Source organism: Flavobacterium odoriferum, assembly GCF_025499515.1.
GTDB lineage: Bacteria > Bacteroidota > Bacteroidia > Flavobacteriales > Flavobacteriaceae > Flavobacterium > Flavobacterium odoriferum.
On record NZ_JAMKFA010000007.1, the window covers coordinates 113,993 to 229,335 of the forward strand.

The 115,343-nt window shown below is 31.6% G+C and carries 126 protein-coding genes, 4 tRNA genes and 1 other RNA gene (2 of these 131 running past the window's edge); 53 read left to right on the forward strand and 78 right to left on the reverse strand.

Going from position 1 to position 115,343, the window contains the following annotated elements; translation table 11 throughout:
* A protein-coding gene (locus M9Q43_RS06465; RefSeq protein ID WP_262318139.1) for a hypothetical protein crosses the window boundary here: on the forward strand, positions 1-76 show its 3' portion. 179 nt of this gene lie to the left of the window's left edge; the window shows 76 of its 255 coding nt (coding positions 180-255); the start codon falls outside the window, past its left edge; it ends in the stop codon at positions 74-76.
* A 38-nt stretch (positions 77-114) separates the two neighbouring features.
* Here M9Q43_RS06465 and M9Q43_RS06470 read toward each other — a convergent pair whose 3' ends face one another.
* The 9 genes from M9Q43_RS06470 to M9Q43_RS06510 form a co-directional block, all read right to left on the reverse strand.
* Positions 115-1,170, reverse strand: a complete 1,056-nt coding sequence (locus tag M9Q43_RS06470; RefSeq protein WP_262318140.1) for an o-succinylbenzoate synthase — start codon at positions 1,168-1,170, stop codon at positions 115-117.
* A 40-nt stretch (positions 1,171-1,210) separates the two neighbouring features.
* Positions 1,211-1,783, reverse strand: a complete 573-nt coding sequence (locus M9Q43_RS06475; RefSeq protein WP_262318141.1) for a TPM domain-containing protein — start codon at positions 1,781-1,783, stop codon at positions 1,211-1,213.
* A gap of 7 nt (positions 1,784-1,790) precedes the next feature.
* Positions 1,791-2,987, reverse strand: coding sequence for a tetratricopeptide repeat protein (locus M9Q43_RS06480; protein WP_262318142.1), 1,197 nt, complete (start codon positions 2,985-2,987; stop codon positions 1,791-1,793).
* 136 nt (positions 2,988-3,123) lie between these two features.
* A complete protein-coding gene (locus M9Q43_RS06485; protein ID WP_262318143.1) occupies positions 3,124-3,801 on the reverse strand; it encodes a metal-dependent hydrolase in 678 nt (225 codons plus the stop codon).
* A 38-nt stretch (positions 3,802-3,839) separates the two neighbouring features.
* Positions 3,840-4,730 (reverse strand): 1,4-dihydroxy-2-naphthoate octaprenyltransferase, encoded by an 891-nt coding sequence (gene menA / locus M9Q43_RS06490; RefSeq protein WP_262318144.1) that lies wholly within the window; start codon positions 4,728-4,730, stop codon positions 3,840-3,842.
* A gap of 132 nt (positions 4,731-4,862) precedes the next feature.
* Complete coding sequence (locus M9Q43_RS06495) at positions 4,863-6,365, reverse strand: PH domain-containing protein (RefSeq protein ID WP_262318145.1); 1,503 nt, start codon at positions 6,363-6,365, stop codon at positions 4,863-4,865.
* A complete protein-coding gene (locus M9Q43_RS06500) occupies positions 6,358-6,936 on the reverse strand; it encodes a PH domain-containing protein (protein ID WP_262318146.1) in 579 nt (192 codons plus the stop codon). The genes M9Q43_RS06495 and M9Q43_RS06500 overlap by 8 nt, the downstream gene beginning before the upstream one ends.
* Before the next feature lie 56 nt (positions 6,937-6,992).
* Positions 6,993-7,832 carry a 1,4-dihydroxy-2-naphthoyl-CoA synthase gene (locus M9Q43_RS06505; protein ID WP_262318147.1) on the reverse strand — a complete coding sequence of 280 codons (840 nt, stop codon included), beginning with the start codon at positions 7,830-7,832 and terminating at the stop codon, positions 6,993-6,995.
* A gap of 75 nt (positions 7,833-7,907) precedes the next feature.
* Positions 7,908-8,276 (reverse strand): four helix bundle protein, encoded by a 369-nt coding sequence (locus M9Q43_RS06510; RefSeq protein ID WP_008257848.1) that lies wholly within the window; start codon positions 8,274-8,276, stop codon positions 7,908-7,910.
* A 118-nt stretch (positions 8,277-8,394) separates the two neighbouring features.
* On the opposite strand from M9Q43_RS06510, the gene M9Q43_RS06515 reads away from it, so the two are divergent.
* The 3 genes from M9Q43_RS06515 to M9Q43_RS06525 are packed head-to-tail and all read left to right on the forward strand — an operon-like array spanning position 8,395 to position 11,132.
* Positions 8,395-9,513, forward strand: a complete 1,119-nt coding sequence (locus tag M9Q43_RS06515) for a C1 family peptidase (protein WP_262318148.1) — start codon at positions 8,395-8,397, stop codon at positions 9,511-9,513.
* A 1-nt stretch (position 9,514) separates the two neighbouring features.
* Entirely contained in the window at positions 9,515-9,961 is a 447-nt protein-coding gene (locus tag M9Q43_RS06520) for a PH domain-containing protein (protein WP_262318149.1), read from the forward strand.
* Positions 9,951-11,132, forward strand: a complete 1,182-nt coding sequence (locus M9Q43_RS06525; protein WP_262318150.1) for a serine hydrolase domain-containing protein — start codon at positions 9,951-9,953, stop codon at positions 11,130-11,132. Before M9Q43_RS06520 ends, M9Q43_RS06525 begins: the two co-directional genes overlap by 11 nt.
* On the opposite strand, the gene ygiD is transcribed toward M9Q43_RS06525, so the two are convergent.
* From ygiD to M9Q43_RS06545, 4 genes are all read right to left on the reverse strand, one after another.
* A complete protein-coding gene (gene ygiD / locus M9Q43_RS06530) occupies positions 11,133-11,966 on the reverse strand; it encodes a 4,5-DOPA-extradiol-dioxygenase (RefSeq protein WP_456298727.1) in 834 nt (277 codons plus the stop codon). It abuts the gene before it with no gap.
* Positions 11,967-12,076: 110 nt separating this feature from the next.
* On the reverse strand, positions 12,077-12,310 hold the full coding sequence (locus M9Q43_RS06535) for a hypothetical protein (protein ID WP_262318152.1): 234 nt from the start codon (positions 12,308-12,310) through the stop codon (positions 12,077-12,079).
* A gap of 52 nt (positions 12,311-12,362) precedes the next feature.
* A complete protein-coding gene (locus M9Q43_RS06540) occupies positions 12,363-13,199 on the reverse strand; it encodes a CvfB family protein (RefSeq protein ID WP_262318153.1) in 837 nt (278 codons plus the stop codon).
* Between the two features lie 125 nt (positions 13,200-13,324).
* Complete coding sequence (locus M9Q43_RS06545; RefSeq protein ID WP_262318154.1) at positions 13,325-14,542, reverse strand: OprO/OprP family phosphate-selective porin; 1,218 nt, start codon at positions 14,540-14,542, stop codon at positions 13,325-13,327.
* Between the two features lie 91 nt (positions 14,543-14,633).
* Here M9Q43_RS06545 and prmA point away from each other — a divergent pair, with 91 nt between their 5' ends.
* Together prmA and M9Q43_RS06555 are read left to right on the forward strand one after the other, a co-directional pair.
* Positions 14,634-15,467, forward strand: a complete 834-nt coding sequence (prmA, locus tag M9Q43_RS06550) for a 50S ribosomal protein L11 methyltransferase (RefSeq protein ID WP_262318155.1) — start codon at positions 14,634-14,636, stop codon at positions 15,465-15,467.
* A gap of 137 nt (positions 15,468-15,604) precedes the next feature.
* On the forward strand, positions 15,605-15,880 hold the full coding sequence (locus M9Q43_RS06555; RefSeq protein ID WP_153201712.1) for an ATP-dependent Clp protease adaptor ClpS: 276 nt from the start codon (positions 15,605-15,607) through the stop codon (positions 15,878-15,880).
* 32 nt (positions 15,881-15,912) lie between these two features.
* Here M9Q43_RS06555 and M9Q43_RS06560 read toward each other — a convergent pair whose 3' ends face one another.
* From M9Q43_RS06560 to M9Q43_RS06575, 4 genes are all read right to left on the reverse strand, one after another.
* Positions 15,913-16,320: a lipocalin-like domain-containing protein gene (locus M9Q43_RS06560; RefSeq protein ID WP_262318156.1), complete on the reverse strand. Its 408-nt coding sequence runs from the start codon at positions 16,318-16,320 to the stop codon at positions 15,913-15,915.
* 140 nt (positions 16,321-16,460) lie between these two features.
* On the reverse strand, positions 16,461-16,727 hold the full coding sequence (locus M9Q43_RS06565; RefSeq protein WP_262318157.1) for a heavy-metal-associated domain-containing protein: 267 nt from the start codon (positions 16,725-16,727) through the stop codon (positions 16,461-16,463).
* 82 nt (positions 16,728-16,809) lie between these two features.
* A complete protein-coding gene (locus M9Q43_RS06570) occupies positions 16,810-17,223 on the reverse strand; it encodes a YeeE/YedE family protein (protein ID WP_262318158.1) in 414 nt (137 codons plus the stop codon).
* A gap of 2 nt (positions 17,224-17,225) precedes the next feature.
* The gene (locus M9Q43_RS06575) at positions 17,226-17,792 is read right to left on the reverse strand and encodes a YeeE/YedE family protein (protein ID WP_262318159.1); all 567 of its coding nucleotides are present in this window, start codon (positions 17,790-17,792) and stop codon (positions 17,226-17,228) included.
* A gap of 102 nt (positions 17,793-17,894) precedes the next feature.
* Here M9Q43_RS06575 and M9Q43_RS06580 point away from each other — a divergent pair, with 102 nt between their 5' ends.
* From M9Q43_RS06580 to M9Q43_RS06595, 4 genes are all read left to right on the forward strand, one after another.
* Positions 17,895-18,398 carry a DUF4199 domain-containing protein gene (locus M9Q43_RS06580; RefSeq protein ID WP_262318160.1) on the forward strand — a complete coding sequence of 168 codons (504 nt, stop codon included), beginning with the start codon at positions 17,895-17,897 and terminating at the stop codon, positions 18,396-18,398.
* Between the two features lies 1 nt (position 18,399).
* Entirely contained in the window at positions 18,400-18,861 is a 462-nt protein-coding gene (locus tag M9Q43_RS06585; RefSeq protein WP_262318161.1) for a 2-dehydro-3-deoxyphosphooctonate aldolase, read from the forward strand.
* A 95-nt stretch (positions 18,862-18,956) separates the two neighbouring features.
* Positions 18,957-19,775 (forward strand): 3-deoxy-8-phosphooctulonate synthase, encoded by an 819-nt coding sequence (gene kdsA / locus M9Q43_RS06590; protein ID WP_262318162.1) that lies wholly within the window; start codon positions 18,957-18,959, stop codon positions 19,773-19,775.
* Positions 19,776-19,790: 15 nt separating this feature from the next.
* Positions 19,791-20,642 carry a hypothetical protein gene (locus tag M9Q43_RS06595; protein WP_262318163.1) on the forward strand — a complete coding sequence of 284 codons (852 nt, stop codon included), beginning with the start codon at positions 19,791-19,793 and terminating at the stop codon, positions 20,640-20,642.
* Between the two features lie 50 nt (positions 20,643-20,692).
* Here M9Q43_RS06595 and M9Q43_RS06600 read toward each other — a convergent pair whose 3' ends face one another.
* Positions 20,693-21,043 (reverse strand): DUF1801 domain-containing protein, encoded by a 351-nt coding sequence (locus M9Q43_RS06600; protein WP_262318164.1) that lies wholly within the window; start codon positions 21,041-21,043, stop codon positions 20,693-20,695.
* Positions 21,044-21,129: 86 nt separating this feature from the next.
* On the opposite strand from M9Q43_RS06600, the gene M9Q43_RS06605 reads away from it, so the two are divergent.
* From M9Q43_RS06605 to creD, 5 genes are all read left to right on the forward strand, one after another.
* Positions 21,130-21,753: a hypothetical protein gene (locus M9Q43_RS06605; RefSeq protein ID WP_262318165.1), complete on the forward strand. Its 624-nt coding sequence runs from the start codon at positions 21,130-21,132 to the stop codon at positions 21,751-21,753.
* Positions 21,754-21,877: 124 nt separating this feature from the next.
* Positions 21,878-22,114, forward strand: a complete 237-nt coding sequence (locus M9Q43_RS06610) for a hypothetical protein (protein ID WP_262318166.1) — start codon at positions 21,878-21,880, stop codon at positions 22,112-22,114.
* 14 nt (positions 22,115-22,128) lie between these two features.
* Entirely contained in the window at positions 22,129-22,425 is a 297-nt protein-coding gene (locus tag M9Q43_RS06615; protein WP_262318167.1) for a winged helix-turn-helix domain-containing protein, read from the forward strand.
* Between the two features lie 54 nt (positions 22,426-22,479).
* The gene (locus M9Q43_RS06620; protein WP_262318168.1) at positions 22,480-22,935 is read left to right on the forward strand and encodes a hypothetical protein; all 456 of its coding nucleotides are present in this window, start codon (positions 22,480-22,482) and stop codon (positions 22,933-22,935) included.
* A gap of 19 nt (positions 22,936-22,954) precedes the next feature.
* Positions 22,955-24,250, forward strand: coding sequence for a cell envelope integrity protein CreD (gene creD, locus M9Q43_RS06625; RefSeq protein ID WP_262318169.1), 1,296 nt, complete (start codon positions 22,955-22,957; stop codon positions 24,248-24,250).
* Positions 24,251-24,324: 74 nt separating this feature from the next.
* Here creD and M9Q43_RS06630 read toward each other — a convergent pair whose 3' ends face one another.
* Together M9Q43_RS06630 and M9Q43_RS06635 are read right to left on the reverse strand one after the other, a co-directional pair.
* A complete protein-coding gene (locus M9Q43_RS06630; protein ID WP_262318170.1) occupies positions 24,325-26,103 on the reverse strand; it encodes an MFS transporter in 1,779 nt (592 codons plus the stop codon).
* Positions 26,104-26,199: 96 nt separating this feature from the next.
* Complete coding sequence (locus M9Q43_RS06635; protein ID WP_262318171.1) at positions 26,200-27,402, reverse strand: NAD(P)-dependent oxidoreductase; 1,203 nt, start codon at positions 27,400-27,402, stop codon at positions 26,200-26,202.
* 153 nt (positions 27,403-27,555) lie between these two features.
* Between M9Q43_RS06635 and ssrA the strand changes: the two genes are divergently transcribed.
* The 10 genes from ssrA (at position 27,556) to M9Q43_RS06685 (ending at position 36,474) form a co-directional block, all read left to right on the forward strand.
* Positions 27,556-27,953, forward strand: a transfer-messenger RNA (tmRNA) gene (gene ssrA / locus M9Q43_RS06640).
* A gap of 331 nt (positions 27,954-28,284) precedes the next feature.
* Entirely contained in the window at positions 28,285-30,402 is a 2,118-nt protein-coding gene (locus M9Q43_RS06645) for a ribonucleoside triphosphate reductase (protein WP_262318172.1), read from the forward strand.
* Entirely contained in the window at positions 30,383-30,547 is a 165-nt protein-coding gene (nrdD, locus tag M9Q43_RS14185; RefSeq protein ID WP_316044625.1) for an anaerobic ribonucleoside-triphosphate reductase, read from the forward strand. The genes M9Q43_RS06645 and nrdD overlap by 20 nt, the downstream gene beginning before the upstream one ends.
* Positions 30,504-31,226, forward strand: coding sequence for an anaerobic ribonucleoside-triphosphate reductase activating protein (locus M9Q43_RS06655; protein ID WP_316044626.1), 723 nt, complete (start codon positions 30,504-30,506; stop codon positions 31,224-31,226). The genes nrdD and M9Q43_RS06655 overlap by 44 nt, the downstream gene beginning before the upstream one ends.
* Before the next feature lie 33 nt (positions 31,227-31,259).
* Complete coding sequence (locus M9Q43_RS06660; RefSeq protein WP_111567272.1) at positions 31,260-31,694, forward strand: RrF2 family transcriptional regulator; 435 nt, start codon at positions 31,260-31,262, stop codon at positions 31,692-31,694.
* A gap of 36 nt (positions 31,695-31,730) precedes the next feature.
* Positions 31,731-32,666, forward strand: coding sequence for a quinolinate synthase NadA (gene nadA / locus M9Q43_RS06665; RefSeq protein WP_262318173.1), 936 nt, complete (start codon positions 31,731-31,733; stop codon positions 32,664-32,666).
* A 5-nt stretch (positions 32,667-32,671) separates the two neighbouring features.
* Entirely contained in the window at positions 32,672-34,192 is a 1,521-nt protein-coding gene (gene nadB, locus M9Q43_RS06670) for an L-aspartate oxidase (RefSeq protein WP_262318174.1), read from the forward strand.
* A gap of 2 nt (positions 34,193-34,194) precedes the next feature.
* The gene (locus M9Q43_RS06675; protein ID WP_262318175.1) at positions 34,195-34,626 is read left to right on the forward strand and encodes a c-type cytochrome; all 432 of its coding nucleotides are present in this window, start codon (positions 34,195-34,197) and stop codon (positions 34,624-34,626) included.
* Positions 34,626-35,942: a cbb3-type cytochrome c oxidase subunit I gene (locus M9Q43_RS06680; RefSeq protein ID WP_262318176.1), complete on the forward strand. Its 1,317-nt coding sequence runs from the start codon at positions 34,626-34,628 to the stop codon at positions 35,940-35,942. Before M9Q43_RS06675 ends, M9Q43_RS06680 begins: the two co-directional genes overlap by 1 nt.
* A gap of 97 nt (positions 35,943-36,039) precedes the next feature.
* Positions 36,040-36,474 (forward strand): RrF2 family transcriptional regulator, encoded by a 435-nt coding sequence (locus tag M9Q43_RS06685; protein ID WP_262318281.1) that lies wholly within the window; start codon positions 36,040-36,042, stop codon positions 36,472-36,474.
* A gap of 19 nt (positions 36,475-36,493) precedes the next feature.
* Here M9Q43_RS06685 and M9Q43_RS06690 read toward each other — a convergent pair whose 3' ends face one another.
* The 3 genes from M9Q43_RS06690 to M9Q43_RS06700 form a co-directional block, all read right to left on the reverse strand.
* Positions 36,494-38,479, reverse strand: coding sequence for a TonB-dependent receptor plug domain-containing protein (locus tag M9Q43_RS06690; RefSeq protein WP_262318177.1), 1,986 nt, complete (start codon positions 38,477-38,479; stop codon positions 36,494-36,496).
* 58 nt (positions 38,480-38,537) lie between these two features.
* A complete protein-coding gene (locus tag M9Q43_RS06695) occupies positions 38,538-39,386 on the reverse strand; it encodes a hypothetical protein (protein WP_262318178.1) in 849 nt (282 codons plus the stop codon).
* Between the two features lie 168 nt (positions 39,387-39,554).
* Positions 39,555-39,932, reverse strand: coding sequence for a hypothetical protein (locus M9Q43_RS06700; protein ID WP_262318179.1), 378 nt, complete (start codon positions 39,930-39,932; stop codon positions 39,555-39,557).
* 142 nt (positions 39,933-40,074) lie between these two features.
* Here M9Q43_RS06700 and M9Q43_RS06705 point away from each other — a divergent pair, with 142 nt between their 5' ends.
* The 3 genes from M9Q43_RS06705 to M9Q43_RS06715 all read left to right on the forward strand — a co-directional run bounded on the left by M9Q43_RS06705 (position 40,075) and on the right by M9Q43_RS06715 (position 42,534).
* Positions 40,075-40,662, forward strand: coding sequence for a Crp/Fnr family transcriptional regulator (locus tag M9Q43_RS06705; protein ID WP_262318180.1), 588 nt, complete (start codon positions 40,075-40,077; stop codon positions 40,660-40,662).
* On the forward strand, positions 40,662-41,903 hold the full coding sequence (locus tag M9Q43_RS06710) for a hypothetical protein (RefSeq protein ID WP_262318181.1): 1,242 nt from the start codon (positions 40,662-40,664) through the stop codon (positions 41,901-41,903). The genes M9Q43_RS06705 and M9Q43_RS06710 overlap by 1 nt, the downstream gene beginning before the upstream one ends.
* A 76-nt stretch (positions 41,904-41,979) precedes the next feature.
* Complete coding sequence (locus M9Q43_RS06715) at positions 41,980-42,534, forward strand: fasciclin domain-containing protein (RefSeq protein WP_262318182.1); 555 nt, start codon at positions 41,980-41,982, stop codon at positions 42,532-42,534.
* Positions 42,535-42,632: 98 nt separating this feature from the next.
* Here M9Q43_RS06715 and M9Q43_RS06720 read toward each other — a convergent pair whose 3' ends face one another.
* The 17 genes from M9Q43_RS06720 to M9Q43_RS06800 form a co-directional block, all read right to left on the reverse strand.
* Complete coding sequence (locus M9Q43_RS06720) at positions 42,633-43,076, reverse strand: copper resistance protein CopD (protein ID WP_262318183.1); 444 nt, start codon at positions 43,074-43,076, stop codon at positions 42,633-42,635.
* Positions 43,076-43,447 (reverse strand): group III truncated hemoglobin, encoded by a 372-nt coding sequence (locus M9Q43_RS06725; protein WP_262318184.1) that lies wholly within the window; start codon positions 43,445-43,447, stop codon positions 43,076-43,078. The genes M9Q43_RS06720 and M9Q43_RS06725 overlap by 1 nt, the downstream gene beginning before the upstream one ends.
* Positions 43,448-43,511: 64 nt before the next feature.
* Complete coding sequence (locus M9Q43_RS06730) at positions 43,512-44,279, reverse strand: ABC transporter permease (protein WP_262318185.1); 768 nt, start codon at positions 44,277-44,279, stop codon at positions 43,512-43,514.
* Between the two features lies 1 nt (position 44,280).
* Positions 44,281-44,985 (reverse strand): ABC transporter ATP-binding protein, encoded by a 705-nt coding sequence (locus tag M9Q43_RS06735; RefSeq protein ID WP_262318186.1) that lies wholly within the window; start codon positions 44,983-44,985, stop codon positions 44,281-44,283.
* Complete coding sequence (locus M9Q43_RS06740) at positions 44,982-46,214, reverse strand: nitrous oxide reductase family maturation protein NosD (protein WP_262318187.1); 1,233 nt, start codon at positions 46,212-46,214, stop codon at positions 44,982-44,984. Before M9Q43_RS06740 ends, M9Q43_RS06735 begins: the two co-directional genes overlap by 4 nt.
* A 6-nt stretch (positions 46,215-46,220) precedes the next feature.
* The gene (locus tag M9Q43_RS06745) at positions 46,221-46,640 is read right to left on the reverse strand and encodes a nitrous oxide reductase accessory protein NosL (RefSeq protein WP_262318188.1); all 420 of its coding nucleotides are present in this window, start codon (positions 46,638-46,640) and stop codon (positions 46,221-46,223) included.
* Entirely contained in the window at positions 46,641-47,225 is a 585-nt protein-coding gene (locus tag M9Q43_RS06750; RefSeq protein ID WP_262318189.1) for a hypothetical protein, read from the reverse strand.
* Between the two features lie 163 nt (positions 47,226-47,388).
* The gene (gene nosZ / locus M9Q43_RS06755; protein WP_262318190.1) at positions 47,389-49,374 is read right to left on the reverse strand and encodes a Sec-dependent nitrous-oxide reductase; all 1,986 of its coding nucleotides are present in this window, start codon (positions 49,372-49,374) and stop codon (positions 47,389-47,391) included.
* Positions 49,375-49,437: 63 nt separating this feature from the next.
* A complete protein-coding gene (locus tag M9Q43_RS06760) occupies positions 49,438-49,917 on the reverse strand; it encodes a c-type cytochrome (protein ID WP_262318191.1) in 480 nt (159 codons plus the stop codon).
* Positions 49,918-50,206: 289 nt separating this feature from the next.
* The gene (locus tag M9Q43_RS06765) at positions 50,207-50,446 is read right to left on the reverse strand and encodes a cytochrome C oxidase subunit IV family protein (RefSeq protein ID WP_262318192.1); all 240 of its coding nucleotides are present in this window, start codon (positions 50,444-50,446) and stop codon (positions 50,207-50,209) included.
* 10 nt (positions 50,447-50,456) lie between these two features.
* Positions 50,457-51,026 carry a cytochrome c oxidase subunit 3 gene (locus M9Q43_RS06770; RefSeq protein WP_262318193.1) on the reverse strand — a complete coding sequence of 190 codons (570 nt, stop codon included), beginning with the start codon at positions 51,024-51,026 and terminating at the stop codon, positions 50,457-50,459.
* The gene (locus M9Q43_RS06775) at positions 51,023-51,685 is read right to left on the reverse strand and encodes a carbonic anhydrase (RefSeq protein WP_262318194.1); all 663 of its coding nucleotides are present in this window, start codon (positions 51,683-51,685) and stop codon (positions 51,023-51,025) included. The genes M9Q43_RS06770 and M9Q43_RS06775 overlap by 4 nt, the downstream gene beginning before the upstream one ends.
* 20 nt (positions 51,686-51,705) lie before the next feature.
* Complete coding sequence (locus tag M9Q43_RS06780) at positions 51,706-52,668, reverse strand: DUF438 domain-containing protein (RefSeq protein ID WP_262318195.1); 963 nt, start codon at positions 52,666-52,668, stop codon at positions 51,706-51,708.
* Between the two features lies 1 nt (position 52,669).
* A complete protein-coding gene (locus M9Q43_RS06785) occupies positions 52,670-54,436 on the reverse strand; it encodes a nitric oxide reductase activation protein NorD (protein WP_262318196.1) in 1,767 nt (588 codons plus the stop codon).
* A gap of 13 nt (positions 54,437-54,449) precedes the next feature.
* On the reverse strand, positions 54,450-55,235 hold the full coding sequence (locus M9Q43_RS06790; RefSeq protein WP_262318197.1) for a CbbQ/NirQ/NorQ/GpvN family protein: 786 nt from the start codon (positions 55,233-55,235) through the stop codon (positions 54,450-54,452).
* 107 nt (positions 55,236-55,342) lie between these two features.
* A complete protein-coding gene (locus tag M9Q43_RS06795) occupies positions 55,343-56,680 on the reverse strand; it encodes a cbb3-type cytochrome c oxidase subunit I (RefSeq protein WP_262318198.1) in 1,338 nt (445 codons plus the stop codon).
* A 16-nt stretch (positions 56,681-56,696) separates the two neighbouring features.
* Positions 56,697-57,131 (reverse strand): c-type cytochrome, encoded by a 435-nt coding sequence (locus M9Q43_RS06800; protein WP_262318199.1) that lies wholly within the window; start codon positions 57,129-57,131, stop codon positions 56,697-56,699.
* Positions 57,132-57,284: 153 nt separating this feature from the next.
* On the opposite strand from M9Q43_RS06800, the gene ric reads away from it, so the two are divergent.
* Complete coding sequence (ric, locus tag M9Q43_RS06805) at positions 57,285-58,007, forward strand: iron-sulfur cluster repair di-iron protein (protein WP_262318200.1); 723 nt, start codon at positions 57,285-57,287, stop codon at positions 58,005-58,007.
* Between the two features lie 125 nt (positions 58,008-58,132).
* On the opposite strand, the gene M9Q43_RS06810 is transcribed toward ric, so the two are convergent.
* The 4 genes from M9Q43_RS06810 to nirK are packed head-to-tail and all read right to left on the reverse strand — an operon-like array spanning position 58,133 to position 62,326.
* Entirely contained in the window at positions 58,133-59,410 is a 1,278-nt protein-coding gene (locus tag M9Q43_RS06810) for an alginate export family protein (RefSeq protein ID WP_262318201.1), read from the reverse strand.
* 28 nt (positions 59,411-59,438) lie between these two features.
* Positions 59,439-60,032 carry an SCO family protein gene (locus M9Q43_RS06815; RefSeq protein ID WP_262318202.1) on the reverse strand — a complete coding sequence of 198 codons (594 nt, stop codon included), beginning with the start codon at positions 60,030-60,032 and terminating at the stop codon, positions 59,439-59,441.
* A 23-nt stretch (positions 60,033-60,055) separates the two neighbouring features.
* Positions 60,056-60,841 carry a formylglycine-generating enzyme family protein gene (locus M9Q43_RS06820; protein ID WP_262318203.1) on the reverse strand — a complete coding sequence of 262 codons (786 nt, stop codon included), beginning with the start codon at positions 60,839-60,841 and terminating at the stop codon, positions 60,056-60,058.
* Between the two features lie 15 nt (positions 60,842-60,856).
* Positions 60,857-62,326, reverse strand: coding sequence for a copper-containing nitrite reductase (gene nirK / locus M9Q43_RS06825; protein ID WP_262318204.1), 1,470 nt, complete (start codon positions 62,324-62,326; stop codon positions 60,857-60,859).
* A gap of 197 nt (positions 62,327-62,523) precedes the next feature.
* Here nirK and M9Q43_RS06830 point away from each other — a divergent pair, with 197 nt between their 5' ends.
* The 11 genes from M9Q43_RS06830 (at position 62,524) to M9Q43_RS06880 (ending at position 70,964) form a co-directional block, all read left to right on the forward strand.
* Positions 62,524-63,135: a TetR/AcrR family transcriptional regulator gene (locus M9Q43_RS06830; RefSeq protein WP_231843189.1), complete on the forward strand. Its 612-nt coding sequence runs from the start codon at positions 62,524-62,526 to the stop codon at positions 63,133-63,135.
* A 3-nt stretch (positions 63,136-63,138) separates the two neighbouring features.
* Positions 63,139-64,389 carry a TolC family protein gene (locus tag M9Q43_RS06835; RefSeq protein ID WP_262318205.1) on the forward strand — a complete coding sequence of 417 codons (1,251 nt, stop codon included), beginning with the start codon at positions 63,139-63,141 and terminating at the stop codon, positions 64,387-64,389.
* 25 nt (positions 64,390-64,414) lie between these two features.
* The gene (locus tag M9Q43_RS06840) at positions 64,415-65,293 is read left to right on the forward strand and encodes an HlyD family secretion protein (RefSeq protein ID WP_262318206.1); all 879 of its coding nucleotides are present in this window, start codon (positions 64,415-64,417) and stop codon (positions 65,291-65,293) included.
* Between the two features lie 84 nt (positions 65,294-65,377).
* On the forward strand, positions 65,378-65,854 hold the full coding sequence (locus M9Q43_RS06845; protein ID WP_262318207.1) for a c-type cytochrome: 477 nt from the start codon (positions 65,378-65,380) through the stop codon (positions 65,852-65,854).
* 3 nt (positions 65,855-65,857) lie between these two features.
* Complete coding sequence (locus tag M9Q43_RS06850) at positions 65,858-66,259, forward strand: hypothetical protein (protein WP_187658586.1); 402 nt, start codon at positions 65,858-65,860, stop codon at positions 66,257-66,259.
* A gap of 13 nt (positions 66,260-66,272) precedes the next feature.
* Positions 66,273-66,713: a hypothetical protein gene (locus tag M9Q43_RS06855; RefSeq protein ID WP_262318208.1), complete on the forward strand. Its 441-nt coding sequence runs from the start codon at positions 66,273-66,275 to the stop codon at positions 66,711-66,713.
* Entirely contained in the window at positions 66,710-66,997 is a 288-nt protein-coding gene (locus M9Q43_RS06860) for a cupin domain-containing protein (protein WP_166237501.1), read from the forward strand. The genes M9Q43_RS06855 and M9Q43_RS06860 overlap by 4 nt, the downstream gene beginning before the upstream one ends.
* Complete coding sequence (locus M9Q43_RS06865) at positions 66,997-67,893, forward strand: ABC transporter ATP-binding protein (RefSeq protein WP_262318209.1); 897 nt, start codon at positions 66,997-66,999, stop codon at positions 67,891-67,893. The genes M9Q43_RS06860 and M9Q43_RS06865 overlap by 1 nt, the downstream gene beginning before the upstream one ends.
* 8 nt (positions 67,894-67,901) lie before the next feature.
* Positions 67,902-68,636, forward strand: a complete 735-nt coding sequence (locus M9Q43_RS06870) for an ABC transporter ATP-binding protein (protein WP_262318210.1) — start codon at positions 67,902-67,904, stop codon at positions 68,634-68,636.
* A gap of 45 nt (positions 68,637-68,681) precedes the next feature.
* On the forward strand, positions 68,682-69,788 hold the full coding sequence (locus M9Q43_RS06875; RefSeq protein ID WP_262318211.1) for an ABC transporter permease: 1,107 nt from the start codon (positions 68,682-68,684) through the stop codon (positions 69,786-69,788).
* A 54-nt stretch (positions 69,789-69,842) separates the two neighbouring features.
* The gene (locus M9Q43_RS06880; protein ID WP_262318212.1) at positions 69,843-70,964 is read left to right on the forward strand and encodes an ABC transporter permease; all 1,122 of its coding nucleotides are present in this window, start codon (positions 69,843-69,845) and stop codon (positions 70,962-70,964) included.
* A 152-nt stretch (positions 70,965-71,116) separates the two neighbouring features.
* Here M9Q43_RS06880 and M9Q43_RS06885 read toward each other — a convergent pair whose 3' ends face one another.
* From M9Q43_RS06885 to M9Q43_RS06915, 7 genes are all read right to left on the reverse strand, one after another.
* A complete protein-coding gene (locus M9Q43_RS06885) occupies positions 71,117-72,160 on the reverse strand; it encodes an endonuclease/exonuclease/phosphatase family protein (protein WP_262318213.1) in 1,044 nt (347 codons plus the stop codon).
* Positions 72,161-73,018 (reverse strand): rhomboid family intramembrane serine protease, encoded by an 858-nt coding sequence (locus tag M9Q43_RS06890; RefSeq protein ID WP_262318214.1) that lies wholly within the window; start codon positions 73,016-73,018, stop codon positions 72,161-72,163.
* Between the two features lie 39 nt (positions 73,019-73,057).
* On the reverse strand, positions 73,058-73,801 hold the full coding sequence (locus M9Q43_RS06895) for a rhomboid family intramembrane serine protease (RefSeq protein ID WP_262318282.1): 744 nt from the start codon (positions 73,799-73,801) through the stop codon (positions 73,058-73,060).
* A complete protein-coding gene (gene mutL, locus M9Q43_RS06900) occupies positions 73,801-75,657 on the reverse strand; it encodes a DNA mismatch repair endonuclease MutL (protein ID WP_262318215.1) in 1,857 nt (618 codons plus the stop codon). The genes M9Q43_RS06895 and mutL overlap by 1 nt, the downstream gene beginning before the upstream one ends.
* On the reverse strand, positions 75,657-75,947 hold the full coding sequence (locus M9Q43_RS06905; protein WP_262318216.1) for a hypothetical protein: 291 nt from the start codon (positions 75,945-75,947) through the stop codon (positions 75,657-75,659). Before M9Q43_RS06905 ends, mutL begins: the two co-directional genes overlap by 1 nt.
* Before the next feature lie 118 nt (positions 75,948-76,065).
* Positions 76,066-76,551 carry a 6,7-dimethyl-8-ribityllumazine synthase gene (gene ribH / locus M9Q43_RS06910; protein ID WP_262318217.1) on the reverse strand — a complete coding sequence of 162 codons (486 nt, stop codon included), beginning with the start codon at positions 76,549-76,551 and terminating at the stop codon, positions 76,066-76,068.
* A 2-nt stretch (positions 76,552-76,553) separates the two neighbouring features.
* Positions 76,554-77,333, reverse strand: a complete 780-nt coding sequence (locus M9Q43_RS06915; protein ID WP_262318218.1) for a tetratricopeptide repeat protein — start codon at positions 77,331-77,333, stop codon at positions 76,554-76,556.
* Positions 77,334-77,468: 135 nt separating this feature from the next.
* On the opposite strand from M9Q43_RS06915, the gene recF reads away from it, so the two are divergent.
* The 9 genes from recF to M9Q43_RS06960 all read left to right on the forward strand — a co-directional run bounded on the left by recF (position 77,469) and on the right by M9Q43_RS06960 (position 87,371).
* Positions 77,469-78,548, forward strand: a complete 1,080-nt coding sequence (gene recF, locus M9Q43_RS06920; RefSeq protein ID WP_262318219.1) for a DNA replication/repair protein RecF — start codon at positions 77,469-77,471, stop codon at positions 78,546-78,548.
* A 119-nt stretch (positions 78,549-78,667) separates the two neighbouring features.
* Positions 78,668-79,675 carry a UDP-N-acetylmuramate dehydrogenase gene (murB, locus tag M9Q43_RS06925; RefSeq protein ID WP_262318220.1) on the forward strand — a complete coding sequence of 336 codons (1,008 nt, stop codon included), beginning with the start codon at positions 78,668-78,670 and terminating at the stop codon, positions 79,673-79,675.
* A gap of 313 nt (positions 79,676-79,988) precedes the next feature.
* Positions 79,989-80,192 carry a membrane or secreted protein gene (locus M9Q43_RS06930; protein WP_262318221.1) on the forward strand — a complete coding sequence of 68 codons (204 nt, stop codon included), beginning with the start codon at positions 79,989-79,991 and terminating at the stop codon, positions 80,190-80,192.
* Positions 80,193-80,204: 12 nt separating this feature from the next.
* Positions 80,205-81,314, forward strand: a complete 1,110-nt coding sequence (locus M9Q43_RS06935) for a glycosyltransferase (protein WP_262318222.1) — start codon at positions 80,205-80,207, stop codon at positions 81,312-81,314.
* Entirely contained in the window at positions 81,305-81,868 is a 564-nt protein-coding gene (locus M9Q43_RS06940) for an RNA polymerase sigma factor (RefSeq protein ID WP_133610604.1), read from the forward strand. The genes M9Q43_RS06935 and M9Q43_RS06940 overlap by 10 nt, the downstream gene beginning before the upstream one ends.
* A gap of 98 nt (positions 81,869-81,966) precedes the next feature.
* Positions 81,967-82,830: a hypothetical protein gene (locus M9Q43_RS06945; RefSeq protein ID WP_262318223.1), complete on the forward strand. Its 864-nt coding sequence runs from the start codon at positions 81,967-81,969 to the stop codon at positions 82,828-82,830.
* Positions 82,831-83,130: 300 nt separating this feature from the next.
* Positions 83,131-84,006, forward strand: a complete 876-nt coding sequence (lipA, locus tag M9Q43_RS06950) for a lipoyl synthase (protein ID WP_133610606.1) — start codon at positions 83,131-83,133, stop codon at positions 84,004-84,006.
* Between the two features lie 86 nt (positions 84,007-84,092).
* Complete coding sequence (gene gap, locus M9Q43_RS06955) at positions 84,093-85,103, forward strand: type I glyceraldehyde-3-phosphate dehydrogenase (protein ID WP_262318224.1); 1,011 nt, start codon at positions 84,093-84,095, stop codon at positions 85,101-85,103.
* 60 nt (positions 85,104-85,163) lie between these two features.
* Positions 85,164-87,371, forward strand: a complete 2,208-nt coding sequence (locus tag M9Q43_RS06960; RefSeq protein ID WP_262318225.1) for a tetratricopeptide repeat-containing hybrid sensor histidine kinase/response regulator — start codon at positions 85,164-85,166, stop codon at positions 87,369-87,371.
* On the opposite strand, the gene M9Q43_RS06965 is transcribed toward M9Q43_RS06960, so the two are convergent.
* Together M9Q43_RS06965 and lpxK are read right to left on the reverse strand one after the other, a co-directional pair.
* The gene (locus M9Q43_RS06965; protein WP_262318226.1) at positions 87,346-88,158 is read right to left on the reverse strand and encodes a purine-nucleoside phosphorylase; all 813 of its coding nucleotides are present in this window, start codon (positions 88,156-88,158) and stop codon (positions 87,346-87,348) included. The two genes, M9Q43_RS06960 and M9Q43_RS06965, sit on opposite strands and share 26 nt — an antisense overlap.
* Positions 88,130-89,143, reverse strand: a complete 1,014-nt coding sequence (lpxK, locus tag M9Q43_RS06970; RefSeq protein WP_262318227.1) for a tetraacyldisaccharide 4'-kinase — start codon at positions 89,141-89,143, stop codon at positions 88,130-88,132. Before lpxK ends, M9Q43_RS06965 begins: the two co-directional genes overlap by 29 nt.
* Before the next feature lie 110 nt (positions 89,144-89,253).
* Between lpxK and M9Q43_RS06975 the strand changes: the two genes are divergently transcribed.
* From M9Q43_RS06975 to rluF, 3 genes are all read left to right on the forward strand, one after another.
* Entirely contained in the window at positions 89,254-90,369 is a 1,116-nt protein-coding gene (locus M9Q43_RS06975; protein WP_262318228.1) for a Nif3-like dinuclear metal center hexameric protein, read from the forward strand.
* A 2-nt stretch (positions 90,370-90,371) separates the two neighbouring features.
* Positions 90,372-91,151 (forward strand): zinc ribbon domain-containing protein, encoded by a 780-nt coding sequence (locus M9Q43_RS06980; protein WP_262318229.1) that lies wholly within the window; start codon positions 90,372-90,374, stop codon positions 91,149-91,151.
* A 144-nt stretch (positions 91,152-91,295) separates the two neighbouring features.
* The gene (gene rluF / locus M9Q43_RS06985) at positions 91,296-92,084 is read left to right on the forward strand and encodes a 23S rRNA pseudouridine(2604) synthase RluF (protein ID WP_262318230.1); all 789 of its coding nucleotides are present in this window, start codon (positions 91,296-91,298) and stop codon (positions 92,082-92,084) included.
* Positions 92,085-92,187: 103 nt separating this feature from the next.
* Here rluF and M9Q43_RS06990 read toward each other — a convergent pair whose 3' ends face one another.
* The 25 genes from M9Q43_RS06990 to M9Q43_RS07110 all read right to left on the reverse strand — a co-directional run bounded on the left by M9Q43_RS06990 (position 92,188) and on the right by M9Q43_RS07110 (position 114,675).
* Entirely contained in the window at positions 92,188-93,120 is a 933-nt protein-coding gene (locus M9Q43_RS06990) for an AlbA family DNA-binding domain-containing protein (RefSeq protein ID WP_262318231.1), read from the reverse strand.
* Between the two features lie 119 nt (positions 93,121-93,239).
* A complete protein-coding gene (locus tag M9Q43_RS06995; RefSeq protein ID WP_262318232.1) occupies positions 93,240-93,731 on the reverse strand; it encodes a GNAT family N-acetyltransferase in 492 nt (163 codons plus the stop codon).
* A 45-nt stretch (positions 93,732-93,776) separates the two neighbouring features.
* Positions 93,777-94,085: a DUF3467 domain-containing protein gene (locus M9Q43_RS07000; protein WP_008256595.1), complete on the reverse strand. Its 309-nt coding sequence runs from the start codon at positions 94,083-94,085 to the stop codon at positions 93,777-93,779.
* A gap of 169 nt (positions 94,086-94,254) precedes the next feature.
* The gene (gene rpoC / locus M9Q43_RS07005; RefSeq protein WP_262318233.1) at positions 94,255-98,562 is read right to left on the reverse strand and encodes a DNA-directed RNA polymerase subunit beta'; all 4,308 of its coding nucleotides are present in this window, start codon (positions 98,560-98,562) and stop codon (positions 94,255-94,257) included.
* Between the two features lie 254 nt (positions 98,563-98,816).
* The gene (gene rpoB, locus M9Q43_RS07010) at positions 98,817-102,629 is read right to left on the reverse strand and encodes a DNA-directed RNA polymerase subunit beta (protein ID WP_262318234.1); all 3,813 of its coding nucleotides are present in this window, start codon (positions 102,627-102,629) and stop codon (positions 98,817-98,819) included.
* 241 nt (positions 102,630-102,870) lie between these two features.
* Complete coding sequence (gene rplL / locus M9Q43_RS07015; protein WP_026724869.1) at positions 102,871-103,242, reverse strand: 50S ribosomal protein L7/L12; 372 nt, start codon at positions 103,240-103,242, stop codon at positions 102,871-102,873.
* 55 nt (positions 103,243-103,297) lie between these two features.
* Complete coding sequence (rplJ, locus tag M9Q43_RS07020) at positions 103,298-103,795, reverse strand: 50S ribosomal protein L10 (protein WP_262318235.1); 498 nt, start codon at positions 103,793-103,795, stop codon at positions 103,298-103,300.
* 22 nt (positions 103,796-103,817) lie between these two features.
* The gene (gene rplA, locus M9Q43_RS07025) at positions 103,818-104,507 is read right to left on the reverse strand and encodes a 50S ribosomal protein L1 (RefSeq protein WP_133610633.1); all 690 of its coding nucleotides are present in this window, start codon (positions 104,505-104,507) and stop codon (positions 103,818-103,820) included.
* Between the two features lie 19 nt (positions 104,508-104,526).
* Complete coding sequence (gene rplK, locus M9Q43_RS07030; RefSeq protein ID WP_008256586.1) at positions 104,527-104,964, reverse strand: 50S ribosomal protein L11; 438 nt, start codon at positions 104,962-104,964, stop codon at positions 104,527-104,529.
* Positions 104,965-105,030: 66 nt separating this feature from the next.
* Positions 105,031-105,582 carry a transcription termination/antitermination protein NusG gene (nusG, locus tag M9Q43_RS07035; RefSeq protein WP_262318236.1) on the reverse strand — a complete coding sequence of 184 codons (552 nt, stop codon included), beginning with the start codon at positions 105,580-105,582 and terminating at the stop codon, positions 105,031-105,033.
* Positions 105,583-105,591: 9 nt separating this feature from the next.
* On the reverse strand, positions 105,592-105,786 hold the full coding sequence (gene secE, locus M9Q43_RS07040) for a preprotein translocase subunit SecE (protein ID WP_262318237.1): 195 nt from the start codon (positions 105,784-105,786) through the stop codon (positions 105,592-105,594).
* 15 nt (positions 105,787-105,801) lie between these two features.
* Positions 105,802-105,873 (reverse strand) — tRNA-Trp (locus tag M9Q43_RS07045).
* Positions 105,874-105,925: 52 nt separating this feature from the next.
* Positions 105,926-107,113, reverse strand: coding sequence for an elongation factor Tu (gene tuf, locus M9Q43_RS07050; protein ID WP_262318238.1), 1,188 nt, complete (start codon positions 107,111-107,113; stop codon positions 105,926-105,928).
* 58 nt (positions 107,114-107,171) lie between these two features.
* Positions 107,172-107,243: transfer RNA gene (locus tag M9Q43_RS07055), tRNA-Thr, on the reverse strand.
* 71 nt (positions 107,244-107,314) lie between these two features.
* Positions 107,315-107,396: transfer RNA gene (locus tag M9Q43_RS07060), tRNA-Tyr, on the reverse strand.
* A 32-nt stretch (positions 107,397-107,428) separates the two neighbouring features.
* Positions 107,429-107,502, reverse strand: a tRNA-Thr gene (locus M9Q43_RS07065).
* 95 nt (positions 107,503-107,597) lie between these two features.
* Positions 107,598-107,897, reverse strand: a complete 300-nt coding sequence (gene hpf, locus M9Q43_RS07070) for a ribosome hibernation-promoting factor, HPF/YfiA family (RefSeq protein ID WP_262318239.1) — start codon at positions 107,895-107,897, stop codon at positions 107,598-107,600.
* A 34-nt stretch (positions 107,898-107,931) separates the two neighbouring features.
* Complete coding sequence (locus tag M9Q43_RS07075; protein ID WP_262318240.1) at positions 107,932-108,825, reverse strand: tyrosine-type recombinase/integrase; 894 nt, start codon at positions 108,823-108,825, stop codon at positions 107,932-107,934.
* Positions 108,826-108,893: 68 nt separating this feature from the next.
* Positions 108,894-109,088: a 30S ribosomal protein S21 gene (gene rpsU, locus M9Q43_RS07080; RefSeq protein WP_262318241.1), complete on the reverse strand. Its 195-nt coding sequence runs from the start codon at positions 109,086-109,088 to the stop codon at positions 108,894-108,896.
* Between the two features lie 73 nt (positions 109,089-109,161).
* Positions 109,162-110,331 carry an acyl-CoA dehydrogenase family protein gene (locus M9Q43_RS07085; RefSeq protein ID WP_262318242.1) on the reverse strand — a complete coding sequence of 390 codons (1,170 nt, stop codon included), beginning with the start codon at positions 110,329-110,331 and terminating at the stop codon, positions 109,162-109,164.
* A 34-nt stretch (positions 110,332-110,365) separates the two neighbouring features.
* A complete protein-coding gene (locus M9Q43_RS07090; protein WP_262318243.1) occupies positions 110,366-111,244 on the reverse strand; it encodes a ComEA family DNA-binding protein in 879 nt (292 codons plus the stop codon).
* 11 nt (positions 111,245-111,255) lie between these two features.
* Positions 111,256-111,411 carry a hypothetical protein gene (locus tag M9Q43_RS07095; protein WP_262318244.1) on the reverse strand — a complete coding sequence of 52 codons (156 nt, stop codon included), beginning with the start codon at positions 111,409-111,411 and terminating at the stop codon, positions 111,256-111,258.
* Positions 111,408-113,078, reverse strand: coding sequence for a sodium-dependent transporter (locus M9Q43_RS07100; protein ID WP_262318245.1), 1,671 nt, complete (start codon positions 113,076-113,078; stop codon positions 111,408-111,410). The genes M9Q43_RS07095 and M9Q43_RS07100 overlap by 4 nt, the downstream gene beginning before the upstream one ends.
* 78 nt (positions 113,079-113,156) lie before the next feature.
* Entirely contained in the window at positions 113,157-113,378 is a 222-nt protein-coding gene (locus tag M9Q43_RS07105) for a PspC domain-containing protein (protein WP_262318246.1), read from the reverse strand.
* A 28-nt stretch (positions 113,379-113,406) separates the two neighbouring features.
* Positions 113,407-114,675: a DUF2851 family protein gene (locus tag M9Q43_RS07110; protein ID WP_262318247.1), complete on the reverse strand. Its 1,269-nt coding sequence runs from the start codon at positions 114,673-114,675 to the stop codon at positions 113,407-113,409.
* A gap of 66 nt (positions 114,676-114,741) precedes the next feature.
* Between M9Q43_RS07110 and M9Q43_RS07115 the strand changes: the two genes are divergently transcribed.
* Positions 114,742-115,343 carry the start of a GLPGLI family protein gene (locus M9Q43_RS07115; protein ID WP_262318248.1) on the forward strand. Its footprint extends 1,087 nt past the window's final position, so 602 of the gene's 1,689 nt are visible here — the first part of the coding sequence; its start codon is at positions 114,742-114,744; its stop codon lies beyond the right edge, outside the window.

Sequence of the window (115,343 nt, forward strand, 5' to 3'; positions counted from 1 at the left end):
TGATGGAGTAGAATATTCAGATGGTAAAACCGAGGTTGAAGTTTCTAAAGATGGCGCTGAAGCGAAAAAAAAGTAACTCAATTTTGTCTAAATAGTAGAAAAATATTTTACTATTTAGACATTTTTATTTAAAACTAAATTGGAAATATTCCATACTAAATTTGGATTATAAACAATTCTTCCCTTTTTAATTTCCAACGGACAATCAAAATTATTGGTATACAAACCACCAGTTCCTAAACCTTGTGGCAATGGATTTTGAAGTGTAAATGTAAATTGCGTAATCGCATTTAAACCAATATTACTTTCCAAAGCAGAAGTAATCCACCAACCGATATTTAGACTTTCTGCAATAGCAATCCATTCTAAAGTTCCTTTGAAACCTCCAACTAAACTTGGTTTTAAAATGATGTATTGTGGTTGAATTTCTTCAAGTAGTTTTCGTTTATTTTCTATTCCAAAAACACCAATTAATTCTTCATCTAAAGCGATTGGAAAAGGCGTTTGTTGACATAGTAATTTCATTTCTTGAATTTGATTAGCTTTAATAGGCTGCTCAATACTATGTAATTTAAATTCATTTAATTGATTCAACTTACTTAAAGCTTCATTTGAATTAAAAGCACCGTTAGCATCCACTCGAATTTCAATGGTTTTAGCATCAAAATTTTGTCGAATAAATCGCAATAATCCTAATTCCTTCTCGAAATCAATAGCACCTATTTTTAGTTTAATACACGAAAATCCTTGCGCTAATTTTTCTTCGATTTGACTTTTCATGAATTGCTCCTCGCCCATCCAAACCAAACCGTTAATCAACATATTCTTTTTGCCTTCCGTAAATTCTGAAGGAAATAATTCGAAAAGTGATTTAGATTGCAAGGAAAGAAACGCTATTTCCACTCCAAATTGAATCGAAGGAAATTCTATTAATCCTTCCCAAAGTTGGTCTTTTCCTAAATTAATATTTTGACAAACCCATTGTAATTTTTCCTCATAATCCGGTCGGTCATCAATAGAAAGTGATCGTAAAATACCACACTCACCTATTCCAATTTTTCCGTTTTCTTCCAAGATTAAAAACCAAGTTTCTTTCTCAGTCATTATACCACGAGAAGTGCCACTTGGGCGTTTGAAATTGAGGATATATTTTTTGTAGGTTGCTTTCAATTTTAGTTTAAAAGTTTAGGTGTTTATGAGTTTAGAAGTTTTATTTTAATCGAGTTTTCAATAACTCCATTATTTTCAATAAACCAGCTTGAGTTCCTTCAAAATATTCGTCTTTTTTGAAATAAGGAAAGAATTGATTTTGAAGAATTTCTGCAGTTTCTTCGTCAGATAAAACAAGGGCAATTCCATCACCATTTTGAATTCTTATTTGCTTATGTTCTTTAGAAATTGCGATTAAAATACCATTCGATTTTTCTTTTTTTCCAGCACCCCAAGTTCTGGCAATATGTAGCGTCAAATCCTCAAACTTTTCTTTAGAAACTTTAAAAGTATCTATCGTTACAATCGATATTTCAACTGTAGTTTCTTTTTCAAAATCAGCTATAATTTGATTCAATTTAGTTTCTTCATCGTCAGAAAAAATATTTTCATAATCATTTGTCCAATTGAGCGGTTTTGGTAAATTATCCCAAAATATTTGTCTATAAACTTCAACTGATTTTGCTTTTAAACTATCAACTTTAGTTGTATAAGTAGTGTCTTGAGCTTTCGTTGAAAAAGCTAAAAACAAAATTAAAATCTGAAAAGTTAATTTCACACTTGAATTCGACATTGGCAAATTATTCTAGAATTCGTAATATTTTCTTGAAATCATCAACATTCAAACCTTTTGATTTATAAAAATCAATATCAAATTTAGCCTGTTGAATCCAAGAGGTTTTTACATCAATATTGTTACTCTTGTATTTTTTGTGTATTTCCTTAGCCTCAGAAATATCTTCATTAAACACTAAAGCATTTGCATATTTTAACTGATACCAAAGTTGATTATTATCTAATTGAGTCGCTTTAAAATAGGATTCCTTAGCCTTAACAAATTGTTTCGTTTCTATATAAATATCTCCTAAAGCACTGTAATCTTTAGCTTGTGCCCATTTGTTATCTACAATTTCTTTTATAATATAATCAATCGCTTTCTGATGTTGGTTTTTCTTATAAAAGTCCCAAGCTGTTTTTCTTTTAAATTCTAAAAAATCGTTCATCTGTTTGGTGTTTTGAACTGCTTGAATCGCAAGATTTTGAATACTATTTGCTTTTTCAGATGGCAATAAATCTTTAAATTCCTTGTATTTATATTTTCCAATTATTAAATCTATAAATTCTCCAGAAAAAATTTCTCTTTTAGAAAGCGAACTAACAAAATCTAGTCTTGAAATTTCTGTTTCAAGTTCTTTTTTGTTTTGTTTGGTCCAACCTCTACTTGCTTTATAATCCACCCAAGGCACCACTTCTAAGACAATTTTTTGGTTCATAACCCAATTCTGACTTTCAAATCCGAACCATAAATTAGGCAAATTGGTTAAACATAAAGAGGAAGACGAAATCAACTTGGCGTCTTTGTTTACTTTTTCCTTTTGTTCCCAACAAGCTCTATCCGTTTTTCCTTCTTTCAAAAATAAATTTGCTGCATTTGCTTCTTGAAACAAAGCAAACGTACATTTATCATCGCCAGAAATTGCAGAAGTTAAATGAATAGCTCCAGCTGTTCCTTGACTAATTCCGGTTGGATCTGGAATGGCTTTTAATACCGAAACCAAACTTGAAGTTAGTTTTTGATTTTCATCTAAAACGGTAATTCTGTATACAAATTCGGTGGTTCCAACTGGTAAATCTTCTGTTTTAATTAATGTTCGCTTTCCGGCAGAAAGTGTTATTTCTTTTGTTGTAGCACGTTCTTTATCCCAAAACCCATCTTTTTGAGCAAAAAACGAAGTGGAAAAGAATAAGGCGAATACGAAATATAATAGTTTGTTCATTTTATTTTTTTTAAACACATAGAATCATAGTTCTACTTTGTGTGTGTTTTTTAAGCGTTACACTTTACATAGAAAACATAATTTAAAATACTATTTACCTATTGTGTTTAGTTACCATTCAATTTTTGTACCAAATTTACAATTCAATACTTTGCCCAATTTCTAATAACATCAAATCTTTTCCTTTGTCGAAAAATTTGCGTTTGGCTTCTTCATGATTAATTTCAATATAACCAAACGTATCAAAATGATAACCCAACACTTTATCACATTGTACAAAATCAGAAGCGATAATAGCATCTTCAACATCCATTGTAAAGTTACTTCCAATAGGTAAAATTGCTAAATCCAACTTAGTTCGCATTGGAATTAGCTTCATATCCATTGTTAAAGCGGTGTCACCTGCGATGTAGATATTTTTGCGTTCACCTTCAATAACAAATCCGCCTGGTTGTCCTCCGTAGCTTCCATCAGGAAAAGAAGACGTGTGATGTGCGATTACATATTTAACGGTTCCAAACTCAAAATCCCAACTTCCACCATGATTCATTGGATGGTAATTGAATCCTTTATTTCCGTAATGCGAAGCGATTTCATAATTAGAAACAATTACTGCGTCAGTTCGTTTTGCGATTGCTTCTACGTCCAAAATATGGTCTTGATGAGCGTGCGTGAGCAATATATAATCAGCTTCCAACGTATTGATGTCAATATGAGAAGCTTTTGGGTTACCAGAAATAAATGGATCAACTAAAATGTTCACCTCATTTACTGTAATTCCGATACAAGCGTGTCCGTAGAATGTGATTTTCATAGTATTTATTTTAGTGATTAGTAAAAAGTAATTAGTGATTAGTTAAGAAAGACTAAAGTTAACCAAAATAATATACTTAATGCAAATGTGCTTAATGCTACTTTTTTAAGTTCTGGATCGAAGTCTTTATATTGATTTGCTTTGTAAACAGTTCCAATGTGCTTAATAAAAAATATATTAACTAAAAGAATTGGTAGGTAAGATGTATTTATCAACTTAGTAAATACAAACATTACAATTAAAGGGATTACCAATAATAATGAATGATATTTTTTAGCATTCTCCAATCCCATTTTCACTACCAAGGTATTCTTTCCAGCAATTTTATCATTTTCAATATCGCGCATATTGTTCAAATTTAGAACAGCTACGCTTAATAATCCGATGGCTGATGCAGGCAGAAACAATTTCCAATCGATAAAATGTGTAAACAAAAAATTAGAACCCACAACCGAAACCAATCCAAAGAAAATAAACACAAATAAATCCCCAAAACCGCTGTAGCCATAAGCACTTTTTCCAACAGTATATTTAATAGCAGCACCTATTGAACCAATTCCTAACAAGATAAAAATTAAACTTAGAGCAAAATTTTCTTTTCCAAAAGCGATGTAAATCATTAATAATGCAATTATGAAAGTAAAAATTGCAGTAATAATTACTGCCTTTTTCATTTGCTTAGCGGTGATTATTCCTGCTGCGACTAAACGTTTTTCTCCTATTCTGTTGACATCTGTTCCTTTTACGCCATCACCATAATCGTTGGCATAATTGGACAATACTTGTAATCCTAACGTAGTTAACAGCGCTAAAACCACAATTCTCCAATCGGAAAATCCTTGATAATTGGCATAAGCACTTCCCACAATTATTCCAGAAACGGAAAGTGGTAAGGTTCGTAATCGCGCGGCTTGTATCCAGTTTTTCATTTTTTTATGTATATTGTATTGTTGTATAATGTATGATTGTTATTTTTCGCTTTGCTCAAAGTTAGCCTATTTTATAGGAGATTCCTACTTCGGCGGAATGACAAATCTCCCAACTTCCAGCTCCCAACTCATTTACATCCAATTCTTATCCGAAGTTTCTACTTGATACAACCAATAATTAACTAAATTTTTAATTTCGGTATAATTTCCTGTTGAAAAACTGATGTTTCCGCCAGCTGTTGACAAGGTAACTGAACCTATATTTGTGGTTTTTTGCCAAAAAAATTGTTGGGTTTCGATGGCTTGTATTTTATACGGTTCTATAATTGTGGTATCGATATCCCAAGCACCATTTTGCTTGATGATAAAATCATTGGAAACAAAAAGCATGTAATTTCTATAGGAAAACCATATCAGAACTCCAGAAAAAAGGGTAAAAATTGTACTATAAATAAACCATTCGTTCCAAGTAAAAAAATCGGTATTTAGCTTTACCAATAACGAAATAACAATTGGAAGTAGGAGTAAAAAAAACAAATTCACAGCTAATTTTCTCCAATTTGGCAAGAATAATGCTCCTTTTTGAGGAAGTTTGTCAAACAGTAATTTTAGTATTTCATTACTTTCTAATTGAGTACAACCTGGTACTTCTATTTTATCTTTTTCTTTTACTTTTTCTGCATCACTTGAAGCTTGATGAATACCAATAGTGATGATATCGAGTTTTTTCTGAAAGAAATTTTGAGTAATGGTAACTTTTTGAACTTTGTTCGGATTTAGTAATGTATTTTTTGTAGATAGTAATCCGTAAGATAATACAATCGCTTGCTTGCTTTTTTGAATGGTAAAATCAAAATATTTTAGAATGGTGCGAATTAAGTTTACTATCAAAATAAGCACAATAAAAATCCCTACAACTATCATAAATGAAGTAATATTTGGCAATGCATCTAAATAATTAGTTACTTCATCTTCGTTGATTACATCTGTGTTTAACTGTTGTAAATTTTCAATAATTGTTGTAAAAAAGACAAAAATTAAAGCAAAACTTTTAATATAATTCGATGTAAAACCAATCTTTACCAAACTCAACAAACCAATTTTGATGAAAGAAGTTGGACTTTCTTCAATAGCAACTTTTTCAGAGTCGACAATCGTTTCTTGTTGCGAATGATTGATTAATCGTTCTTTTAAAATAGTGGCTAAATCATGTGAAATAGCACTAATAGAAGCTTCTTTTTTATCGCTTCCGGCAGTATCAATTTCTAATTTATGAACACCTACCAAACGTTGAATTAAACTTTGATTGATGTTAACTTGCTGAATTTTATGCAACTGAATCGTGATTCTGGTTTTATTCAATACTCCTTTTTGAATAACAAACTCACCATTTTCTTCATCGATATGAAAAGTAAAAAATAAGTATTGTAAGTATGAAATAATCCCAATCAAAACTACTACTCCAGCAACACTTCCAAAAAAAACAATTTTATTGAGTGAATCAAACTTTACTAGCCAAATCAACAACATTGGCCACAAAGCACGAACTGTTTTCTGCAAGGAATTGGCAAACATGACCAAAATCCCCGGAAGCGACTGACGTTGTGGTTGCGAAAAATCGACAGATCTATTCATGCTCATCAGTTAATGGAGTTTCTGTTGATGCTATTTCAATTGGCTCATCTTGTTTAGGCGGATTGATTTTTTGGGAAACCAAATTCTTAATAAGCTGCGCATCTGCTAAAAGCAAACCCGGAATTTCTAAATCCGAACTACTACCACCAGCAGTAAATAATTCGATTGAAGCTAATCCTAATTTTCTTGAGATAAAACCTTGATGTAAAGCCACATGTTGTACTCTATTAAAAGGAATAATCGTTGTAGTTTCAGAAATTAATCCCGATTTATAAATAGCATCGTGTTCTCTGAAAGCATATCCTTTTTTCTGAAAACTAAATTTCGTAAACACTACTAATCCTGCTAAAAACAAAACTATTCCTACTACAATTGCCATCCAGATTGTATTTGAAAAAGCTTCCTCCTTGAAATAAAACAAAGTTGAAAATCCTCCAATCACCAAAATTAAAAGCAAGGAAAAATTAAAAAGTAAAACCGTAATATATTTGGGATTCAATCCTTTCAATTGCACTTCTTCAAATTTAGGAAGTTGGTTAATGTCGATAGGATTATTTGTGAATTCATTCATAGAAATAGTTTATTAAAGGCTTGTCTTTCTTCTTTTCTCTTTGTTCTATTTTCTAATTACGGTAAATATTTCTTTTCAAAATTTGGTTTACGTTTTTCTAAGAACGCATCTCTTCCTTCTTTTGCTTCGTCTGTCATATACGCTAAACGAGTGGCTTCACCTGCAAAAACTTGTTGACCTACCATGCCATCATCGGTTAAATTCATAGCAAATTTTAGCATTTTAATTGATGTTGGTGATTTTGCTAGAATTTCTTGCGCCCATTCATAAGCCGTATCTTCTAACTCAGCATGAGGAATTACTGCATTTACCATTCCCATTTCAAAAGCATCTTGAGCTGAGTAATTTCTGCCTAAGAAGAAGATTTCTCTGGCTTTCTTTTGTCCTACCATTTTAGCTAAATAAGCCGAACCATAGCCACCATCAAAACTGGTCACATCTGCATCGGTTTGTTTGAAAATCGCGTGTTCTTTACTTGCTAATGTTAAATCACAAACTACATGAAGCGAGTGTCCGCCACCAACAGCCCAACCCGGAACTACACAAATCACAGCTTTTGGCATAAAACGAATCATACGTTGTACTTCTAAAATATTCAATCTGTGGTAACCATCTTCACCAACATAACCTTGGTGTCCACGCGCTTTTTGGTCGCCACCACTACAAAAACTCCAAATGCCGTCTTTAGAACTTGGTCCTTCCGCAGAAAGCAATACTACTCCAATTGATGTATCTTCTTGTGCATCGTAAAATGCTTCGATTAATTCTTTGGTAGTTTTCGGACGAAAGGCGTTTCTAACATCAGGTCGGTTGAAAGCAATTCGGGCAACGCCATCGCATTTTTTATAGGTTATATCTTCAAATTCTTTTACAGTTTTCCAGTTGATTGTGCTCATAATTTTAAATTTATTTTATTTTCAAGTGCAAGGGCAAATTCAAGTTCAATTTCAAAAGTATTGTGTTTAAAAAAATTATTTCAATTTATTTAACATCATTCTTGATGTAATAGCAATTAATTCTTCTACTTCTGACAAAAGCCAATTTCTTTCATTTTCTTCACCTTCTTTAATGTAATTTAAAACTCGAAGTGAATTTCTTGATTCTTTTAATTCTTTTACAACTAATGATAATTTAAAAACGTAATCTTTATCTGTAATAGTTCCTTGAGATTCACCATAATTTAAAGAAGCACTTCCAGAAGAACGAATTAATTGATTTTTGTAATATTCTAATTCATATGCCTTAGCTAATTTTCTGACAAAGAAAATCGATTCTCCAGCAAATCTAACTAATCTTTCATCTAAATTGAATATTCTTTCTGTTGGTTCGTTTAATTCCATGAATGTCTTGATATTTTCTTTTAAAATTGAATTTGAACTTGCCTTTTATTTTTGTATTTGTTTTGGTAAAAATAATTCATTTTTTGCATTATATTGCAAGTTCAAAACAATAAGTCACATGAAAAAAATATATGTAGGATTCCTACTGAGTACATCCTTTTTTACAGCTACGGCTCAAAACTATGAATTTCAGAAAGTTAATGATGTGGAATGTTTACCTGTCATCTCTCAAGACATAACGGGAACGTGTTGGAGTTTCTCTACTTCTTCGTTTTTAGAATCGGAAATTATTCGCTTAACGGGTAAGAAAATCGACCTTTCTGAAATGTATCAAGCAAGAACTACTTATCCATTAAAAGCTGAAAACTATGTTTTGCGTCAAGGAAAAGCGAATTTTAGTGAAGGTGCTTTGGCTCATGATGTAATTACTAGTGTAACAAAATACGGATTAGTTCCTAATAGCATTTATGATGGATTAAATGATGACGCCAGCAAACATAACCATGCAGAAATGGTTGCAGTTTTAGAAGCGATGTTAAAAACGTATGTATCGAATCCAAGTGGTAAATTATCTAAAAATTGGAAACAAGCGGTTAATGCTGTTTTGGATATTTATCTGGGAAGTATTCCAACAAAATTTGAATACGAAGGCAAAAATTACACTCCGAAATCATTTGCTGAATTTGCTAAAATTAAGCCTGAAAATTATATCACCTTGACTTCGTTTACTCACGAAGCGAATTACAAACCGTTCATTTTGAACATTCCTGATAATTTTTCAAACGGAGGTATGTATAATTTGCCATTAGACGAATTTATTACCAACATTGACAATGCATTAGCAAACGGCTATTCGCTTTCATTAGATTGTGATGTTTCGGAAGCAACATTTTCAGGAAAATATGGAGTGGCTTTTGTTCCAGAAAAAGAAGAAGATACTAAAACTGGTTTAGCCGAAATTATCATTGAAAAAAATATCACACCAGAATATCGCCAACAAGAATTTGAAAATTTATCTACCACTGACGACCATTTAATGCACATTGTTGGAAAAGTAAAAGATCAAAAAGGAAATACGTATTACAAAGTAAAAAATTCTTGGGGAAGCGACGAAAAAAAAGTGGCTAACGGAGGATATGTATACATGAGTGTGCCTTATATGAAATTAAAAGCTATTTCTGTTTTGGTTCATAAAGATGGAATTCAAAAAGAGACTAAGAAGAAATTAGGATTATAATATGATTTTTAAATCGGCGGTAAGTAAATTGAATAAGTATATTTATGTTGGGGTAATATTATTTTTATTACTCTTAACAATTCCTGCTTTTTTTGAGGATTCTTACGAGCCTTTTTTAGTGCTATTTTCGATACATTTCTTAGTGATTTTATTCTTGATTTGGACGTACAAAACTACTTTTTACAAGATTGAAAACACGTATTTACATTGGAAATCGGGTCCTTTTAATGGTAAAATCGATATAACTAAAATCAACAAAATTGAATATCACAAAGGAATTTATGTGCCAACCATTTGGAAACCAGCATTGAGTCATATTGGATTAATTATTACATATAACAAATATGATGACATTTACATTTCACCTGAAAAACAGGAAGAATTTATTGCTACATTGCAACGCCTAAATCAAAATATTACGATCAAGAACAACCCCTATGTTTTATAAATTACTCACCATAAGTTTATTATTATTTATTACAAGTTGCCAAGAAAAACCAGACAAAGCAAAAGAGTCTACGGTTAAAGATATGGATGGAAATGTTTCTGAATTTGCGGTTAACTTTACTCCGCTAACAACCGTTTACAAGAAAAAAACAGCTGATGATTTAGAAGCATTTTATAATGATAAATTTAATTCAAGAGATTTTAGTGGGTCATTTTTAGTAGCAAAAAATGGCGAAATTCTTTATGAAAATTACAGTGGATATGCCTACAAAGAAAAAGGAGATTCTATCAAACAAAATACACCTTTGCACATTGCATCTGTTAGTAAAGTAATAACAGCTGTAACTATTTTAAAATTAGTTGATGCAAAAAAACTAAAGTTAGACGATTTAGTAACTTCTATTTTACCTGAATTTCCACACGAAAAAACAACCGTGAGAATGTTGTTAAATCACAGAAGTGGGTTACGAAATTACGCCTATTTTACCGATGATAAAGGCGTTTGGGATAAAAAGAAAACGCTAACCAATCAAGATGTTTTAACTCTTTTAGCTACTAAAAATATTGGCTTAGAATCAACGCCAGGAACTCGTTTTGGGTATTGTAACACCAATTATGCTTTATTGGCTTTAATCATTGAAAAAGTCGAGAAAAAGACTTATCCACAAGTGCTTCAAGAATTAATTTTTGATCCTTTAGGAATGAAAAACACTTTTGTTTTTGATGATTTAACAAAACAAGGCAGCGTGAGTCAGTCTTATAAAAACAATTATTTACGATTAGCTTTTGAATATTTAGACCAAGTGTATGGCGATAAAAATATCTACTCAACACCTCGAGATTTACTGCAATTTGATTTGGCTTTGTATTCTGATAAATTTTTGAGCGCAGCCATGAAAGCCGAAATGTTCAAAGGGTATAGCTACGAACGTAAAGGAACCAGAAATTATGGTTTAGGAATTCGTATGTTAGAATTTGAAACTGGACAACAGTATTTCTTCCACAATGGTTGGTGGCATGGAAATACTTCATCTTATGTTACATTGGTAAAAGATTCGGTTACGATAATTGCGATTTCTAATAAATTCACAAGAAAACCTTATCAAACAAAGAGATTAGCACCAAAATTTGGCGATTATCCGTTTAAATTTAATGACGAAGAAGGCGAATAGTTAACCTATTTTCACTGAAGTCATCGTTAACGAACCACCAACAGCTTTGTCGTTAAAGAATTCTACTTTATCATTATCGGTTTGTAATGCCAAAATGTAGAGTAATGGATAATAATGATCTGGAGACGGAATGGCTAATGTAGCTGATTTGTTTAGTTTTTCGTATTGAATTAATTCTTTATGAAAACCATTTGAAATTTTATTTTTGAAGATATCATTCATTTCTAAAGCCCAATCAAATCCGTATTCGGATTCGTTTAATTTATCCCAAGCTACCATTCGTAAATTATGCACCATATTACCACTTCCGATAATTAGAACTCCTTTTTTACGAAGTGAAAGTAATTGTTTTGCTAATTCATAATGATAAGCTGCTGGTTTATAATAATCGATACTTAATTGTAAAACTGGAATATCTGCATTTGGATACATATGTTTAACTACCGACCAAGTTCCGTGATCTAATCCCCAGTCGTGGTCTAATTCTACGGCTGGATTCGTAATTAATTTTTGAATTTCTGTCGCTAATTCAGGATTTCCAGGCGCTGGATATTGCACATCAAACAATACTTGCGGGAAACCTCCAAAATCGTGAATTGTTTTTGGATTTGGCATTGCTGTTACCATTGTACCTTTCGTTAACCAATGTGCTGAAACTACTACAACTGCTTTTGGTGTTCGAATTTCTTTTCCCATTTGCTGCCAACGTTTTGAAAACTCATTATCTTCAATGGCATTCATAGGCGAACCATGTCCGATGAATAAAACGGGCATCTTCTCCTCTTCTTCTCCTAATCCTTTTGTCCAATCATAGAACGGTTGTATACTTGCCATAGCGATTCCTCCTGAAAGTAATGTTATGAAATTCTTGCGATTCATAAACTAATATTTGTATATACAAATTTAGTGATAAAAAGAATACGAAATACTTATTTAGGAAAAAATTAGGAAAGCAATTCTATTTTGAAATATCTCAAAATGAAGAAAATAGAAATTAAATTAATTAAAAGAGCTAACCAATAATACTTGCTATAATCATCCGTATTTATAGCAATTTCATATAAATTTAAAAGTGGTAAAATCACAACAGCTATCCAAATAGGAATCCAAATGATTTCGGTTTCAAAACCAATAAAATGAATGGTTTCAAAATTTTGAAAAATACCAACGAATGTCATTAATAGAACGACAATACTAAGTAAAAGATATACCTTATTTTTTGTTGACATCCTAAACCAAATAAATTCCGTCTTCTTTGATTTCGATTAATTGTTGTTTGTATAAATTTCCAACGGCTTTTTTGAAATTCTTCTTACTCATTTTCAACACCGTTTTAATGTCTTCTGGATGCGAATTATCAGTCAATCGCAAGAAACCACGATTGGCTTTTAATTCGTCTAAAATAATTTGAGATGAAGGTTCTATTGCTTCTACTCCAACTTTACGAAGTAAGACATCAATTTTCCCATCAGGACGAATGTTTTTGATGTAACCAATGGTTTTCATTCCAGGTTTTACATCCGTGTATACTTCATTTTTATAAGCTAAACCTTTGTATTTCTGATTGATGATAACATTGATTCCACCATCGGTAATATGAGAAATTAAGATATTTACTTCTTCATTGGGTTCCAAATCAACATTTTCATTCGTCAAATACTTGTTCGTTCTACTTGAAGCTACCAAACGATTCGTTTTTTCGTCCATGTGCATGTAAACCAAATAACGTTTTCCAACTTCCATCGGTCGGGCTTGCTCTTTAAACGGAACAAATAAATCTTTCTCTAAACCCCAATCTAAAAAAGCACCAAACTGATTCATGTAATTTACTTTTAAATGCGCAAATTCATTCAGTTTGATATAGGGTTTAAGCGTAGTTGCCACAGGACGTTCTTCATGGTCAAGATAGATAAATACAGTTAAATCATCTCCAATAGAAAATTCTTTCGGTACATATTTATTCGGCAATAAAACATCATCTTCTTGTGTTTCTTCACTTCCTAAAAACAAACCAACTTTAGTATCTCTTAATATTTTTAACGTATTGAACTCTCCTATATGTAACATAATAAAATAAATAAAGTGCAAAGGTAAGCATTTTAAAAATTAGAATTTAGAAATCGGAAATCCAGAAAATGAAAAAACCACAAATCAATTACTGACTTGTGGTTTTATGTTATATTTTCTAAAACTTAGATTCCGATTTCTAATTGAAAACGAACATACCAATTTTGTTTGTTACTTCCGTCGAAATAATTCAAATCACTTAACGTAACTTCACCTTGTAATTTAAAAGCATGCTCCCATAAATATTTAGTAACACCTAACGAATATTGCTTAGAATCAGGAGTTAATGCTTGAATATCTTCATGCATTTTTTGAGTAGAAAAACGACCAATGATTTCGTAGTTTGTTGGAAAAACATAACTTAATTGATAGTCCATTCCACTTCCTACTGGCACATAATTAAACTCTGTAATGTCATCTGGATTAAAAGCAATTGGATCTTTCGCTGAACGAGACATATAACTCGACATAAAAGCCCAACCATTATATTTGAACATCGCATCTAACAATACCGATTTCATTGTTTTTTGTTCGAATAAATCGCCACCTAGTTGACCTTGTGTTCTTCTTGCTAAGTTATTTTGATGAAAAGCTCCAGATAATAACAATCTTGGTTTTTCTTCACGAGCAACGTCTCCTTCAAAATTTGTTCCATCTTTTTTAAACGAACCAAAAGGCATTAACTCTAATTTTCCAGTTAAGGCTACTCCATCATCAGCAGATTTTGTCCAGTTTCTTCCTTCTCCAGTAGTTACTGCCGTTTTTACATTGTATGAAAATTTATCTTTGTTTTCGTTTAAATAATACGCTTGAAAACCAAAATCTCTATCAATGGTGAAACGAGCATTATTAATACTTCTATCGGTCAATTGTAAAGCTCCTGATGAATTTACACGTTGACGATTTCCTGGTAATTTGGTTTGCCCAAAAAGAAAACTCCAATGTTTATTTGGACGATAAAAAACAGCAGCATCACGAATAATATTGATATTTTCTCCATCTTGAATTTCGCCCACATCACCTGGTGCAAACGACAATTGAATTACATATAAAAAGTGTGGATTACCTACATATCCATCAAAACGCAAACGTAAACGTCTAATTTCTCCTGAATAAGCAGCATCTTCGTCCTCATTTTGAATAAATGTAACACGATTTTGCATTCTAAAACGAATATTTAATTGAAATAAACTATCTGGCGAGGTTATTCCTAATCCTTTTCCATAGCTATAATATGGAAGTGCAGCCAACTTTAAATCGTTGTCTTTTGTGGTTACTTTTATGTCTTGAGCTACAGTAATTGCAGTAGTTACAAGCAATAAAAAGGTTACTAATTTTTTCATTTGTTATGTTGTTGTATATTTTGTGCAAACTTAACATCAAATCAATGTTAAGTATGTTAAGTAAATATTACCTTTGCAAAAAATTAATGTTATGTCAAATATATACATTGGATATCACTTTACAATAGAACCTATTGAATTAGGTAGCGAAATTTTAATTGCTGAATTAGGAGAAAAAGCTTTTGAAAGTTTTATTGAAACTGAAACAGGGATTTCTGCTTATGTTCAGAAAGATTTGTGGAGCGAAACTATTCTAGAAGATATTCAGATCTTAGATAATCCAGAATTTAAAATCGATTATACTTTTGAGGAAATTGAGCAAGTGAATTGGAATGAAGAATGGGAAAAAAACTTTGAAGCGATTGAAGTAGACGGAAAATGTCATGTGAGAGCGCCATTTCACGAAAAAACAAATGCTGAATACGATATTGTAATTGAACCAAAAATGAGTTTTGGAACAGGTCATCATGAAACCACTCACATGATGATTCAACATATTTTGGAAACCGATTTTACGAATAAAAAAACCTTAGATATGGGGTGCGGAACTGCCATTTTAGCCATTTTAGCTGAAATGAAAGGTGCTCAACCAATCGATGCTATTGATATTGACAATTGGTGCTATTTAAACTCAATTGAAAATGCAGAACGTAATAATTGCAAGCATATTTCGGTTTACGAAGGTGATGCTTCTTTATTAGTTGGTAAAAAATACGACATTATTATTGCAAACATTAATCGTAATATTTTATTAAACGATATGCAACAATATGTAGATTGTTTAAACGAAAACGGAATTTTATTTTTAAGCGGTTTTTACACAGAAGATATCCCAGTAATTTCAGAAAGTTGTACGTCAAAAGGATTGACCTATCTAAAACAATTTGAACGTAACAATTGGGTTGCATTGAAATTTGTGAAATAGTTAGGAGATGGAAGTTGGGAGTTTAACTTTTTTAAATCTTGAATTTGATTTTTGAAATTGAACTTGAATTTTGAATTTGATTTTTGAATTTGAATTTGATTCAGTATTTTTGTAAAGAACTTTCAAACGTAAAGAAAATGAGCACGATAGAAAAAGTACAAGAAGAAGTTTTAGTAGCTGAAGCTGTTGGTGTAAATAACGAAATTGTGTTACACAATGATGATGTAAATACATTTGACCATGTTATTGATACATTAATAAGAGTTTGCAAACACGATGAATTACAAGCCGAGCAATGTGCTTTATTAGTACATTATAAAGGCAAATGCACGGTTAAAACGGGTCCGATTGACCAACTTAAGCCGCAATGTTCCGCATTATTAGATGCTGGATTAAGTGCAGAAATTATATAAATAAAAAGTCCCGATAAATCGGGACTTTTTATTTAATCTCTAACAAACTCAGTTAGATAATAAATTTCATCAACTTCATCATAGTATTTAACTTTTAATTTTGTTGATGTTAATTCTATTATTTCAGAAGTAGAACTTTCACCTGGACCATAAGATACTGTAATCATATTTCCACTTCTAGACCAAGTTGCATTATCAACACTCTCAGAACAACTTGAATTGTAGTATACATCTCTTAATGTTCCATTGCTGAATAATTCTGTAAAATCATTTGCAGAGGAGCAAGAATTCTCATAAGGATATAAAACTTCTTCTCCTCCAGATATCTCACCTTGTTTTAAAAAAATCCATTTACCTACAATATTTCCCGAAGTACTAGCTCCACTATCATCATCACTACTACATGAATTAAAAGCTAGTGAAAGTGATACAATTGACACAAATAATAAAATTCTTTTTTTCATAATTTACTTTTTATAGTTGATCAAAAATACACATTTTTTTTAATCACCAACAAAATTTTAAAAAATTTACTCAAGTTATTTATAAAAAAAATCTTAATAAAATTGAGACTTCCTATTTAACTCATTTTTCCAATGGCACAACTCACATACGATTTGGCTTTTGAACCTAAACTATTCGCTTCTCCATCTTCTGGATAACCCAAAGCTTTTAATTTTTCTTTAACTTCAATAAGTTTTTCTTCTGTTGTGTAAACAAAAGAAACACAACTTTCTTCAACATTTACTGAAACATCAGTAATCGCATCAAGCGTTGAAATATTTTTAGTAATTGTATTGGCACAACCGCCACATTTCAAATTTTGTATATATAATGTAGTTTTCATGATATGATATTATATTTTATGAATAACAAATTTACAAAATCTACAAACTAAACACCGTAACTTTTGTTACTTTAACGTAACTTTAATGAGGTAATTTATCTTTCAATAACCCGTAAATATAGGTTCCTAATAAGGCTCCAACTAGTACTACTGCAATTGCATATGTTCCTGTCCCTAATAAAATAAAAATAGGTCCTGGACAACTTCCTACTAATGCCCAACCTAATCCAAAAAGTGTTCCACCAAAAACATAACGCCAAAAACCTCGTTCTTTTTCAATAATTTTAATTGGAAAACCATTAAAATCTTTTAGTTTTTTACGTTTAATGATTTGTAAACCTATAATTCCTGTAAAAAGAGCCGTTCCAATAATTCCAAACATATGAAACGATTGAAAATGAAACATTTCGTAAATACGATACCAAGAAACAGCTTCTGCCTTAGTTAAAACAATTCCGAAAAAAATTCCGGTTAGAAAAAAACGTGCTAACTTCATAATTATGCTGCTTTAAAAATTAGTGGTAATAAATAATGTGCCATCAATAAACCGCCTATAAAAAATCCAATTACTGCGACTAATGATGGTAATTGCAAATTACTCAACCCTGAAATAGCATGACCAGATGTACAACCACCTGCATAACGTGTTCCAAAACCAATTAGTAATCCGCCAATTAATAAAACGGCAAATCCTTTTGGTGTTTGTAACGTTTCAATACTAAAAATAGTATCAGGAAGTAATTTCCCGTTTGGCGCTTCAATACCAAGAGTTTGTAATTGAGTTAATGTTTCTGGGTTTAAATTAACACCTGTTCCATTTGATAAAAAATGATAGGCAATAAATCCGCCAACGATTGCTCCTAAAACAACTGCTAAACTCCATTTTTGTTCGCGCCAATCTAATTTAAAAAAGTCGCTAAATTTTCCGGCTCCAGCCATAGAACACATCGTTCTTAAGTTAGACGACATTCCAAAGTTTTTTCCAAAGTAGGTTAAAATAAGCATTGTTACTCCGATTAAAAAACCAGAAATTGACCAATGCCATGTTCCGAAGATAAATTCCATATTTTTTTTGCAATTTTGTACAAAAATAGAAATTAAGATTGGTTTTAGTAACAATTGTTACAATTTTGGCTAATTTTGAAGCAACAAAACACCTCTTACAAAATGAAAAAGTTTAAAATAGAAATCAAATGGGCTATAATCATGTCGATTATATTTTTGGCGTGGATGACATTAGAAAAACAATTGGGATTTCATGATGAAAAAATTAAATGGCAAATGTTTTTTACGATGCTAATTATTTTTCCAAACTTCCTATTGTATTATTTAGCTTTAAGTGATAAAAAGAAAAACTATTACAACGGAGAAATGAGTTGGAAACAAGGATTTATATCTGGTGTTGTTATTTCTTTTATTGTTGTAATATTTAGTCCGATTACACAATTTATCACCCACGAATTCATTACACCAAACTATTTCGACAAACTAATTGCGCTTTCGGTAGAAAGTAAAAGATTAACCTTAGAAGAAGCAAAAAGTTATTTTAATTTAACAGCTTATATTTGGCAAAGTATTTCGGGTGGATTATCTTTTGGAGTGGTAATTGGCGCGATTGTTGCTTACATTTTAAAACCAAAAACACCAGTTTCAACGATTAAATCAAATTAAAATGAAATACTTTTTTTCTATAATTACAGCAGTATTTTTAACCAGTTGTGTAAGTACTGAATCCACTTTAAAAAATGTAGATAATTCTGCTAAAAGACCTTCATTTACTGATAACAGATATGTTATTACAGAATATGCAGAAGATAGTAAATATGGATTTGATCCAGATTATCCAGTAAATATTGGCTTTATTAATGAAAAACAAGAAGCCATAAACATTGAATACTATTTTAATGGGTTAGAGGGTCCAAATGGTGAAAAAATTAGCTTCAAAAAAGTGGATACTTGTTGCCCTTTTCCAACAAAAAATACCACTATGGGCGCTGGAACAATTGGAATTTATGAAGTAACCTTAGAAGGTACAACAAAAAAATTAACCATGTATTTTAATACGTTTGAAAAGGGAAAAATAGTTTGTCCAAAAGGATTATCAATAAAAAAACTTCCTACACGTGATAAATAAAAAACTTTTTAAATAAAGTGTAACATAAGTAACCTTTTAAACTGCTGTTTAGAAGGTTTTTCTTTTTATCTTTGCAACTTCAAAATCAACACAACATGAATTTACAAAACATACCTCAAATCAAACATTTAGATAGTGGTAATTTTTTCTTATTAGCTGGTCCTTGCGCTATTGAAGGCGAAGAAATGGCTATGCGAATTGCTGAAAAATTAGTTTCTGTTACCGATAAATTACAAATTCCTTACGTTTTCAAAGGTTCTTTCAAGAAAGCAAATCGTTCAAGAATTGATAGTTTTTCTGGAATTGGAGATGAAAAAGCATTAAAAATTTTACAAAAAGTATCAAAAGAATTTGGTGTACCAACTGTAACCGATATTCACACCAATGAAGATGCTGCAATGGCCGCTGAATATGTTGATGTTTTACAAATTCCTGCCTTTCTTGTGCGTCAAACTGATTTAGTAGTAGCAGCTGCTAATACAGGTAAAACTGTAAACTTGAAAAAAGGCCAATTTATGAGTCCGGAAAGCATGAAACATGCCGTTCAAAAAGTATTAGATTGCCAAAACGAAAACGTAATGGTAACCGATAGAGGAACAATGTTTGGCTATCAAGACATGATTGTAGATTTTAGAGGAATCCCTACCATGCAAAACTTTGCAACTACGGTTTTAGATGTAACACATTCGTTACAACAACCAAATCAAACTACTGGTGTTACTGGTGGTCGTCCAGATATGATTGAAACCGTTGCCAAAGCAGGAATTGCTGTTGGTGTTGACGGAATTTTCATTGAAACACATTTTGATCCTGCAAATGCAAAAAGTGATGGAGCCAATATGTTACACTTAGATTATTTCGAAAACTTAATGACTAAATTAGTTGCTATTCGCAAAACCGTAAATCAATTTTAATATTTTATAATTTTAATGAAACATCCATTTTTAATGGTTGTACTAACTTTTTGTGTTTTTTCACAGTACACCTTTTCGCAAGAAACAGTCGAAAATCCTGAAAAATACACGAGTAAAAACAAAGGTAAATTTTATGTTTTTTGGGGTGGAAATCGCGAATCGTATTCTAAATCAGACATTCGTTTTAAAGGTGCTGATTACGATTTTACCATTTACAATGTTTCGGCACATGACAAACCAAAAGGATATCATATTGATTATGTAAATCCTGCACGAATGACTATTCCACAAACCAATTTAAGAATTGGGTATTTCATTAATGACCATTACAACATTTCTATTGGTTTGGATCATATGAAATACGTGATGTATAATGATAGAAGGGTTGATTATTCAGGATATTATCCAGAAGAAGGAAATAATACATTTGGAGAAACAATATCAGATGATGAATTGTTGTTAACCGAAGATTTCTTATTATTTGAACATACCGATGGTTTAAACTATATAAACACAGAGATTTCTCGTGTAGATGATATATCTGGCTTAATTGGATTACCAAATACCGATAAATTTCAAATCAATTTAACTGAAGGAATTGGAGGAGGATTTTTATATCCTAAAACAAATACAACTTTATTAGGAAAAGACAGATACGATGAGTTTCATATATCTGGTTATGGTCTTTCAGCAAAAGTAGGATTGAATTTTACTTTTTTTAAATATTTCTTTATTCAAACCGAATTAAAAGGTGGCTATATCGAAATGAATGACATTAGAACTACAAAAGATAAAGCAGATTCTGCCGAACAAAATTTTTGGTTTTTCCAACGCATCATAGCGGTTGGCGGAATTTTTAGATTGTAATCAAATTGATTACTATACAAATCACGGATTCTGAACGAGTTCGTGATTTTTTATTTATAAAGCAATTTCGCTTCCGAAATAACATCAATTAAAACGGCATTATCTATTTCTTCAATAGAAAAATATCGCAACGATTTAACGGTATTTCGTTTTTCGTCTACCAAAACTTCTTGATTCTTTTTTAATTCAAATCCTTTGGCAAAACCAACATCTAAAAACCCTTTTTTATGGTTGGGAGCTAAATAACAAAATGGTTTTTTCTTATAATACACGTACGGAATTCCCCATTTAAATAGCAATTCTGATTGCGAAAGCTCCTGCTCTACTACTGCAAGCACATGTAACATCATCGCTTGGTATTGTTCAGGTTGACGGAGTATATATGCTTCTGTAGGTTTCATAGAAAATGATTTCTTCAAAAATAATGTAAAAAAAGTTTGGTCAACAAATTATTTATTATTTACTTTGTATTTCAAAGTACTTTAAAATGGAAAACTACAACTATCTTAACGACATTACCGAAATCAAAAATTTGATGAACAAATCATCACGTTTTATATCTTTGAGTGGTTTATCGGGAATTTTAGCAGGCGTTTATGCATTAGTTGGTGCATGGATGGCTTACAAAACGATATACTTTGATACTTCAACAATGGGTGCTTATCGCGATTTAATCATTTCTGAAGATGCAGTAATTCGCTTATTGATTATTGCCACTTCTGTTTTAGTGTTGTCGATTGTAACTGGAATTGTGTTAAGTATCAGTAAAGCGAGAAAAAGTCATGAAAATGTATGGAACAGCGCTTCCAAAAGATTGGTTATCAACTTTATGATTCCTTTGGCAACTGGTGGATTTTTTATTATCTTTTTGATCGAAAAAAATATGTTGGGTTTAGTTGCTCCATTAACTTTGATATTCTACGGATTAGCTTGTGTAAATGCTAGCAAATATACTTTAGGAGATGTTCGTTATTTAGGAATTACGATGATAGCTTTAGGTTTATTATCGACTTGGTTCTTAGGGTATGGCTTATTATTCTGGGCATTAGGATTTGGAGGATGTCATATTTTATACGGAAGTTTAATGTATTTTAAATACGAGAGAAAGTAATATGTATTTTTTGATTGGATTAAGTATACTTTTTCTTTTTTGTATTTATTTGTTAAGAAAGAAAAAAATAGGCTACTTTAAAATAATTGCAATATCATCAATCAGTTTATATCTAATCTCCATTTTGTCGTTACAATATTTTGATTATGTTGGCAAACAAGAATTAAGAAAATTTGATTTAAATAATAATGGTAAAATTGACGGAAATGAATATACATATGAATATGAACAATTAGAATTGGAAATCATCAATGACAATGGAACAAACCAATTTTATCTTTTTGGTTACCCATTTTGCTTAGTTTACTCAATTATCATAGTCTTAATCTTTTACATCGCAACAAAACTTTTAACCTTTTAAACCTTAAACTAAACATGCTAAACATCATCCAAAATATCAATAAAGCCTTTGATCACCGAATTCGTTTGGGGATTATGTCGATATTGATGGTGAATGAAAGTGCAGATTTTAATATGCTTAAGGAACTTTTAGGCGTAACCGATGGCAACTTAGCTTCGCATACTAAAGCATTAGAATTAGAAAATTACATTCAAATTGAGAAACAGTTCATTGGTAAAAAACCCAACACAAAATATAGTGCTACAAAAGAAGGAAGAATTGCCTTTACTTCTCATATTGAAGCACTTGAAAAATTAATCAAGAAAAGCTAAACCTATTTTTTTATCTATTTACTTTGAATTACAAAGTACTTTTAATTAATATTTATGAGAGATTTATTTATCGAAAAAATGTACGAACTCAGTAAAAAACCGTATCAAAAATTCTTTAAGAAAGGAAAAGCTTGGGATGTTGAAGTCAATCAGTTGATACAACTTCCTAATGATAGCCTGGGATTTCATTTAGGTTGCTTTTTAGTGAAATACAATTTTGAAATCCAACCCAAATTGGAAGACCACGATATTATTCACGTGTTAACCAATACCGGAATTTCAGTTGTAGAAGAAATAGGCATGCAATATTATTTGTATGGAAACGGCAAACGAAGCTTGTATTTAATGATGGTAATCATTTCTGGAACACTCTTCTATCCTACTCGATTTTCATATTTCAAACAACAATATCAAAGAGGAAAAGTGGCACATGAATTCTTTGGATTGGATTTTTTAAATATGCTTTCGGTTCCACTAACTCACATTCAAAAAACCTTTAATATTCAATAACTAATCAAATAATAAAAACATGGAAACACAAATGCAACAAGAACCAAAAGTACCGTTCTTTCAAACCACAACCGCTAAAATGATAATGGTTGGGATTCTAACTTTAGTATTAATCATTCCATTAGCATTAGTACAAGAATTAATTGTAGAAAGAAGCCAACGCCAAAAAGAAGTCATTACCGAAACCACTTCCAAATGGGGAAATTCGGTTTACTTTTATGGTCCGATTTTAAAAGTGCCGTACAAAGATCCAATGTCGGGAGCCAATAATTATGCCTATTTCTTTCCTGAAGAATTAAATAATAAATCGGAAGTTACCATGGTAAAGCCTTTAGAAAGAAGCATTTACAAATCGAATGTATTTACCACCAAAATGCAATTTGATGGAAATTATACTACTCCGAATTTTGCTTCAAAAGGAATTCCATCTGAAAATATCTATTGGAATCGAGCTAAAATTTTAATTCGTACTACTAATTTGAAAAGTCTCAAAGATGAAGTAAAAATGAAAATTGGGAATCAAAATTTAGCTTTTGAATCGGTTGCAAATAGTACAAATGACAGCATTGAAAGCTTGGAGACCAACTATTTTGATTATAAAACGCTTGAAAACAATACCAAATTTAATTTTACAATTTCATTTAACGGAAGCAAGCAAGTAAAAATGGTTCCGATTGGAAAAACTACTGATGCGAAAATGACTTCAAATTGGAATTCGCCGAACTTTAACGGAAACTTCTCGCCTATTTCAAGAGAAATTACGGATAACGGCTTTGAAGCCAATTGGAAAATACTACATTTCAATCGTCCGTTTGCCCAAAACTATTTTGAAGTTTTACCCGAATTAGGCAAATACGCTTTTGCAGTAGATTTTATTACGCCAGTTGATGAATATCAGCAAAACGAACGCGCTTCTAAATACGGCTTTTTGGTCATTGGATTAACCTTTTTAATCTTCTTTTTGATTCAGTCGATTAGTAAAATTAACATTCATATTTTTCAGTATTCGATGATTGGAATTGCTTTGATTATGTTTTACACTTTACTAATTTCGATTACTGAACACAGTACATTTTCTTTTGCTTACTTGATTGCTGGAGCATCGGTCATAATAATGATTTCGCTGTATTCCATTTCCATATTAAAAGATAGAAAGTTTCCAACTTTCATTGGGATTTCGCTTAGTGTTTTATATACTTTTATTTATGTGATTATCCAATTGGAAGATTATGCTTTATTAGTAGGAAGTATTGGATTGTTTTTAATACTAGCTGCTGTGATGTATTTCTCGAGAAAGATTGAATGGAATAAATAAAAACAAAAACCTCCGATTGAAAACATTCAATCGGAGGTTAAACTTATCACTATTTACTAATTACTCATCACTAATTAATGACTTCCCTCTACTTCAATTGCATCTACATCAATGTTTTGTTTCTTTAGCAAGCCTTTTACCAAAATTGCGAAAAGTGTTAAATAAGCAAAACAAACTACAGCAATAATATACGATTGATGAATTCCAATAATATCAGATAATTTTCCCTGAATTGGAGGAATAATTCCACCACCTAAAATCATCATAACTAAAAACGCAGAACCTTGCGAAGTATATTTTCCTAATCCAATAATTGACAAACTAAAAATAGATGGCCACATAATACTACACGCTAATCCACCTGCTAAAAAGGCATAAATAGCAACTGTTCCTGTGCTAAATAGACCAATTAACATCGCAGCAACTCCAAATGTTCCAAATATGGTTAACGTTCTTGCTGGTTTATCTTTACTTAAAAAGAAAGCTCCAATTTGTATCAAAACACAGAAAATATAATAATACAAAGGTTTCATGTCTTTTCCTGAAATTATGTTTACACCTAAAATAATTCCAAAAGCAATTAATGGAACCACAATTAAAGCTATGGTCTTTTTTGTGCCTTGCAAATTAAAAACGCTAATAGCTCCTGCCCAACGCCCAATCATCAAACTTCCCCAATACATAGAAATATAAGGCGCAATATCAGATGATTGTAAGCTACCAAATTCTTCTAATTTTAATAACTCTCCTAAATTACTACCAATTGCAACTTCCACTCCAACGTAAGTAAAAATAGCCAACATTCCTAAAACCAACTGTGGATATTGCATAGCTCCCCAACCTTCCGATCTCTTTTTTGCTGAAGCATAAGAAAACATCAAGCCACCTACAACAACTAATAAAGCTCCAGAAAGCCATAGCATTCTCTCTCTTTCAATCGCCTTCTTTAAAACTGTCAATTTAGTATTTTTCGTATTCAAATTTTCTTTATAAACTGCTAATTCATCACCCGTAAAGTCTTTTGTTTTTTCAATTGCTTTTTTCGATTTAGCATAGTTTAAATCATATTCTAAAGTTTCAATTTTTTTAGCTTCAGCACTTTTATAACTTTGAAATACGGGTGTAAACATTACACCTAATAAAACCGTCATAATTACCAATGTTCTTAGTGCTTTATTAGCTTTTTCCATTGGTTCATTTGCAATTCCGCTTGGTACTTTTTTAGAAAAATAAAATAATGCCGCAGCTGCAACAAATAATAATCCAACACCAATATATAATAATACTACTTTACTTAATTCTAATGCTTTAATTTGATCATCTGAAATTGATTTTGCGGTTCCAAACAAAGCCAATGCCACTACAATTGGTCCAATAGTTGTCCCAAAAGAGTTGATTCCTCCACCAAGATTCACACGACTTGCTCCAGTTTTTGGGTCGCCCAATAAAATTGCAAACGGATTTGCAGCAGTTTGTTGCAATGAAAAACCTAATGCAACTATGAATAATCCTACTAACATTCCAGCATAAACACTTGCTTCAACAGCAATAATCATTGCTCCAGCACCTAAAGCCGAAAATAATAATCCGTAAACAATACTTTTCTTGTAACCCCATTTTCCAACAATATCTTTGCCCGATAAATCTCCTAAAGCAAATAGTAATAAAGCACCAACGTAATATGCCGTATAAAAAGCAAAATCAACCAACTGCGATTGAAATTGATCTAATGAAAAATAACTTTTACAAAATGGAATAAAAATACTGTTTCCAGCTGCGATAAATCCCCAAAAGAAAAACACTGTAATAAGGGTATACAATGCAGGATAATTAGTTTTGATTTGATTGTTCATTAGTGTTTGATTAGTTTTTAACAAATATATATGTTTTTAGCCTAAAACAAAAAATCCCGATAGAAATCGAGATTTTGTAATTATATTTTTTGTTATTTATTGTCCATCAACATAATCTTGCAAATAGGCAAAACGTGGTGTCAATTTTCCCTTTTCGGTCATTTTGGCTCTTTCTAAAATACCATCTTTATCTCCATTGAAAAATGCTGGAATTACATGCTGCATAAACATTTCACCAAAACCTTCACTGGCATCTTTAGGTAATTCACAAGGCAAATTATCTACTGACATTACCATTATTGAAGCAGGATGCGTGTAAGAAACTTCTTTATGCTCACTTGGTAAGTAACCGAAAAATGGTTCTGCAATAGTTGAAGCCTTTAGTGTACATGCAACAGGACCATCAACATCACAAGAAATATCTGCCACAACTTGAATTTTATTATCAGGTGCTTGAAGCATTTCACGTGTTAAAATATCTGGCGCTCCGTTTCCATGAAAATGTCCAGCAATGTATACATCAGCAACTTTTGTAAAACGACCAAAATCTGAAATATAATCTTGCGGATTTTTATAGAAATCATCGTTGTTTAAAACTTGCCCATCAATTCGTTTATTGTAATCCAAAACATCAATTTGTACATAAACGGGTTCAGAGTATTTTTTTGATAAAAAATCTGTAACAGAGACTTGCTTAATTTTCATACCATCCAAAATTTCTTTTGCGCCCATTCCTACTTTTCCGTGTCCAGAAAGCACAATTTTTATATTTGGGAGCGTTTGTCTTTTTAAACGGGTAATCAACTCATCTTTTCCACTTAAAGTTTCTGCTTTAGCCAATGTAAACAAGTCATATTTTATTCCGAAAGCTCTAAAACCATTGTAAGCACCAACAATTCCGGCATATCGTCCAAAACCAATTAATCTTCTGTTAGTTGCATCAACAATTGTTTCATGATCATACAATTCAATATTTTTTTCAAGTATTGCTTGTAGTAATTTTCTATTATAAGGTTGTTTTTTTATGGTATGCGAAAAGAAAAAGTATTTTTTATTCGAAATTAAAGCATCAACTGGCACTTCTTTTACACCAAATAAAACATCACAATCAGTTACATCAGAATCAACTTTTATTCCTAAATTTTGATATTGCTCATCAGAAAAAACACGAATATCTGAACTTTCAACTTTTACAACTGCTTCAGGATGTTCAGATTGCAATCGAACTAACTCTTCTGGAGTAAAAACCACTCTTCTATCTGGCGGGTTTTTTCTTTCTTTAATAATACCAAACTTCATGCTAAAAAATATTTTGTAACCAAACATTTGATTAATGTTACAAATATAACTTTTTACCTTTGTTTGTACAACAGTTTTTTTTATTGAAAAAATGATAGTACTTTTGGCTCACTTTTTGATAAATATACTATTCAAAAATCTAATTTTCAAAATGGGGTCGACTGGTTTTGACAGCGAGTGGAATTGATTAGTAAGCACGTCGAGCGTTGTATGTTTAGCTCGTAAATCCAAATGTACAAACCTATAAACGGCGAAAATAATTACGCTTTAGCTGCTTAATCTGAATTATAGTAAGATTTGCCAAGTTCCTACTAGGTAGGAAAGCTGGATTCTCCTCAAAAGCCTTGGTTTATGGCGGTTGGTTTAGGAGAACCGTAAAAGTAAACCTAGAGAAGGTAATGCTTTAAATCCTTCTTGACACTGATAAAGCTAAGCTAAAAGTGGCGGTTTCTAGCCTTGCTTTTAGTCGAAAATTCAAGAGGAAACTAAGCGTGTAGAAAGCTTTTTGATTGCTTGTTTGGACGAGAGTTCGATTCTCTCCGACTCCACAGAAAACCCTGTAAAACATTAATTTACAGGGTTTATTATTTACGATTGACAATTTAGTTGATTTATCTAAAAATAATTGATTTCACCATATATTTTTATTCATTTCTTGAAATTCAAATTTTATTCTTCTTCATTTTTTAATCATTTCAACTTAATTTTTAAAAAGGAATCATAACATTTGATAAATCTGAGTTATAAATTAAATCGTTGTTCATTTGAAAAACTTATCAACAAAATTAAATCATAATTTGTTGATTATTATTTATTCAAACAAGACTAAAAAGTCTTTTTAATATCTAAATTTGCTCCATACCACAATAAAAATTCTGCAGTATGGACAAATTTGTAATCAAACGAAATGGCACGTATTTACCCTTTGAACCTTTCAAAATAGAAGAAGCCATTACAAAAGCTTTTGCCAGTGTAAGCGAAACTTTAAATCTAAAAGTAATTGAAACCGTGTTCCAATTGTTATCGCACAAAGACACTTGGGCAGTAGAAGATATCCAAGATAAAATTGAAAAAACGCTTTTCGAATATGGTCATTATGAAGTGATGCGTTCCTTCATGTTGTTCCGTCACACCCGAAAACTGCAGCGCGAACACGTTTTAGGATTAAATGATGACACCACTTATGTCGACAGCACCCAAACCATAGAAGAATACACTAACCAAACGGATTGGCGCATCAATGCCAACGCTAATACTTCATATTCTAATGCAGGTTTAGTAAATAATGTCGCGGGAAAAATCATTGCAAATTATTGGTTAGACAAAGTCTATTCGAAAGAAGAAGGCTACGCACATCGTAATGGCGATATTCACATTCACGACTTAGATTGCTTAACGGGTTATTGTGCCGGTTGGAGTTTACGTGTTTTATTGAATGAAGGTTTTAACGGCGTTCGTGGTCGAGTGGAAAGTCGTCCTCCGAATCATTTTAGAGAAGCATTAGGACAGATGGCGAATTTCCTTGGAATTTTACAAAGCGAATGGGCCGGTGCTCAAGCTTTTAGTTCGTTTGACACCTATTTAGCTCCTTATGTTTTCAAAGATAATTTATCGTATGAAGATGTTTTAAAAGCGATTCGAAGTTTTGTTTACAATTTGAATGTGCCTGCACGATGGGGACAATCGCCGTTTACGAATATTACTTTAGATTGGGTGGTTCCTGACGACTTAAAAGAGCAAATCCCAACACGAAACGAACAGCATCTTTTCAAGGGAATTACTTCAGAAGATTTTATAAAAAGAGCCAAAGAAAGAGGCGTTTCAGACATAACCGAAATGCGCTACGAACATTTTCAAAAAGAAATGAATCTCATCAACAAAGCGTATTACACCGTCATGACCGAAGGCGATGCGCATGGACAGCCATTCACCTTCCCTATTCCAACGGTTAATATTACCGAAGAGTTTGATTGGTATGGAGAAAACACCGATATTCTTTTCGAAAATACCGCAAAAATTGGTTCGTCTTATTTCCAAAATTTCATCGGAAGTCAATATACATATGATGAAAACGGCAATAAAGTTGAAAATCCAAATGCTTACAAACCGAATGCCGTACGAAGCATGTGCTGCCGTTTACAACTCGATTTACGCGAATTATTAAAAAGAGGAAACGGCTTATTCGGAAGTGCGGAAATGACGGGAAGTATCGGTGTCGTAACTATTAATATGGCGCGTTTGGGTTATTTGAACAAAGGCAATAAAGCGAAATTATATTCCGATTTAGATCGTTTGTTAGAAATTTCGAAAGCGACATTAGAGAAAAAACGCGTTTTTATTCAGGAAATGTACGATAGAGGATTGTTTCCCTATACCAAACGTTATTTGCCTCATTTCAGAAATCACTTTTCAACAATTGGTGTGAACGGAATTAACGAAATGATTCAAAATTTCACCAATGGAAAAGAAGATATTGTTTCTGACTACGGAATGGCATTCGCAACTGAAATTTTGGAACACATTCGAACCAAAATGAGAGCTTATCAAGAAGAAACAGGCAATTTATACAACTTAGAAGCAACTCCAGCAGAAGGCACTACGTATCGCTTTGCGAAAGAAGACAAGAAACGTTATTCCGATATTTTTCAAGCAGGTGAAGGCGAAAATATTTACTATACGAACAGTTCGCAATTACCAGTAGATTACACCGAAGATCCTATTGAAGCTTTGCTATTACAAGACAATTTACAATGTCAGTACACCGGAGGAACGGTTTTACACTTATACATGAATGAAAAACTAAGTTCGGTTGAAGCGTGTCGTAATTTCATTAAAAAAGTAATCACGAATTTCAAATTGCCTTACATCACGGTTACCCCAGTTTTCAGCGTTTGTCCGAAACATGGCTATTTGAATGGTGAACACGAATATTGTCCAAAATGCGATGAAGAATTATTAGCAACCTTAAATACAACCTCTTATGCAAACACAAACCACTGAAATTTTGCTTCAACACAATGAAAAAAGAACCAAATGTTTGGTTTATACACGAGTAATGGGCTATCACAGACCCGTAGAAAGTTTTAATATTGGAAAAAAAGGTGAACACAAACAACGAACCCACTTTAGAGAATGTAAATCTTGATTTTCTAAACAAAAAAGCCATTCATAGTTTTACACCCTTCACACTGTTAGATTATCCCGATAAATCGGCTTGTATCTTATGGTTTGCAGGGTGTAACATGAAATGTGATTATTGTTACAATCCCGAAATAGTTTTCGGAAAAGGCTCTTTTTACTTTTCCGAAATCGTTTCGTTTTTAAAATCGAGAAGCAATTTGTTGGATGCCGTAGTTTTTAGCGGTGGTGAATGTTTGATTCACAAAGACATTATCCCATTCATAAAATTAGTGAAAAGTTTAGGATTTTTAATAAAAATAGACACCAATGGAAGTCAGCCCAAAGTACTAGAAAAACTAATAGAAGAAAATCTCATCGATTATGTGGCTTTGGATTTTAAAGGTCCGAAAGAGAAGTTTTTTGCGATTACAAAATCGGATTTTTATGTTCAATTTCTAAGTTGTTTTGAATTGCTTCAAGCAAGTTCCATTCCATTTGAAATCCGAACTACTTATCATTCCTCTTTATTGAATCCAGAGGATATTGTTGCTATGCAAGACGTTTTATTAGAATTAGGTTATGATAAAAACTATTACATTCAAAATTTCAGAAATTATCAAAACACAATTGCACCACTACCCGATTCGCAATCAATTTCGGAAAAGGATATCCATCAGAATATGACTAAAATCATATTTCGATGATTTAAAATGCCTAACTTTGTGTAAATTTTATCTATGTTTTCAAAAACTTGTGAATATGCCATACGAGCTACCATTTACATTGCCTCAGAATCCTCTGCTGGCAAGCGTTGCGGTATTCGAGACATTGCCAGAAAAATTGAATCGCCAGAACCTTTTACAGCTAAGATTTTACAACGTTTGGTAAAAGCAGATATCATAAAATCGATTAAAGGAAATGGCGGTGGATTTGAAATCGAAAAGGTACAATTGAAACACATTAAGTTGGAACAGCTCGTAAAAGCTATCGACGGAAATGACTTATTTGACCGATGCAGTTTAGGACTTCATGATTGTTCCGATAAACAACCGTGTCCCTTTCATCATAAGTACAAGCCATTACGTGAAAATTTGAAGAAAACGCTGAAAGAAACTTCTCTTTTGGATTTAATTAGTGAATTCAACACCGGAGAGACTTTCCTTAAGCTTTAAAAAATTTAATTAAATAAAAGATAAAAATATCCTCTAATGAAAACAACATCGGATTTAAAAGAGAAAATTCTTGAATTGAAGAAAAGAAAAAATGCGGTAATTCTGGCGCATTATTATCAAGAAGAAGCCATTCAAGAGATTGCTGATTTTGTGGGTGATAGTTTAGAATTATCGAGAAAAGCATCGCAAGTTGATGCGGATATTATCGTTTTTGCTGGCGTTTATTTCATGGCAGAAACAGCTAAAATTGTCAATCCAAATAAAAAAGTAATCGTTCCCGATGTAAAAGCTGGATGTTCACTTGCAGACAGTTGTCAACCTGAAGATTTTAAAACTTTTTTAGCACAATATCCTAATCATACTGTTGTGACTTACATTAATTGTTCAGCAGAAATAAAAACATTAACTGACATTGTTTGCACTTCTTCTAATGCAAAAAAAATAATAGCTTCAATCCCAGAAAACAAACTCATTATTTTTGCTCCCGATAAAAATTTAGGAAAATATCTGATTGCAGAAACAGGTAGAGAAATGGTTTTATGGGAAGGTTCCTGCATTGTTCATGAAGCTTTTTCTTTAGAAAAATTAATCGACTTATATAAAAAACATCCAACCGCTACAATAATTGCTCATCCTGAATCGGAAACACATATTTTAAAAGTAGCACACTACATTGGTTCGACATCAGGCATGTTGAATCATGTGAAAAACAGTACAAACGACACTTTTATCGTAGCCACAGAAGCGGGAATTTTACACCAAATGCAATTGGATAATCCAACCAAAACATTAATTCCAGCGCCTTCAAAAGAAAACAATACTTGTGCATGTAGCGAATGTGCTTTTATGAAAGTTAATACTTTAGAAAAACTCTACAATTGTTTAAAAAAAGAACAACCTGAAGTAAAAATTGACACATCGGTTATTGAAAAAGCTTTAGTGCCTATTCAGAAAATGTTGTCTATAAATTAAGAATAATGCAAAAAATACAAACCGATATACTTATTGTTGGATCAGGATTAGCAGGTTTATCTCTTTCCAAATACTTAAGTGAAATAAACCCAAACCTACTTATACTTTTACTTAGTAAAACAAGTATTGATGAATGTAATACGTACTATGCTCAAGGTGGAATTGCTGTAGTACATGATTTCTTAAAAGATAGTTATAAACAACACGTTGAAGACACTCTAAAAGCTGGAAAAGGACTCTGTGATGAAAAAGTTGTTCAGCATGTAATTACAGAAGCCCCAAAACGATTAAATGAATTATTACAATGGGGTGTTGAATTAGATAAAAATTCACAAGGTGGTTTGGACTTAGGCTTAGAGGGTGGTCACTCTCAGAACAGAATTGTTCATCATAAAGACAAAACTGGATATGAAATTGAGACTAAATTAATTCCTTTAATTGAAAAATTACCAAACGTTACTATAAAAACCTCTTTTTTTGCAACTGATTTAATTATTGAAAATGGTCATTGTTTAGGTTTGAAAGGTTTTGACGAAAAAGGAGAACCAACTATAATTGAAGCTAAAGCAACAGTTTTAGCAACTGGTGGTTCTGGACAAGTTTTTGGCGTCACCTCCAATCCCTTTGTATCAACTGGTGACGGAGTTGCTATGGCAATAAGATCTAATGTTGCCCTGCAAAACATGAAATATATTCAATTTCACCCTACAGCAATGTTCGAACCTCAAAAAAGTCAAGCATTTTTAATTACTGAAGCAATTAGGGGGTATGGTGCACATATATTAAATAGTAACGGCGAACGTTTTTTATTTGAAGTTCACAAAAATGGAGAATTAGCAACTCGAGATGTGGTTTCAAAGGCCATTTCAGAACAGATGAAAAAAGAAAACGGTAAAAATGTATGGTTAGATTTAAGACATCTACCAATAGAAGACTTCAAAAACAAATTCCCTAAAGTTTTTAATTATTGTTCCCAACAAGGGTTTGACATTACTCAAGATTTAATCCCAATAGCACCAGCGGCACATTATCAATGTGGAGGAATTATAGTAGATGAAAAAGGAGCAACCGATAAATTACAACTTTTTGCAATTGGAGAATGCTCATATACTGGACTTCATGGTGCTAATAGACTAGCTTCAAATTCACTTTTAGAAGCTATTGTGTATTCACATGATTTAGCAGATTACTTAACAAGTACTGTATTCACAACTCAATTGAAATCTAACGAAAATGCAGTTTTAATATATAAAAATATTCATCACGACGAAGTGTTACAGTTTAGAAATCAATTACAATGGTTTATGAAATATGAATCAATTTATGGTGAAAAACAAGCAATTATAAAAACATATCAATTAGTAAGTGAATTGCTTAAGCGCTTTCGAATGAAATATAAAAAATATGATAGTCATCCTTTTCTTTGCGAAACTTATAATTTAATTCAAACAGCAGAAATAATATTGAAAGAATCATTACCTGTAAGCTATAAACGAAATAAAATTTCTAAAAAAACTAAATTATAACCATGAACTTAAACATTTTTCAACAGCCAAGAAAAGTTTTTATCATTCTATTTAGTTTCTTTTTTTTATTTAGCCTTTGGATATATGCTATTCCTTTATTTAGTAATTATCAAAAACCTGTTAAGGAATCTAAATCAATTGCAAACGGAAGATTGGTTTGGCAAAAATACAATTGTCATACTTGTCACCAGCTATATGGGTTAGGTGGATATTTGGGACCTGATTTAACAAATACATATTCCCGAAACAAAGAAAATGAAACCTATTTAAAAGGAATTATTAAATCGGGTGTTCGTCAAATGCCTAAATTTAATTTAACAGATGATGAAACAAGAGAACTTTTAGCTTTTTTAAAAGATGTAGATGCATCAGGAACGGCGGATGTAAATTCATATCAACCTGAAATTAATGGAACTTTTAGTTTAAAAAAATAATGAAAAATATAGGAATTATTTTAGTCAGAATAGCACTTTTATTATTATTAGCTGGTCTATTTTTTGGACATTTAGCATCCGAAACATATCAAATGACCGAAGCTAAAAATGGTGTATTAGGTTTTTTATCACTTCGCCCTTTACATGTTAGTAGTGCTTATTTAGGAATTATAACAGCTGGCTTGGGATTTATTAGCATTGTAATCCAAAAGAGGAAAAATACCTTTTTAAGCAAACTGCTCCAATACTCACATTTAGCTTTATGGGTTATAGCTTTAATTGGAATATTTTACAGCTACTTTACTGGTGATTTTGGAGGGAGAGAATATTGGGAATTCAATCCCATTTGGGCAGTTCCAATATTTGTTTCATTTATTATTTTCTTAATTTACTATTTATATCAATTAGGATTTAAAGAAAAATGGAATGTATATCAATGGATGTGGCTCACAGGAATTATATTTTTTATTTTTACTTTTATTGAAAACTATCTTTGGTTATTTCCATATTTTCGATCACATTTTATTGCAGATATGACCCTTCAATGGAAGGTTAATGGTTCTTTAGTTGGAGCTGTAAACCAAATTATTTATGGTGTAGCTTTTTATTTAATGGAAAAAATTAGTGGTGACAATAAAACTTCCTATCAAAAACTCTCATTTGCACTTTATTTTTTAGGTCTTTTTAATTTAATGTTCAATTGGGGACATCATATTTATTTACTTCCAACAGAAAAAATAATCCATTACATAGCCTATGCGGTTAGTATGACAGAATGGATTCTTTTCATTAGAATATTTTACAAATGGAATAAACAAATTAAAGAGAACAAGCAACATTATTATTTTTTTCCCTATCGTTTTTTAATGGCCGCAGATTATTGGGTTATAATAAATTTAGGCATGGCATTACTCATGTCAATACCGGCAATCAACTTATATACTCATGGGACACATATTACTGTTGCTCATGCAATGGGAACCACAATAGGCATAAACACCATGATTATTTTAGCTGCAAGTTTTTATTTTATTAAACCCACTTTTTTATCAAAAAAAACATTAAAATTGAATAGTCTATTTTTTTGGTCCACTCAACTTATTTTATTGACATTTTTGATTTCATTAATTGGTATGGGAATTCAACGTGCACTATGGCAAGTAGGATTAAAGAAAAGTACTTTTTCTCAAATGACTCAAGCAAGTAGTCTTTGGACATTATTATTTATAATACTTGGCACATTGTTAATGATTTTTATGGGATATTTCATCATCTATTTGATTCTTAAATCCTTGAAGAAAAATCAAGTTACCTAAAAAATATATTAAATGAGAATCAAATGATAAAAATCAATTAATTTTAGATAGAATCCGATTATCTTTGCCGACTAATTTCACATTTTTAGTAGGATTTATGTTTTCAAAATCATGTAACTACGCTATCAAAGCTTGTATTTTCATAGCACGTCATTCATTAGAAGAAAAAAAAATAGGCTTTGTTGATATTTCAAAAGAGATTGATTCACCACAGGCATTTACAGCAAAAATTTTACAAGTTGTTGTAAGAGCAGGGATTGTTGATTCTGTAAAAGGTGTAAAGGGAGGCTTTTATATTCCAAAAAAGCGAATTTCAACTACATTTTTAGTTCAAATAGTAGAAGCAATTGATGGTGATGCCGTTTTTCATGGATGTGGGTTAGGTTTAACTCAATGTTCAGAAGAACATCCTTGTCCTGTTCATGATAAGTTCAAGAGTATTAGAAATAATTTAGCACATATGCTAGAAACAACAAATTTAGAAGAACTGGCATTAGGAATTAAATCTGGAGAAACATTCTTAAAACATTAATTCCTAAAACCAATAACTTTTAAAATTGAACCATTAGATTTAAAAATATATTTCTTCCCATTCTGGGTATATTATTCCAATCAGTATAAGTAGTGTATTTAATATCAAATATGTTCTCAACACCCGTATTGAGTTTAATTTTAGTCTTTTCAAAATTAAATTTATAACCTAAATTACAGTTTATAACAGCATAATCTGGTGTTCTATCTTCACCATAAAAAGTGTTATATTCAGTTTGTGTTGTATTTCCTTTTAAAATTATTTCAGCATCCCATTTAAGTTGGTTAAAAGTAATGGAAGTTAAATAATTAAACGGGCTCATAAATGGTAAGCCTTCATTTTTATTATCTCTTCCTATGTTGTACAAAAATTGTCCTTTCCAAGTCCAGTTGTCATGAATAAAATAGTTAAATATTAGATCATTTGACCAAATAGTTGCGTGATCTAAAGCTGTATAAATTTTAATCCCATTTGCGCCAATCGTCATAGGAGCAACTGATAAATCAGGAATTCCAATGATATAATTGTTAATATGAAAATAAGAAGTTGTTATTTTAGCTTGCCATTTAGAATTTTTAAAACCCAAAAAAACATTTGCTTCTAATGATTGTTCATTTTTTAAATTAGGATTTCCAATATAATCAAAATTATCAAAGCTATTAAAAAGATAAAAACCATAACCTTCTGAAACAGAAGGGGCTCTTTCACCATAACCAAAACCACCTCCAAATTGTAATCCATTTTTATCATATGAATAATTAGTTGATATGCTTTTTAGAAACCTTGATTTTGATGCTTCAAGTTCAGGATAAAAAATTTGTAAACTTTGCATCCCAAAATCACTTGCTACATTATTTGAATGCATACCTAACGAAATAGTAAATTTTAAATTAGAATGACAATTTATTAACCAATTATCTTCCAAATAAATACCAGAATATATAGTTTGAACATCAGGCCATGTATACATAAACATTAAATTTTCATTTGGATCTGATGGATACATTGTCATTTCTGCCACAGAGCGATTATAAAATCCATTCAAATTTACCATGTAATCATGTTTATTCAATCTTCCATTAACTTTAGAATATATGCCATAGGTATCACTCCATCCAGGCATATCCATATGTATTGGAACATTTGGACGCTTAGTATCATCCATAGTATGAGTAATTGTATTGTAGTACAACTTTGTTTCCCAATTATCAATTCGATTAGAAATAGGTTTGTAATCAAATTTTAAAGAAGTAATTAAAGCCTCAGCTAAAGAAACATCCATGGGCAAGGCTGGATAACCCACATCAGTTGCTTTATCATAAATAATAGAAGCTTCAATAATTTTATTATTCGAAAATCGAAACCCTGATATGGTTGAAAGGTTTAACTTTCTGAATTGTGAAAACGAAATTTCTTGATTATTTCCTGCTTTATAATTTTCAGCATCTCGAAACATGACATCAGTATCAATATAAAACAAACTATCAGCAAAATTAATTGAAGAACCTATAATTTTTTGTTTATTATTAGTTTCAAAACCAGAATTTAAAGTAAAGTCCCAGCCTTTGTTAGCAAATTTACCTTGACTTCTTTTTAAATTTATAGCACCCCCAATTGTATTACCATGACAGGTGCCTTGCTGTCCAGATGAAATAGTAGCTTCTGATAAATTAGAAACTTCAACATAAGAAGTAACTGGATCCATCTTATCGGTACAAGCACCAAAAATTCGCATTCCATCTATTGTAATAACAGTTCGTTCAGTAGTCATGCCATTAATAATTGGTTCCCATGCATAGGCACCTCTTTTAATCAAATCTACTTTTGTAGACTTTTGCAAAAATTCGTCAACTGAAGCTAAAGTTTTAGATTGTTTTTCATGTAACTGAGATTTTGTACCTACTACAATAACTTCTTTCAGTTCTTTAATTTTGAGAGAATCCGTTTCTTGACTAAAAGTAAATCCGAACGAAAGTGATAGAAAAAATACTACTAATTTTTTCATGATATAAAGATTTTAAAAAAGATCATTCACAAAAAAAACGATCTTTTTAAAGGTAAAATTAAAATTCGATTTCAAAGAAGATACTACTCGCAGTAACGGTGTCGGTAATTTCTTCACCTTTTACAATTGTTCCATCAGGTTTTGCTAATTGCAGGTTAATTTTCCAATATCCTGTCATTGTTAAAGACAATTTACCATTATACAATTCACCTGTACTAGTTTGTGTTGCATGAACATTGTTTGGCGAACTATGATTACCCATACTTGGCATTCTTGGATCAATTTTTAAAGTATAACCATCTACAACTGGAAATGTCATCATATCTTGCATTTTCCATACCCCTACTTTCATATCATTTAACGCAACAGAAGGATGATGAGGCTCAACATAAGCAACTAAATATTTTACGCCATCTGTTCCAGTAAAAGTATTAACGGTTCTTTTTGCTGAAGCTGGTACATCAATAACAGATGTTGTTGTGTAATCTACTCCATCAATAGAATAATCTATTTTTAAATCCCAATATTCTGTATCGTTTTGAGCCATTTGAAACATAATATAACCTTCATATAATGTTCCTTCTGTTGTGATTTTTTCTACCTCAGAATTTGGGCACGAATGGTTCATCATTGCCATATGCATAACTGGCATCCAAGATACTGTTGCATTTTTAATGTATTGATTTGTTGCATTATCCTTAATTCTTAATTTAACTTCGTTATAGCCTTGAACTAAAACTCCGGTGTGAGAATACAACTCAATTGTGTGTGTTGTATTTGTCATTTCTTGAAATTTTGTTAGTCCGTCTAACTCATTAACAGTAGTAGAATCATCATTATCAGAACATGATATAAGTGCTAAAGCCATAAATAAAACGGCTACTATATTTTTTAATTGAAATTTCATTTTTTTAAATTTAGTGTGTAAAACATTAAACAAGAATAACTGACAAAACATCCAATATGTTTTGCATTATTTTGTTCGTTAAAGTTTATAAGTTTTTATATGAAGAGTTGCTCTTCTTATATTTTTTAGAAGTCATATTAATTCAAAAGTTTTGAATTAATAGAAAAATTAAGCACTAAAAATGGGGGGATGAAAAACGGAACAACATGCCTTGTGAAAGTAAAAATTGGCATAGTTGTCTCCAATAGAAGTTCTATTATGAAAATAAATTTGTTCAACAACAAATGTCTTAATTTCTTGAAAAAACAAGACTTCAATTTCTTGTTTAGAATTGTTTTTTTTGTCAGAATTAATTGGTTTATCATCTTCTGATGCTTTCGCTAATTCATTAACTAAGTGGCATTTTCCATTACATTTAAGTTCAGGTTTTGCTTTATTCTCACATAACTCATTAGCAATATAATCATAATTAATAATGTAATCTAAAACCGGAAAAATTGGTTTTAAAAACATTACTATAATTAATATGATTACTAATTTTTTCATAGCACAAATTTAAATCAAGTAATTACCTATTTTATATGATTGTGGTCATAATTTTAATATTTTTGTTAAAATAACTTTGCCCTTTTAAGTTGAAGTTGTTTTGATAACCTATATATTTTTAACTTAAAATATTATATCAATCATGCAAATAGACTTAGATTTACTTTATACTTGGGGTGCAATTGCCAAAGAATATAAAAAAAATGACGTCATTATTAGCGAAGATGAAGTTGCTAATTTTTATTATCAAGTTATAGAAGGTTGTGTGAGAATGTATAATTCTAATGATGATGGAAAAGAATTCACGCAAGGATATTTCTGTAATGGTCAAAGTTTTGGAGAACCTCCATTATTCATAAATGAAAAATATCCTGCAACAGCAGTTGCTTTTCAGGATTGTAAAATTATTAAGCTTTCTAAAGATAAATTTTTGAAAATTTTAGATGAATATCCTTCCATTCAAAAACAATTTCTAATTGTGATGGCAAAACGTATTCACAATAAATCAAAAACTTCAAAAGATATTATTAATCAAAAACCCGAATTTAGAATTATGGCTTTTTTAAATTCTAATAAAAAAGGAAGTGGTAATACTAAAGAATTGGTTCCATTTACTCGTCAAGAAATTGCAAATTTTACAGGACTAAGAGTAGAAACAGTAATTAGAACCTTTACAAAAATGAAAGCTAATAATAAAATTGAAATTATAAATCATAAAATATATTTCTAATGTTTCTAAACAGTAAGTTATGGTTAAAAACATCAATAATAAACTTATTATTAGTTGCGATTTTAGGGCTATTAATGCGCTATAAAATTGGTTTTGAGTTTCCTTTTTTGGACCAAAAACACTTACAACATTCACATTCACATTTTGCATTTTCTGGATGGATAAGTCACACTTTAATGGTTTTAATGATAGGGTTTTTAGAATATAAGATAAAGAAAACTGAGATTCAATTTATAAAAAAATACAACCTGCTCTTAATTACAAACTTAATTTGTTCTTATGGAATGTTGATTTCATTTATTATTCAAGGTTATGGGGCGATTTCTATCCTTTTTTCAACTTCTTCAATTGTAATAGCTTGTGTTTTTACTTTCTTTTATTTTAAAGATTTAAAATTAATTTCACATGAAGATTTATCAAAAAATTGGTTTAAAGCGTCACTCTTTTTTAATGTAATTTCTTCGCTTGGTACTTTTGCATTGGCTTATATGATGATTAGCAAAAACATTCATCAAAATGAATATTTATCATCTATTTATTTTTATCTACATTTTCAATATAATGGTTGGTTCTTTTTTGCTTGTATGGGACTATTAATTTCCTTTTTACAATTAAAAAAAGCAGAAAATTTATTTTTTAATAAAACCTTTTGGTTGTTTTTCGTTTCTTGTATTCCTGCTTATTTTTTATCAACACTTTGGTTAAAATTACCAACCTGGATTTATGTTTTAACTTTACTTTCCGCTTTAGTTCAAACTGTTACCTGGTTTAAATTTTTATTTGTAATAATTAAATTGAAAAGTAATTTTCTTGAAAAATATCCATTGGTTTTACGTTACATATTATTTTTTGTAGGTGTAGCTTTAAGTTTGAAATTTATACTTCAATTAGGATCTACAATTCCTGCTTTAAGTCAATTGGCATTTGGATTCAGACCCATTGTAATAGCATATTTACATTTAGTATTATTAGCTATTATCTCCTTATTTTTATTGTTTTATATTTATGCAAATCAATTCCTAACTTTTAATAAACAAATTAAAAATGGGATAATAATTTTCTCGGTTGGTGTTCTCTTAAATGAAATTATATTAGCAATACAAGGAATTGCATCTTTTAGCTATACACTAATTCCTTTTGTTAATGAAATGCTATTTGGTGCTGCTATAATTTTAGTAAGCGGTATTGGAATTATTGTTTTTTATTCTTTAAAAAAAGTTAAAAAATCACCTTTGTTATGATTGCACTCATAAAATAACTATTTAATAATTAAGTACTTTGTTAGTATAATTTGAATGTTTATCAAAAGTATTTATTATGAAAAAATCAATTAAAACATTATTATTGGCAAGTATATTTATTGCCATTGGTTGTAAACAAAACGAGCAAACATCTTCTGAACCAGCAGCAGAATCAACTGAAGTACAATCTGGTGGGCAAGAAAATGTAGTAGATGAAACCTCTGTTCCAAATATTGTGCAAACCGCTGTAGGAAGCAAAGACCACACTACTTTAGTTACAGCAGTTAAAGCAGCTGGTTTGGTAACATCATTAAGTAATGCTGGACCATTTACCGTATTTGCACCTACTAATGCTGCTTTCGATAAGTTACCGGCAGGTACAGTTGATGGTTTATTAAAACCTGAAAAGAAAGGTGATTTAGAAAATATTTTAGGGTACCATACCTATGTAGGTGTCTTAAAGGTAGAATATATGCAAGATGGTCAAGAGTTTGACATGGTTTATGGTGGAAAAGTAAAAATCACTAAAAAAGATGATAAAACGTATGTCAATGGGTCAGAAATAGTTGCAACAATTGAAACTGGTAACGGAATTATTCACGTAATTGGTGACGTACTTTTACCAAAATAAAAATAATTATTAATTCAACTTTGCTTTTCTTATAATTAGGTTAAAAAGCGTGGATTGATTCAATTCACGCTTTTTGTTTTAGCAATAATTACACAAAATTATATTCCACCTATTCGCACCAAACTTCCTAAAATTAACATTGTAACTGCAATCATAGTTACTAATGAAATAAATAAATAGAGTAAGTATGATGGTTTGTTTTGCAGACTTGGAAATATAAATTTAACAGCTGTAAAAGCTAAGAGTATTGTACAAAAAAAGAGCGCTATTTTTAAACTTACTATTTTTTCAATAGAATTTTGAAAATTAAACCATTTGTCAAATGAAATTCCATAATCGTAGGCTAACAAAATTCCGGTTATAAGTAAAATTAATAATGCAGGAATTCCAACTGGTTCAAAATTCTTTCTAAAAAATGCTATATCATCTAATGTTTTATCTTTCAAAGCTTTTGGAACATATCTTAAAAGTAATATTAAATGTCCTCCAACCCAAATTGTAGCTGCTAATAAATGAATTATTAAAATGATTTGATGATACATTATGATAGTGTTTTGTACATAATTACCTGGGCAATATTTGAAGCTCTTTCTTTAATTTCATTGGCTTTTATTCCTTCAAAAAGACTATCAACAGTTTGACTAAACAAATCATTCCAATGCTGAAAGTGATTTTGATTCATGGTACTTTTTTGATGTAACTCTTTGTGAACCACCATTGGGCTGCCACTATAATTTCCAGAATAAAACAGAATATTCTCCCAAAAATCATACATTTTAGGCAGATGTAATTCCCAATTTACTTTAGCTATGTCATTGAATAAATATCCAATAGTGTCATCTTTTTTTACTTTATCATAGAATGCATTAACTAATTTTTCAATGTCTTTTCTATTTCTAATATCTGTTTTCATATTGGATTAGTTTAAAAAAATAAATTATTTAACTATAAAATCTAAATTTATAAACCATACATTTTTATAAATCTTTAGTTTTAAATTTTTTAAGTGATAATACAAAAGGAATAATTACCCATATAAATAGTAATAATAATGAAACAGCAATTCCTATTCCATTACCAAAATATTCTTTAAATAAAGCCCCTGTATATCCCATCATTGCAGAAGCATCTAAATGTAATAGCATTTGGATTCTGGCTAAATCAATAGGACTTAAAGAAGTTACAAATATCATTGGTTTTTCTATTGGATAATCTGAGAATTGAAACAATAAAAACAATATCAACCCATCAAAAATTAATGCAAAAAATAGCCAAATAACTATTGAAGTACCAATTCCTCTGGCTTTGTCTCTATTAAAAATAGCACTAAAAAATGCTAAAGAAACAAAAATAGCTGTTATTAAAACCCCTATAATCAACATCATTATTCCATTAAAATCTGGAGCATTAATTAATAATGGTATTCCAGAACCAATTAAAAAAGAAATGATAAGCGAGAGTGATAAACTAATAAATAAACTTATCCATATTTTACTCCTTTTAATTGGCTGACTCACTAACAACTCTATAAACTCAGAGCTATTATATATGTAAATTGTAGCAAATAAAATAGAAACTAAAGGAACCGTAAATAAAATAACATTCAAAATTGTTAGCATTCCTTTTGCTGTATTATCTTCCATTCCAAAAGAACTCCATGATAAAACAGCTAAAATTAAAGTATAAACTAATACAATTTTATTTTTTAAAATATCGGACAATATAATTTTTACTATTCTATTCATTTTAATTTGCTCTTAAAATTTTTGCGATGGCTTTAGAAATTTTATCCTCCTGTGTTTCCTCTTTTAATTCGTTAACTTTTTTATGAAAGAAAATTTTACCCTCTTGCATAAAAATAATTTCAGAAATTAAATCATCTAATTCACTTAATAAATGCGACGTAATCAAAATCAATTTTCCTTTTCCTTTTTCTTTAATGATTTTTTCTTTCAAAACCTCAGCTGCTAAGGGATCTAAACCAGCTGTTGGCTCATCTAAAATCAGAACATCAGGATTAAACATAAAAGCTAAAACAGCACTAATTTTTTGAGTAGTTCCACCAGATAGTGTTCGCATTTGTTTATTTAACATCTTTTCAATTTCAAAATCTCTAAACAAATCTTCATCTAAATTGTCTTTTGAATTGCGAATTTTCTTAACCATTTCGATAATTTCGCCAATAGTCATAGTGTCTGGATAGCGACCAATTTGTGGCATATATCCAATTTTTTCTCTGTACAGATAATCACCAAAAATTGATTTTTGATTAAATTCCATACTCCCAGAATCAGGAATCACCATACCTAAAATTGACTTAATCAAAGTTGTTTTTCCACAGCCATTAGGTCCAATTAAAGCAATACATTGACCAGAATTACAGGATGCAGAAACATTCTTAAGTACTTCCAGTTTTCCAAATTTTTTAGATATATTTTTTATTTCAATCATAATAATGGTAATGGTTTCATTTGTGGCTTATTGTCTATAAAATTATCAGGAGTTATGCTTGGTAATACTTTTTCAGATTTATCTAAAAGTGTAATCATAAAACTTCTAAATAAAAGCATTGCTGAGGGATTATTTTCAATCAGAACAGCAAATAAACTTAGCGGATGATATGGTACATCACCAATTTCATCTTTATTTAAATCATAGCCTTCATATTTATCCCAATAATTAGAGTCAAAAGTATTCAATACTAGACTTCCATTGGTTCCCATATCAAAAGTATTCCCAATGAAATTATTGTTTACAACTTCATTATCCATGCTACTGGCTTGAATTTGCATTGCCCAACCATTAGCATTAAATTGATTTTTCTCAATTTTATTTCGGCTACTACCTTCAACGTAAATAGCTGAAGTATTTGAGTTAAACTTATTATTAAATATGTAACTATCTGTTATATCTTTTAAAAGTAATCCATAAGCTGAAGCACCCCAATTTTCATCAAATGTGTTATTAAACATTTTAACATCTTTAGTATACATTACTGCAACTCCAGCACCATTATTTCTGAAGATATTAGTAATATACGTATCGCTGTGTGAAAACATAAAATGCAATCCATATCTGACATTATTTGTGCTAATATTTCTCCAAATCAATGAATCATATACAAATTCAAAATAAATTCCATCTCTATGACCATCGATACGATTTGCAATGATCAAAATATCGTTAGATTTCCAACAATGAATACCATTTCCAAGCTGTTGTTCCTCTTTTCCATAAGCCTTCAGTGTATTATTTTTAATTGTACACTTTTGGGCATTTTGAAGATAAATTCCAAAAAAATTATCGTCTAAAACATTATTTTGAATCAAAACGTGACTTCTATTATAAACTTTTATACCACAAGGATCTGTAATAGTTGCGTAAGCACATCTTATTATTTTGAATCCATCTACAACTACACTATCAGCGTGTATTGATAAAACTTCATGTTTTTTTTCACCATCTAAAACTGGCAAACCTTTTCCTAAAAAGACAATTCTTTTATCAATTTTTATATTACCCTCCTTATACAATCCACCATGGACTATAAGAGTATCTCCATCTTTAGCTAAAGCAATTCCTTTCTTAACAGACTTAACCTCATGCTTTTTACCTACATGTATAGTGGTTGCTTTAAGTGAGAGTGAAAAAAAAAGTAATATAATTAAGAAATATTTCATTTGATTTTATTTAATTATTTCGCTCCAAGAAATTGGGTTTGCATTATATTTTAATGCTATTTTTTTTGCTTCCTCCTCGGTTTTAACTGCAATTATGTTGCCACGCATTGGGCTGCTAATTTCTCCTCCTTTTACATAAAAGGCATTCTCTGCTGGAATTAAAACATTATTTTGATTAAAATCATGTATGTAAAATGATTGAATATTTGTTGTTAAATTTTCTTTATGATAATTAATCATACAATGTATATCATCAAATTTATATATTCTTCCCTTTGTTGTGATTAACTCTGCTCCAAATTTACCATCTGCAATTTTCATTTTACAAAAATCACATCCGTCTGAATTAAGCTTGATTGGATCAGCTTCTTTAGTTGTACAAGAAATTGATAAGAACAAGATTAAAATATAAGATAGCCGTTTCATTTATATTGATTTTTTAAATTTAAATTCTTTTAAAACTACAACAAATAATAAAATTCCAGCACATGTAAGCATCCATCCACCTATATCTGGAATTGAATAAGCTCCAAAATTCAACAATTGTTTATAACCAATTAATGGAGGCTGATAAGCCATACCTGGTACTTTTATAGCTGCATTAGGATCAAGATTATGCCCATATTCATAATTCCATCTGTAAAAATCAACTCCTGCAAGAATTACAAAAAGAACAAAAGTTATAAGAAAGCCAAAAACAGCTTTTCTATTGTTAATGAATACTAAAATTAGTGAAATAAATGCAAAAATTCCAAAAACATAAGGAAGAACCGTAAATTCAAAAAAATTCTCCGTATGCAAAGTTGCCATTCCGATGTAGTGGTTTAATCCATTTATAATATCAACATCACCGCCAATTTTATTTGCATGAAGTTGTAACATTAATCCTTCAGGATATTGTGGAGCATCTAATTCAATTCTCCACATTGGTACAAATAAAGAGCCAATAAATAATAATCCTACTATTACTAACAAAACTTTAGAAAGTATTGTTAAATTATTTTCTTTCATGATTTCTGTTTTTTATGTTAAAATCATATATTGTTTAAAATAAATTATTGTAAATTTTTCTTACTAAAAGAAAAACAATAATGATTTTTAATTATAGTTTTTAAGTGAAGATTTTTGTTTTATTGGAAGAAAAATTAGGGAGCATTGCTGCTCCCTAAAAAAATTATTTTGTTGAAGAAGCTGGTAAATTTGTACCTAAGCTATAACTAAGAGGAACATTACTTCCTGCAGGAGAAACTCTAATGTATCCTGACATTTCTTGGTGTAATGCACTACAGAAATCTGTACAATAAAATGGAACAATACCAACTTTTGTAGGCTTCCAATTCAAGGTAGAGGTTTCTCCTGGCATAATTAGTAATTCAGCGGTTTGTGCTCTTCTAATTGAGAATCCATGAGGTACATCCCAATCTTGTTCAAGGTTAGTAATGTGGAAATAAACATCATCTCCAACTTTAATCCCTTCAATATTATCTGGAGAAAAATGTGAACGTACCATAGTCATGTAAACATGTACTTTGTTACCTTCTCTTACCACTTTTGTTTCTTTTTCACCTTTAGCTACTCTTGGGTGATTATTTTTTTTAATATCGTAAATTTTTAATTGTCCGTTATTTCGAATCAAATCAGCAGGAGCTGCTTGCGCATAGTGTGGTTCTCCAATAGTTGGAAAATCTAACAACAATTGCATTTTATCTCCACTAATATCATATAATTGAGCAGATTGTGTTAACTCAGGCCCTGTTGGTAAATATCTATCTTTTGTAATTTTATTGTAAGCTATCAGATATTTTCCGAAAGGTTTTTTAGAGTCACCACCAGGAATACATAAGTGACCAACAGAATAATAAGTTGGAACTCTATCTAACACTTTTAAAGTTTTAATATCCCATTTAACTACTTCTGAAGAAACGAAGAAAGTTGTATATGCATTTCCTTTACCATCAAATTCAGTATGCAATGGTCCTAAACCTGGTTTTTGAACTTCTCCATGAAGTACAGAGTTGTATTTTAATACAGGTATACCTTCATAATCACCTTCGTAATCTTTTTTACCAATAGCATTTATCATTTTATCAAAGCTAAATACAGGTATTAAAGCTGCTAATTTACCTGAACCTACGATATATTCTCCTGTTGGGTCAACATCACAACCATGAGGTGATTTTGGACAAGGCATTAAATAACAAATATCTTTCATTGCCATAGCATCTAAAACTAAAACTTCTTCTTTTATTACTGAAGTTCCAGTGTGCGTTTCGTCATTCCAAGTATTATGAGCATACTTTGTTTTTTCAATTTTACCTTTACCTGCTTTTATGTACTCTTCTGCTTTTTTCCAGTTTACAGCCATAATAAAGTCTTTATCTCTTTGAGAAGCATTAACTTCTAAAAGAGTGTTGGCTTGTTCAGAATTATAGCAAGTGAAGAAAAACCATCCATGAGATTTTCCTTTTCCAGCATGAGAAAGGTCAAAATTTACACCAGGTAAACGTAATTGGAAAGATAAATCCATTTTACCTGATTCTTTATCAACTTTAATAAAACTAATATGTCCTTTAAAATTTTCTTTGTAAGTATTAATTGGTACATCACCATTTTCGTAATCACCAGGCACACCAAAACGTGTTCCAGCAACTACATATTCTGTATTTTCAGTAATAAAAGGTGATGAGTGGTTACCAGCAGAGTTTGGCAACTCAATAATTTCAGCAGTTTTAAAACGTTTTAAATCTACTCTTGCAATACGAGGTGTATTGTTTGCATTGGCAAATATCCATCTACCATCAACTTCACCATTAGTTTGTGATAATTCTAAGTGATGTTGATCATCCCAAGGAATAAACCCTTCTGAAGTATTTAACATGGGTTTAGTTTCTTCACTAAAACCCCATCCACTTTCAGGGTCTTGAGAAAAAATAGGAACTACCTTTAACATTCTACCACTTGGCAAACCATATACACTCATTTGACCACTAAATCCACCTGATACGAAATTATAAAATTCATCATATTTACCTGGAGCAACGTATACTCGTTGAGCTGCATCGCCACTCACCGCATCTCCTGAATTTTTGGGTTTACAAGAAGTAAAAAGTGCACTGCTTAATGCAATTACTAAAATTGCTTTTACAAATTTATTTTTCATCATTAAAATATTTAAAATGAAGGACACTAAAACACTTTCACCTATTTTAATGTCCTTTTGTGATTATTTTACTCCATCATTTTTTCTCATATATTCTAAAATACCACGAGCATCATCATCTGATAAACCTTGATTTGGCATACGCACCAAACAAATTTCTAATTGCGCTTGTACTTCAGGGTCTTTATCAATCATTGGATCTGGATTGGTAATAAAGTTCATAATCCATTGTGGTGTTCTTCTTTCAGTAACGCCTTTCCATCCCGGTCCAACTAATTTCTCATCTGTCATTTTATGACACGAAGTACATTTTACACCAGCAGCTTCTTCTCCTTTAGTAGCTAAGGCTTGGTCTAACGTTGCTCCTAATTCAACATTGTCATACTTACCTTCACCGCGTTTAGGGTCATATGATGAAGCATCTGAAGCTTCAGTTGTAGTTTCTTCAGTTGTAGGTTGAGAAAAGTCTTCACCTGCTTCTTCTTTTTTACCACATGCAACTACAAATGCAAATGATAGAATTAATAAAAATGATTTGTTCATGATATTTTAATATTAAAATTATTACTACAAATTTCAGACAAAAATGTCCTTAAAAGTATGACTGTAATCATAAAAAAGACATAAAACTCTTTAATTATAATGTTTTTATTAAACAAAAATAGTTACTCTTAACAACCTCAAGAGCAACTATTTAAAATTAAAATATTATTTAAAAATAATGCAAAAACTTATGCGTGTTTTTTGGAATTCTGAAATTTAAAATCAAACAAATGGCATATAAAATGTATTTCATTTATAACTTTTTGTTGGCTTCATTATTGCAAAAAACTTATAATAATATAATTAAAATAAATCCCATCAAACCACCAAAACCTAATATCAAATATTTCCAAAAAGGATGTGCTTTTTTTAATTCCATAAACTGAAAAGCTACTAACCAAAACTTAATTAAAGCTAAAGTCACAACCGTTGTTGCCATGATTTCCGCACTTACATTTAATGCTAAAAAAGCAGCGATTACAGTCAGTGCCAACAACAAAATAAACGTAGAAGAAATAGTATCTCGCATAATCTAACATTTAAAAAAGTAAATAAAGTACTGGAAATAAAAGCAACCAAATTAAATCGCACATGTGCCAAAAACTCGCACTTGCTTCGATATCTTCAAAGGAAGCTTCGGTTTGTTTTTTCTTGATGGAAAATGTAATTAGCAATAAAATTACCAATCCCACCAAAACATGTATAAAATGAAAACCCGTTAATAACCAATAAAATCTAAAAAACGAATTGTAATCCATGTGCAATCCGGCTTCTAATTTTTCGTAGTATTCAAATGATTTTAAAACTAAAAATCCGAAACCTCCAACCATTGCCCAATTGAAATAAAACAATGCCTTTTTAATGTTAGCGGCTTTAAAAAAATGAATCCCTTTAGCTACAAAAAAGCCACTAGTTAACAACAGAATCGTGTTTATAGTTCCTATTGTTTTATTCAATTTTAAGCTACTGCTGTGAAATAATTCACGCTCTTCCGAACCGTAATAGGCTAATGCTAAAATCGCCATTCCAAAAGTGATGAGTTCTAGATAAATGATTATCCAGATTAAAATGCCTCCTGGTGGATAATATATTGATTTTGTATTGTTCATGATTGTAATAATTCGACTTTTCCAGTGTGTAAATCGTAAAAAGTTCCTACTATTTTGATTTTTTTCTTGTTGACCAATTCTCTAATAATTTGACTTGATGACAAAATATGATCTATGGTTGAAAGTACGTTTAATCGTCCTGTTTCATTTGATAAATGTTCTGGTAGCGGATACGTTTTATGTTTACTAAAAGCAACTTTAATTTGATTTGTTAACTGTGTAAGATGCCCTAAGTTAACATTGTCAATTGCTCCTTGTACCGCACCGCAATTAGAATGTCCTAACACCACCAATAATTTGGTACCCTTTACTTGAACTGCATATTCCATACTACCCAAAATATTGTCATCTTCAATATTTCCAGCTACTCTGGCAACAAATAAATTTCCAATTCCTTGATCAAAAACAATTTCTGGCGGTACTCTCGAATCTATACAAGACAATACAAAAGTGTGAGGATGTTGATCTTTTTCTGCAAAATGTGCTTCATCGATAAAATTTTGATGTAGTAATTCATTATTAACAAATCTTTCATTTCCTTGAATCAATTCTTTTACCGCTTCATCCGCAGTTTTTGGCGTATGATGATGGTCAATTGTTTCACAAGAAAAAATAAAAAATGTGAAAATGCTGAATAAAATGGTAGTTATACTTCTCATAATTTTCTAATTAATTATTTTCATTCTAACAATCGTTTTTCGCCATCAATTTGCTTGATTTCTGTTATATCTTGAGACATTTCGATTACGCCTTTGTATCTTTTTTGTTCATCTCTAACTGCGAAATAGCGAATATAAATCAGGCGTTCTTTGTAATTTATCCAGAAGGAAACTTCATTTTTTTCTCCTTTTCTAAAGGCTTCTAAAATTTGTAAAACCGTATCCACACTTTTCGGTGGATGACAAAAACGAACTTCCCTGCCAATAATTCCAGCACTTCTTGGAAACACACGTTCTTCTCCTCGATTGTAGAAAATTACTTTATCGTTTTCATCAACATAAGTTAAATCAATAGGTAGCGTTTTAAACATTAAGTTTACTTGTTCTACCGTCATATACCCTTCATCGTAATGCGCTGCTTTTTCGTCAAAAACAACATCCGTTTTTCGTTCCATATCTTGTGATGGATGAATGTATTCCGATTCTTTTGGGAATTTTGGTGGCGCTTCGGCTAACATCCAACCAATTTCTTCTTCTCCTTTTCGCATTTTAATCCAATCTTCTTCAGATAATAAATCCAACGCATTCGGAAACAAAACATTTTCTTCTACCTCCAATAAACGATATAAATTTTGAGATATTAAATTGGTATTGTGTTTGGCTGAAGTAAAATCTTGGTCTTCCAAATTTTTTCTGACTATGCGAAACATTTCTCTAATCGTATCATGAAAAGACCACATATTGCGTGATGGTCCAGTCCAACCTTTTTGCTCTAAAAACGGAAATAATTGATTTTCTTTTCGTTCAAAACGTTTTTCAACTGTTGCTAAATGATTAAAAACATTATAGAATTTCTGAAATTCTTCTTTAGGATTAATCGTATTTAATTCTTTCAATAATTGATGAATCAAATCGGTTTCTAGGAAATAAGTATGAATGGGATGCCCTTCAATCTCTTTTGTATGTGTTTCAGTTACTGACATTTTATTGATGTTTGATTTTCTCATAAAGTTTTACCAATGATTTTAGTAAAGCTTCTGGAGAGGTTAATATTTGATAATGATTTTGACCGAACATTTGCGGTAAGTAATATTTGGCTTGCGCTTCAATCGCTAAAGCATACGAATTGATTTTTCTCTCGTTAAGCTCTCGCAAAGCTTGTTTGATGTCTTGTATGCCGTGTTGTCCTTCGTATTTATCGTAGTCGTTTGGTTTTCCATCAGAAAGAACGATAATCCATTTGTTCTTGGCATCCAATTGATCCATTCTAGCTCCTGCATGACGTAAAGCAGGACCAATTCGGGTATAGCCATTTGGTTCTATCGCTCCGATTTTATGTTTGGCTTTGTTCCAACTTTCATTGAAATCTTTCAAAGTGAGATAGGTCGTGAAATTTCTGGTTTTAGAATAAAATCCGTCAATCGCAAAATCAATGTCGAACTCATGTAGAATTTCTCCAAATAAAATAGAAACTTCTTTTTCTACATCAATCACCCGATTTCCTGCGGCATAACCATCGCTTGAAAGACTAATGTCTAGCAAAACCAAAATTGCAATGTCTTTGTTTTTCTTTCTTTGGGATAAATAAATACGTTCGTCTGGCGATTTTCCAGAATGAATGTCGGTATATAAATCGGTTAACGCATCTAAATCGAAGGCGTCACCTTGTAATTGTCTTCGTTGTTGTTGCATTTTATTATTCACGCTGGTAAGCATTTTTCGTAAACCATTTAAAGTGGTTTTATACTTCGACATTGTATTTTTATAATAAGTTGAGTGTGTTTTGAGTTGGGTTTTCGGATATACTTTACAGAAATCTGTTAAGTAATTTCGTTTTTTGAAATCCCACTCATCATATTTTAAATGGAATCCCTTTTCATCAACCTCAGCACTTTCGGAAATAGAAGTATTTTCTACAAAATCTGCTTGATATACGGAATGTACCATATCGTCAACACGAACGGTAAACTTCATATTCATTTCTTCTAAGGCTTCTTGATGTTGTTCTAAATCATCGGCACCATCAAAATCGCGCCAATTTCCGTTGAATTCTTCCGCAGTTTCAATTTTCTCAAAACTGTGCATTAACACGTAATCTTCTTGTTGTTTTTTGTCAATCGTAAGCGATTCAATTTCTTCTACAGCTTTAGCATGAAGTGTGGTTTCGGCTACAACGTTATTTTGGATTTTTTTTGTGGCGTCATCAAAGTTTTTCAACACATTTTCGTCTTCAATTTCGGGTGTGTTTTTCATCCATTTTCCGTACAACCAAAAATAATCAACGGTTTGGTCTTTTTTATTAACTGGCAATTTTGGCACTGCATCATAATAAAACTCTTGCATGGATGGATAATCTTCAAACATTTTTCCAATAACTAATGGGGCAGTTTCAAAAGCTTTTTCTAAAGAAAGTTCGTGTGAATTTTCTTGGTTGTCCCAATTGAAATTCAATTGCTTTTGAATACTCAAGTACACGGTTCTGAAAATATAGAATTTTAGGTTTTCTTCTTTTGTTGGAAATAACGAGCAATTAATTGGTAGGAAAAAGTTTTGGTTTTTATAGCCACCTTCACGTTCGGCAGGAAAAATTTCGATTGGAGCACCAGAAATGGCTCTTGCAAAAAGAGTCAATCTTGGTTTAATATCGGACAAGTTGATTTGACGGCTAAGAGTTTCAACATCATTTAGTCGTTTATTTTTAAAGTATTTAAGTACTTTTTTATAAATAATCTCATCTAATTCAAAGCCCATTTTTTCAATTCTTTTAAATCATTAAGTCACATAAATCTTTCAAAGCTTCAATGGTTTCAGTTTCATCTGTTAAAGGTTCTACCACTGCTACGTGAACGGCTAATCTTTTTGGCAAACCGTTATGAATCAATTTGGCAGCGTCAACTAATAATCGAGTAGAAACGGTTTCGGTTAAACCTAATTCGGTAAGATTTCTAATTTTTGTTCCGATAACGACTAACTTTTGAGCAATATCGGCTTGAATTCCAGTTTCGTTAATTAGAATTTCGGTTTCAATTTTTGGATTTGGATAATCGAATGAAAGTGCTACAAATCGTTGACGAGTGGATGGTTTCAATTCTTTGAATCCTTTTTGGTATCCTGGATTAAAAGAAGCAACTAAAAGAAAATCAGGATGTGCTTTGATGGTTTCTCCTAATTTATCAATGAAAAGTTCTCTTCTGTGATCGGTTAAGGAGTGAATGGCTACGATGACATCTGGACGTGCTTCGGCAACCTCATCTAAATATAAAATATAACCGTTTTTTACAGCTATCGATAAAGGTCCATCAATCCAAATGGTTTCAGCTCCTTTGATAATAAAGCGTCCAATTAAATCAGTTGCTGAAGTTTCTTCGTGACAACTCACAGTGACTAATGTTTTATTCAGTTCATTAGCCATATATTCGATAAAACGGGACTTTCCTGAGCCTGTTGGCCCTTTCAATAATAAAGGTAATTGCAATTGGTTGATTTGATTGAAAATTTCAATTTCAGAACCTACTGCTTTATAAAATATGTTTTTTTCTGCTACTATCATGACAATTTATTTTAAAAAAACCGAGATCAAATGCTGGCAGCGACAACTCTGGGCACTTGGTCTCGGTTGGCTATTAATTGTATAATTCTAACCTAAATAATTAATAACTATTCTTCTTTTATTAATGCTTCATCTGTGGGTTTACCATATTTGATAAACTCAATAATGAATAAAGTAATTCCTGTTGTAAAAAGGGTTGCACAAAGCAGTAATACAACAAAGTGAATTGCAATTTCATTTTGAACATCCATGAAATCTAATTTCATTTTACGTTCTAAATATACTTGAGCTACACCTGCTACTCCGAAAGCTACTGTCATTCCTAACATTCCCACATTTGACAACCAAAAAGCCATATGACCACTTGTATTGTTGTAGCGTTTTCTTCCTGTTAAATTGGGCAACGCATAGCTGATTATTGCTAAAACAATCATAGCATAAGCACCCCAGAATGCGTAGTGACCGTGCATTGCTGTTACTAATGTTCCGTGTGTGTAAAGATTCGTTTGTGGTAATGTATGCGCAAATCCTAATAAACCAGCTCCTACAAAAGAAACGATAGAAGCACCGATAGTCCAGAATAAAGCAATTTTGTTTGGATGAGATTTTTCTCCTTTTCGGTACATATATACTGCGAATAATGCCATCGCTAAAAATGCTAACGGTTCAAGTGCTGAGAAAATTCCACCTACAATTAACCAAATTTTATTTACTCCGATGTAGTAATAATGGTGACCTGTTCCTAATAAACCTGAAAGGAAAGTCAAACCTACGATTACATATAACCATTTCTCGATAACTTCTCGGTCAACACCAGTAAGTTTGATTAATAAGTACGATAAAATACCACCCATGATTAATTCCCAAACTCCTTCAACCCATAAATGTACTACCCACCAACGGAAGAATGAATCCGTAACTTGGCTATCGAACCAAATCATACCTGGTAGATATAACAATGCTGCGAAAACTAATCCCATTGTTAAAACTAATGCGGTAGTTGTACGTCTTTCTGCTTTATATAATGTTCCGAGGATTAATCCTAAGAATAACAATACATTCACTACAACTAAGAAGTCTAATTCTCTTGGGATTTCTAGGAATTTTCTTCCTTCCCAAATATTAAAGTGAAATCCTACAATTGCTAAAACACCGACTAAGGCAAGAGAAATCAATTGTAAATAAGCTAATTTAACATTAATCAATTCTCTTTGAGCTTCTTCAGGAATAATATAATATGCGGCTCCCATGAAACCAGTTAATAACCAAACTACTAATAAATTAGTGTGAACGGCTCTCGCTGTATTGAACGGAATAAAGTCATGAAGACCATCCATTCCAATTCGGGCAAAGCCCATAATAAAACCATAGATAATTTGTAATGCAAATAATAACATGCATAATCCAAAGAACCAATACGCTACTTTTTGTGATTTATATTTCATAACTCTATATTTTGGATTATTTTTTGTCTTTAGCTAAAGGAGAAACCACTCGATCAAAACCATTCAAATCAATGTTGCCAATCCATTTAAAGTAAGCGACCATCGCTTCTGCATCGGCATCATTCATTTCGTATTTGACCATTTTTCTGCCTTTTGGCCCCCAAGGAACAGGAGATTGTAAAACGGCTTTTACGTAACCTTCTCCTCTTCTTTCGATTACTTTGGTAAGTTCTGGAGCGTAATAGCCTCCTTCCCCAAGTATGGTATGACAACCCATACAATTATTCGATTCCCAAATTTCCTTTCCTCGAATAACTTTTGCATCAATCTTATCATGATAAGTTTGATCATTTTTAGGCATGAACGAGTAAATGGTTAAGCCAATAAAGACTAAAAAGGTTACTACGGTTCCACCTAAAAAAAATGCTCGTGCTTGTGATTTTGATAACATATTTTAGATATTAGTTAGAAATTATCAAGGATGTTTTTGTCCTTTAATTAAATGCAAAATAACTGCCAAAAAAAAACATTGGTTATGATTCAAATCATAGTATAAAAATTAAATTAAGGATAAATTTGTCTTTTATTAAAACAATATAGTATTATGGTTATAGATTCAAATAAAACAGTAGGAAACATAGTAGCAGACGATTATAGAACTGCCAGTGTTTTCAGTCAGCTAGGTATCGATTTTTGTTGTAAAGGAAACCGAACAATCGATGAAGTATGTGCAAAAAAAGGCATTGATAAATATGCGCTTTTAGAGGAATTAGAACGTGTTACGGCAAACAACAACAATCAAGGAATCGATTTTAAATCTTGGGAATTGGATTTATTAATTGATTATATTGAGAAAAAACACCATCGTTATGTGGAAGAGAAAATTCCGCAATTGCTTTCGTTTTTAATTAAATTAGAACAAGTTCACGGTGCTCAACATCCAGAGCTTTTTGAAATTAAAAATTTATTCAAAAGAAGTTCCGATGAATTAACCCAACACATGAAAAAAGAAGAGTTAATTCTGTTTCCATTCGTTAAAAAAATGGTAGAAGCGAATCGAAATAACACTCCAATCAACAATCCTGGATTTGGTTCTGTAGCGAATCCAATTGCAATGATGATGGAAGAACATGAAAATGAAGGCGAACGATTTGAAAAAATTGTGGAACTTTCAAACAATTACACTCCACCAGCTGATGCTTGCAACACGTACAAAGTAACGTATCAAATGTTACAAGAATTTGAAGCCGATTTACATGCGCACATTCATTTAGAAAATAATATTTTGTTTCCAAGTGCCATTGTTTTACAAGATAAGTTTTATTAGTTAATTAGGTTCTTTAAACGGAGTCGTTTTGCCAAACAGAGCGACTCTTTTTAAAGTAAAAGGACTACTAATGTATTTTAGCAGTCCTTTTTTAATTAAAAATAACCCATTTATAATTAATTAACCTATTTTTTATATGTAAACAATTGCGGATTAAATGATACCATTACCCAAGCCCAATTGTTACAATTGTTGTTATTTCCTCCTTTTAAAATTTCCATAGTGTTGCTTCCAAACATTTTAGAAACACCTCCAGAAATTATAAAGTTTTTATCTAATTTATAAGTCCCTGTTATATCGATTTCTGTTCCTAAATAATTGTCTTGTTGTTCTAAAGTAGTCATGTTGTAAACTGATGCCGAACTATAAAATAAATGTGGAGATAACGTTACTTGCCATTTATTTTTATCGTAAATAAACTTAGTGTAAACATCTTGCAATCCTACTGAGTTTTTATGATTTCCGACGTAGAAATAATCCATTATACCATTGAAGCCGTGGTTGGTTCCAAATAATGGTGTGAATGATTTTACTTTAGTATCGGTATCATTTTGATCTTTACCTGATAAATATTCGAAACCTAATTCGGCTTTAAATGAATTGGTGAATTTGTATCCTAAATTAAATCCCGCATAATACGCATCAACATATACTTTATCGTTAGTAACAGCAGCTTCACCTGTTTGAGCATACAAACCGAAATCACCATAGAATTTTGAAGTATCCCATTTTCCATAAGTTCCGATGGTTTGTAAATACGCTACTTGGAATTTATTTTCGGTTAAATTTTCATATTGATAGCCATTATTCAACGCTAAAAAGCTTAAACTTAGTTTTGAAAATTTTTGGTTGAACCAAATAAACTGCATGTTTTTATAGTTCGTCACATATGCTGATTCGTAAAGAGCTTCATTGTTATTATTCAACGCAGCTCCGAAATCCATTTGGTAGTTATTTTTCTTATTTGTAACCAAAACTGCATCGTGACTTTGACCTTGTTGTAACCAATCGATTCCACCCATAATTCTTTGATTATCGTAAGAAAGCACTTGTCGACCGAATTTAGCTGTCCAGTTTGTATTGAAATCATACGAAATCCAAGATTCGAATAACGCTACTCCGTTTTTATCTGATGGAGAAGTTGTAGCCACATCACCCCAAACTCTAACATTTTGAAATGATAAATTGGCTTTGAATTTCTCTTGTTTGTAAAAGAAATTCATCCTCGAGCGTTGGGAAACAAATGAAGTTGGATATAACTCATCTTTCATTAATTCTTTGAATCCGTTTCGGTATTCAAATCGAGGTCTAATTTGTAGGTTGACGTCTAACTCTTGAGCAAAAGAACCTGCTGTCGAAATTGCAAAAGCAACTGCAACTAGAATTTTATTATGAAGTTTCATTTTTTATTGATTTTTTTTGGGGAAGCCACTACTCTACTTTCGCTGCTTCTTCTTTGATTTTTGAAACCGTTTTATCGTAACTAACTCCTAAACCTTCTTGTTGGAATGCTAATTCACCTTCCGCATTAAATACACTGATGATATTGGAATGTGAGAAATCTATTGGAGATATTTTTTTATAATTTACTGCTAAAACTGCAGCGAATTCTCTGGTATTTTCTTCATTTGAACGCAAGAAAACCCATTGATTTCCTGTCATTTTATTTTCGATAGAGAAATCTTTTAGACGCTTTGGAGTGTCAACCGTTGGGTCGATGCTTACTAAAACCAATTGCACTTTATCTTTGTATTCTTTCGGAATTTTAGATTCAATATTTCGCATATCAGCTACTAATCTTGGACAAGCTGATTTGCATGAAGTATAAATCATCACCATAACTAATACTTTTCCTCTTAATTCTTTGAGTTCAATATCTTTTCCGTCTTGATTGGTCCATTTTTCAGGCAAATTATAAATTGATAAATCGGTTATAGGTTTATCTTTTATATCTTGTTTTTCTTCTTTTGAATTGCATCCTAAAATAAAAAGAGAGGCAATTACTAGTAAAATCATCTTTTTCATAACTTATTTTTTTAATAGAAAACTCAATTAGAGATGTTTTTAGCACATCTGAAGCCTAAATTTTTTGTAGTATAATTCGCTTTTATACTGCCTCTAAAAGCATAACGCATAAAAGCGGCATAATTCATTAAATCGGTGGCATTAACAGAACCGCTTCCGCAGAACAAATCTTTATCGGTATCTTTATCTTTTCTGGATTCTCCTGATAAAAAGATGCTGTTAAAATCGAAAGTCCATTCCCAAACTAAACCATGCATATCGTAAACACCCCAATAATTTTTGAATGTTTTTCCTACTGAATTATTATACGTTTTATTTTTTTCGTACCAACTCAAAATATACTTATTGAACTCTTCTCTAGTTCTGGCATCTTTTCTTTTTTCGTCAGCCATGGCGACATATTCCCATTCATCTAATGTTGGTAGTCTTTTACCTTGACACTCACAATATTCTTTTGCTGCAAACCAAGAAACATTTGTAACTGGTGCATTTGAATTTAAATTCCCAAAACTCAAATCTCCACTCCATTCATATAAATAAGTAGTATTGGCAAAAAGACGTTTGATTTTTGATTTTCGGTAAGCCGAATTGGTTTTTAAGAATTCTAAATATTCTTGATTTGTAACCGGATATACATCTAACAAAAAGGATTTGATGTAGACTGGTTTTTTATCTGCAGTTCCATATAAAGGAACATAACTCCCTGCTCCTATGGTTACCATATCTTCGGATACCTGAGAAAAAGAAATGGAAACCCAAAATAATAAAATTAGGCAGTAGTGAAATCGTTTAATAAATTGAGCTTCCATTATATAATTTTTGTATTAATGTATGTCATTATTAGACTTCGGAGCTGGTTTTGCTCTCTGTGTCTTAACCATTTCTGGAGTAACTTTCGTTTTGTTATTTCCCCAACTGCTGTATACATAAGTTAAAACATCTGAAATTTCTTGGTCTGTTAAATTTTGACTTGTCATTACTGAATTGAATTTTTTTCCATTAACTGTAATTTCACCACTTAATCCATGAAGTACTGCATTTATTGCTCTATTTGGATCAGCATTTAAGAAATCAGATTTAGCTAAAGGAGGGAACGCAGAAGGGATACCTTGACCTTCTGATTGGTGACAAGCAAAACAAGTTCTTGAATAAATATTTTTGCCATCAGTTATTTGTTGTGCAAGTGTTTTATTCATCACAACATCTTTTCCGTTTCCGGATTTTGGCATATTTTGAATAGTCCCTCCTTCTGGATGATAAATTCCCTCTTGAGTTGTTCCTGAATAAATTTTAGAATTTTCGGCACCTTCAACTTTTAACATTCCTAAGGCTCCTTTATTAAATGCCCTGAAAATAGAGTGATCTACTAAAATGAAAGTTCCTGGAACATCTACTTTGAATTCTACAATAGCTGAACCTCCAGCCGGAATTAGAGTTGTTTGAACGTTTTTATTAATCATATCACCTCCTTCGATGTGAACTTTGTCAAAAATTTCCCCAATAACATGGAACGATGAAACTAAATTTGGACCACCATTACCCATATAAATTCTAACAGTTTCACCTACCTTTGCTGTTAAAGCTTTATCACCTGTTAAAGCACCAACTTTACCATTAAACACAACATAGTCAGGATGTTCTTCCACGGCTTTTGTCATGTCAAAAGGTTGCAAACCTGGCTCTCCATATTTCCCAGTAGTATAAAAATCTCCTTGCATTACATAGTATTCTTTATCTACAGGAGGTAGACCTCCTTCAGGTTCTACCAAAATTAAACCATACATCCCGTTTGCAATATGCATTCCCACAGGAGCTGTAGCACAGTGGTACACATATAATCCTGGATTGATACATTTGAAATTAAAAGTTTTTTCATGACCTGGTGCTACTAATGAAGAAGCAGCTCCTCCGCCAGGTCCTGTAACCGCATGTAAATCGATGTTGTGAGGCAGTTTGTTGTCTGGGTGATTTTTTAATGTAAATTCTACTTCGTCACCCACCCTTGTTCTAATGAAACTTCCTGGTACGCTGCCTCCAAAAGTCCAGTAAACATATTTTACACCGTCAGCCATTTCACCTTCGATTTCTTTAATTTCCATGTTTACTATTAATTTTTTTGCAGAACGATCTCCAACTGGCTTGGGTACAAATGGAGGAGCTGTTAATTCTGCAATCATTTCATCACCAACTGAAATATCAGCATAGTTAGAATTTTTGTCGTTGTTCTGTTTACATGCAATACTTGTGATACAAGCTACAAATACAACAATAGATTTTTTAATAAGATTACTCATGATAAAAGTTTTAGTTTTTTTTGGTTATAAACAGTTTTTTATTACTGTTTTATGAAACAAATTTAAAAGACAAAAACATCCTTTAATATGACAAAAATCATGTTTGATAAAAAGTTAAAAAAAAATTAAAAAAGATTATTCTAAAAAAAAATAATTACATTTGTTAACCAAATGGTTAAACTATATAATTAAACAATATGGATAAAATTAAAACTGAAAATACAGAAACTGAAATATTAATAGCTGCAAAAGAAATATTTCAGCAAAAAGGAATGGCAGGTGCAAGAATGCAAGAAATAGCAGATAAAGCAAAAATTAATAAAGCATTATTGCATTATTATTATAGAAGCAAACAATTATTATTTGAAGCCGTTTTCAAAAGTGCTTTTTCGCTTTTAGCACCACAATTAAATAAAGTGCTAAATGATGATAGCGATTTATTTGAAAAAATAAGAAAATTTACTGAAAATTATGTCTCGTTTGTAATCAAACATCCCTATTTGCCAAATTTTGTAATACAAGAATTAAATAAAAACCCTGAATTTGTTCAAAAGCTTCGCTCTGAAAAAAATTTTCCTTCCATTGAAAAATTTAAACTTCAAGTAAGTGATGCTATAAATCAAGGAATTATTAAACCAATCGAAGCCGAACAGTTATTTATCAATATTATCTCTTTAAATATTTTTCCTTTTATCGGAGAACCGCTATTGATGGCGCTTGTTAATGTGGATAAAGAAAGCTACAATAAAATACTAGAAAATAGAAAAACGGAAGTGGCTGAGTTTATCATTAATTCAATAAAAATATAAATTATGAAAACTAAGTTAATCATACTGATAGTATTGTTTATATCAATATATGCAAATGCACAACAGACTTTAACCTTGGAAGATTGTTACTCATTAGCTACAAAAAATTATCCTTTATCAAAACAAACAGGTTTATTAGAACAGAAATCAAGTTATGAAATTGACGCATTAAGCAAAGGAAAATTACCAAAAATCGATGTAAACGCACAAGCAACTTATCAATCTGATGTGATTGGATTACCTACTTCACTTCCAGGGGTTCAATCTTTAAATAAAGATCAATATAGAGCAACTTTAGATGTAAATCAATTAGTGTACAATGGTGGAATAATTGATGCAAATGCAAAATTAAAAGAGGCACAAACCAAAACACAACAACAACTAATAGAAGTTAGTTTATACCAAATAAAAACTCGAATCAGTCAATATTTCTTTTCTATTTTGTTACTTCAAGAAAAAAAAGAACTACTATCTTCAAAAAAAGAGTTATTAATTTCCAAAGTTAAGGAAGTGAAATCGGGAGTCAAATTTGGAGCAATTCTTCCGTCATCAGAACTGGTTTTAGAAGCAGAAATTATTAAAATAGACCAGCAATTAATAGAAATTAAATTCGAAAACATCAAATTATTAAATAATCTTTCTGAATTAACTTTTTCTGATATTGATACCGAAACAACTTTAATACAACCAGTATCATATCCAAATAGCACTAATTTAACAAGACCTGAAATTGCTTTTTATGATTTACAAAATCAGCAATTAGAGTTCTCAAAAAATGTTCTATCTAAATCAAATCTTCCAAAAATAAATGCTTTTGGTCAAGCGGGTTATGGTAATCCCGGATTAAACATGTTAGACAATTCTTTTCAAACATTTTATGTTGTTGGCCTAAAAGCGAATTGGAATATTTTTGATTGGGGCAAAACCAAAACAGATAAAAAAGCATTGGATATATCTAAAGAAATAGTGACATCTGAGAAAGAAACATTTGAATTAAATAACAAAATACAATTAGAAGAGCAAGATTTTGAAATTAAAAAATTAGAACAACTGCTGCTTTCTGATACCGAAATAATTCAAATACGTGAAAAAGTTATTAAATCCTCAGATGCTCAATTAAAAAATGGTGTGATAACATCGTCTGAATATCTTATAGAATTAACCAATTTATTTGAAGCAAAAAATATTTTGAAAACGCATGAAGTTCAATTAGCAGCAGCTAAATCAAATTACGAAATAATTAAAGGAAAATAAAATAGTACCCGAAAAATTTAAAAAAATGAAAAAAATAAGCATAATAATTTTAGCAACGATAGGGTTAATTTCTTGTAACAAAAATAACGACAAAGCTGACGGTTATGGGAATTTCGAAGCAACTGAAATAACTATTTCTTCAGAAGCTAACGGTAAAATAGAGTTTTTAAAAGTCGAAGAAGGAGATGAATTAAAATCTCAATTACAAGTAGGATTAGTTGATACATTACAATTACATTTTGCGAAACAACAATTAATTGCCTCTAAAAGCACCGTATCGTCAAAATCCGCAAATGTAATATCGCAAAAAAGCGTCTTACATGAACAATTAAAAACAGCCAATTTAGAGAAAAACAGAATCCGTAATATGTATGCTGAAAATGCTGCAACTAAACGACAAGTAGATGAAATTGAAGGAAAGGTAAAAGTTATCGAAGAGCAAATTAAAAGTGTCGGAACTCAAAACGCACCTATTTTAAATGACTTAAAATCGATAGATGTACAAATTGCTAAAATCAATGACCAAATAGCAAAAAGTAAAATTATTAATCCTATTAATGGAACTGTTTTGACTAAGTATGCTGAACCAGGCGAAATAACAGCATTTGGAAAACCACTATACAAGATAGCTGATATTTCTGAAATGACTTTGCGAATCTATGTAAGCGAAACACAGTTGTCAAAAATAAAAGTTGGACAAAATGTATCGGTAAAAATTGATGCTGAAAAAGATATGAAATCATATCAAGGAAACATTTCATGGATTGCATCTTCGGCAGAGTTTACTCCTAAAATTATTCAAACAAAAGAAGAACGAGTAAATCTCGTTTATGCCGTAAAGGTAAAAGTAAAAAATGATGGCAGACTAAAAATCGGAATGCCAGCAGAAATGTGGATAAAATAACAACTTAATAGTTAGTTTTATGTTTATATCATTAACAAATAATTTTTTTAAAACACATAATTTTAAAAATTAAATACAAAAAATATGAAAGCAAATATTATAATAATCGTAATTACATCTTTTTTTATTTCAAGTTGTAATAACAAAACGTCATCAATTCCAATAAACGAAAGCAATTTAACTACTGATAATAAAGCATTTGAATTATTTCAGCAAAAATGTTACGCTTGTCATAGTGTTACAACAAAATCTCATGATGAAATTATTGCTCCTCCAATGGTAGCTGTAAAACGTAGATATATGAAAGAGTATGATTCTAAAGAAGATTTTGTAAAAGCTATTGTTGCTTATGCTATTGATCCGAAAACAGAAAATGCTTTGATGATTGGAGCTGTTGATAAGTTTAATGCTATGCCAAAACAAGATTTTAAAGAAGATGATCTAACAAAAATTGCATCTTACATTTATGATAATGAAATTGAAACTCCAGAATGGTTTGAAGATCATTTTCAACAAAACCATGAAAATGGACAAGGGATAGGAAATGGTAGAAATAAATAAACAATGAAAAATTTAATATCATATGGCATAGCATTTCTGTTAGCTGCATTTGGTTTACTTACCTTGTTTTTGAGTGCTTCAGTAATTTTTGACTTATTTGGAATTAGAGCCAAAGAAGGAAATTATGTTTTGTTCATAGTTTGGGCAAATTTCATCAGTAGCATAATCTATTTAGTAGCAAGTTATGGCTTTGTTAAAAACAAAAATTGGACATCAACTATTTTAGGAATTTCGGCACTAATTCTTATAAATGCATTTATTTGCTTTATTATTTATATCTACACAGACGGAGTGCATGAAACCAAAACAATTGGTGCAATGATTTTTAGAATTGTTGTAACCATAATCTTTGTTGCATTTGCTTATTTCACTATCAATAAGAAAAACCAAATTAATATTAATTAAAAAATTATAGAACATGTTAAAAATAAAAATTGCCCTTTTAGCTACATTTAGTTTACTTCTTTTCTCTTGTAATACGAAATCGAAAGAAGAAAAAGCTACTAAAATTAAAACTGAAGAACACCAACATTCTGAAAGCGAAACAATTCAATTAAACAATGGTGAAAAATGGAAGGTAGATGATAATATGATGCTACACATTCGTAATATGGAAAAAGATGTAGTCCATTTTGACCAAGAAAAAGGCACTAATTATTCATTATTAGCTGATAAATTAAAAACAAATATTGATATACTAACATCAAATTGTACCATGAAAGGACAAGCTCATGACGAACTTCACAAATGGTTAGTTCCTTATATAGAATTAGTCGATTTGTTTTCTAAAGAAAAATCAGCAAATCAGTTTACAGAAATTCAAAATTCGTTCCTAACATTTAATCAATATTTCAAATGATTTTAAAAAACTTACATACCGAAAATAAACCAGTTCAAACACAATTATTATTTGAACCAAAAGACGCTAAAGTAATTTCATTGCAAATAGCAAAAGGAGAAACACTTAAAGAGCACATTTCAAAAATACCAGCATTGTTGGTTTGCATTTCAGGAAATGCTGTTTTTACTGATGATAAAGGAACAGTCGTTAATCTCAATTCAGGCACTTATGTAATGATTGAAGAAAATGTAAAACACGCTGTAAAAGCAATCGATGAAAGTAATTTCTTATTGATGAAATAATGAGTATTGCAGTAAACAACATATCAAAATCTTACAAAAAGTTAAAAGCTGTCGATAGCATTACTTTTAAGGTAAATGACGGAGAATTATTTGGTTTAATTGGACCTGATGGTGCAGGGAAAACAACTATTTTCAGAATACTAACTACGCTTTTAGTTGCTAATGAAGGAAGTGCAGAAGTCGCTGGATATGATGTAGTCAAACAACTCAAAGAAATCAGAAACTCTGTTGGCTATATGCCAGGAAAATTCTCGCTATATCAAGATTTAACTGTTGAAGAAAACTTACATTTTTTTGCCACTATTTTCGGAACCACAATTGAGGAAAATTATGATTTAATTAAAGACATATACATTCAAATTGAACCATTCAAAAACAGAAGAGCAGGTGCTCTTTCGGGCGGAATGAAACAAAAATTAGCATTATGTTGTGCGTTAATTCATGCTCCAAAAGTATTATTTCTTGACGAACCAACTACAGGAGTTGATCCCGTTTCTCGAAAAGAATTTTGGATAATGCTAAAAAGATTGCAACAAAAAGGCATTACAATATTAGTTTCAACACCTTATATGGATGAAGCTTCTCTTTGTGATAGAATTGCATTAATTCAAAAAGGCAAAATTTTAAAAATAGATACACCTCAAAATATCATTAACAACTACGAAAAAGTAATTTATGATGTACAAGCAAAAAACACACACGGATTGATTCACGATTTAAAAAATTATCCTAATCAATACAGTGTTTATGCTTTTGGTGAGTTTGTACATTACATAGATAAAAATGCAACTTTCAATCCAAACGATTTACAAACCTATTTGAAAAATAAAAATCATACGGATATAATTATTAAACCTGCTACAATAACCATTGAAGATGTTTTCATGGACTTATAAACAAAAAAATGGAAAGAGAAAAAATAATATCTGTAAAAAATTTAACGAAAGAGTTTGGCCATTTTACTGCTGTAAAAGGCATTTCATTTGATGTTTATAAAGGAGAAATTTTTGGTTTTTTAGGAGCCAATGGAGCAGGGAAAACAACAGCTATGAAAATGTTGATTGGAATTTCAAATCCTACTTCAGGTGAAGCCAATGTTGCAGGTTTTGATGTTCACTCACAAGCCGATATGGTAAAAAAAAGTATTGGTTATATGAGCCAAAAATTCTCAATGTATGATGATTTAACTATTAAAGAAAACATTACTTTTTTTGGTGGAATTTATGGATTATCAAGAATACAAATCAGACAAAAAATCGCACAATTAATAGAAGAATTAGAACTTCAAGAAGTAGCCAATAATTTAGTAGGTTCGTTACCATTGGGTTGGAAACAAAAATTGTCGTTTTCAGTTGCATTACTGCACGAGCCAAAAATTGTTTTTCTCGATGAGCCAACAGGAGGCGTTGACCCAATAACCCGAAGACAATTTTGGGAAATGATTTATACACAAGCTTATAAAGGTACTACCATTTTTGTAACCACACATTACATGGATGAAGCAGAATATTGTGACCGTGTTTCTATTATGGTTGACGGCTCTATTGAAGCTTTAGACACCCCAAAAAATTTAAAACAACAATTCAAAGTAGATTCTATGAATGATGTTTTTTTAAAATTAGCAAGGAATATAGAATAATAAATCACTACAACACTTGAAACTTAAACTAGAAACAAAAAACAAATGAAAAGATTTATCGGATTTGTAAAAAAAGAATTCTACCATATTTTCAGAGATAAACGTTCTTTGTTTATTCTGTTTGGTATGCCGATTGCCCAAATTTTATTGTTTGGTTTTGCCATAACAAATGAAATTAACAATGTTGACATTACCATTTTAGACCAATCAAATGATATAGAAACACAAAAAATTATCTATAAAATAAAAGCATCACCTTATTTTAATGTTGAAAACCAAATTGAAAAAGAAAGCGACATAGAATCAGAATTTAAAAAAGGAAAAATCAAGGCAGTTCTTATTTTCGAACCAAATTTTAGTAAAAATCTAGAAACCAAAAAAGTAGCAGTAGTTCAAGCAATTACCGATGCAACCGAACCTAATGTTGCCAACACAATAGCAAATTATACCTCAGCAATTATACAAAATTATCAAGCGCAAAAAAAACAATCCAATAGTAATCAGGTAAAGGTTGAAGTACAATCGAGAATGTTTTATAATCCTGAACTCAAAAGTGTTTTTAATTTTGTTCCAGGTGTAATGACCGTTATTCTAATGCTTGTTTCAGCTATGATGACCTCTATTTCTATCACACGAGAAAAAGAATTAGGCACTATGGAAATTCTTTTAGTTTCTCCATTAAAACCATTTCAAGTAATTATTGGAAAAGTATTTCCTTATATTTTTCTTTCCATTATCAATGCAATCGTAATATTAACATTAGGCTATTTTGTGTTCAAAATGCCTATAAATGGAAGTATCTTTTTGTTAGCTTTTGAAAGTATATTATTTATCATTTCTGCTCTTTCATTGGGGATATTAATTTCTACCGTTTCTAATTCTCAACAAACCGCAATGATGTTATCATTAATGGGTTTGATGCTACCAGTAATTATTCTATCAGGATTTATATTTCCTATAAATAGTATGCCTTTACCCATGCAAGTAATCAGTAACATCATACCTGCTAAATGGTTCATTATTATTGTAAAAGCCATTATGCTCAAAGGTGTCGGAATTCAATATATATGGAAAGAAACCATTATATTAATAGGGATGACTGTGTTTTTTATAACATTGAGCATCAAAAAATATAAAATTAGACTAGAATAAGAATAGTATTACTGTAAAGGTTTAAAAACAATCACTGGGATATAAAAATAAATTATGAAAACAATATTATTCATCATACAAAAAGAATTCAAGCAAATTTTTAGAGATAAAAGCATGCTTCAACTTATATTTATATTACCCATTTTGCAATTATTAATTTTGTCAAATGCAGCTACATTCGATGTTAAAAATATTGCAATAACCTTTGTTGACAATGACCAAAGTCGGGAATCAAGAGATTTAATAAATGCTTTTAAAGCCTCAACTTATTTTAAAGTTACCGCACCTTATTTTTCTGAAAAAGAAGCTGTCGAAGAAATGCAAAAAGGGAAAACAGACATTATTGTAAATATTCCAATTCACTTCAATCGTGATCTGCAAAAAGACCAAAAAACAAGTATTTTAGTTAGTATTAATGCTATAGACGCAGCAACTGCGGGTGTTGAAAATGTATATGTAACACAAATTATAAATACATACAATCAAAACATTCAAATGCAGTCGAACTATTTTTCAGGAAACAAAGAAATACCTCAAAATATTATAGTTATACCGTCTTTTTGGTACAACAAAACCTTAAACTACAAAACCTTTATGGTTCCAGGTATCTTGGTTTTATTGGTTACCATGCTTACTTTATTTCTGTCATCAATGAATATAGTTAGAGAAAAAGAGTTAGGTACATTGGAGCAAATTAATGTAACACCAATAAAAAAATATCAGTTTATTATTGGAAAATTATTTCCATTTTGGGTACTTGGCTTAGTGATTCTGACTGTTGGTTTGCTTATAGCTAAAGTTGTTTTTAATGTTCCCATGCTAGGCAATATTTTCCTTGTTTATGGTTTCACATCAGTGTATTTGCTATTAATTTTAGGATTCGGACTATACATATCTAATCATACCGAAACCCAACAACAAGCTATGTTTATTGCTTGGTTCTTTATAGTAATTTTCATATTAATGAGTGGTTTATTTACACCTATCGAAAGTATGCCAAAATGGGCGCAAAGCTTAACATTGTTAAATCCTATTCGTTACTTCGTTGAGTTTATACGAATGGTTTTATTAAAAGGTGCTGGCCTTAAAGAAGTACTGCCTAATTTAGCAGTAATTTTAATTTTTGCAATATTAATTAATGGTTTAGCTGTCTGGAGCTACAAGAAAACGAATTGAGACCAGTGCAAATTAATTCTTTTTTTAATTAAAGTAGTTATTAAAAATTTAATAATATCAAATATAATTGTCTTAAATCTTGTTCAAAAAAGTTCGATTTACCTCCACTCTGCTCCACAAAAAACCCTGTAAAACATTAATTTACAGGGTTTTTATTTATTTTCCAAAACTAAACTAAGTCTTGTAATTTGAGGAAAATGGTCGCTTTGAAAAAAAGTATCAACTGATTTAAATTGTTTTACTTTAATTTGATCTTCAACAAAAATATAATCTATTCGAGCTGGATAATATTTGTAATTATACGATTTCCCAAAACCTACACCAGCTTCTTCAAATGCATCTTTCATATCACCTTTAATAGTTCTATACACATATGAAAAAGCACTATTATTCAAATCGCCACATATAATTTTAGCATATTTACACGTTTCATAGTGCGATTTTATTAACTCTGCTTGTTGTTGTTGAATAGTGAATGCCTCACTCAAACGTTTAAAAATAAATTTAGATTTTTGCTCGTCAATATTTTCATGAATATCAGTACTAATTTTTATCGATTGCAAATGCATGCTGTAGATTCTAATCGTATCTTTTTCTTTAACAATATCAGCAAAAATTACATTATTACTCGAATTTGGAAATTCAATTTCGCCTTTATCAATTATTTTGTAATTGGAATATATAGCCTGACCATATTTGTTTTTTCCTCCATATAACTTTGTGTAATTGTATTTGAAATTAATCGATTTTGAAACCAATTCATTTGGAGAAAACTCTTGCAAACACAAAATATCAGGTTTTTTGTCTTGTATTAATTTTGAAATTTGTTGAGGCACATCGTCTTTAGGCAACCATTCGTACAAATTAAACAAACGAACGTTATAACTCATTAAAGTAAAATCGGTAGTTTCTTTAGGCAAATTAGTTTCCGAAAATTTATAAAATCTATTGATAAAAGTTATTCCTAGCAACAAAACCAATCCCGAAAGTAACATATATCGCTTCAGCTGGAGTAACCAATATACGAAAAAGAAAAAATTAAGGAATAGTAAAAAAGGTAATCCTAAAGAAAAAACACTTAAAAACGGAAATGCTTTAGGTGCCAAAAACGGTAACGAGTAGGCAATAAATGTTACTATAGTTAGCACTACATTTAAAAAAAACATTATTCTACTCAACCATGATTGCTTTCTCATTTACTTTCCTGCTTTAAAAAGAAACTCTTTTTCTTCTTTTGTTAAACTATCATAGCCCGATTTGCTGATTTTATCTAAAATATCATCTATTTGTTTTTGAGTAAAATCTTTCTTTGATTCTGACGAATTTACAACATTTTTCATTGTATTACGATGTACTTTCTTAAAAGGTGTTTTCTTTTTAGGTTGAAACAAATTCGCAATAGCATTTAAAAACATTGAAAACGGCTTGGTTAAATCGGTTCCAGATTGCAATAATTTTATGTAGATAAATCCGAATAAAGCGCCACCAAGATGTGCTAAATGTCCACCAGTGTTATCTAACGGCATTTGAATTAAATCAACTAACAAAATCACAAAAGCCACGTGCCAAAGCTTCACAATTCCTATCAATGGAATACGTAACAACATAAAAGGTGCATAAGTAGCTGTAGCAATTAAAATAGCCATAATAGCACCACTCGCACCAACTAACAGACCCGCTTTTCCAATAAAAATGTAGGAAAGAACGAATGTAATTCCTGAGAAAATTCCACCTAAAACATACACGCCAAATAATTGCTTATCTGTAAAATAAGTACTAAATAATCTCCCAGAAAAATGAAGCACCATCAGATTAAAAATCAAATGTAAAAATCCGCCATGAAAAAAGTTAAACGTAATTAATGTCCAAGGTGTTCTAATCAACATACCTAAATCAGAAGACAAAGCTATCCATGTTGGAATTTGGAATTTCCCAGCAGAAAAACTATAAAAAAACACCAACGAAAACAAGAAGAAACCAATGTTCCAAAAGATTAACTTTTGAACCATACCTCCTGTTTTGTATTGTAGTTTTAAATCGTCTAAAATGTTCATCTTTCTTTGTTCTTTTCTCTTTATTCTATCTTCTAAAAACTATCTATCCCAACGGTTTTGATTGAACTGATTTTTCTTCCAATACCACATCATAATAAATCCAATTAAAGCACCACCAACGTGAGCAAAATGAGCAATATTTCCACCAAAAAGACTAATTCCTGTTACTCCAGAAAACAAATCTAGCAATACTATTACAGGAACAAAGTATTTTGCTTTAACTGGTACAGGAATAAACATCATCATCAACTCCGCATTTGGAAACATAAAAGCAAAAGCAACTAATAAGCCATAAATAGCTCCAGAAGCTCCAACAGCTGGTGTTAGATAAGACGAATACATTTTTTCTAACTCACTTTGAGAAATAAATTCTAACCAAGTTGTGTCATATTTTCCTTGATTTAGAAGTTCAATAATTTGTCCTTTATCAACATTATGAGATAGCAAAACATTTAATCCATCATGAAAATGATAATAATTTACTCCAGAATGAATCAAAGCTGCTCCAATTCCACAAGAAAGATAAAAGAATAAAAACTTTTTTGCTCCCCAAAAATGTTCTAAGGCACTTCCAAACGAAACCAAAGCAAACATATTAAAGAAAATATGCATCAAACTTCCGTGCATGAACATGTGCGTAATGGGTTGCCAAAATTTAAAACCATCGCTTTCAAAATAATGTAGCGATAATAATTCATTGGCTTGTGGCACAAAATAACTTCCTATAAAAAATAAAACGTTAATAATTAATAACTGTTTTACGGTGTCGGTCATATTATTCATCATAGAGCAAATCTTTTATCTAAATCTTCTACCGTTAAGGTAATAAATGTGGGTTTTTGAAAAGGAGAAACATTCGGATCTTTACAAGCAAATAACGAATTTACCAAATTCTCTTGCTCTTTAACCGTTAAATACGTCCCTGTTTTTACCGCCATACTTTTTGCCATCGATTTGGCAATGCTATCGCTTTGTGAAAAGCTACTTTCCGGAATTTCGTTTTGTAAATTACTAATTAATTCTTCTAGAACAATCGAAACTTCGCTTTCAGCCATTCCAATTGGCAATCCCGAAATCTGAACTGAATCGCAATTGAAAGCATCAAAAACAAATCCTGTATTTTCTAAAGATGATTGTAATTCATTTAGCAAAACCATTTCTTCCGAAGAAAAATACAATTCCAAAGGAAACAACAATTGTTGACTCGATGCTTTTTGAACCGTAATGTTTGTCAGAAATTGTTCGTATAACACACGTTGGTGCGCTCTACCTTGATCAATTACTAGCATACCTGATTTTATAGCACTTACGATATATTTTTTATGAATTTGATACGTTGAAGAAGATTTTGTTTCCTCAACCTCATCATCAAATAATTTTCCAGTTACTTCTTCGCTTTCAAATGAAAACTGTTCTAATTCTTGTGTGTCCTGCTTTAATCCAACATACAAACTTTCCCAACTTGCTGTTGACTGTTCTCTCTTATAACTTCCAAAAGAAGAAAGCGATTTCGCTGCAGGTTTATCATTGGCAAACGGATTAAAACTAGAATCCACCTGAATCGTAGGAAAATCGGCTTCTTTATCTTTGTATTGATATGGTGTATCTAAATTGGAATCACGTTCAAAATCTAAAACTGGCGCCACATTAAACTGACCTAAACTATGTTTTACAGCCGAACGCAAAATAGCATATAACGAATGTTCATCGTCGAACTTGATTTCGGTTTTAGTAGGATGAATATTGATATCAATGGTATGAGGTGGCACTTGCAAATACAAGAAATAACTTGGTTGATTGCCTTCTTTGAGCAAACCTTCATACGCATTCATAATAGCATGATGCAAATAGGCACTTTTGATGTATCTATCGTTTACAAAGAAAAACTGTTCGCCTCTACTCTTCTTAGCGAATTCTGGTTTTCCTACAAATCCTGTGATATTGATTAATTCTGTTTCTTCTGAAACGGGTACTAATTTTTCATTGGTTTTTCCACCAAAAATATTTACTATTCTTTGACGATAATTTGAACTTGGTAAATTATACAACTCACTTCCGTTATGAATCAACGTAAATGAAATCGACGGATGTGCCATCGCTACACGCTGAAATTCATCCATCACATGACGAAATTCTACCGTTTCCGATTTCAAGAAATTTCTTCGTGCAGGAATATTAAAAAAGAGGTTTTTTACAGCAAACGAAGTTCCTTTTGGTAAAACAGCCACTTCTTGAGTTACTAATTTACTGCCTTCAATTACGATATGAGTTCCTAATTCTTCCTGATCTTGTTTGGTTTTCATTTCTACATGCGCAATTGCGGCAATAGAAGCCAATGCTTCACCACGAAAACCTTTGGTATGTAAATCAAATAAATCTTCCGCTTGACGAATTTTAGAAGTAGCATGACGCTCGAAACACAAACGTGCATCAGTTGTATTCATACCTAAACCGTTATCGATAACTTGAACTAAGGTTTTACCTGCTTCCTTAACTATTAATTTGATATCGGTAGCTTTAGCATCAACGGCATTTTCCAACAACTCTTTTACTACAGAAGCAGGTCGTTGAACTACTTCTCCAGCAGCAATCTGATTGGCAACATGATCGGGTAAAAGTTGAATTATACTTGCAGCCATTATTTTCTTCTAAAAATGGAAAAATCAAAATCGATGATAAAGAAAAAAATCAATACTAAAATTAATGCGATTACAATTACTCTAGTATTAAATGATCTGTTTTTTCTATTTCTACTTTCATCTCTAGCATCTTTCCAATGCGCTCTAAAATCATTGTAACTAACCGTTTCTCTATCACGACGAATTGCCGAATCAAAATCAAATGGATTATCAACGGTTTTTCCTTGATAATGTCTTGGTGTATAGTTGAACTGCTTATTTTTTTGCAATTTGAATAAACTCTTTCTCATGGTAATCACTTTAATTTTCAAATTTACTGATTTTTGTCGTGTAAATCTGTAATTTTTTGTTAACAAAAAATCCCGCTTAAAAAAACGGGATTTTTATTATTTCTATTTGAATTTAGAACTATTTATTATTCAAATCTACCATTTTTATTGCTGCAATTGCTGCCTCAACACCTTTGTTACCATGCTTTCCACCACTTCTGTCAAGTGATTGTTGCATGTTATTATCTGTTAACACACAAAAAATAGTTGGTACATCATACAAAAGGTTTAAATCTTTCATACCTTGTGTTACACCTTCGCAAACGAATTCAAAATGCATCGTTTCACCTTTGATAACACATCCTATCACAATTACTGCATCTAACTCCAGTTTTTCGTGCATTTGACGTGCTCCAAAAATCAGTTCAAAACTTCCTGGAACATTCCATCGTGTGATATTTTCCGGTAAAGCACCGCAATCTGTTAAGGCTGTAAAAGCACCATTATACAACCCTTCTGTAACTTGCTCGTTCCATTCTGAAACAACAATCCCAAACCGAAAATCTTTCGCGTTTGGGATTGTGTTTTTATCGTAATTGGATAAATTTTTGTTTTCTGTTGCCATTCTTATTCTGTCATTGCAATGAAAGCATCAATATTCATTCCTTCTTTCGAAGTTTCGTATTTTTCTTTAATTTCTACAAATAATTTATGTGCTTCTGCTTTTTTACCTGCAGCTAAATTTAACTGAGCCGCTTTTAACAAATATCTTGGAGTTGTAAAATCATTTTCAGAAGCTTCAGCTGCTTTTTTGTAATACGAAATTGCATCGTCAACTTTATTTGTTTCAGAAAAAGCATCACCAATTGCTCCTAAAGCTAATGGTTTTAAAATAGCATCATCGGATTTGAAATTTTCTAAATAGGTAATAGCATTTTTAAAATCTCCTAAGTTCAAGTAAGCCATACCTGCATAGTAATTTGCTAAATTTCCTGCAGATGTACCAGCATATTGTTCAGCAATTCCAACAAAACCTAATTTCCCTTCACCACCTTTTAACGCTAAGTTATATAAAGAATCTGGTTTCGCTGTAGCATCTACTGCTTGTTGAAAATATTGTTGTGCTTGAAAAATTTCATTGTTTGCTTTCGCTTCTTTTTCTTCAACAACATATTTATTATACAAAACGTAACCGATAGTAGCAATTGCAATTGCACCAACGATTCCTAAAATCATTTTTTGATTTTTAGCAACCCAGTCTTCCGTTTTAGATGCTGTTTCATCTAATGTATTGAAAACTTCAGCGGTTGTACTATCTGTAGTATCAATTACTTCTTCTAATTCGTTTTCAACTTTAGCTTCTTCTGGTTTTGGAGCTTTGTATCCTCTTTTGTTATATGTTGCCATTTATATTAAATTTAATGAGGTGCAAAAATATAATTTTTATTAAAATTAAAAACCATTTTAGTATATATTTTTAACAAATTCGATTTACTTTTGCATAAAGTCCTATTTTTAGTCCAAAATCAAAGTATATTTATTGTGTTTTTAAAACAATTATCGCTTTTTAACTACAAAAATTTAGCTCAAATCGAATTTGATTTTGACGCTAAGATTAATTGTTTTGTAGGGAAAAACGGCGTTGGAAAAACTAATATTTTAGATGCAATATATCATTTGGCTTATGGCAAAAGCTATTTCAACCCTTTAGCAGTTCAAAATATCAAACATGGCGAAGAGTTTTTCGTGATAGATGCTTTACTTGAAAAAAACGGCAAAGAAGAAAAAATTGTTTGCAGCTTAAAAAAAGGACAAAAAAAAACCATCAAACGAAACGGCAAAGTCTATGAAAAACTTTCCGAACATTTAGGCTTAATTCCGTTAGTGATTATTTCGCCTTCTGATGCGGATTTAATTGTGGAAGGAAGCGAAACACGCAGAAAATTTATCGATAGCGTTATTGCAACTTTAGATAGCTCTTATTTACAATTGCTGATTCAATACCAAAAAACGTTAGCGCAACGAAATGCATTATTAAAGTATTTCGCTTTGAATCAGACTTTTGATGCGGATAATTTATCAATTTATAACGAACAATTAAGCAATTCCGGGCAATTAATTTTCGAAAAAAGAAAGCAATTTCTAGCCGATTTTATTCCAATTTTCGAAAAACATCACACCAATATTTCAGGCGGAAATGAAAAAGTTGCTTTAAAATACGAAAGTCAATTATTTGAAAAAGATTTAATGTCACTTTTAGAAGAATCGCTACAAAAAGACCGAATTATTCAATATACTAGCGCTGGAATTCATAAAGATGATTTGGTTTTTGAAATAGATGGTTTCCCGATTAAGAAATTTGGTTCGCAAGGCCAACAGAAATCATTTTTGATTGCTTTAAAATTGGCACAATTCGAATTCATGAAAAAACAAAGTGGCGAATTACCAATCCTTCTTTTTGATGATATTTTCGATAAATTAGACGAAACACGTGTACAAAAAATTGTGACCATGGTAAATGATGCCGTTTTTGGACAAATTTTTATTTCTGATACTCATGCAGAACGAACGGAAATGATCATTAAAGAAACACATCAATCATATAAAATATTTCAAATTTAATGTTGGAAGATGGATGATGGAAGCTGGAAGTTTAGAATTTGATTTGTGAAAACTCGTGAAATTCGTGTTTGTTTTTGTAATTTCTGCTATATACATTACATTTGAAAAAAATTATTCTAATGAATATTCAAACCAATTTCTCTCTAAAAAAATACAATACTTTTGGAATTGAAGCCAAAGCCAAACAATTTGTTTCGGTAAGTTCGATTACAGAATTGAAAGAAGTGTTGACAAAAAACGACGATATTTTTATTTTGGGCGGTGGAAGCAATATGCTTTTGACGCAGGACATCGAAAAAATAGTTGTTCACGTGAATTTAAAAGGAAGAGAAATTGTTGAAGAAAACGATGATTTTGCCATTGTAAAAGCGCAAGCTGGTGAAAACTGGCACGAATTTGTACTTTGGTGTATTGACCAAAATTTCGGTGGAATTGAGAATTTATCGTTGATTCCAGGAAACGTTGGTACAACTCCAATTCAAAATATTGGCGCTTATGGTGTCGAAATTAAAGACACGATGTTTTCGTGCGATGCTTTGAATTTGAAAACATTAGAAATTGAAACTTTCACTAATGCACAATGCAAATTTGAATACCGTGAAAGCGTGTTCAAAAACGAATTGAAAAATCAATATATTATCACTTCAGTTTGTTTCAAATTGACTAAGAAAAACCACAAAGTTTCTACTACGTATGGAGCAATTGAAACCGAATTACAACATCAAAACATACAAAATCCAACATTAAAAGACGTTAGCAACGCTGTAATCGCCATTCGTCAAAGTAAATTACCTGATCCAAAAGAATTAGGCAATAGCGGAAGTTTCTTTAAAAATCCAATTATTGCAAAAGAAGCCTACGAAAAAGTAAAAGCACTTCATCCCGAAATGCCACATTATGTAGTTTCTGAAACCGAAGTAAAAGTTCCTGCTGGTTGGTTAATTGAACAAGCTGGTTTTAAAGGAAAACGTTTTGGTGATGCTGGAGTTCATAAAAATCAAGCCTTGGTTTTAGTGAATTATGGAACGGCAACTGGAGCTGAAATTGTAGCCCTTTCGAGAAATATTCAACAAACGATTTTAGAAAAATTTGGAATTGCAATAGAAGCGGAAGTGAATATTATTTAGTTGGGAGTTGGGAGAAGGAAGTTGGGAGTTTAAAATCTTGGCGTGCTTTTTTAAACACATAGACACATTAGATTTGCTTTGTGTTGATTTTAGGCATTTCACTTTTCATAGGCAACATAAGAAATCCGCTTAAATCTGCGTTTTGTATTAGCAAATCTGTTTCATCCGCGTGCTAATCTTTTTCAACTTAAAGATTTCTTAAATTTATTCAATCTGTGTTCCAAAAATTTTGAATTTGTTTTTTGAGATTTGTTCGGAATTTGGGATTTGTTATTTGGATTTTAATTAATTTTGCAGTTCAAAATAAAAAAAGATGAAACTTGTATTATTTACCATTGGACTTTTAGGTCTTGCGTTTGCAGGAATCGCGATAAAAATTTGGGCAAAAAAAGACGGAAAATTTGCAGGAACTTGTGCTAGCCAAAGTCCGTTTTTGAATAAAGATGGAGAAAACTGTAGTTACTGCGGAAAAACTCCTGAACAAATGAAAGACTGCAACGAAGAATCGCACGCATAATTTTATCCATTTATGATACTAACAATACTCTTAATCGCTTTTGCGGTTATCGTGTTTATTCAATTTATTTATTACCTTTTTATTTTCGGAAAATTCTCATTTGGTAAAAAAACAGATGGAACTCCGAAACGTTTACCTATTTCAATAATTGTTTGTGCTAAAAACGAAGAAGAAAATATCAAAAAGTATTTTCAATCTTTGGCTACCCAAAACTATCCTGATTACGAAATTGTCTTAATTGACGATGCTTCGAGCGATGAAACTTTGGAATTATTTGAAGCTTACGAAAAGCAATATGCGAATGTAAAATTGGTAAAAGTTCAAAACAATGAAGCATTTTGGGGTAATAAAAAATTCGCGTTAACCTTAGGAATTAAAGCAGCAAAAAACGAGTATTTAGTTTTCACCGATGCAGATTGCTATCCATCTTCAAACGATTGGTTGTTGCAGATTTCGACTCAATTTACCAAAGAAAAAACGATTGTTTTAGGTTATGGCGCATATGAAAAAGTAAAGAATTCTTTCTTAAACAAAATCATTCGTTTTGAAACGATGTTAACCGCTACCCAATATTTTTCTTGGGCGAAAATCGGCAAACCTTATATGGGTGTTGGGCGCAATTTAGCTTATAAAAAAGAAGAGTTTTTCAATGTTCGTGGCTTTATGGATCACATGAAAATTCGTTCGGGTGATGATGATTTATTTATCAATCAAGCGGCAACAAAAAAGAACACGGCGATTTTATACACGCCAGAAAGTTTTACTTTTTCGGAACCGAAAACTACATTTTCATCATGGGTGTATCAAAAAAGAAGACACGCAACGACTGCCAAATTCTACAAAGGATTTGATAAATTTCAATTGGGATTATTTTTCTTTAGTCAGTTCTGGTTTTTAGTTTTAGCGATTGTTTTGTTAGCATTCCAATTCCAATGGATGATTGTTACTGGAATTATCGTTTTTAGATATTTATTCACCTGGATTTCTTTAGGTTATGCTGCTGGAAAACTAAAAGAAAAAGATGTCATGTATTGGTATCCAATTATTGAAATTGTACTTATCTTTACTCAACTAAGCGTATTTTTTAGAAACCTCATCTCAAAACCTGTACATTGGAAGTAAATTCGGTAATCATTCAAGAAAATATTGAAAAAGCAAAAAAGGGAGACCAAGTTGCTTTCACATTTTTATTGGATTTTTTCTGGAATGAAGTCTATGGTTTCATGCTAAAACGCACCGAAAACGAAACCGATACCGAAGATATTGCTATTGAAACTTTCGCGAAAGCGTTTGATAAAATCGCAACTTACAATCCCGAATATGGTTTTAATACTTGGTTGATTGCTATTGCAAAAAATGTTCATATCGACATGCTTCGCAAAAAAAAATCGTCTTTATTTATTGAAATGAATGACGAAGAAGACCATCAAGCCTACAGTGTTGCCGATGATTCCAATTCTGCTGAAGATGAATTGATTATCGAACAAAATTTAGCACAATTACTTCAATACATCAAACAATTGAAACCTGCTTATCAGGAAGTCATTCAAATGCGTTATTTTCAAGAAATGACGTATCAAGAAATGGCAGAACAAATTGATGAACCGCTGAACAACATCAAAATTAAATTGCTTCGAGCTAAGAAATTATTGGCGGAGATTATTTCGGGGAAGTAATACAACTTGATATTTCCTAAAACTTTCCTAAATATTTATTTAAGTATTTAGTTACAACAATAAAGAAATAATATATTTGAGAATCTTAAATATCTAAAATGAAAAAAATATTTTTCTTGATAATAATTGTTACTCTATCCTTTTATTCCTGTAAAAGTAATTACACAAAAGTTGGAGATAAAAATCAAAACTATGTACCTTATTATTTATCTGTAGACAAGGCGAAAAAAGCATATGATAAAGGAGAGCATGAAAAAACTTTCTTTTTACTAGACAGTTTATTCAATCATTATGAACCAATTCAGACGCTTTTTATAAATGAATTAGATATTTATTGTGAATTAGCCTTGAAATTCAAGAATAAGAAGAAAGTCAAAAAAATCATGTATATATTAGTAGATGAATATGGCAGTAATCTGTCTAATTACAACAATAAATTTTGGCCTGAATTAAAGCAATTTTCTGGAATTTCAGATAAAAAATTGAAAGAAAAATTCAATAAATTCAATAGCAATATAAATTACAATGTAAGAGATTCATTAACTCAAATGCTATTTTACGATCAAAAGTATAGGATTGAAAAAAACATTGTTAAGACTGATTCCATTGATAAAGAAAATGAAAAAAAGTTACGGTTTATCTTTAAAAAATATGGTTATCCTACTCAGAAATTAATTGGTGGACACATAGAAGGAAATGAATATAAGTTATCTACATTGTCTGTTCTATTAAAACATATTAGTCTCTCATTTTTTAATGAAATTCAACCTTTCTTGTTGGATGAATTAAAGAAAGGTAAGTGTCCTCCGGTTATTTATGGAGGTATGGTTGATCATAAAATTGTTGTTGATAGTGATATAATTCCATTTACATATTATGCTACTTATAGAAATGTACCACCAACAGATAAAAAAGCTACGAATGAAGCAAGGTTAAAAATTGGCTTACCAGCAATAGAATAAGTTATTTATCGTGTTAAAGAGTTTAAAAATATTCATACAAAGCGTTTAAAATTTTAATTCAACTGAAAACCATTTTGCGTTAAGGATAGCAGCATTTGTTTGAGCTCTTTTATATAAAACTAATAAAAGTTTTTTATAAAAAGCTAGTGCTGATAGCCTGACCCGTCATTGCGAGGCACGAAGCAAACAGGAACGCCCAAAAACATTTCCTAAAACTTTCCTAAAGTTTTCTCATTTTCTAAATTGTTACTTCAAAATTCTGAATTTGATATCGTATCTTTGTCCATCAAAATTTTGATTATGGACACGGCTATAGACAATGTTTTTCCACCAAGAGAACCCAAACCAAAATGGTTGCGCGTAAAATTACCAACCGGTAAAAACTACACCGAACTTAGAGGTTTAGTAGACAAATACAAACTGAATACGATTTGTACTTCGGGAAGTTGTCCTAATATGGGCGAATGTTGGGGCGAAGGAACAGCAACTTTCATGATTTTAGGAAATATCTGTACGCGTTCGTGCGGCTTTTGTGGTGTAAAAACAGGTCGTCCTGAAACTGTGGATTGGGATGAACCTGAAAAAGTAGCGCGTTCTATCAAAATTATGAACATCAAACATGCGGTTATTACTAGCGTAGATCGTGATGATTTAAAAGATATGGGTTCGATTATTTGGGCAGAAACCGTGAAAGCGATTCGCCGAATGAATCCAAATACAACATTAGAAACCTTAATTCCAGATTTTCAAGGCAACACGAGAAACTTAGACCGAATCATCGAAGTTGCTCCAGAAGTAGTTTCTCACAATATGGAAACCGTAAAACGTTTGACACGTGAAGTGAGAATTCAAGCTAAATATGAAAAAAGTTTAGAAGTGTTACGCTATTTGAAAGAGCAAGGCATCAAAAGAACAAAATCGGGTATTATGTTAGGTTTAGGAGAAACAGAAGAAGAAGTGATTCAAGTTTTACACGATTTAGCCGATGCAAAAGTCGATATTGTAACGATTGGTCAGTACTTACAACCAAGTAAAAAACATTTACCTGTTAAAGAATACATCACGCCAGAACAATTCGCGAAATACGAACAAATAGGAAAAGAATTAGGTTTTAGACATGTGGAAAGCGGTGCTTTAGTGCGTTCTTCTTATCATGCGGAGAAACATATTCATTAATTTAGTGATTAGTGAAAAGTGATTAGTGAAAAGTAATTAGTGAATAGCGAATTGAATTCTAGATAAAAACCTATAACAAAAAAGAATTGAAACCTGAAACAAAAATAAAAATTGCTATTAATGGTTTTGGAAGAATTGGACGTAATTTGTTCCGATTGCTTTTGAATCATCCTACTATTGAAGTGGTTGCCATCAACGACATTGCAGATAACAAAACAATGGCGCATTTGGTAAAATACGATAGCATTCACGGTGTTTTGAATCATAAGGTTTCGTTTTCTGATGATTCGATTATAATTGATGATAAATCATTTTTATTTTTTCACGAAAGAGAAATTAAAAATCTAGATTGGAAATCGGTAAACGTTGATATTGTTATTGAATCGACTGGAAAATTCAAAACGTTTGAAGAGATTAACCAACATATTTTAGCTGGAGCGAAAAGGGTAATTCTTTCAGCACCATCTGAAGTTGATGAAATAAAAACTGTAGTTTTAGGTGTAAACGAACACATTTTAGACGGAAGCGAAACGATAATTTCTAACGCAAGTTGCACCACAAACAACGCAGCTCCGATGATTAAAATTATTCAGGAATTGTGTGAAATTGAACAAGCGTACATCACCACCGTTCACTCCTACACTACCGACCAAAGTCTACACGATCAACCGCATAAAGATTTGCGTAGAGCTCGAGGTGCTGCACAATCTATTGTTCCAACAACAACTGGAGCTGCAAAAGCATTAACAAAAATATTTCCAGAATTAGAAGGGAAAATTGGTGGTTGTGGTATTCGCGTTCCGGTTCCAGATGGTTCGTTGACCGATATTACTTTTAATGTCAAACGTCAAGTTTCTATTGAAGAAATTAATCAAGCGTTCAAAAAAGCTGCTGAAACGAATTTCAAAGGGATTTTAGATTATACCGAAGACCCTATTGTTTCTGTAGATATTATTGGCAATCAAAATTCATGTTTATTTGATGCGCAATTAACTTCTGTTATTGACAAAATGGTAAAAATTGTAGGTTGGTACGACAACGAAATTGGCTATTCTTCTCGATTAATTGATTTAATTACATTCGTTTCTAAAAAATAAAGTTTTTTTTTATCTGTAAAAAACTTAAATTGCAGGGTTAAAAAGTAATCTTGACTTAAATTGACAAAGCAATTTGTAATATTTTTACTATTTGTAACTTTTTCAAGTTACACACAATCTGTATATAAAGATGTTGCAAAAATTAGCGATAGTACTGACTATTATTTAGAAATTGGCCTTTTTAATAAAGAAGATAAAAAATCTTACAAAAGAGCAATTGAGTTTACAGAAAAAGCAATTACATACGCAAAATCTAATAACCTAAACGATAAATTAGCCGATTCATACTTGCAATTGGGAAACATTTATTATGATTTAGAAAAAAACAATTTAGCAATTGATTACTTCATTAGAGCAGTAAATACATTTGACACAAAAGAGCCTAAAACAAATTTAGCGCTTTCTTATTATGGCCTTGGTAAATGCTATCTAAAAAAAGACAATATTAAAGTTGCCGAAATTTACTTTGAAAAAGCAGCTTCATTATATGAAAAACTAAACTTTTTTGAAGCAATTGAATTGATAAACTTACAGAAAGGAATAATCAAAAAAGAAAAAAAGGATTATCCAGAAGCAACTACAATTCTTTTATCTGTAATTAAAAATTTAGATGACGATGCTTTTCTTAGTACAAAATCTGAAGCTTATTTTCAATTGGGAGAAATTGAAATGGCACAGAAAAAGTATGCAAAAGCAATTAGTTATTATGATTTAGCAAACGTTGCAAATCAAACAAATAAAAGTGATTTTGAAGCTTCAAAAAAAATTCTAAAACAATTAAGTATTGCTTACGAAAGAAGCCACAACAAGGAAAAATCACACTTTTATCTAAAAAAATATGCCGATTTAACCGACTCAATTTCAAAACATTTTCTAAGTTTTGATTCGGAAAATATGATTGATAAAATTCAATTTGATGAGCAGTTAAAAACAATTGAACAATTAGATAAAGAAAAGAAAAGTCAGCAAAAAACATTACGTTTTTCTAAGTTAATTAGTATTTTGAGTATTGCTTTGATTTCGATTTTATCGCTTTTGAGTTTATCGCTATACAAAAACAATAAAATTAGAATTAGCACGAATAAACTATTAAAAGAAAAAAACAAAGAATTAATTGCCGAAAAAGAAAGAGCAGAATTAGCTTCAAAAGCAAGAGCAGATTTCCTATCAACAGTAAGTCATGAATTACGAACACCATTAAATGCAATTAACGGGATAACCTATCTTTTATTACAAGAAAAACCAAAAGCAAGTCAACTAAATTACCTGAAGTCATTAGAGTTTTCTGGAAACTACTTATTGAATTTTATCAATGATATTTTAGAAATTAATCGTTTAGAATCAGACAAAGTAACTGTTGAGAAAATTAGCTTTGATTTAAAAGAACTTATCGAAAACATCACCATATCATTCAAAGAATTTATCAACGAAAACAACATCAATTGCCATTTATATATTGATGAAACGATAACTTCTAACTTAAAAGGCGATCCTACAAAATTGTCGCAAATTATCATCAATTTATTGAATAATGCGATTAAATTTAGTAAAAATGGAGATGTTTGGTGTACTGTTAAAAAAATTAAAGAATCAAATAATGAAATCAAATTATACTTTGAAGTAAAAGATAACGGAATAGGAATTCCTACAGACAAACAAGAAACTATTTTTGATAGTTTTAGTCAAGGTTCAGTTGAAATTAATCGAACGTATGGAGGAACAGGTTTAGGGCTTTCTATTGTTAAGAAAATTCTAGAACTGATGGGAAGCACCATTCATTTAAAAAGTGAAAGCGGAAAAGGAAGTACTTTTTCTTTTGAACTAGAATTTGAAAAAGCTGCAAAAGACGAAGTTAAAAAAGAGATAAATCAGAAAATTGAATACTTAAATAAGAAAAATATTCTATTGGTTGAAGACAACAAAATCAATCAAATGATTACCCAAAAAATGCTTGAAAAGAAAGGTATTTCATGTGTTATCATAGACAATGGTGAAGATGCGATTGAAAACGCAAAAACTAACCATTATGACCTAATTTTAATGGATGTTCATTTACCTGGAATCAACGGAACTGAAGCCACAACCGAAATTAGAAAATTTGACACAACAACTCCAATTATTGCATTAACAGCTATTTCATTAAATGAAAATAAAGAAATGCTCTTGTCCTACGGCATGAATGAAGTAATTACCAAACCATTTGAACCAGAGCATTTTTATAATGTAGTAACCGCTTACTTAACTAATAGTGAGCAATCAAATTCTTAATTAAGTTTCTTACATGAGGCTCTGCTTTTTGAGCTGCTTGTAACACTTCTTCATGATTTACTTCTTCAATATTTTCTTCATCACCCATATCTGTAATTACTGAAACACCAAAGCATTCCATATTCATATGACGTGCTACAATTACTTCTGGAACGGTTGACATCCCTACGCAATCAGCACCTAAGGCTTTTACCATTTTATATTCAGCAAGCGTTTCAAATGTTGGCCCTTGTAAACCTAAATAAATTCCTTTTTTCAAATCGATATTTAATGCTTTTGCCAATTCAAATGCTTTAGCATTCATCGCTTTTGAATACGGTTCGCTCATGTTGACAAATCTTGGACCAAAACGCTCATCGTTATGACCACGTAATGGATGTTCGGGCATCATGTTGATATGATCTGTAATAACAGCAACATCACCCACTTTATATGATGGATTTACGCCACCCGAAGCATTGGATACAATTAATTTTTCAACACCTAAATATTTCATTACACGCACCGGAAAAGTTACTTGTTTCATATCGTAACCTTCATAAAAATGAAAACGACCTTGCATTGCCACCACTTTTTTTCCTTGAATCGTTCCAAAAACCAAAGCACCTTTATGACCTTGAACCGTTGAAACTGGAAAATTTGGAATTTCCGTATATGGTAATGTATGTTCGATTGCAATATCTTCTGTAAAACCGCCTAATCCTGAACCTAAAATCACACCATATTCTGGAGTAAAATTGGTTTTGTTTTTAATGAAACTAACTGTTTCTTGTACTTTGTCCCACATAATCTTCTATCGTTTTATCAATGTTTTTATTTAAAAAAGTAGATTTTATTGACAAATAGAACAATTGCTCTTTAGGCAATAATCCGTTTAAACGAACAAAATCTTTTTCTGTTGTAATTATTTTTCTTCCATTGGCTTTTGCCAAAATTTGTTCACAATCTTGTTTTGAAAAATGATGATGATCTTGAAACACCAAAGCTTCATCAGTTTCATTTTTAAGAAAATCGAAAAACAATTTAGGTTTTGCAATTCCAGCTACCAAAACTTTACTTTCGGATTGAATTTCAGAAACCAACAATTTACTTTCATTTCCAAAAACATAATCATCGTACTGAATTGTAGTGAAGAAAACTGGTTGCTTTACCTTTAACTTTTCTCTGATTTTCTGCTGCGCAAGTTCGGATAAATCATTCGGACATTTTGTGACAATTATCATATCGGCACGTTTTTTCCCTGAAGACGGTTCGCGTAAATTCCCGAAAGGCAAAATATAATCATCGCAAAACAAATCGTCATACGCTGTGAGCAAAATATAAAAACCAGCTTTTACTTTTCTGTGCTGATAAGCGTCGTCTAATAAAATTACATCTGGTCTATTCGGATGTTGTAATAAATTTTCAATTCCGTTTTTACGATTGGCATCAACCGCTACTTGAATATTTGAAAATTTCGAATAAAACTGAAAAGGTTCGTCACCAATTGAACTCGCAGTAGCTTTTTCATCTGCCAAAATAAAACCTTCGGTCGTACGCTTGTAACCGCGACTCAAAACAGCCACTTTATATTTATCAGAAAGCAATCGGATTAAATATTCAATTTGAGGTGTTTTTCCTGTTCCGCCAACGCTAAGATTTCCAACAGCAATAATTGGAATATTAAAAGAAGAACTCTTGAAAATGCCTTTGTCGTAAAGCCAATTTCGGATAAACGTAATGAGCCAATACAAAAAGGCTAAAGGGAAAAGTATTTTTCGTAACAAAATCATATTACGAAAGTATAATAAATTATCATCATATTAAAGTTTATGCTATTTATCATTTCATTTCTAACTGGTATTTCGTTAATTTGTGTAATCATTTAGTAAAATCAAACATCATGAAACTTTCCGATATACTTTCTGTTCTTGAAGAAATGGCACCACTAGGTTACACCGAAGATTTTGATAATGTTGGGCTTTTGGTTGGAAACCCGAATCAAGAAATTGATGGCGTTTTAGTTTGTCATGATGCTTTGGAATCGGTGATTGATGAGGCGATTTCGAAAAAATGTAATTTGGTCGTTTGCTTCCACCCTATTTTGTTTTCGGGAATTAAGAAAATTACGGGTAAAAATTACGTCGAACGTTCGATTTTGAAAGCCATTAAAAACGACATTGCGATTTATGCCGTTCATACTGCTTTGGACAATCATCAAAATGGTGTGAATAAAATTTTCTGTGATGCTTTAGGTTTGAAACATTCGAAAGTATTGATTCCGAAAGAAAATTACATTCAAAAATTGGTTACCTATACCATTCCAGAAAATGTTGAAAAATTGCGAAATGCCCTGTTTGATGCTGGCGCTGGAACGATAGGAAATTATGAAGATTGTAGTTTTAATTCGAAAGGAATTGGAACTTATATGGGAAATGAAAATTCGAATCCGGAAATTGGAGAGCGTTTTGAATTTGTAGAAAACGAAGAAATTAAAATCGAGCTGACTTTTGAAAAACATTTGCAAGGTAAAATCTTGAAAGCTTTATTCAAAAATCATGTGTACGAAGAAGTAGCTTACGAAATTTATCAATTGGAAAACAAGCATCAAAATATTGGTTTGGGACGCGTTGGAGAATTCGAAAATCCGCTTTCTGAAACCGAATTTTTAGAATTGGTAAAAGACAAATTACAATGTGGAGGCATTAGACATTCGGCTTTCATAGGAAAATCAATAAAAAAAGTAGCAGTTTTAGGCGGAAGTGGTAGTTTTGCAATTAATAATGCAATTGCTTCAGGTGCAGACGCTTATCTCACGGCCGACTTAAAATATCACCAATTCTATGAAGCTGAAAATCAATTACTTTTGGCTGATATTGGTCATTTTGAAAGCGAAAGGTATACAAAAAATTATATAGTTGATTTTCTTAAAGAAAAAATCACTAATTTTGCACCCAATTCGCTGCAATGCGGAATTATTTTATCAGAAGAAAATACAAATCCAGTTAAGTACTTTTAAATATGGCAACCATCAAAGAGATAAGCGTAGAAGATAAGTTAAGAGCCCTTTATGCTTTACAATTAGTTGATTCTAAAATAGACGAAATCAGAAATGTTAGAGGTGAATTGCCTCTTGAAGTAGATGATTTAGAAGATGAAGTAGCAGGACTTTCTACTCGTTTAGACAAATTAAAAAGTGATTTAGAAACAATTGATGACCAAATCAAAGAAAAGAAAAACGCAATCGATGGACACAAAGAATCGATTAAAAAATATTTAGAGCAACAAAAAAACGTTCGTAACAATAGAGAATTCAACTCTTTAACTAAAGAAGTGGAGTTTCAGGAATTGGAAATTCAATTGGCTGAAAAACACATTAAAGAAATGAAAGCTTCTATTGAGCACAGAAAAGAAGTTATTGCTCAAACTAAAGAAAGATTAGAAGGTAAACAAACACATTTGAAACATAAGAAAGCTGAATTAAGCGATATTATGGCTGAAACTGAAAAAGAAGAAAACTTTTTAACTGCAAAATCAGCAGAATTAAGAGGTCAAATCGAAGAGCGTTTAATTGCTGCTTACGACAGAATTAGAACAAGTGTTAGAAACGGTTTAGCGGTTGTTTCTATTGAACGTGGCGCATCTGCTGGCTCTTTCTTTACTATTCCACCACAAACACAAATGGAAATTGCTGCACGTAAAAAAATTATTACAGATGAGCACAGTGGAAGAATTTTAGTAGACGGTTTATTAGCCGATGAAGAAAAAGAAAAAATGGAAAAATTATTTGCAACAATCTAATTGATTCCATAACAATAAATGAAAGTCCTTTTTTTAAAAGGGCTTTTTTTGTTTTTAAACGCTTAGACGCAAAGTTTTCATAATTCCCAAATTACTATTCACTAATCACTTTTCGCTTTTCACTAAAAAACCTATCTTTGCTACATGGAAGAAAATGCAACCCGAATTAATAAGTTTTTATCAGAAACTGGTTTTTGTTCTCGTAGAGAAGCTGATCGTTTGATTGAGCAAGGAAGAGTTACTATTAACGGAAAAGTTCCGGAAATGGGCACAAAAGTGACGCCAAGTGACGAAGTGCGTGTAAACGGAAAATTGATTCAGGAACGCAATGAAAAACCAATTTATTTAGCCTTCAACAAACCTGCGGGAATTGAATGTACGACCAACCTAGACGTAAGAGACAATATTATAGATTTCATAAACTATCCTGAGCGTATTTTTCCGATTGGACGTTTGGATAAAGCCAGTGAAGGTTTGATTTTTATGACCAATGATGGCGATATTGTAAACAAAATTCTTCGTGCGAGAAACAACCACGAAAAAGAATATATCGTAACCGTAAACCATCCAATTACAGATCGATTTATTGATAGAATGGCAAATGGAATCCCTATTTTGGAAACGATTACTAAGAAATGTAAAGTAGAACAAATTAGTAAATACGTTTTCCGAATTATTTTAACGCAAGGTTTGAATAGACAAATTCGTAGAATGTGTGAATATTTAGATTACGAAGTAACGGCTTTGAAACGTACCCGAATTATCAACATTTCCTTAGACGTTGCGGAAGGCAAATACCGAAACTTAACCGATGCCGAAGTTGCTGAATTGAACAAATTGATTGAACCTTCTAGCAAAACTGAAGAAGCAAGTTTGCCGAGTAATAAAGGTAAGTTTACTGGGAAAAGAAATTATGGGGAAAGGAATAGATAGGAAACATATAATTTAAAGAAGCACGGGAAATTTCTCGTGCTTTTTTGTTTAAAAATCTGAACACTTTGTAAAAAAATTTGTTAAGACATCAAAAACCTCAGCGTTATAATTGTATTCTTTTAAGTTCGTCTAAAAGTAATGGTCCTTCTAATCTCGAACCATTAATCATTGTTTCATTTTCTGGTGAAAATGTGAAATATTGAAATTCAAAATCTAAATCTCTACACCAATATCCTATAAAGATTAGAAAATCTTTTTTTAAATGGGTAACTTTAAAACGTATAGGAATATTTATAACAGAAACCAAAATTTGATTACTATGATTTGAGACAGAATACTTATCACCTAATGAATCTTTTATAAATTCAAAATTATGCAGTGATTCAATAAATTTAATATTGTAAACATCAACTAAAAAAGAAACTTTTTCAGCAGGCACATTTGATTGGTTACGAATACTAACAACTATATCACTTTTATAATCATCTAATTTATTAATTGTAATATCTGCTGATAATAAAGGTAATTTTCTTTTATTAAAAAGAGCTTGAATAATTCCGTGTGGAGCAGGTTTAGCATCCCTTTCCAATCTAATATAATATTTACCATCTGCTCCAGATTGATGAGGTGGCGTATTACTTTGTGGAATATCTATTAAAAAAACATTCCCTTTTTCAAGAATAAACTCTTCAATTCTTAAATTTACAGGTGAAGGAACAATATTGGACGCAAGTTTTTGATATAACCAATCTTTATTTTTGAAACTCGAATAAGTTATATCTCCTTGACATACTTTTGTTGTTGTCTTACCAACTATTTTATTTGTCTCTCTCGGTGCGCCAACAATTAATAAACCTCCTTCAGTATTCAAAAATGCCGCTACTTCTTTAAATAAATCGTTAATCTCAACATCTCCGCTTTTAAATTCCAAAATAGAAGATTCTTCTTGTGGTTCAGAAAAAAATTCAATTATGTCTTCAATATTAATATCAAAGCGGGATTTTCCAAATATCGATTCAATAAAGCCATCGTTCATAAGTAGTTTTTTTATAATGTTGTGCAAATAATAAAATTAAGTAATCCTTCATTACTTTCATGCAATTTACAAAACCCTTTTCAAAACAAAATGTGGAAAACTGTAATCTTATAAACATTTTAAACAGCTATTTCCATCACATAATCATCCATTACATAACCGTTTCCAATATCAATAACTTCGTCTTTTACGATGGTAAAACCTAACTTTTCGTAGAAAAAACGGGATTTGTTGTATTTGTTTACGTTTAAAAAAACGGCTTTTTGGTTTTGTGCTATGGCAATTTCAATGGCTTTGTCTATTAATAATTTGCCCAAACCTTTACCTTGTTCGGTAGGCAACACATAAATTTTGTGAATTTTAAGTTTTTGAGAATTGTAACAATTTAATTCGTAGGACAAAAAACCAACGGCTCTTTCAGCATCTTTTAGTAGTAAAAAATGTTGCCCATTTTGGAATTGTGTTTCAAGTGCTTCTATGCTATAAAACTGCGATAACATATACTTCAACTGCTCTGGTGAAAGAATTTCTTTGTAAGCAGAAGGCCAAATTTCGTAAGCTAATTCAGCTACAATACTTAGTTGTTCTTTTTGTAATGGTACAATATTCATTTTGCTAAAATAAAAAAAACCTCACATTTCTGAGAGGTTATTATGTTAAGCTTGTCCTGTTGGTCCAAAATTTAATGGAATGGCTGGCTGTTCGCCTTCTTCAATTTTTCCGTGTGCACTTTCGAAACGGTGTATATTTTCTCCTAGTGCTTTTAATAAACGTTTTGCATGTTGTGGTGTTAACACAATTCTTGATTTTACTTTTGCCTTTGGAACGCCTGGCATTATCGCTACAAAATCAACCACAAACTCAGAATTTGAATGATTGATAATTGCTAAGTTTGAGTAGGTTCCTTCGGCAGTTTTTTCATCTAATTCGATGTTGATTTGTCCTTGTGGGTTGTTATTTTCCATATTTTTTATTTAAACATATAAGTCATCTAAGTTTTACTTTAGTGTATATGTATGATTAAGTTCTTTTAAGTTTTCAAATCTAGTACAAGATTAAGTATAATTTTTGATTAAAAAAAAACCTAACAAAAATTAATTCGTTAGGTTTTTTAGTATTGGAATAGTGCTACTTTTAGTAATTAAATTCTTCTTTAGCAGCAACTAACTCATTGTATTCTTCTTTAGAACCTACTATCATATTGTCATAGTCTCTCATACCTGTACCGGCTGGGATTCTGTGTCCTACAATAACATTTTCTTTTAATCCTTCTAATGTATCGATTTTACCTGCAACAGCAGCTTCGTTTAATACTTTAGTTGTTTCCTGGAACGATGCCGCAGAAATGAATGATTTCGTTTGTAACGATGCTCTCGTAATACCTTGAAGTACTGGAGTAGCAGTTGCTGTAATAACATCACGAGCTACTACTAAATTTTTATCATTACGTTTTAACAACGAATTTTCATCTCTTAATTGACGTGGAGAAATAATTTGACCTGGTTTTAAATTTTCCGAGTCACCTGCATCCTCTACTACTTTCATTCCGTATAATTTGTCGTTTTCAACAAGGAAATCACTAGTATGAGCTAATTGATCTTCCAAGAATAATGTATCTCCTGGATCAACAATTCTTACTTTACGCATCATTTGACGAATAACTACCTCAAAGTGTTTGTCGTTGATTTTTACCCCTTGTAAACGGTAAACTTCCTGAATTTCATTTACTAAATACTGTTGAACAGCAGATGGTCCTTGAATTCTTAAAATATCCTCTGGAGTAATTGCACCATCAGAAAGTGGCGTACCAGCTTTCACGTAGTCATTCTCTTGCACTAAGATTTGGTTCGAAAGTTTTACTAAGTATTTCTTCACTTCACCAAATTTAGATTCGATAGCAATTTCTCTATTTCCTCTTTTAATTTTTCCGAATGTAACAACACCGTCAATTTCAGAAACTACCGCTGGGTTAGATGGATTACGAGCTTCTAATAACTCGGTAATTCTTGGTAAACCTCCTGTGATATCGCCTGTTTTAGAAGAACGACGTGGAATTTTTACTAAAATTTTACCTGCTTTAATTTTCTCGCCATCATCTACCATAAGGTGAGCTCCAACTGGTAAGTTATATGAACGAATTAATTCGCCATCTTTTCCATAAATCAATAAAGTAGGAACTAATTTTTTATTTCTACCTTCAGAAATTACTTTTTCTTGGAAACCTGTTTGCTCATCGATTTCAACTAAGAACGATTGTCCTTGTTCTAAATCTTCGTAAGCAATTTTTCCTGTAAATTCTGAAACAATAACTCCATTATATGGATCCCATTTACAAATTGTAGTACCTTTTTCAACAACGTCTCCGTCTTTAACAAAAATACTTGAACCATAAGGAATATAGTGTGTATTTAATAAAATTCCGGTTTTAGCATCTACTAATTTTAATTCAGTAGAACGAGAGATAACTATATCAACTGCATTTCCATCAGCATCTTCACCTTTAACGGTTTTTAAATCTTCAATTTCTAATCTACCTCCAAAACGAGTTACAATACTTGATTCCTCAGAAATACCACCAGCAACCCCTCCAACGTGGAACGTACGAAGTGTTAACTGTGTACCTGGCTCACCAATTGATTGCGCTGCAATAACTCCAACTGCTTCACCTTTTTGAGTCATCTTACCAGTAGCTAAGTTTCTACCATAACATTTCGCACAGATTCCTTTTTTAGCTTCACAAGTTAATGGAGAACGTACTTCAACTCTTTCGATTGGAGATGCTTCGATTTTCTTAACGATTGCTTCAGTAATTTGCTCACCTGCTTCAACTAAAATTTCGTTATCAAGTGGGTTAATTACATTTTGTAAAGCTACACGTCCTAAAATTCTTTCTCCTAAAGTTTCAACAATTTCTTCGTTTTTCTTTAAAGCAGAAACTTCAATTCCTCTTAATGTACCACAGTCAACAGAGTTTACAATAACATCTTGAGATACATCGTGTAATCTACGAGTTAAGTAACCAGCATCGGCAGTTTTAAGAGCCGTATCCGCAAGACCTTTACGCGCACCGTGAGTAGAAATGAAGTACTCAAGAATCGAAAGACCTTCCTTAAAGTTAGATAAAATCGGGTTTTCAATAATTTCACCACCACCAGCTGTTGATTTTTTAGGCTTAGCCATCAAACCACGCATACCAGTTAACTGACGAATTTGTTCTTTAGAACCCCTTGCTCCAGAGTCAAGCATCATATATACCGAGTTGAAACCTTGTTGGTCTTCACGGATATTTTTCATTGCTAGCTCTGTTAATTGAGCATTAGCTGAAGTCCAGATATCAATAACTTGGTTGTAACGTTCGTTATTGGTAATAAGACCCATGTTATAGTTCATTGAGATACCTTCAACTTGTTCTCTAGCATCCGCAATTAATTGTGTTTTTTGTTCAGGAATACGAATATCACCCAATGAGAATGATAATCCTCCACGGAATGCATTTTTATATCCTAAATCTTTCATATCATCTAAGAAAGCTGCTGTTGTAGGAACATCAGTAACTTCTAAGATTCTACCAATAATATCACGTAATGATTTCTTAGTTAAAACCTCATTGATATATCCAGCTGCTTGTGGTACTACTTCATTAAATAATACTCTACCAGCAGTTGTTTGAATGATTTTATATACTAACTCTCCGTTTTCATTAAAATCTTTAGCACGTACTTTCACACGAGCATTTAATTCTAACTTACCTTCGTTCAGGGCAATGTTTACTTCTTCTGCAGAATAGAAAGTCAAATCTTGACCTAAAATTTTCTTTTCTGGAGTTGATAGACGCTCTTTGGTCATATAATAAAGACCAAGAACCATGTCTTGAGAAGGTACAGTAATTGGAGCACCATTTGCAGGATTCAAGATATTGTGAGAAGCCAACATTAATAATTGTGCCTCTAAAATAGCTTCTGGTCCTAATGGTAAGTGAACCGCCATCTGGTCACCATCGAAATCGGCGTTGAATGCAGTACATACTAATGGGTGTAACTGGATTGCTTTTCCTTCAATTAACTTAGGTTGGAATGCTTGAATACCCAATCTGTGTAACGTAGGAGCACGGTTCAATAATACAGGATGTCCTTTAATTACATTCTCTAAAATATCCCATACAACTGGCTCTTTTTTGTCGATGATTTTCTTAGCCGACTTAACTGTTTTAACAATTCCTCTTTCGATTAACTTACGAATAACGAATGGTTTGTATAGTTCAGCAGCCATATCTTTTGGCAAACCACATTCGAACAATTTCATTTCTGGTCCAACGACGATTACTGAACGAGCAGAATAATCTACACGTTTTCCTAATAAGTTTTGACGGAAACGACCTTGTTTACCTTTTAATGAATCTGATAAAGATTTTAATGGTCTGTTTGATTCTGTTTTAACAGCAGAAGCTTTACGTGTGTTATCAAATAATGAATCTACAGATTCTTGTAACATACGTTTTTCGTTTCTTAAGATAACTTCTGGAGCTTTAATCTCCATTAATCTTTTTAAACGGTTGTTACGGATGATAACTCTTCTGTATAAATCATTTAAATCTGAAGTTGCGAAACGACCTCCATCAAGTGGCACTAACGGACGTAATTCTGGTGGAATAACTGGAATTACTTTTAAAATCATCCATTCTGGACGGTTTTCTCTGTTTAAGTTAGACTCACGGAATGATTCAACAACATTTAAACGTTTTAACGCTTCTGTCTTACGTTGTTTAGATGTTTCGTTATTAGCAGCGTGACGTAAACTATAAGAAAGTTCGTCTAAGTCAGTACGAGCTAATAAATCCATAATACATTCAGCACCCATTTTAGCGATGAATTTATTAGGATCGTTGTCATCTAAATATTGATTTTCCATAGGAAGTGTATCTAAAATATTTAAATACTCTTCTTCTGTAAGGAAATCTAATTTTTGTAATGATTCACCATCAGCGTTTTTAGCAATACCAGCTTGAATTACTACGTATCTTTCGTAGTAAATAATCATATCTAATTTCTTAGATGGTAGACCTAAAATATAACCAATTTTGTTTGGTAACGAACGGAAATACCAGATATGAGCAATAGGCACAACAAGGTTGATGTGTCCTACTCTATCTCTACGTACTTTTTTCTCTGTTACTTCAACACCACATCGGTCACAAACGATTCCTTTATAGCGAATTCTTTTATACTTACCACAAGCACACTCGTAATCTTTTACTGGACCGAAAATACGTTCACAGAAAAGACCATCTCTTTCTGGTTTGTGTGTACGATAGTTGATAGTTTCTGGTTTTAAAACCTCACCTCTAGATTCTCCTAAAATTGATTCTGGAGAAGCTAATCCTATCGTAATTTTGTTAAACCTTTTTATTTGGTTCTTATCTCTATTATTTCTATTATTCATCATAGTTTTTACTATTGATTTACTTGCAATTAAAAATTGATTTTAAACAGCTTTAGCAATGCTACTTTTCTGTTGACTCGAATTACTTCTCTAAACTTCAAACCTAAATTTTGAAGTGCTAGTTATTGTATTTGACACAATAAATTTTGTCTGTACAATAAAAAATCGGAACGGTTTACGGTTATAAATCCTTAAAAACTTTTAAAAAAATAGTAGAGAGCGTTGCGATACAACGCCTCTACAATAATATTCTATATTTATTCTTCTAATCTGATATCTAATCCAAGACCTTTTAATTCATGCATTAATACATTGAATGATTCTGGTAATCCTGGTTCTGGCATAGTTTCTCCTTTTACGATTGCTTCGTAAGTTTTAGCTCTACCAATAACGTCATCTGATTTAACAGTTAAGATTTCTCTAAGTGTACTTGATGCACCGTATGCTTCAAGAGCCCAAACCTCCATCTCTCCGAAACGTTGTCCTCCAAATTGCGCTTTACCTCCTAAAGGTTGTTGCGTAATTAATGAGTATGGACCAATAGAACGAGCGTGCATTTTATCATCAATCATGTGTCCTAATTTCAACATGTAGATTACACCCACGGTTGCTGCTTGGTGGAAACGTTCTCCTGTTCCTCCATCATACAAATACGTATGACCAAATCTTGGAATTCCTGCTTCGTCAGTAAGTTCATTAATTTGGTCGATTGTAGCTCCATCAAAGATTGGTGTTGCATATTTTCTACCTAATTTTTGTCCTGCCCATCCTAATACAGTTTCATAAATCTGACCAATGTTCATACGAGATGGTACCCCAAGTGGATTCAATACGATATCTACTGGTGTTCCGTCTTCTAAGAATGGCATATCTTCATGACGAACGATTTTTGCTACAATACCTTTGTTTCCGTGACGTCCTGCCATTTTATCCCCTACTTTTAACTTACGTTTTTTAGCGATGTAAACTTTAGCAAGTTTCAAAATACCTGATGGTAATTCATCTCCCACAGTGATTGTAAATTTCTCTCTTCTTAACCAACCTTGTAAATCGTTTAATTTGATTTTGTAGTTGTGAATTAAGTCATTTACCATTGAATTTGTATGGTCGTCTGTTGACCATTGCCCTTTTGTTAAGTGCGCAAAATCTTCAACAGCTTGTAACATTTTTTTAGTGAATTTTTTACCTTTTGGCAATACTTCTTCACCTAAATCATTCATAACTCCTTGTGAAGTTTTTCCGTCAATGATAACAAATAATTTTTCAATTAATTTATCTTTTAATTCATTGTATTTAACTTCAAATTCGTTTTCTAATTTGTCAACGTCTTCTTTATCTTTCGAACGTTTCCTCTTATCTTTTACTGCTTTCGCAAATAATTTTTTATCTAAAACTACACCATGTAATGATGGAGAAGCTTTTAATGAAGCATCTTTAACATCACCTGCTTTATCACCGAAGATAGCTCTTAAAAGTTTTTCTTCTGGCGTAGGATCTGATTCTCCTTTTGGTGTAATTTTTCCGATTAAAATATCACCAGGTTTTACTTCGGCACCAATTCTAATCATTCCGTTTTCATCTAAATCTTTAGTAGCTTCTTCAGAAACGTTTGGAATATCATTTGTTAACTCTTCGTTACCTAATTTAGTATCACGAACTTCTAACGTATAATCGTCAATGTGTAATGATGTAAAAATATCATCACGTACTACTTTTTCAGAAATTACGATTGCATCCTCGAAGTTGTATCCTTTCCATGGCATAAACGCCACTTTCAAGTTTCTTCCGATTGCTAATTCTCCGTTTTGAGTAGCATAACCTTCACATAACACTTGACCTTTTTCAACTCTATCACCTTTTCTTACGATTGGTTTTAAGTTGATACAAGTACTTTGATTGGTTTTTCTATATTTGATTAATTGATACGTTTTTTCGTCTGCTTCAAAGCTAACCATGCGCTCTTCTTCAGTTCTGTCATATTTGATAGTGATTTTATCAGCATCAACATATTCAACAGTTCCACTACCTTCAGCGTTGATTAATACTCTTGAATCAGAAGCAACTTGTCTTTCTAAACCAGTACCTACGATTGGAGCTTCAGGACGTAATAATGGAACGGCCTGACGCATCATGTTAGATCCCATCAACGCACGGTTCGCATCATCATGCTCTAAGAAAGGAATCAATGAAGCTGAAATAGAAGCAATTTGATTTGGAGCAACGTCTGTATAGTGTACAGCTGTTGGTTCAACTACTGGGAAGTCACCTTCCTCACGCGCAATAACATTATGCGCAGTAATTTTACCAGTAGCATCCATTTCAATGTTTGCTTGTGCAATCATTTTTCCTTCTTCCTCTTCTGCACTTAAATAAACTGGAGTTGATTCTAAATCTACAACACCATTTGTTACCTTACGGTAAGGTGTTTCGATGAATCCCATTCCGTTTACTTTAGCATAAACTCCTAATGAAGAAATCAAACCAATGTTTGGTCCTTCAGGGGTTTCAATAGGACAAAGTCTTCCGTAGTGTGTATAGTGAACGTCACGCACCTCGAAACCAGCTCTTTCTCTAGATAAACCTCCAGGTCCAAGGGCAGATAAACGACGTTTGTGTGTAATCTCTGCTAATGGATTGGTTTGATCCATAAACTGAGATAACTGGTTTGTTCCGAAGAATGAATTAATTACTGATGATAATGTTTTAGCATTAATCAAATCGATAGGTGTAAACACCTCGTTATCACGAACGTTCATTCTCTCACGGATAGTTCTTGCCATACGAGCTAAACCAACACCAAATTGTGCTGATAATTGCTCTCCAACAGTTCTAACACGACGGTTTGATAAGTGATCAATATCATCAATCTCTGCTTTTGAGTTGATTAATTCGATCAAATATTTTACAATTGTAATAATATCTTCTTTTGTTAAAACTTGTTTTTCCATAGGAATATCAAGGTTTAACTTTTTGTTCATTCTGTAACGACCAACTTCACCTAAGTTATAACGTTGATCAGAGAAGAATAATTTATCTATAATACCACGAGCCGTTTCCTCATCAGGCGGTTCCGCGTTACGTAATTGTCTGTAAATGTGTTCAACAGCCTCTTTTTCAGAGTTTGTTGGGTCTTTTTGTAACGTATTGTGAATAATAGTATAGTCAGTAGCGTTATTATCTTCTTTGTGTAAAAGAATAGTTTTAACGTCAGCTTCGATTATTTCTTCGATATTATCTTTGTCAAGAATTGTATCTCTATCAAGGATAATTTCATTACGTTCAATTGAAACCACTTCACCAGTATCTTCATCAACGAAATCCTCATGCCAAGTGTTTAAAACACGTGCAGCAAGTCTTCTTCCAGCATATTTTTTGATACCAGTTTTAGACACTTTAATTTCTTCAGCAAGGTCGAAAATTTCCAAGATATCTTTATCTCTTTCAAATCCGATAGCTCTAAATAAAGTGGTAACAGGTAATTTTTTCTTTCTATCGATATACGCATACATTACGTTATTGATATCGGTAGCAAATTCAATCCATGATCCTTTAAAAGGAATAATTCTAGCCGAATATAGTTTAGTACCATTCGCATGAAAAGATTGTCCAAAGAATACCCCTGGAGATCTATGTAATTGAGATACAACAACACGTTCTGCTCCATTGATAACAAATGTACCGCTTGGAGTCATGTATGGTATTGTGCCTAAATAAACATCTTGTACAATAGTTTCAAAATCTTCATGTTCAGGATCTGTACAATATAATTTAAGTCTAGCCTTTAAAGGTACACTATGTGTTAGACCTCTATCAATACACTCTTCGATAGTATATCGAGGTGGATCAACAAAATAGTCAAGAAACTCCAACACAAAATTATTTCTTGTATCAGTTATTGGAAAATTTTCCATGAAGGTATTATACAGCCCTTCGTTGCCTCTTTCGTCAGATTTTGTTTCTAATTGAAAAAAATCTTTAAACGATTTCACTTGAATATCTAGAAAATCTGGATATTGTGGAATGTTTTTTGTCGAAGCAAAATTTAATCTTTCAGTCTGATTAGCAATCATCAATGGATAAAATTTTGATTTAAAAAAAGTAATTTTTTGTGTAAATACACTGTTTTAATAATACTTCCTTTTTAATAACCAATACATCTTTAAAATAAACCAGGAAATTTAGTTTAATTTTTTTCTTCGTTATTGATTACTTTTTTGCGTATAAAAAATACAATAATTTAATATACGCAAAATGGTTTAGGTCTTTGAGAGCACTCTCAAGACCTAAACCTAGCTTATTTATGAGTATAAATTATTTTAACTCAACTACAGCTCCTGCTTCTTCTAAAGCTTTCTTAAGACCTTCAGCCTCATCTTTAGAAACACCTTCTTTTACATTTGTTGGTGCAGCATCAACTAAATCTTTAGCTTCTTTAAGACCTAAACCAGTTAATTCTTTAACCGCTTTAACAACTCCTAATTTAGAAGCACCAGCATCTTTTAATACTACTGTAAATTCTGTTTGCTCAGCAGCAGCACCAGCATCTCCACCACCAGCAGCAACTACAACAGCTGCAGCAGCAGGCTCGATACCATACTCATCTTTTAATATTGTTGCTAATTCGTTAACTTCTTTAACTGTTAAGTTAACTAATTGTTCTGCGAATTGTTTCAAATCTGCCATTTTTTCTATCGTTTAAAATGTTTTGTAAAAAATATAATTTATTTGTGCGTACTTATTATTCTGCTCCTTCTTCCTTGTTAGGTTGATTTTGAAGAGCTGCAATAACTCTTTGAGCAGGAGATTGTAATAATCCAATAATTTCTGCGATAACTTCTTCTTTAGATTTAATAGCAACTAAGCTGTCTAATAAGTTGTCACCTATATAAATTTCTTGGTTAATGTAAGCTCCTTTAAAAAGTGGTTTTTCACCTTTCTTACGGAATTCTTTAATGATTTTTGCTGGTCCATTAGCGGTATCAGCAATAAACATAGAAGTATTTCCTTTAAGAACTGTAGATAAATCACCAAAGTCGCTATCTGAAGCTTCCATTGCTTTTTCAAGTAATGTATTCTTCACAACTTCTAATTTAATTCCAGCTTTAAAACAAGCTCTTCTTAAGTTTGAAGTAGTATCTGCATCTAGTCCTGAAATGTCTGCTAAATAGATAACATTAACATCCGCTAACTGTGCAGTTAAATCTTTAATCGCGATTGATTTTTCTTCTCTAGTCATACTAAAAATTTTTAACTACCAATTATACTGCTTTAGGATCTAAAGCAATAGCAGGACTCATTGTACAAGATAAGTGAATAGACTTAATATATGTACCTTTAGCTGCAGTTGGTTTTAATTTGATTAATGTTTGAACGATTTCGTGTGCATTGTCATAGATTTTATCAGCATCAAAAGATACTCTACCTATTCCAGCATGAACGATACCAGTTTTATCAACTTTGAAATCGATTTTACCAGCTTTTACTTCTGCAACAGCTTTAGCAACATCCATAGTTACAGTTCCTGTTTTAGGGTTTGGCATTAAACCTCTTGGTCCTAAAACACGTCCTAATGGACCTAATTTACCCATAACAGCTGGCATAGTGATAATTACATCAATATCAGTCCAACCATCTTTGATTTTTTGAAGGTAGTCATCTAAACCTACGTGGTCTGCACCAGCAGCTTTAGCTTCCGCTTCTTTATCTGGAGTAACAAGAGCTAAAACTCTTACATCTTTACCAGTTCCGTGAGGTAATGTTACAACCCCTCTTACCATTTGATTCGCTTTTCTAGGATCTACTCCTAATTTCACTGCGATATCAACAGACTCGTCAAATTTTGCAGAAGCAACTTGTTTAATTAATGCAGAAGCATCTTTTAAACTGTATAGTTTATTCTTCTCAATTTTTGCTGCAGCCTCTTTTTGCTTTTTTGTCAATTTTGCCATTGTCTAATTCTTTTAACGATTAAAAAGGAGCATTCCCTGTTACTGTTATACCCATAGATCTAGCTGTACCTGCAATCATACTCATAGCTTTCTCTAATGTAAATGCATTTAGATCTGCCATTTTGTCTTCAGCAATAGCTTTAATTTGGTCCCAAGTAACACTTGCAACTTTTTTACGATTTGGTTCACCAGAACCAGACTTTAGTTTTGCTGCCTCTAATAATTGAATTGCAGCAGGTGGCGTTTTAACAACGAAGTCAAAAGACTTGTCTTTATACACAGTAATTTGTACTGGTAAAACTTTGCCAGGTTTATCTTGTGTTCTAGCATTGAACTGCTTACAGAACTCCATGATGTTAACCCCAGCAGCCCCCAAAGCAGGTCCAACCGGTGGCGATGGATTCGCTGCACCTCCCTTAACTTGTAGTTTAACTACTTTACTAACTTCTTTTGCCATTTTTAAAAAAATTTAGCACATCTATCAATTGGAAGCGATTGATGTGATTTATATATGTAACGAAAATTATACTTTTTCAACTTGCATGAAACTTAACTCTAAAGGTGTTTTTCTTCCGAAAATTTTCACCATTACTTCAAGTTTACGCTTTTCTTCATTTACTTTTTCGATAGTTCCATTGAAACCATTAAAAGGACCATCGATAACTTTTACAGTTTCTCCAGTAGAATAAGGAATAGAAACACTATCTTCTTTAACTGATAATTCATCTACTTTTCCTAACATTCTGTTTACTTCAGATTGTCTTAATGGCACTGCATCTCCTCCTTTAGTTTCCCCAAGGAAACCAATAACTCCAGGAATTGATTTAATGATGTGAGGAATTTCTCCTGTTAAATTTGCTTCAATCATTATATAACCAGGAAAATATACTTTTTCTTTGGCTATTTTTTTACCATCTTTAACTTGAACAACTTTTTCAGTAGGAACTAAAACTTGAGAAATATAATCTGCCATACCTAAACGAGCAGTTTCTGTTTCTATGTAAGCTTTAACCTTGTTTTCCTGACCGCTTACAGCTCTTACCACATACCATTTATTCACATTATTGTCAGCCATCTCTTGGTATTATTTTATAATGTTAAAAAAACCTTCAAGAGCTTTAACAAACAACTCATCTACACCCCAAGTCAATAGAGCGAAAACTACTGAAAAAACAGCTACAATAATTGTCAAACGTTGAACATCAGCCCAAATTGGCCATGTTACATTTGTTTTTAATTCTTGAAATGCTTCAGATATGTAATTAACTACTTTTGTCATCTTAATCTTTATTTGCACGGGCGGAGGGATTCGAACCCCCATCAATGGTTTTGGAGACCACTATACTAGCCCTTGTACTACGCCCGTTTGTTAAAAAACCAGCAGCGAACTGCTGGTTTTAATTATTATTGACTTATAATTAGTCTAAAATTTCAGTAACCTGACCAGCACCTACTGTTCTACCACCCTCACGGATAGCAAAACGTAAACCTACTGATAATGCAATAGGACTTAACAATGTAACATCAATAGTTAAGTTATCACCAGGCATAACCATCTCTACTCCAGCTGGTAAAGAAATAGTACCCGTTACGTCAGTTGTACGTACGTAGAACTGTGGACGGTAGTTATTGTGGAATGGAGTGTGACGTCCACCTTCTTCTTTTTTCAAGATATACACCTCAGCTTTGAAGTGAGCATGTGGTTTAACAGATCCTGGCTTAACGATAACCATTCCTCTTTTGATATCTTCTTTAGCGATACCTCTTAATAATAAACCTACGTTATCTCCAGCTTCACCTCTATCAAGGATTTTACGGAACATCTCAACTCCTGTAATAGTAGAAGTTAATTTATCAGCTCCCATACCAATAATCTCTACTGGATCACCTGTATTAGCAACTCCTGTTTCGATACGACCTGTAGCTACAGTTCCACGACCAGTAATTGTAAACACGTCTTCAACTGGCATCAAGAAAGGCTTATCAACATCACGAGCTGGTAATTCAATCCAGTTGTCAACAGCTTCCATTAATTCCATAATAGTAGCAACCCATTTTGGATCACCATTCAATCCACCTAAAGCAGAACCTTGGATAACTGGACCATTATCACCATCATATTGATAGAAAGATAATAAATCTCTAATTTCCATTTCTACTAATTCTAATAATTCAGCATCATCAACCATATCCACTTTGTTCATGAATACAACCATTCTAGGCACACCTACTTGACGACCTAAAAGGATGTGCTCTCTTGTTTGTGGCATAGGACCATCTGTAGCAGCAACTACTAAGATAGCACCATCCATTTGAGCAGCACCTGTAACCATGTTCTTAACGTAATCCGCGTGACCTGGACAGTCAACGTGAGCGTAGTGACGGTTAGCTGTAGAATATTCTACGTGAGATGTATTAATAGTAATACCTCTTTCTTTTTCTTCTGGAGCATTATCAATTTGATCAAATGATTTTGCTTCTGATAAACCAGCATCAGCTAATACTTTAGTAATTGCAGCTGTTAACGTAGTTTTACCGTGGTCAACGTGTCCGATAGTTCCAATATTTAAATGGGGCTTCGAACGATCAAAGGTTTCTTTTGCCATGATTTAATAATTTAATCTTAGTTATATAATTAGTGTTCAAAAAATAAACTTTTTTAAGAGCCAATGACGGGAATTGAACCCGTGACCTCTTCCTTACCAAGGAAGCACTCTACCCCTGAGCTACACCGGCTTTTGTGTGTTCAGAAGTTAGCCATCAGAATTCAGAAAAACCAAATTCTTCTTTCTAAATTCAAAATCTCGTGGGGAGAGCAGGATTCGAACCTGCGAAGACGTAGTCAGCGGATTTACAGTCCGCCCTCGTTGGCCGCTTGAGTATCTCCCCAAACCTTTCATATTCAGTTACTTAAAACCTTGAGCCGATGGAGGGACTCGAACCCACGACCTGCTGATTACAAATCAGCTGCTCTAGCCAGCTGAGCTACACCGGCAACTTAAATATAAAAAGTCCGCTATTTCTAACGGACTGCAAATGTATAGAATTTATTTTTGAATCAAAACATTTTTTATCTTTTTTTTTAGAATATCAAATTGCTCTTAATTTTTCTTTTCGTTTTACAATTACTCGCTCTAAAGAATCTACCGCTAAATCAACTCCTTCTTCAAATGATTTTGCTGTTTTCTTAACCACAAAATCATCACCAGGTACATTAATTTTTATTTCTACTGTTTTATTTTCTTTATCACTTGTGTTTTCTAATCTTAAAAAAACATCAGACGAAATGATCTTGTCATAATATTTTTCTAATTTATCCAACTTTTCTTGAACAAAATCGACTAGTTTTCTGTCTACATTAAAATTTACTGCTTGCAAATTAACTTTCATATCTTAACGATTAATAGGTTATACAATTGAGCTATTATTTATTCCTAGGATGTGCTTCTTGATATACTTTTTTTAACTCAGCCAAACTGCTGTGTGTGTAAATTTGGGTGGAAGACAAACTAGCATGTCCTAATAACTCTTTTACTGAATTTAAATCGGCTCCATTATTAAGCAAATGCGTTGCAAATGAATGCCTAAGAACGTGTGGACTTTTTTTTGTTTTTTGCGACACAGTACTAAAGTACTCATTTATTAAACGATAAACAAACGATTCACTGACTTTATTTCCATTTTTAGACAAAATTAACATCTCTTTTTGGTTAACACGCTCTAAATGATTTCGTTCGTATTTGTATGCTTCAATCAGCTCAATGGTACAATTTAGCAACGGAATTATTCGCTCTTTGTTTCGTTTACCAATAACTTTTATGGTTTTTTGAGCCGTGTCCACATTATTCATAGCAAGGTTTATCATTTCTGCTCTACGTATTCCGGTAGTGTAGAATAGCTCAATAATTAATTGGTTTCTGATTCCTTCAAAATCGTTAGAATAAGAATTAAATTCAAAAACATCTTGGAGTTCTTTTTCTGAAAATGGAATTTGAACTTTTTTAGCAGTCTTTAATGATTTATGCTTTAACAATGGGTTAACCGAAATTTGCTTCGTTTTTAAAAGAAATTTATAAAATGATTTTAAAGAAGAAACTTTTCGATTTACAGAAGTGGCTGAAATATTATTTTCTATCAGAACAACAATCCAACTTCTTATTTGAGAATAACTCACTTCTTCTAAAATTATATTGTCATGAAAATCATTTAAATAGATTTGAAAAGCTTGAACATCTGAAACATATGCTTGTACAGTTAAAGGAGAATAATTTTTCTCTTTAACCAGATAATCTTGATAAGGTTGAATGTTTGATGTCATAAAAAAACCGCTAAAAACAAAGTTACACTTTATTATTTAGCGGTTGATATAGTTATTCAAAAAAGATACTAACTTTCTAAGTTGTCTCTCATGTTTTGAATGTAAGCTGCTTTTTGAATTTTAGCTCTGTTTGTTACAGATGGCTTAATGAAAGCTTGACGTGCACGTAACTGACGAACAGTTCCTGTTTTATCAAATTTTCTTTTATAGCGCTTTAATGCTCTATCGATATTTTCTCCGTCTTTAATTGGTATAATTAACATAATATTGACACCTCCTCTCATTAAGGGTGCAAACTTATAAAAAAATTATGAATTACAAATTATAAATTATGAATTATTTAACCGCTGGTTTATAATTTTGTTTATCGATAATCATTTTTGATAGAATTTCTTTTAAAATTTCTGAAGTTCCTCCGCCAATTGGTCCTAAACGACTATCTCTTAACAAACGTGCTAAAGGATATTCTTCCATATAACCATAACCACCAAGCATTTGTAAACAACTATAAATAGTTTCGTCTGCAACTTTTGTTGATTTCAATTTTGCCATTGTAGCTTCTTTAACTACATATTCTTTTTTGTCTAATCGAGCAACGGCTGCATAATTAAAAACTTTGCAATGTTCAACATCTGTTGCGTGTTCTACCATAGTATGTCTTAGTGCTTGAAACTTGTTGATTGTACTTCCAAAAGCTTCACGTTGCGACATATATTCTATAGTATACTCAAGTGCATACTCCGCTCTAGCATGTGCATTAATTGCCATGATTAAACGTTCAAAGGCAAAGTGCTGCATAATATATGGAAAACCTTTTCCTGCTTCTCCCATTAGATTATCTTCAGAAATTTCTACATTGTCAAATGCAATTTCAGCCGTATCAGAAGCCCTCCAACCTAATTTATCTAATTTTGTTGCCGAAATTCCTTTTAGATTTGTATCTACTAAGAATATACTAATTCCTTTATTACCAAGCTCAGGACTTGTTTTTGCCGCCACAACATAATAATCCGCATAAACTCCATTAGTAATAAATGTTTTTGATCCGTTAATTATGTATTTATCTCCATTTTTAACAGCAGTAGTTCGCATACCAGCAACATCACTACCTCCAAAAGGTTCAGTTACACACAAAGCACCTATTTTTTCACCAGCAATACTTGGTACTAAATAATCTTGTTTAATACGCTCACTACCTTCAGCATTTAAATGTGTCATTGCTAAATAAGCATGAGCCCACATAGCAGCTGCAAATCCGGAAGATTTAATTTTTTGAAGTTCTTCTAAAAAAACAACTGTATAAAACAAATCTAAATTCATTCCACCATAAGCTTCAGGATAGTTGATTCCGAAGAAACCCATTTCGCCAAATTTTTTCCATATAAAACGTTCAATTGTTCCCGTTTTTTCCCATTTTTCAATGTGAGGCACAACTTCTTTATGTAAAAAATCTCGTAAACTGGCTCTAAATAATTGGTGTTCTTCTGTGAAGTATATTGAATTCATAAAGGTAAAATTGTTTGATTTTTATTGTATTTTTTTAGAATTCCAAATATAAGGCGATTATTTTTATTTTTTCGTTAGGCATTCCCTTAATTTTTGTTAAATCCGCAATATCTTTAATTCCGTTATTCATAGTTCTATACACTACAATTTCTTTTGCAAGAGCATAATTGAAATACGGAAATTTTGCCAATTCTTTCATAGGCAAATCATTAATTGCTATTTTTTTAATTCCAAAAGTATTTTTTACAAAGAATCGCTTTTGCAAATCATCAATTGCTTCTGGACTAATTCCCCACATAAACTGAAATTGTTCCATACTAACAAAACCGCCAAGCTTTTCTTTTTCGAATAGAATCTTATCAGCTAATTTTTCGCCAATCCCATAAACTGCAATTAAGTCTTCACGAGTTGCTATATTGATGTCTTTTTGAATAATTGCGACTTTTTCTTTGGGAAGAAACTTATGAAATTTCTCAGAGGTACTATTTGATTTGTTAGTAACCCAATCTGGGAATTTAAAATAGGGAGAAATCTTGTTTAATACTTCATCTGAAACTTTGGTAACTTTTTGAAAATCTTCTGGAGAGTTAACGTATTTATTTTGATTTCGAAATTGATGCAAACGGTCAATTTCTGCGACAGATAATCCTAATTTATATCCTTTGTAGTCGGTTATAAAATTTGGGTTAAACGGATAAATTGTATCATTTTTAGTAACGAATTTTCGTTTTAAGCTATCAATTTCATTTTGAACTAACAACCATTCTTTATCTTCTTTGATTTCTTTTTTCTGAAATAAATTTTCGGATAGAAAAAAATAAGACAATTGTCCAAAAAAAATGAGTAGTAATAACAAGAAAATCCCACTTCGGTGTTCTCTTGAAAACATGAAGTAGGATTTTATTTTATTCATTTTATTTTTATTTAATCGTTTTTACGCACTAATTCATCATCGTTTTCCTCGAAAGAATCTGGCTCTTGTCTTGGAGGAGTAGTTAAAACTTTATAGAAAAAAAATGCTGTAAAACCTATTACAATGCCTTGTGTAAGTAACATTGTTATTAATGCTGTTGAATTCATGATGTTGCTCTCCCTTCTTTAACTCGTTTTTTATATGCAATGAAAACTAATAAACTAATAAAAATAAATAACCCTACCAATAAGAATCTTGCCATATTAAGATAGAAAATTTTATCTTCTAGAGCAGCAATTTGAGTAGCATCTGTAGCAACTGCAATTTGTTCGTGAATTCCAGCATGTGTTATCGTTTTAATAATCGAACCATTATCTAAATTCCATCCATTTCCTGATAATAAATTCCTCACATTTCCTGACCAATCATTATTTAAAGGTTTGAATAATGACCCTAAGAAAATGATAATCAACATTAATGGAGTTACATATTTGATAATGTATTTGTAAATATTTGGCACTTTTATATCTGCTCCTGTAGTTATTTCTCTCCATCCTTTATCCATTCCAAAAATCCAAGAAAACAAAATGGTTTCTAACATTGCGAAAACTACTAAACTAACAGTTCCTGCCCAATAATCGTATTCATCAAAAACACCTTGTTGATAAAAAATAACTGTTGGAAGACCTAGAATTAATGCCATTGCACCAAAAGACCAAGCCCCTTTGTTTCTTCCCCAACCAAATTCGTCTCTCATGAAGCCCATCCAAGGAGTTCCCATTGCTAATGAAGAGGTTATCCCTGCAAAAAACAATAATCCAAACCACATTACACCAGCTACAACCGAAAGTACTTCTCCCCACTGTTGGAATAAGTATGGCATTGTTTGAAACGCCATTCCAAATCCAGCATTTTCTTTAACCCAATCCAAGCCTAAATAACCAGCTGCAATAGGAATTACAATTAATGATCCTAAAACAACTTCTACAAATTCATTCATAAATCCTGCAGAAACAGAGTTTAGAGCAATATCATCTTTTGGTTTCACATAAGCAGCATAACAATGAATTGTACCCATACCTACAGAAAGCGTAAAGAAAATTTGACCAGCTGCTGCCATCCAAACTTTTAAATCCCAAAGCGATTCATATTGAGGTGTCCACAAGAAATTCAGACCATCCCAAGCATTAGCATCTGGAAATTGTTCCGACGCACCACTTGTTCCTAATGTTAATGCTTTTATAGCTAATACAACACCAAATAAAATCAACAATGGCATTCCAATTTTTGCTACCTTTTCAACACCACTTAATCCTTTTGAAAGAATAAATGTATTGATTAACAAACAAATTATATAGAAAACTACTGCTTCATATGGTATTCCAGTAGTTGAGACTCCAATATCTACATATGAGGTAAAAAATGCTGAAACTTCAGCTTGACTCATTCCTGAAAAAGTTCCTATAACTGAATGAAACATATATGACATAGTCCATGATTCAATATAACAATAATAAGCCACTACAGCAATATTAGTGAATATTCCAAATACACCTATATATTTCAGTAAGCGTCCTTTAACCATAGAGTCTAAGATATAAGGCGTACTATGGTTTCCGAATTTTCCACCAAATCGGCCTGAGGACCATTCAATAAATAACAAAGGAATTCCCATCAATAAAAAACACACTAAATAAGGAATAATAAAAGCTCCTCCTCCATTTTGTACCGCTTGAACTGGAAATCTTAAAAAATTCCCTAATCCAACAGCATTTCCGGCCATGGCTAAAATAAGTCCAACTCGTGAACCCCACGATTCTACTTTTGCAGTCATATAATTATATTGGTTGTTAATTTTTCAAAGATAATAAAACTATCTAAAAAACAAATAAAAGTTACAGTTAATGAAATTTTACAGATCAAAAACTGAACTTCTTTTAGCTTTTATCAAATCTTTCAGTTTTAAAAGGAATGCTAAGGTTAAATAAAATCCAAAACCTAATCCTACAGTTACAAACGAAATGTAAATAAAAAACAAGCGCACATTTGTAGCACGCATACCCAATCTATCAGCTAAACGACTTGCTACAAAAAAACCATGTTTTTCAAAAAAATGTAATATATTTTTTACCATCAATTTGCAATAATTTTCAAAATTACAATTAATTTTTAAGTAAATGAATACCTATAGCACACTGTAAACACTTTTTTTCATCACAATATTCTTTTTTCAATTGCAATAATGATTGTGTTTCAAAGGCATTTTTAACATCAACTCCAATTGCTGAAAATTTATCAATGACAATATTTTTTTCAGGCTGAATTGATTCGATCAAATCAATTATTTCTTGAGAACTTTCTTTTTGCAAGCTTTGTTCATAAGCAAATCGGACAGGAATAATTGTGTTTATAAGAATTAAATCGATAAATGAATCGGTCATTTTTTTCTTTTTTAAAACACTGGTTTTATCAAAATTATAGTGTGTTTCCCAATAGTTACTTACTTCAACTTTAAATAAATCATAGAGTTCAGAAATTACATTAAAACTAATGATTTTTGAAAATAAATTGTGCTCTTTGGAATACAACGCTGCCAGTTGTGCTAATCGAATAGTTGGAAAATTATCAGGTCTGTGCTTAAAAAATTCAACTTTATCAAATACATTTTTAGTGATTTTATACTTATGTATTAAATAGTTATAATCGTTTTGCAACTTAATATTGTAATTATCTTGAAAATTAGCTTCCAACATATTAGCTTGTCCAAAAAATAAAGCTTCTAAGTTTTCAATAGCAAACGATTCTTTTCGTATAATAGAAAAAGGAATTGATCTAGCCATATTTTGAAACAAAATACCATTTGTGTTTAGACCAAAATTCTTAGCTAACATACAAAACAGAACCGCCTCCCAATTGTTATTTGAGTCAAGTAATAATTGTCTAATTTCTGCTGATTTTCGTTCTAAACGTTCAAAATATAAACGTTCTTGCCAATTTCTAAAAACAAAATCATCAACTTTACCGATATCGTTTTCGCAATAAATCCAAGATTTTTGACTGAATAACGATTGATATTTATGTAAATCAGACAATGCTACATATTCCTTAAGCTCTAATGTTGGAATTTCTGAATTATCTTTTCTGAAAATCGGCACATCATGTTCCCAAACGACATGTAAAATCACCGAATCATAATTCGAATCTTTTTCGTGATTATGCACATACCAATCTGATGACTTGAGATGTATTTCTACATTTCCAGCCCATTTTTGATTTTCGATAATAATTTGCGCATTGAAAAAATCAGGCCCAGAAAGTTGTAAATATTGACCTGAATTGAGAATCTGGATCGACTCTCCTTTTGTAGTTTTTAAATTGGCAATATCAAATTTCTTGAATTGCCACACGTGGTGCAAAAAATCTTCTTTCATTCTGTATGGCGTATATAATTGAAAAACAAAGATAAAAAATTATATTTGCTGAACAACTCAACTTTTATGAAAAAATTTATAACCATCACATTACTAAGTCTTTTTACGTTTGCGCAATCTCAAACTAGCTTAAAACCACCAAAAGGATTAAAAATTACCTACACTAGAAGTTCAAACGGAAAGCTAATTGAAAATCAAGATGCAATTTTTGTTTTCACGAATCCAACAGAAACTTTAGTAACTACTAAAAAAATGAATTCAGGAAAAGCGGAATTTCCTTTCGAACAAACGTTAATCAATCCTTCTGAAAATAAAATTGTTCAAGTTACCCAACTTAAAAAGGACAAATCGGTAACTACTGTCGATAGTCTTTCTTTAGCGAAACAAAACTTCGAGTTTTTATCGGACACCAAAACTATTTTGGGCTACAAATGTCAAAAAGCAAAAACGATAATCAACTCAAACATCATTGAACTTTGGTATACGAATGAATTGCAAGTGAAAGGAGCGCCAACTACTTTAGGACAAAACATTGGTTTGGTTTTAGAAATGGTTCGTAATGGTAATTTTGTGATTTCGGCTACTGAAATTGAAAAAATGAAATCCGTTAGTCCAAGTCTAGAATTACAAAAGAGTACAACTGATAGTCCTGTTTTAGATGGATTGAC

Bases quoted from the DNA above. Each gene is read 5' to 3' on its own strand.
- M9Q43_RS06580 (WP_262318160.1), top strand. From the start codon at position 17,895: ATGAAAAAGTTTAAAATAGAAATCAAATGGGCTATAATCATGTCGATT.
- M9Q43_RS06795 (WP_262318198.1), bottom strand. From the start codon at position 56,680: ATGAAATATAAATCACAAAAAGTAGCGTATTGGTTCTTTGGATTATGC.
- M9Q43_RS06645 (WP_262318172.1), top strand. From the start codon at position 28,285: ATGGACAAATTTGTAATCAAACGAAATGGCACGTATTTACCCTTTGAA.
- M9Q43_RS06760 (WP_262318191.1), bottom strand. From the start codon at position 49,917: ATGAACAAATCATTTTTATTAATTCTATCATTTGCATTTGTAGTTGCA.
- M9Q43_RS06545 (WP_262318154.1), bottom strand. From the start codon at position 14,542: ATGAAAAAATTAGTAACCTTTTTATTGCTTGTAACTACTGCAATTACT.
- kdsA (WP_262318162.1), top strand. From the start codon at position 18,957: ATGAATTTACAAAACATACCTCAAATCAAACATTTAGATAGTGGTAAT.
- M9Q43_RS06905 (WP_262318216.1), bottom strand. From the start codon at position 75,947: ATGAGAAAGAGTTTATTCAAATTGCAAAAAAATAAGCAGTTCAACTAT.
- M9Q43_RS06620 (WP_262318168.1), top strand. From the start codon at position 22,480: ATGAGAGATTTATTTATCGAAAAAATGTACGAACTCAGTAAAAAACCG.
- rluF (WP_262318230.1), top strand. From the start codon at position 91,296: ATGGAAGAAAATGCAACCCGAATTAATAAGTTTTTATCAGAAACTGGT.
- M9Q43_RS06785 (WP_262318196.1), bottom strand. From the start codon at position 54,436: ATGGGCTTTGAATTAGATGAGATTATTTATAAAAAAGTACTTAAATAC.
- M9Q43_RS07085 (WP_262318242.1), bottom strand. From the start codon at position 110,331: ATGAATTCAATATACTTCACAGAAGAACACCAATTATTTAGAGCCAGT.
- M9Q43_RS06635 (WP_262318171.1), bottom strand. From the start codon at position 27,402: ATGAAGTTTGGTATTATTAAAGAAAGAAAAAACCCGCCAGATAGAAGA.
- rpsU (WP_262318241.1), bottom strand. From the start codon at position 109,088: ATGTTAATTATACCAATTAAAGACGGAGAAAATATCGATAGAGCATTA.
- M9Q43_RS06820 (WP_262318203.1), bottom strand. From the start codon at position 60,841: ATGGAAGCTCAATTTATTAAACGATTTCACTACTGCCTAATTTTATTA.
- M9Q43_RS06880 (WP_262318212.1), top strand. From the start codon at position 69,843: ATGAAAACAATATTATTCATCATACAAAAAGAATTCAAGCAAATTTTT.
- M9Q43_RS06540 (WP_262318153.1), bottom strand. From the start codon at position 13,199: ATGTTACATATAGGAGAGTTCAATACGTTAAAAATATTAAGAGATACT.
- M9Q43_RS06990 (WP_262318231.1), bottom strand. From the start codon at position 93,120: ATGAACGATGGCTTTATTGAATCGATATTTGGAAAATCCCGCTTTGAT.
- rplA (WP_133610633.1), bottom strand. From the start codon at position 104,507: ATGGCAAAATTGACAAAAAAGCAAAAAGAGGCTGCAGCAAAAATTGAG.
- M9Q43_RS06740 (WP_262318187.1), bottom strand. From the start codon at position 46,214: ATGAAATATTTCTTAATTATATTACTTTTTTTTTCACTCTCACTTAAA.
- M9Q43_RS06800 (WP_262318199.1), bottom strand. From the start codon at position 57,131: ATGTTATCAAAATCACAAGCACGAGCATTTTTTTTAGGTGGAACCGTA.
- M9Q43_RS06500 (WP_262318146.1), bottom strand. From the start codon at position 6,936: ATGAATGAATTCACAAATAATCCTATCGACATTAACCAACTTCCTAAA.
- creD (WP_262318169.1), top strand. From the start codon at position 22,955: ATGGAAACACAAATGCAACAAGAACCAAAAGTACCGTTCTTTCAAACC.
- M9Q43_RS06730 (WP_262318185.1), bottom strand. From the start codon at position 44,279: ATGAATAGAATAGTAAAAATTATATTGTCCGATATTTTAAAAAATAAA.
- M9Q43_RS06475 (WP_262318141.1), bottom strand. From the start codon at position 1,783: ATGTCGAATTCAAGTGTGAAATTAACTTTTCAGATTTTAATTTTGTTT.
- M9Q43_RS06790 (WP_262318197.1), bottom strand. From the start codon at position 55,235: ATGATAGTAGCAGAAAAAAACATATTTTATAAAGCAGTAGGTTCTGAA.
- M9Q43_RS06935 (WP_262318222.1), top strand. From the start codon at position 80,205: ATGATACTAACAATACTCTTAATCGCTTTTGCGGTTATCGTGTTTATT.
- M9Q43_RS06505 (WP_262318147.1), bottom strand. From the start codon at position 7,832: ATGAGCACAATCAACTGGAAAACTGTAAAAGAATTTGAAGATATAACC.
- hpf (WP_262318239.1), bottom strand. From the start codon at position 107,897: ATGAAAGTTAATTTGCAAGCAGTAAATTTTAATGTAGACAGAAAACTA.
- tuf (WP_262318238.1), bottom strand. From the start codon at position 107,113: ATGGCAAAAGAAACCTTTGATCGTTCGAAGCCCCATTTAAATATTGGA.
- M9Q43_RS06850 (WP_187658586.1), top strand. From the start codon at position 65,858: ATGAAAAATTTAATATCATATGGCATAGCATTTCTGTTAGCTGCATTT.
- lpxK (WP_262318227.1), bottom strand. From the start codon at position 89,143: ATGATTTTGTTACGAAAAATACTTTTCCCTTTAGCCTTTTTGTATTGG.
- secE (WP_262318237.1), bottom strand. From the start codon at position 105,786: ATGACAAAAGTAGTTAATTACATATCTGAAGCATTTCAAGAATTAAAA.
- M9Q43_RS07100 (WP_262318245.1), bottom strand. From the start codon at position 113,078: ATGACTGCAAAAGTAGAATCGTGGGGTTCACGAGTTGGACTTATTTTA.
- M9Q43_RS06715 (WP_262318182.1), top strand. From the start codon at position 41,980: ATGAAAAAATCAATTAAAACATTATTATTGGCAAGTATATTTATTGCC.
- M9Q43_RS06835 (WP_262318205.1), top strand. From the start codon at position 63,139: ATGAAAACTAAGTTAATCATACTGATAGTATTGTTTATATCAATATAT.
- M9Q43_RS06660 (WP_111567272.1), top strand. From the start codon at position 31,260: ATGTTTTCAAAAACTTGTGAATATGCCATACGAGCTACCATTTACATT.
- M9Q43_RS06535 (WP_262318152.1), bottom strand. From the start codon at position 12,310: ATGACATTCGTTGGTATTTTTCAAAATTTTGAAACCATTCATTTTATT.
- rpoC (WP_262318233.1), bottom strand. From the start codon at position 98,562: ATGATGAATAATAGAAATAATAGAGATAAGAACCAAATAAAAAGGTTT.
- M9Q43_RS06750 (WP_262318189.1), bottom strand. From the start codon at position 47,225: ATGAAAGAAAATAATTTAACAATACTTTCTAAAGTTTTGTTAGTAATA.
- M9Q43_RS06485 (WP_262318143.1), bottom strand. From the start codon at position 3,801: ATGAAAATCACATTCTACGGACACGCTTGTATCGGAATTACAGTAAAT.
- M9Q43_RS06875 (WP_262318211.1), top strand. From the start codon at position 68,682: ATGAAAAGATTTATCGGATTTGTAAAAAAAGAATTCTACCATATTTTC.
- M9Q43_RS07095 (WP_262318244.1), bottom strand. From the start codon at position 111,411: ATGAATTCAACAGCATTAATAACAATGTTACTTACACAAGGCATTGTA.
- M9Q43_RS06520 (WP_262318149.1), top strand. From the start codon at position 9,515: ATGATTTTTAAATCGGCGGTAAGTAAATTGAATAAGTATATTTATGTT.
- mutL (WP_262318215.1), bottom strand. From the start codon at position 75,657: ATGGCTGCAAGTATAATTCAACTTTTACCCGATCATGTTGCCAATCAG.
- M9Q43_RS07090 (WP_262318243.1), bottom strand. From the start codon at position 111,244: ATGAATAAAATAAAATCCTACTTCATGTTTTCAAGAGAACACCGAAGT.
- M9Q43_RS06480 (WP_262318142.1), bottom strand. From the start codon at position 2,987: ATGAACAAACTATTATATTTCGTATTCGCCTTATTCTTTTCCACTTCG.
- M9Q43_RS06600 (WP_262318164.1), bottom strand. From the start codon at position 21,043: ATGAAACCTACAGAAGCATATATACTCCGTCAACCTGAACAATACCAA.
- M9Q43_RS06965 (WP_262318226.1), bottom strand. From the start codon at position 88,158: ATGTGGGACAAAGTACAAGAAACAGTTAGTTTCATTAAAAACAAAACC.
- M9Q43_RS06735 (WP_262318186.1), bottom strand. From the start codon at position 44,985: ATGATTGAAATAAAAAATATATCTAAAAAATTTGGAAAACTGGAAGTA.
- M9Q43_RS06745 (WP_262318188.1), bottom strand. From the start codon at position 46,640: ATGAAACGGCTATCTTATATTTTAATCTTGTTCTTATCAATTTCTTGT.
- M9Q43_RS07110 (WP_262318247.1), bottom strand. From the start codon at position 114,675: ATGAAAGAAGATTTTTTGCACCACGTGTGGCAATTCAAGAAATTTGAT.
- rplJ (WP_262318235.1), bottom strand. From the start codon at position 103,795: ATGACTAGAGAAGAAAAATCAATCGCGATTAAAGATTTAACTGCACAG.
- M9Q43_RS06705 (WP_262318180.1), top strand. From the start codon at position 40,075: ATGCAAATAGACTTAGATTTACTTTATACTTGGGGTGCAATTGCCAAA.
- M9Q43_RS06845 (WP_262318207.1), top strand. From the start codon at position 65,378: ATGAAAGCAAATATTATAATAATCGTAATTACATCTTTTTTTATTTCA.
- M9Q43_RS06555 (WP_153201712.1), top strand. From the start codon at position 15,605: ATGAGCACGATAGAAAAAGTACAAGAAGAAGTTTTAGTAGCTGAAGCT.
- menA (WP_262318144.1), bottom strand. From the start codon at position 4,730: ATGAAAAACTGGATACAAGCCGCGCGATTACGAACCTTACCACTTTCC.
- M9Q43_RS06720 (WP_262318183.1), bottom strand. From the start codon at position 43,076: ATGTATCATCAAATCATTTTAATAATTCATTTATTAGCAGCTACAATT.
- M9Q43_RS06710 (WP_262318181.1), top strand. From the start codon at position 40,662: ATGTTTCTAAACAGTAAGTTATGGTTAAAAACATCAATAATAAACTTA.
- M9Q43_RS06945 (WP_262318223.1), top strand. From the start codon at position 81,967: ATGAAAAAAATATTTTTCTTGATAATAATTGTTACTCTATCCTTTTAT.
- M9Q43_RS06565 (WP_262318157.1), bottom strand. From the start codon at position 16,727: ATGAAAACTACATTATATATACAAAATTTGAAATGTGGCGGTTGTGCC.
- ygiD (WP_456298727.1), bottom strand. From the start codon at position 11,966: ATGGCAAGTATACAACCGTTCTATGATTGGACAAAAGGATTAGGAGAA.
- nadA (WP_262318173.1), top strand. From the start codon at position 31,731: ATGAAAACAACATCGGATTTAAAAGAGAAAATTCTTGAATTGAAGAAA.
- rplK (WP_008256586.1), bottom strand. From the start codon at position 104,964: ATGGCAAAAGAAGTTAGTAAAGTAGTTAAACTACAAGTTAAGGGAGGT.
- M9Q43_RS06680 (WP_262318176.1), top strand. From the start codon at position 34,626: ATGAAAAATATAGGAATTATTTTAGTCAGAATAGCACTTTTATTATTA.
- M9Q43_RS06975 (WP_262318228.1), top strand. From the start codon at position 89,254: ATGAAACTTTCCGATATACTTTCTGTTCTTGAAGAAATGGCACCACTA.
- M9Q43_RS06865 (WP_262318209.1), top strand. From the start codon at position 66,997: ATGAGTATTGCAGTAAACAACATATCAAAATCTTACAAAAAGTTAAAA.
- M9Q43_RS06585 (WP_262318161.1), top strand. From the start codon at position 18,400: ATGAAATACTTTTTTTCTATAATTACAGCAGTATTTTTAACCAGTTGT.
- M9Q43_RS06685 (WP_262318281.1), top strand. From the start codon at position 36,040: ATGTTTTCAAAATCATGTAACTACGCTATCAAAGCTTGTATTTTCATA.
- nadB (WP_262318174.1), top strand. From the start codon at position 32,672: ATGCAAAAAATACAAACCGATATACTTATTGTTGGATCAGGATTAGCA.
- M9Q43_RS06775 (WP_262318194.1), bottom strand. From the start codon at position 51,685: ATGAGAAGTATAACTACCATTTTATTCAGCATTTTCACATTTTTTATT.
- M9Q43_RS06860 (WP_166237501.1), top strand. From the start codon at position 66,710: ATGATTTTAAAAAACTTACATACCGAAAATAAACCAGTTCAAACACAA.
- rplL (WP_026724869.1), bottom strand. From the start codon at position 103,242: ATGGCAGATTTGAAACAATTCGCAGAACAATTAGTTAACTTAACAGTT.
- M9Q43_RS06605 (WP_262318165.1), top strand. From the start codon at position 21,130: ATGGAAAACTACAACTATCTTAACGACATTACCGAAATCAAAAATTTG.
- ribH (WP_262318217.1), bottom strand. From the start codon at position 76,551: ATGGCAACAGAAAACAAAAATTTATCCAATTACGATAAAAACACAATC.
- M9Q43_RS06770 (WP_262318193.1), bottom strand. From the start codon at position 51,026: ATGAACAATACAAAATCAATATATTATCCACCAGGAGGCATTTTAATC.
- M9Q43_RS06915 (WP_262318218.1), bottom strand. From the start codon at position 77,333: ATGGCAACATATAACAAAAGAGGATACAAAGCTCCAAAACCAGAAGAA.
- nosZ (WP_262318190.1), bottom strand. From the start codon at position 49,374: ATGAAAAATAAATTTGTAAAAGCAATTTTAGTAATTGCATTAAGCAGT.
- M9Q43_RS06675 (WP_262318175.1), top strand. From the start codon at position 34,195: ATGAACTTAAACATTTTTCAACAGCCAAGAAAAGTTTTTATCATTCTA.
- M9Q43_RS06700 (WP_262318179.1), bottom strand. From the start codon at position 39,932: ATGAAAAAATTAGTAATCATATTAATTATAGTAATGTTTTTAAAACCA.
- M9Q43_RS06980 (WP_262318229.1), top strand. From the start codon at position 90,372: ATGGCAACCATCAAAGAGATAAGCGTAGAAGATAAGTTAAGAGCCCTT.
- M9Q43_RS07075 (WP_262318240.1), bottom strand. From the start codon at position 108,825: ATGACATCAAACATTCAACCTTATCAAGATTATCTGGTTAAAGAGAAA.
- M9Q43_RS06595 (WP_262318163.1), top strand. From the start codon at position 19,791: ATGAAACATCCATTTTTAATGGTTGTACTAACTTTTTGTGTTTTTTCA.
- rpoB (WP_262318234.1), bottom strand. From the start codon at position 102,629: ATGATTGCTAATCAGACTGAAAGATTAAATTTTGCTTCGACAAAAAAC.
- M9Q43_RS06815 (WP_262318202.1), bottom strand. From the start codon at position 60,032: ATGAAAAAGATGATTTTACTAGTAATTGCCTCTCTTTTTATTTTAGGA.
- M9Q43_RS07000 (WP_008256595.1), bottom strand. From the start codon at position 94,085: ATGGAAAATAACAACCCACAAGGACAAATCAACATCGAATTAGATGAA.
- ric (WP_262318200.1), top strand. From the start codon at position 57,285: ATGGTTATAGATTCAAATAAAACAGTAGGAAACATAGTAGCAGACGAT.
- M9Q43_RS06840 (WP_262318206.1), top strand. From the start codon at position 64,415: ATGAAAAAAATAAGCATAATAATTTTAGCAACGATAGGGTTAATTTCT.
- M9Q43_RS06515 (WP_262318148.1), top strand. From the start codon at position 8,395: ATGAAAAAAATATATGTAGGATTCCTACTGAGTACATCCTTTTTTACA.
- M9Q43_RS06855 (WP_262318208.1), top strand. From the start codon at position 66,273: ATGTTAAAAATAAAAATTGCCCTTTTAGCTACATTTAGTTTACTTCTT.
- M9Q43_RS06780 (WP_262318195.1), bottom strand. From the start codon at position 52,668: ATGTCAGTAACTGAAACACATACAAAAGAGATTGAAGGGCATCCCATT.
- M9Q43_RS06510 (WP_008257848.1), bottom strand. From the start codon at position 8,276: ATGGAATTAAACGAACCAACAGAAAGAATATTCAATTTAGATGAAAGA.
- M9Q43_RS06570 (WP_262318158.1), bottom strand. From the start codon at position 17,223: ATGAAGTTAGCACGTTTTTTTCTAACCGGAATTTTTTTCGGAATTGTT.
- M9Q43_RS06630 (WP_262318170.1), bottom strand. From the start codon at position 26,103: ATGAACAATCAAATCAAAACTAATTATCCTGCATTGTATACCCTTATT.
- M9Q43_RS06890 (WP_262318214.1), bottom strand. From the start codon at position 73,018: ATGAACATTTTAGACGATTTAAAACTACAATACAAAACAGGAGGTATG.
- M9Q43_RS06725 (WP_262318184.1), bottom strand. From the start codon at position 43,447: ATGAAAACAGATATTAGAAATAGAAAAGACATTGAAAAATTAGTTAAT.
- nirK (WP_262318204.1), bottom strand. From the start codon at position 62,326: ATGAGTAATCTTATTAAAAAATCTATTGTTGTATTTGTAGCTTGTATC.
- M9Q43_RS07105 (WP_262318246.1), bottom strand. From the start codon at position 113,378: ATGGTAAAAAATATATTACATTTTTTTGAAAAACATGGTTTTTTTGTA.
- nrdD (WP_316044625.1), top strand. From the start codon at position 30,383: ATGCAAACACAAACCACTGAAATTTTGCTTCAACACAATGAAAAAAGA.
- M9Q43_RS06690 (WP_262318177.1), bottom strand. From the start codon at position 38,479: ATGAAAAAATTAGTAGTATTTTTTCTATCACTTTCGTTCGGATTTACT.
- M9Q43_RS06765 (WP_262318192.1), bottom strand. From the start codon at position 50,446: ATGCGAGATACTATTTCTTCTACGTTTATTTTGTTGTTGGCACTGACT.
- prmA (WP_262318155.1), top strand. From the start codon at position 14,634: ATGTCAAATATATACATTGGATATCACTTTACAATAGAACCTATTGAA.
- nusG (WP_262318236.1), bottom strand. From the start codon at position 105,582: ATGGCTGACAATAATGTGAATAAATGGTATGTGGTAAGAGCTGTAAGC.
- M9Q43_RS06895 (WP_262318282.1), bottom strand. From the start codon at position 73,801: ATGAATAATATGACCGACACCGTAAAACAGTTATTAATTATTAACGTT.
- M9Q43_RS06885 (WP_262318213.1), bottom strand. From the start codon at position 72,160: ATGAGAAAGCAATCATGGTTGAGTAGAATAATGTTTTTTTTAAATGTA.
- M9Q43_RS06810 (WP_262318201.1), bottom strand. From the start codon at position 59,410: ATGAAACTTCATAATAAAATTCTAGTTGCAGTTGCTTTTGCAATTTCG.
- M9Q43_RS06575 (WP_262318159.1), bottom strand. From the start codon at position 17,792: ATGGAATTTATCTTCGGAACATGGCATTGGTCAATTTCTGGTTTTTTA.
- lipA (WP_133610606.1), top strand. From the start codon at position 83,131: ATGGACACGGCTATAGACAATGTTTTTCCACCAAGAGAACCCAAACCA.
- M9Q43_RS06695 (WP_262318178.1), bottom strand. From the start codon at position 39,386: ATGAAATTTCAATTAAAAAATATAGTAGCCGTTTTATTTATGGCTTTA.
- M9Q43_RS06525 (WP_262318150.1), top strand. From the start codon at position 9,951: ATGTTTTATAAATTACTCACCATAAGTTTATTATTATTTATTACAAGT.
- M9Q43_RS06615 (WP_262318167.1), top strand. From the start codon at position 22,129: ATGCTAAACATCATCCAAAATATCAATAAAGCCTTTGATCACCGAATT.
- M9Q43_RS06870 (WP_262318210.1), top strand. From the start codon at position 67,902: ATGGAAAGAGAAAAAATAATATCTGTAAAAAATTTAACGAAAGAGTTT.
- M9Q43_RS06495 (WP_262318145.1), bottom strand. From the start codon at position 6,365: ATGAATAGATCTGTCGATTTTTCGCAACCACAACGTCAGTCGCTTCCG.
- murB (WP_262318220.1), top strand. From the start codon at position 78,668: ATGAATATTCAAACCAATTTCTCTCTAAAAAAATACAATACTTTTGGA.
- M9Q43_RS06830 (WP_231843189.1), top strand. From the start codon at position 62,524: ATGGATAAAATTAAAACTGAAAATACAGAAACTGAAATATTAATAGCT.
- M9Q43_RS06995 (WP_262318232.1), bottom strand. From the start codon at position 93,731: ATGAATATTGTACCATTACAAAAAGAACAACTAAGTATTGTAGCTGAA.
- M9Q43_RS06930 (WP_262318221.1), top strand. From the start codon at position 79,989: ATGAAACTTGTATTATTTACCATTGGACTTTTAGGTCTTGCGTTTGCA.